Source organism: Gemmobacter lanyuensis (assembly GCF_014652355.1).
GTDB lineage: Bacteria > Pseudomonadota > Alphaproteobacteria > Rhodobacterales > Rhodobacteraceae > Gemmobacter > Gemmobacter lanyuensis.
In genome coordinates, this window is the sequence record NZ_BMYQ01000004.1 from 1 (window position 1) to 111484 (window position 111484).

Below are 111484 nucleotides of genomic sequence, written 5' to 3' on the forward strand. Positions count from 1 at the left end.
CCTGGATGCCATTCTGGCGCATAAGTCGCCCGACACGGCGCTGGCCGACGCGGATGGACCTCGTCAGCCAGCGCGAATGGCAGATGGTCTCGAACACTCTGGGGATCGTCATCCGGGGGGGGTAAATGATGGTTCAACTTCGTTTTGCGCCCCGTTTCAGCGCGGATATCGCGGCAGGCCAAAAGGTGCAATCCTTCCGCCTCGGCGCGACGCGTGGCCAAGCCGGAGATCCGGTGGAGCTTGTGGAAAGTGGCAGCGGAAGGCTTCTGCGGAAAAGCTGGGTGCTGGGAGTGCAGACTGTCAGCATCTTGCGGGCGCGTGATGAGGATGGCCGCCCCCAGATCCGCGCAATCCAGGTGGACGGTGCCGAGCTGTCTGGCCGGGGCTGCTGGGCCTTTGCCTGCCGCGAGGGTTTCCGTGACAATGAACCCGGCTGCCGCAGCGCCGACGAGGCGATGGCCCGCTTCTTTGCAACCATCTATCCTGCGGCCGATCCAGCCGCAGACATCGAGCCCCTGGGCAATCAAGTTCTCGGAGGAATGGTATCGCCTTCAGATGCCTCCTCTGAAGGACGCGTTTGAAGGCGATCTGATCGCCATCATCCGTGATGACGATCACCTGTCCGACCTGCGTGCTGTCAAGCTGCTGCGGGGCATCCCCCGCGTGCCCCCGACCCGCGAGGGAGAAAAGGGCAAGAAGCGCCATGGCGACTATGCCATCGCTTTGGCCCTGGCGCATTTTGCCAGCCGGATGCGGTGGGTGGAATACGGCTATGTGCCGGTGCCCTCGCGACCCGAGCCGTTGGGCCACAATGGCGGTCCAGCCATGTTCGAGGATCAGCATGGCCGCGCTTGGAACGGGCCGCTGGGTGCCCGATTGCGCGGATCCATCTGAAGTGCCTGCTGCTGCCAACCACCACCTGAAGGACGAATGACATGGCCCCGAACCTCATCCTGACCGACCGCTGGGGCAATCCGGTCCAGCGCGATTTCCTGACCGCTGAAGTCGGGGGACCAACCACCACCGGCGTGCGCTCACCGATCTCCGGCTATCCAGGTGATGGCCTGAATCCGCTACGCCTTGCCTCGATCCTGCGCGCGGCCGACCACGGAGATCCGGTCCAGTACATGGAACTGGCCGAGGTGGTCGAAGAGCGCGATCCGCATTTTCTGGGGGTCATTGGCACACGCAAGCGGGCCGTCAGCCAGCTGGACATAACCGTCGACGCCGCGTCGGAGGACGCCCATGATGTCATGCTGGCGGAAATGGTCCGCGAATGGCTGAAGCGCGATGAACTCCAGCAAGAGCTGTTCCACATTCTGGATTGCATCTCGAAGGGCTACTCCGGCACGGAGATCATCTGGGATACCTCAGAACGGCAGTACATGCCGCTCGAACTGAGGATCCGTGATCCGCGGATCTTCCGGTTCAACCGCACGGACCTGGCCACGCCCATGATGGTGGGCGATTCCGGGCGCGAAGTGCCGCTGCCCGCCTTCAAGTTCATTTTCGCGGACATTCCGGCCAAGTCGGGTCTGCCAGCGCGCTCTGGCCTGGCGCGGGTTGCGATGTGGGGATGGATGTTCAAGGCCTTCACAGCGCGGGATTGGGCGATCTTTACCCAAACTTATGGGCAACCGCTCCGCGTCGGAAAGTGGCAGCCGGGTGCCAGCGACAAGGACAAGGATACCCTATTCCGCGCCGTGGCAAATATCGCCGGGGACTGCGCGGCCATCATCCCGGATACGATGTCGATCGACTTCATCGAATCCAAATCGATCGGGGCAAGCGGCGACTTGTTCCAGAAGCGCATCGACCATCTCGATCAGCAGATTTCAAAGGCGGTCCTCGGCCAAACCGCGACGACGGATGCCATCGCCGGTGGCCACGCGATCGGCCGGGAACACCGCCTGGTGCAGGAGGATATCGAAACGGCTGATGCCATGTCCTTGGCGGCCATCCTCAACCGTGATCTGATCCGACCATGGATCCAGCTGGAGCACGGCCCGCAGAAGCGCTACCCGCGCCTCAGGATCGCACGGGCAAAGACCGAAGATCTCGACCGCTTGGCAACGGCCGTGGACAAGATGGTGCGACTGGGCATGGAGATCGAGGAGGCCGAGGTGAGGTCTCGCTTCGGCTTCGCCGAGCCCAAGCCGGGCGCGCGACTTTTGCAGGCCATTTCCACGCCGATCACCGGGCCGGGCGCATTCGCCCCCGCACCCCCGCAAGGCAATAGGCCCATTGAAGGCCGTAGCTCAAAAATTAAAGGGGGTCAGGCTGTTGCAGCACCGCAGACCGCCCTCCAATCTCAAAGCCCCCTGACGGGCGTTTCTGAGGGGGTTTATGAAACCGCCGCTCTGACTGAACGAATGGGGGCCGAAGCCGATCCCGAGATGGCCCTTCTCATCGACCAGATTGAGATAATTGTAGGGTCAGCCCGCGACCTTGGCGAACTGCGCGAATTGCTGGCATCAGCATATCCCGATCTGGCGACCAGCCGTCTGGCTGCGCGAGTGGCAGCCGGGCTGCTCTCGGCGGAGCTGGCCGGGCGTGAAGGGGCCTTGGATGGCTGACCCTCTTCAGCTCTACCTGAGGCGGCCATTCGATGAGCAGGTCGCAGCGTTTCGGCTCAGGTTGCGCGACCTGAAGGCCGAACTGGTCTGGCGCCGCAACTGGCAAACCCGTCGCGAGGTCGAGATCGCCCTCTTCGAATACATCAACGGCTTCTACAATCCGCGCCGGAAACACTCAGCCCTCGGCTGGAAATCACCCGTGGCCTTCGAACAGAGGGCCGCCTAACATGAGCACCTGACCGGAACAGAACCGGTGCAGGTCCAATGGGCTATCTTAGCCCGATGGAGTTCGAAGCCCCCGCTATGCTAGCTTAACCTGCTGTCCACGAAACCGGCAGCCGCTTAGGATCAGGCCCCCAAACAAGCCTGATCAGATTGTTTAGCCTGTACCACTTATCTCATCGTAACTTGGTCTCAGGTGTTTAGGTAGGCTTTGCCGCCCCACTTCGATGCAATTACGTGCGCTATGATTGTAAAGGTTGGCCACAAGAACTTCTCTGATGACTTGTAGAAAGTGGCGTTCCTCTTCTGAGATCAATTTTACCTTTGTCGCGAAGGGCCCAACGATCCCATATGCGAGAAAAACACCTAAAAATGTACCCACCAGCGCACCCCCAATCATTTTTCCCAAAACCTCAGGGGGTTGATCAATCGCACCCATTGTTTTGATAACTCCGAGAACTGCTGCAACAATGCCAAGTGCCGGCAGTGCATCAGCCATTCCCTGTAGGGCATGAGATGTGTGGAGTGAGGAGTGAAACGCGATATCCATTCTTTTATCTAATATTTCTTCGACCTGATGAGGGTCGTCGTAATTCAAATTCGCTGCACGGAGTGTGTCACAGATAAGCGAGACTGCTTCCGGATCCTTCAAGATCTTCGACGTCTTGAGGAAGATTGGCGATTCCTCCGGGTTGTCAATGTGTGCTTCCAGACTAACCGGATTGTCACGTGCTGTGCGGATCAGTTCATGAAGGAGGCCAAGCAAATCTTGGTAATCTTTATGATTCCACTTCGGCCCTTTGAACACGATCTTGATGTCCTTGATGGTATGCTTAACTGTATGGGTATCGTTTGACACCAGAAATGCCCCTAGTGCGGCACCGCCGATCATAATCATTTCGAATGGAAGAGACTTTAAAATTATACCCATACTGCCCCCAGCAAGCAAATAGCCACCAAAGACCATGACAAAAAGAATGGCGAGACCAGCAAAACCAAGCATTTACTTCTTCCTTAAAGTCTATTTTTTTGCCTCTGCGTTTCTGCCGGCTAGTGTAGCACTCAGGGCATAAGCGCGCGTGGGTTCCATAGCCGCCAGGATTGCAGCCGCCTCCGTTGGCCGCATTCGTCCAAGAAATCCTGCGGCAAATTCGGGTTCCATGCTGTCAAATAGCGCAGAGGCGTCTTTGGGCTTCATGGACTGGTAAATGTCCGTCAACTTGGTCAAGTCTTTTTCAGCAGCTTCATCCGCATAGGCAACAATCCTATTGAGACGCTCTTGCTCCGCTTGGAGCTCCTTCATTTTAAGATTGATTGTGATTTCTGTTTGATCCAGCTTCATTTTTTGAGCTTTAAGTGTTGCCTCCTCCGCAGCAATCGCTTGTTCACGAACATCAAGAGACCTAGCGATGTCAGCCGGGGTCGGCGCGCAGACGAGGGCCTCCTCAGCTCTTCCAAGCGCTGGCCGGCTTGCGGCAAATGCAACGCCTGCCTCAAGACCGACCCTGATAACTGCGCTGGACAGGAGAAGGACCGCGAATGGCATCAGCAGCGGCATGCGTAGCGCGTGCAACGCCGCTTTCATTCTGCGGCCTCAACGCTGGATCGTGTCGCACGACGACGTACAAAGCGGATCCGCCGGTCAGGATCTGTGGGCTCTGGCAGGAGCGAATCGTGCTGTGCGCCCAACAATGCCTCCAGGTTTTCGGCAGCCGTCTCTGCTCGATCGGTGAGGGCTACAAGCTTGCTCACTGAATCCTGAGCAGTGCCCCGCGCCTGCTCTAGCGCCTTGGTGAGGTCGTCGACCTGAGCGGAAAGGACTGCAATGGCGCTGCCCATTCCGGATTCCAAAGTCCCAAATCGCTTTAGACGCTTTGCGAGCACATAACAGTATGCCGCGACACAGAGCGCGCCAGCAATCAGGAGCATATCGGCGATAAATGCCATGGTGCGTTCCTCAACTTAGCAGAAATTCGGTGATCAGAAGGTCTGAAACGCGGTCCTCTCCGACGACCACCTGGATGCGGTGCAGCAGCTGCAACCGGATGTGAAGGAGTGCGCCCGGGTCTTCGAGTTCGGCGACAGAGATTGCGCGCAGATAGGTGTTCATTGTGTCCAGTATGCGGGGCATCAATGCAGCAGCTTCCGTCAGTTTTGCGGATTTGACTTCCAGCTGTGTCGTGAGCCGCAGATGCCTATTTTGCGCCGCAGGTCCGAGCGAGATCACAAGGGAATCGATCGGAAGGAAAGCGATGTCGGCCAGTTCTGACGCCGCTGGCCGATGCGCCGTGATCTTTTCCAACAGATCTGTGTAGGTCGCTGCAAAACTTGCCCCTGCCGACGCAACCCCAAGCGCCGCGCCCATAATCCAAGGCTTCCAAGGGGTTGGTCGATTCGGCTGGGCTTGGTTCAACTCTGCCAATTTCGGCCTCCGGTGACATTGCATCGACATCTATAACCTGCAGGTCACTAACCGAATCTTAAGGCGTGGCCTGCAAAGCTCCATTCGAACCGGGCAGAAGCCCGAAAGCGGAGTCGTGTTGTGCAGAACGTCGTTGATCTTTGGTTGGGCCTTGATTTCCGCGGTAAGGCCGCCGTGATTTTCGCAACTTTGGCGGTCTTCGCGGCGATACTTGCAATGTCGGCCATGACAACCCGACCCGACATGGCCTTGCTTTACGCCGGTTTGGAGGGGGCAGAGTCCGGCGAGGTGTTGGCGGCGTTAGAGCAGCGCGGTGCGGCCTATGAGGTGCGGGGCGATTCCATTTTTGTGGAGGCTGCGGTCCGCGACCAGCTTCGCATGGAACTTGCGGCGCAGGGACTGCCTGAAATTGGGGGAGAGGGCTATGAACTTCTCGATGGGCTGACAGGCTTTGGCACCACGAGCCAGATGTTTGATGCCGCCTATTGGCGGGCCAAGGAAGGCGAGCTTGCGCGGACGATCTTGGCGACCCCGGGGGTCAGATCGGTGCGGGTTCATATCGCACATGCGCCCTCGCAGCCCTTTCAGCAAGACCGTCGGGCAAGCGCGGCCGTGACGGTCACGATGGCTTCCGGCAGCTTGTCCGAGCCCCAGGCCCGCGCGCTGAAGCATCTTGTGGCTTCAGCCGTCAATGCAATGCAGCCCGAAGATGTCTCGGTCATTGACAGCGTTCGGGGGTTGATCGGGGAAAACGCTGGGCCTGCTGGGGCAGATGGGTCTGCCGAAAATCAGGCAAAGTTGTTGAAAGACCGTGTTCTGCGGCTTCTGGAAGCGCGTGTCGGCGCTGGACGGGCAGTTGTGGAGGTGACGGTCGAGCTGGCGACGGAACGGGAGACGATCAACGAGAAAACGTTCGATCCACAAGGCCGTGTGGCGATATCGACCGAAACGTCAGAGACTTCGGGCACATCCTCTGCAGGCGAAGAGAGCGTGACCGTGGCCTCGAATCTGCCAGAGGGAGACGCAGGCCCGGGGGCACAGAACCGCAGCCAAAATGCGGAGTCGCGCGAACGCGTGAATTATGAGGTCTCAGAAACCGCGCGCGAATTGATCCGCGAACCTGGCGCCATACGTCGTCTCAGCGTTGCCGTGCTTATCGATGGCGATGTCACGTCGGGCGAGGGTGAGCAAGCCGCGTTGCAACCGCGCTCCGAGGAGGAACTGTCGGCACTGAAAGAGCTTGTCGCATCTGCGGTCGGTTTTGACGCGTCGCGCGGAGATCAACTCACGCTGAAATCCTTGGCATTTGAGCCGGTTGCAGAACAGGGCACCACGGCCGAGGGCGGGTCGGGCTTCTCTGCCTTCGACGTGATGACCCTCGCAAAGATCGGTATTCTGGGCTTGGTCGCAACGTTGCTTGGTGTCTTCGTCGTGCGGCCCGCTTTGCTGTCGCGGCGTGGCCCCGATGGGATACAGGCGAATTCCGTTTTGGCGCTTCCGGCCGCCGGTGAAACTTCCCCTCCGGTCCTTTCTGGCGAAATTCAGGACATCGGCGATCTGCCGGATCTGCCGATTGTTTCCGGCAAAGCCGAGGAGGTTGCAGATGATCCGGTAGCCCGACTCCGTCGATTGATTGACGCACGGCAAGCCGAATCCGTTCAGATCCTCCGCGGCTGGCTGGAGCGGGAGGAGGAGGCGTGATGGCGCTGAAACTCGAAGATTTTGCCGCTCCGGCGCCACCTGTGGTCGAGGTGGAACCCGAAGATGTTCATCTGGCCGTCTATGAGCAGGGCTATAGCGCCGGATGGGAAGATGCGGCGCGGGCACAGTCCCAGGATCAGACGCTGATGCGGGCTGATCTGGCGCGAAGCCTGCAGGCCCTTGGCTTCACCTATCACGAGGCGCGTGCGCATATGCTCGCAGCATTCGGTCCCCTGGTTCAGGGCATCGTCAGCCAGCTGCTGCCGGAACTCGCACGCGAGACGCTGGCCCCGATCATTCTTGAAGCATTGATGCCGCTCGCCGAGGAAAGTGCGGATGCCCCCGTGACCCTGATGGTGAACCCGGCAGATCGGGAAGCGGTTGCCAGTTTGCTTGAGCAAGCGACCGGTTTCCCGACGGTTATTCTGGAAGAACCCGCGTTGGCGCTCGGCCAGGCGATGATCCGCCTCGGTGATCAGGAACTTCGGGTCGATCTGACGGGCGCCGTCACCCAGATTTCCAAAGCTTTGCGTGGATTCTTCGGATTACAGGAACAGGAGTAACAGATGGAACACTTCGCTGATGGCAATCCGTTCAGCCAGGTCCCGATCGAGATCACCATTTCAGTCGGGAAAGCCCGGCCCATGGTGCGGGATCTGATGCGCCTGCAGCGGGACGCGGTGCTGACGCTGGACCGGCGTGTCGATGATCCAGTGGAACTCTATGTCGGGGACAGACTGATCGCGCGGGGCGAATTGCAGGAACTCGATGGCGACCAATCCGGGCAACTGGCGGTTCGCCTGACGGAAGTGGCCAATATGAAAGGCAGTTTGTAATGCGATTTTGGGGATTGATCATCGTGGCCTGTCTGCTGGCGTCACCAGTCGCAGCGCAGACACTGCCCGATGTTCTTCCAGAAGGCTCGGAGCTTTCATCCCGCGCGGTGCAGATGATCGGCCTGATCACGGTGCTCAGTATCGTTCCGGGGCTCGCGGTCACCGTCACCTGTTTCCCTTTTATCGTGACCGTGCTTTCCATCCTGCGTCAGGCCATCGGCCTGCAGCAGGCGCCGCCGAATATGCTGATGGTCAGCCTCGCGCTGTTTTTGAGTTGGTTTGTCATGGATCCGGTGCTGACCGCTGCCTGGAGCCAGGGAATCGGCCCCTTTTCGCGCGGTGAGATGACCCTCGCGGAGGCGGCCCCCCTCGCGATGGAGCCTTTCCGCGGTTTCATGGCGGCACGCACGGATACGGAAACCTTCACGACCCTGCAGGAGCTTCGCCCCGGCGAATCGGGCCCCGCGGCTGGCGCACCGTTGTCGCTGCTGATTCCTGCCTTCCTATTGTCGGAAATCCAGCGCGCCTTTGAAATCGGGTTTCTTGTCTTTCTGCCGTTCCTGATCATTGATCTGGTTGTGGCGGCAGTCCTGATGGCGATGGGGATGATGATGGTTCCACCCGCCGTCGTGGCGTTGCCGTTCAAGCTTGCATTCTTTGTTGTGGCGGATGGTTGGGCGCTGTTGTCGAGCGCGCTGGTACGCAGCTATTTCTGACAGCGAAATGATCTGTCAGAAAACCCAAAGGGCTTGCGCATTTCTGCGCAAGCCCTTGAGTTTACAGTGGTGAGCCGGACAGGATTCGAACCTGTGACCCGCTGATTAAAAGTCAGCTGCTCTACCAACTGAGCTACCGGCCCACTGTCTGTGAGCGGGTAACTACGGTCTTCGGCCGGGGGGGTCAAGAGCGAAAAAACACAAAAATGTGGGACACTGGCAAAATCTCTGAATCTGGGGTAGGAGGCGCGAATGGCTGAGCATTTTTCCCAAGGCCTGCCGTTCATGAAAATGCACGGTGCGGGCAATGACTTCGTAATTCTCGACTCGCGCGGGCGCGGGGCGGTGACCACATCTGCCTTGGCGCGCGCTTTGGGCGACCGGAATCGTGGTGTCGGCTACGATCAGCTTGCTGAAATCCGCGATGCGGAAGATGCTGATTTCGCACTCGATTTCTGGAATAGTGACGGCAGCCGCGCTGGTGCCTGCGGAAACGCAACCCGTTGCGTCAGTCATTACATGATGCAGCAACTGGGTCGCGATCAGGTCACTTTGCTAACCCAGCGTGGCCGATTGTCGGCGCAGCGCCGGGCGGATGGATTGGTCTGTGTGAACATGGGGCATCCGCAGCGCGCGTGGCAGGAGGTGCCTCTTTCCCATGCGGTGGATACCGACCACCTGCCTCTGCCCGGGGACCCGGTTGCTGTGGGCATGGGCAATCCGCATTGCGTGTTTTTCGTCGCAGATGCCGACGCCCTGGATATCACCGCCGAGGGCCGCCGCTACGAGACCGATCCGCTTTTCCCGCAGAAAACCAATGTGGAATTCGCAAGCCTCATCGGCCCTGACCGCTTGCGCATGCGGGTGTGGGAACGTGGCGCCGGCATCACGCTGGCCTGCGGTTCCGGGGCCTGCGCGACGGCGGTTGCGGCGGCGACCCGCGGCCTTACTGGCCGGAACGTGACGCTCGATCTTGATGGCGGTGTGCTGGAGATCGACTGGCGTGATGATGGCGTCTGGATGGCGGGCCCCGTCGCCCATGTTTTCGACGCGGTTCTGTCCCCCGAATTTCTGCGGTCCGTCGCATGAGCGCGCCGGTCTTTTCGACGCTCGGCTGCCGTCTGAACGCCTATGAAACCGAGGCGATGAAGGAGCTGGCTGCCGCTGCGGGTGTGGAAAACGCGGTGGTCGTGAACACCTGTGCGGTAACGGCCGAGGCGGTCCGCAAGGCCAAGCAAGAGATTCGCCGTCTCGCACGCGAAAATCCCGGTGCGCCGGTTATCGTGACCGGCTGCGCCGCCCAGACCGAGCCGGAGACCTTTGCCGCCATGCCCGAGGTGACGCGGGTGGTCGGCAATACCGAAAAGATGCAGGCAGAGACGTGGACGGGTCTGCGCGTTCCCGATCTGATCGGCGCGACTGAAAAGGTCCAGGTCGATGATATCATGTCGGTCAAGGAAACGGCGGGCCATCTGATCGACGGCTTCGGCAGGCATCGCGCCTATGTGCAGGTGCAAAATGGCTGTGACCATCGGTGCACCTTCTGCATCATCCCCTTTGGCCGGGGCAATTCCCGGTCTGTGCCCGCCGGTGTCGTGGTGGAACAGATCCGCCGTCTGGTGGACCGCGGCTTCAACGAAGTGGTGCTGACCGGCGTCGATCTGACCAGCTGGGGGGCGGATCTGCCCGCAACGCCGCGCCTTGGTGATCTGGTCATGCGGATCCTGCGGCTGGTCCCCGATCTGCCGCGGCTGCGCATCAGTTCGATTGACTCGATCGAGGCGGATGAGATGCTGATGCAGGCCATCGCGACCGAGCCGCGCCTTATGCCGCATCTGCACCTCAGCCTGCAGGCCGGGGATGACATGATCCTCAAGCGCATGAAACGTCGCCACCTGCGGGATGATGCGATCCGGTTCTGCGAAGACGCGCGGCGGCTTCGCCCGGAAATCATCTTCGGCGCTGATATCATCGCCGGGTTCCCGACCGAAACCGAAGAGATGTTCACAAACTCGCTGAAGCTGGTGGAAGATTGCGGTCTGACCTTCCTGCACGTCTTCCCTTTCAGCCCGCGCAAGGGGACGCCCGCGGCCCGCATGCCGCAGCTGAAGGGGCCAGTTGTCAAGGACCGCGCGGGGCGTCTGCGCGCGGCGGGCGATCTGGCGCTGGCGCGGCATCTGCAGGCGCAGGTCGGGCGTAGCCATCGTGTTCTGATGGAAGGGCCGCGTCTGGGCCGCACGGAGCAGTTCACCGAAGTGGCCTTCGCGGCCGACCAGCCCGAGGGGCAGATTATCGCAGCCACCATCAATGGGTTTGCCGCCGGTCAGCTCACCGCCTAGGGTCGTCGGGAAGGAGTTCCCTATGGCCCAAGATCACGTCCATACCCCGACCGAATCGCAATTGGAAACGCTGCTGACCGCCGTCACCCTGATTGGGATGGCGGCGGCCCTTTTTGGTGAATTTGTTCTCGACGGCTGGTGGGATCATCTCGGGATCATCGCCGTCTATCTGGCTGCCGGGGTGCCGCTTGTTCTGGGCGCTCTTTCGGTGTTGCTCCGCGAAAGGCGGCTGGACATCGATTTTCTGATGGCCCTCGCGGCCGCGGCGGCGGCCCTTGTGGGGTCGCATCTGGAAGGGGCGGTCCTTCTGACGCTGTTTGCCATTTCTGAAACGCTGGAACACCGGGCGATGGGCCGGGCCCGCCGCGCTGTTGAGGCACTGATGGCATTGCGCCCCGACACAGCCTTCCTGAAAACGGCGGGTGGCCTGCGCGAGGTGCCGTCCGACAGTCTTCAGCCGGGCGATGTGGTCGTCGTGCGGCCTGGCGGGCGCATCCCGGTGGATGGCCGGATCGTTGCGGGCGAAGCTGCGATGGATCTTTCGACCATCACCGGCGAATCAATGCCTGTGCAGCGGCGGGCCGGGGACCCGGTCTTTGAGGCGACGGTGAACCTGAATGGCGTGCTGGATGTAGGCGTTGAACGCGCGGTTGCCGAAAGCACCGTGGCGCGGATGGTTCGCCTTGTGACCGAGGCGCAGGCCGCCAAGGCCCCGTCCGAGCGTTTTTCGGATTGGTTCGGCCAGCGCTATACAGTGCTGGTGCTGGTCGCGGCGGTATTGGCCTATGGCGGCCAGCTTGCCTTCGGTATCGCGCAGCAAGAGGCGCTCTATCGCGCGGCGACGCTGCTGGTTGCGGCAAGCCCCTGTGCGGTGGTGATCTCGGTCCCCGCGGCGATCCTGTCGGCGCTGTCGGCGGCGGCGCGTGGGGGGGTGTTGTTCAAGGGCGGTGCGGCGCTGGAAACCCTCGCCGAGGTGCGCGCCTTCGCCTTCGATAAAACCGGAACCCTGACCACGGGCCAGGCCGAGGTCACAGGCATCTATGCCGAGGATGCCGATCGCTTTCTGTGCAAGATCGCCGGGCTTGAGGCCCATTCCGAACATCCCATCGCTGATGCGATCCGCCGCGCCACGGCGGAACGCGGCCTGCAGCCCGATCCGGTGACCGATGTCATGGCCCATCCGAGCGAAGGGATCACAGGGCGCGATGACCAGGGCCCGATCTGGGCCGGCAATCCGCGCATGGCCGCCCGCATGGGGGCCGACCTGCCGCATCTGGAGGGCGTCAGCAACGGCGCCGAGACGCTGATCTGGCTGGGTCGTGGGGCGGTGCTGATGGGGGCAATCACCGTAGCGGACCGGCCGCGCGACAGTTCGCGCGATGCGCTGGCGGCCTTGAAGGCGCGGGGTGTTACCGTGGCGCTGATGACGGGCGACCGGCGCCCGGTGGCCGAACGGATCGGGGCCGAGCTGGGCCTTGCACCCGACGACATCCACGCCGGGCTGATGCCCGAGGACAAGGTTGATCTGGTCGCGGGGCTGGCCGCCAAGGGCCGCGTGGCCTTTGTCGGCGATGGGGTGAACGATGCCGCCGCCCTGGCCCGCGCCGATGTCGGCATCGCCATGGGGGCGGCCGGCAGCGAGGTTGCACTGCAGGCCGCCGATGTGGCGCTTTTGTCCGAAGAGATGGGGCAGCTGGCTGCCGCTCATCGTCTGGCCGCACGAACGGCGCGGATCATTCGCCAGAACCTGATCTTCGCCATCGGGGCGATGGGGTGTCTGGTGATCGGGGGCCTGTTCTTCAACCTGCCACTGCCGCTGGCTGTTCTCGGCCACGAGGGCGGCACGGTTTTGGTGGTGCTGAACGGGCTGCGGCTGCTGGCCGATCCCATCCGCGCCGACCGCCGCGCCTGAAACGGAAAAGGGCGCCCGCGGGCGCCCTTTTGTTAGTTCTTCATGCCATCCCAGAAGTTCTTGACCTTCGAGAAAAAGGACGAAGCCTCAGGGTTGTTTTCCTCGGAAAGCTTCTCGAACTCACGCAGCAGCTCTTTTTGGCGGGCGGTCAGGTTCACCGGGGTTTCCACGACCAGCTCGATCAGCAGATCGCCGACCCCGCCGCCACGCAGGGCAGGCATCCCCTTGCCGCGCAGGCGCATCTGCTTGCCGGTCTGGCTGCCCGCCGGAACCTTCACCCGTGACCTGCCGCCGTCGATCGTCGGCACCTCGACCTCGCCGCCCATTGCGGCCGTGGTCATCGGCACCGGGACGCGGAAGAACAGATGCACGCCATCGCGCTGGAAGATCGAATGATCCCGCACCTCGATGAAGATATAGAGATCCCCCGAAGGCCCGCCACGCAGACCGGCCTCGCCCTCACCGGCAAGGCGGATGCGCGTGCCGGTTTCAACACCCGCCGGGATATTGACCGAAAGCGCCCGGTCTTTCTCCACCCGGCCCGCGCCTGCACAGACCTTGCAGGGGTTTTTGACCATCTGCCCCATGCCATTACAGGTGGGGCAGGTGCGTTCGACGGTGAAAAAGCCCTGCTGCGCCCGCACCTTGCCCAGACCCGAGCAGGTCGGGCAGGTCACAGGCTCGGCGCCGCCCTCCGCCCCGGTGCCATGGCAGGCCTCACAGGCGGTCGAAGCCGGGACGTTGATGGTTTTCTGGACGCCCTTGAAGGCCTCCTCAAGCGAGACGCGCAGATTGTAGCGCAGGTCAGACCCGCGCTGCGCCCGGCTGCGCGCGCCCGCGCCGCCACGGCCCCCGCCGCCCATGAAATCGCCGAACAGATCCTCGAACACATCCGAGAAGGCGCTGGCGAAATCGGCATTGCCGCCGCCAAAGCCGCCCCGCGCGCCGCCGCCGCCCATGCCCCCTTCGAAGGCCGCATGACCATAGCGGTCATAGGCGGCTTTCCGGTCTGGGTCTTTCAGCACGTCATAAGCCTCGTTCACTTCCTTGAACTGGGCTTCGGCATTGGGGTTGTCGGAATTGCGGTCGGGGTGCAGCTCCTTGGCCTTCTGGCGATAGGCCTTCTTCAACTCTTCGGCGGAAGCGCCGCGAGATGCGCCGAGCACCTCGTAATAATCGCGTTTTGCCATCGCAAACTCCCCTTAGGAACCGGAGAGGGGCGGCCCGTCGCCGGACCGCCCCCTTTCCGTTTCCAGCGGTCTTACTTCCGCTTGTTTTCGCCGAGGTCCTCGAAGTCGGCATCGACGATGTCATCGTCCGAGGCCCGCGGGCCATCGCCGTCCTCTGCCCCGTCCGCGTCGGCCTGCTGGGCCTTGTAGATCGCCTCGCCCAGCTTCATCGCAGCTTCGGTCAGGTTCTGGATGCCGCCGCGGATCTTGCCGGCGTCTTCCGACTTGAGCGTTTCTTCCAGCGCCCCCATGGCAAGCTCGATCGCCTCGACGGTCGAGGGATCAACCTTGTCGCCATGATCGGCCAGCGACTTCTTGGTCGAGTGGAGCAGGCTTTCACCCTGGTTCTTGGCCTCGACCAGCTCCTTGCGCTTCTTGTCGGCCTCGGCATTGGCCTCGGCGTCGCGGACCATCTTGTCGATTTCCTCATCGGACAGACCGCCCGAAGCCTGGATCGTGATGTTCTGCGATTTGCCGGTGCCCTTGTCCTTGGCGCTGACCGACACGATGCCGTTGGCGTCGATGTCGAATGTCACCTCGATCTGCGGCATGCCGCGCGGAGCCGGCGGGATGTCTTCCAGATTGAACTGCCCGAGCATCTTGTTGTCAGCCGCCATCTCGCGCTCGCCCTGGAACACCCGGATCGTCACAGCGTTCTGGTTGTCTTCGGCGGTCGAGAAGACCTGGCTCTTCTTGGTCGGGATGGTGGTATTGCGGTCGATCAGGCGGGTGAACACGCCGCCCAGCGTCTCGATCCCCAGCGACAGCGGGGTCACGTCGAGCAGCACCACATCCTTCACGTCGCCCTGCAGCACGCCCGCCTGGATCGCCGCGCCAAGCGCCACGACCTCATCGGGGTTCACGCCCTTGTGGGGTTCCTTGCCGAAGAATTTGGTCACTTCCTCGATGACGCGCGGCATACGGGTCATACCGCCGACCAGAACCACTTCGTCGATGTCGCTGGTCGACAGGCCCGCATCTTTCAGCGCAGCCTGGCAGGGCTTCATCGACTTCTTGATCAGGTCATCCACCAGGCTTTCCAGCTTGGCGCGGGTCAGTTTCATGACCATGTGCAGCGGGGTGCCCGAGTTGCGGTCCATCGAGATGAACGGCTGGTTGATCTCGGTCTGCTGGCTGGACGACAGCTCGATCTTGGCCTTTTCGGCAGCTTCCTTCAGACGCTGCAGCGCCATCTTGTCTTGAGTCAGATCGACGCCATGCTCTTTCTTGAACTCGTCGGCCAGATAGCTGACGATCCGCATGTCGAAGTCTTCGCCACCGAGGAAGGTGTCGCCGTTGGTCGATTTCACTTCGAACAGGCCATCGTCGATTTCGAGGATGGTGATATCGAAGGTGCCGCCGCCAAGGTCATAGACGGCGATGGTCTTGGTGTCTTTCTTGTCCAGACCATAGGCCAGCGCGGCGGCGGTCGGTTCGTTGATGATGCGCAGCACCTCGAGGCCCGCGATCTTGCCCGCGTCCTTGGTGGCCTGACGCTGGGCGTCGTTGAAATAGGCCGGGACGGTGATGACGGCCTGGGTCACGGTCTCACCCAGATAGGATTCGGCCGTTTCCTTCATCTTCTGCAGAATCATCGCCGAAACCTGGGCGGGCGAGTATTTCTCGCCACGGGTTTCGACCCATGCATCCCCATTGCCGCCGTTGACGACATTGTAGGGCAGGTTCTTCTGATCCTTGAGGATCGCCGGGTCATCATGGCGACGGCCAATCAGACGCTTGACGGCGAAAATGGTATTGGTGGGGTTCGTGACGGCCTGACGCTTGGCAGCCTGCCCGACCAGGCGTTCGGTTTCGGTGAAACCGACGATCGAGGGCGTGGTGCGCGCGCCTTCCGAGTTTTCGATGACGCGGGGTTGCGAACCATCCATGATGGCAACGCAGGAGTTCGTGGTCCCGAGGTCAATCCCGATGACTTTGGCCATGATATACTACCTCTTCCTTCGGCGATGTTGTGGGGCCGGACCCTCATAAGGCTTCCGTCCCCGATCCCAATCCGGCAGGCTAGGGCGGCCCGCCCCAACCGGCTTCTGGGCGTATATAGGCAGGCAAAAACGGGCCTGCAAGCGTGACCGCGCGGGGAATCTCGACAGTCTGGTGAAACTTGTCGCGGATGGGCGATCCGCCGTCTCGTACGGGGCCTTGCGCGCCGCCAAGGTCTCGGCGCCCGGAGGCGGAAGCCGCGGGCGAACCGGCCAAGTTGTGCTGGCGCGTCAGCGCTTGGCGGCCCAGCTGGCCGAGATGTGTTTGCGGGTGAAGAATTCGCCCATCAGCCCGATCACGATACAGGCTGCCGTCACCTTGATTGGATAGTCGATGGAGCTGTAGTGCGGATGGTAGTTCAGGAAGATGAAACCGCGCCCCTGGTCGATCGTGTGGAAAAGGGGATTCCAGTCAAACCAGGCGAGAACATGGCCCGGCATCTTGTTGGCAACAAACATCTTGCCCGAAGCGATCATGTTTGCCCGCATGTAGAGCGAACAGAGGATGCCGAAGAAATCGGGGGCCCAAGGCTTTGCCGCCAGCATGATCATGCCGATGCCCACGCCGCTGGCCCAGGACAGCACGAGCATCCCCAGTGCGCCCACGGGTTCGTAGATCGAAATCGGGGTGAAGATCACATGGTAGAAATACAGCACCACCGAGGCCGACAAGACCTGCAGATACAAAGCGCTGAGCGCAGAAGAGCAGATGGCGACGATCGTGTTCATCGGGCGGTGCAGCATCATGGGCGAGGTCGGACCTTCTGCCCCCATGACCGCGCCCAAGGCCTTGGTATGGGTCATGAACATGAAGATGCCCGACATGATGTAGAGCACGAAGTTCCCGCGGATGGCGTTCGACCGGCCGCCCATGATGTTCATGATGACGTAAAAGACGACGATCAAGATTACCGTCTGCAGGATGTTCATCAGCAGGCCGATAATGGCATTGCCATGATTCTTGCGTACATGGCGCACGCTGGCATGAAAAATGAGCTCGAGCGTCGTGAACGCCGACCCTACCGATGATTTCGGCTGCTCGATCTCAAACATCTGCCAGACCTCTCTGGGCGCGCCCTGCCCGATCCTGAACGGGAAATCTTGCCGTTCCCTTAGCGAGCGATGATAAGGGATCGACCAAATTATTCAACTCTGCGGCCCGACCGGCCGCCTGCCGGAGCCGTACCATGGATTTCAACCGCCTTGTCCCCGTCATTCGCCGTCTCGCGCTCGAGGCTGGTGACCGGATCATGGAGGTCTACAATTCCCCCGATTTCGAGGTGAAGTCCAAGGGTGACGCCAGCCCTGTGACCGAAGCGGACGAGGCGGCCGATGCGCTGATTTCGGCGGGCCTTCAGGCCGAATTCCCCGAAATTCCGCTGATCACCGAAGAACAGGCCGACAGCCACGCGCTTGAGGCCAAGACCTTCCTGATCGTCGATCCGCTGGATGGCACCAAGGAATTCGTCCAGCGTCGGGGCGATTTCACGGTGAACATCGCCTATGTTCAGGACGGCGTGCCGATGCGCGGCGTTGTCTATGCCCCCGCACAGGGGCGGCTGTTCTACACCCAGGCCGACGGCAGCGCGGTCGAAGAAACCGGCACGCTGGACAAGTCGAGCCCCGGCACCCTGCGTCGGATCTCGGTCAGCATGCCCGATAATGACGCGCTGATGGTGGTGGCTTCGAAATCGCACCGCGATGCGGCTACCGATGATTACATCTCGAAATATTCAGTGAAGGACATGCGCTCGGCCGGGTCCTCGCTGAAGTTCTGCCTGGTCGCCACGGGCGAGGCGGATCTGTATCCGCGGTTGGGCCGCACGATGGAATGGGACACCGCCGCCGGTGACGCCGTTCTGCGCGGGGCAGGGGGGCAGGTTGTCCGCTTCGATGATCATAGCGTGCTGGCCTACGGCAAGTCGGGCTGGGACAACCCCTTCTTCATCGCCTATGCGCCCGGCGTGGAGCTGAAAAAGTGAGCGTCCTTCTCGCCATTCCGGCCCGCTATGCCTCAACCCGCTATCCGGGCAAGCCCTTGGTTTCCTTGCGTGGCCCGGACGGGGATAAGACCCTGATCCAGCGCAGCTGGGAGGCCGCCAAGGCGGTGCGCGGGGTGGACCGGGTCGTCGTCGCCACCGATGACGACCGCATCAAGACCCATGCCGAGGCCTTTGGCGCCGAGGTGGTGATGACCTCATCCGCCTGCCAGAACGGGACCGAACGCTGCGCCGAAGTGGCCGCCAAGTTGCCGGGGTTCGAGATCGTGGTGAATCTGCAGGGCGATGCGCCGCTGACCCCGGCCTGGTTCGTCGAGGATCTGATCGCCGGGCTGCGCGCCGATCCGCAGGCCGATATCGCGACGCCGGTGCTGCGCTGCGACGGGCGCGCGGTGAACAGCTTTCTGGCCGATCGCCGCGCGGGCCGCGTGGGGGGGACTACGGCGGTCTTCGGGGCGGGGGGGCGTGCGCTCTATTTCTCGAAAGAGGTGATCCCCTATACCGGCAAGACCTATGGCGACGAAGACCCGACGCCTGTCTTTCACCATGTCGGCGTCTATGCCTACCGCCCCCGCGCGCTGCGGGCCTATCCGTCCTGGCCCATCGGTCCGCTGGAAGTGCTGGAGGGGCTTGAGCAGCTGCGTTTCCTGGAACAGGGGCGCGCCGTGCTCTGCGTCGAGGTGGAGGCCAAGGGCCGCCAGTTCTGGGAGCTGAACAACCCCGAAGACGTGCCCCGGATCGAGGCCATGATGGCCGAGATGGCCGGGCAGGGCTAAGCCCGCGCCATGGCGCTGCCCGCGACCAGCCTGATCATCGTCAGCCGCCACCGCGCGGCGGCCTTGAGGCGGGCGGTCGCGGCGGTCTGCCAACTGGACCATCAGCAGGTCGAACTGATCGTGGTGGCTGATCCAGCCGCTTTTGCGGGGCTGCCTGATCTGCCGATCAAGAAGGTGCCCTTCGATACCCCCAATATCTCGGCGGCGCGGAACGCGGGGCTTGCTGTCGCAGCCGGAGAGGTCATCGCCTTTCTGGATGATGACGCGGTACCGGAACCCCCTTGGCTGTCGCGGCTGACGGCGCCGTTCCAGCAACCAGATATTGTTGCTGCTACAGGATATGTCATTGGTCGAAATGGATTTTCGTATCAATGGCGCGCATCCGAGGTTGACCATCTGGGCGAAGACCACCCGCTGCAGGTCCCCGATACCGGCATGGTTCAGGCGGGCTCGGCCCGCCGCACGATCAAGACCCAGGGCACCAATTGCGCCTTCCGCGCTGGACTCTTGCGGAAGGTGGGGGGATTTGATCCGGCCTATCATTTCTTTCTGGATGAAGCGGATCTGGACCTGCGCCTTGCCCTGTCGGGACGCACGGCGGTGGTGCCGAAGGCACGGGTGCATCACGGCTTTCATGCTTCGGATCGGCGCCGGTCGGACCGGGTTCCCACCACACTGCACGAGATTGGGGCATCCTCCATGGTTTTCCTGCGCCGCCATGCCGATGAGGCCGCGTGGCCTGCCGCTTTGGCCCGGCGTCGCGCGACCGAACGCCTGCGCGCGCTGGGCCATATGGTCGGCGGCGCCCTTCTGCCGGGCGAGGTGGGGCCACTTCTGGCGACGCTGGAGGCGGGCATAGCCGAGGGTGCCAGCCGCCATCTGCAGCCGCTCAGCCCTCTGCCCCTGCCGGATCAGCCTTTCCTGCCCCTGCCTGGCACCGGGCCGCGTCAGCTTCGGCTTTTTGCGGGTCGGGCCTGGCAAGGCCATGCCTTGGCCCGGGCCGCCCGCACAGCTGTGGCCGAGGGGGCAGTGGCTGTGGTGATGCGCCTCAGCCCAACCGCGCGGCGGCATTCGATCCGCTTTCATCCCGACGGCTATTGGGAACAGACAGGCGGTCTTTTCGGCGCAGCTGAGCGACACGAACCTGCTGTTCGCCCCTTCACTTTCAGCCGCCGTGTTCACCAGGAAAGCCTGCGCTGGGCAGAGTTTCGCCCAAGTTTTTTGCGGTTTCAGGATAAGCTTGAGTGATTGCCGCGCCTGAATTAGCAATCCCGATGAAAAATGAGACAGAAGTCGGTATCCTGGCGATGTGATTCGTTAGTTTTGCTGATTTTTGTCGATTTTTAAGCCATCATCAGACCCGGCGCTGCAGTAGCGCAGGGCATTGAAAAGACACCCGAGAGGATCGTCGCTATCATGAAGTCTAGAAAGGTCACCAAGGCGGTATTTCCCGTGGCTGGCATGGGAACGCGGTTCCTGCCGGCCACCAAGTCGATCCCGAAAGAGATCATGACGCTGGTTGACCGCCCGCTGATCCAGTACGCGATTGATGAAGCCCGCGCAGCCGGTATCAAGGAATTCATCTTCGTCACGTCGCGCGGCAAATCCGCGCTTGAGGATTATTTCGACCACGCGCCCGAGCTGGAAAACACCCTCAAGCGCGCGGGCAAGAATGATCTGCTCGAAGTGCTGAAAACCACCAACATGGATTCCGGCGCGATTGCCTATGTGCGTCAGAACCGGGCCATGGGGCTTGGCCATGCCGTGTGGTGCGCCCGCCGTCTGATCGGGAACGAACCCTTTGCCGTGCTGCTGCCCGATGACGTGATCGCGGCAGAGAAGCCCTGCCTTGCCCAGATGGTCGAGGCCTATGAGGAAACCGGCGGCAATATGGTTGCCACCATGGAGGTGCCGCCTTCGAAGGCTTCGGCCTATGGCGTGCTCGACATCGCCGAGGACATGGGCGCCATCGTCAAGGCAAAGGGCATGGTTGAAAAGCCCAAAGCCGAAGAGGCGCCGTCGAACCTTGCCGTGATCGGACGCTATATCCTGTCGCCAAAGGTCATGACCAACCTCAACAAGATGAAGCAGGGCGCCGGCGGTGAAATCCAGCTGACCGACGCCATCGCCGAGGAAGTGGGTGAGGAGGGCACCGGCGTCTACGGTTACCGCTTCAGCGGTCAGCGTTATGACTGCGGCTCGAAGGCCGGCTTCCTTCAGGCCACCGTGGCCTTCGGCCTGTCGCGCCCCGACCTGCAAGACGAGTTCAGCAGCTATCTGCATGACCTCATCGCCCAGCAGAAGGCTGCGCAGTAATCCGTGCCCGCAGCGCGGCTTCTGGATCTGACGCGGATTGTATCGCGTCTGGGTCGGGGGCCGCTGACAGGGGTGGACCGGGTCGAGCTTGCCTGGTTGGATCATCTGATCGAAGGGGAGGCCCATTCGGGCCTTCCCCTTTTTGCTTTGGTGCGGATGGCTGACGGTTTTGCCCTGCTCGATGGGCCTGGGGCACGCGCGGTGGCGGCGCTCGCGCGCGGCGCCGATCTGCCTGCGGCGGATCTGCGCGGACGACTGGGGCGGCGGCGCGATCCCCTGCGCGCCAGGGCAGAAACAGCGGTGCGTCGGCTTGCCCGCGCGCAGACCCCCATGCCCCTGCTGGGCTGGATGCTGGCGCGCCATGTGCCACCGGACACGCCGTATTTTAACGTCGGTCACGCCAATCTGACGCCACAGGTTCTCGGCGCGATGCGGGGGCAGGTTGTCGTGCTGGTGCATGACACGATCCCATTGGATTATCCTCAGTTCACCCGGCCCGATATTCCGATGGTATTCGGGCGCAAGATGGCGGCGGTGTCAGGCCGGGCTGATCTGGTGGTACATTCCACCGCCGCCGCACGTCAGGCAACCGAGCGGCACTTTGCCCGCATGGGGCGCGTCCCTCCCGCGGTGGTCGCGCCGCTTGGGGTGGATGTGCCTGCGCCGGGTCGCTTTCCTGATTTGCCGGGGCTTGACCCCAGGCGGCCCTGGTTCCTTGCCATCGGCACGATCGAGCCGCGCAAGAACCATGCGCTTCTGCTTGATGTCTGGGAACAGCTTGCCACCCGTCTTGCCCCGAACCAGATGCCGCAACTGGTGATCGCGGGCAGCCGCGGCTGGCGGAATGAGGCCGTCTTCCGCCGGCTGGATGCCCGGCCACCCCATGTGATCGAGGTGGCCGACCTGTCGGATCCTGCGCTGGCCGCGCTGTTGTACAGATCCCATGGCCTGTTGTTCCCCAGCCATGCCGAGGGGTTTGGCCTGCCGCCGGTCGAGGCCGCGGCCTTGGGCGTGCCGGCCTATCTGTCAGATTTGCCAGTCTTCCATGAGGTCTTGGGAGACTATCCGGTTTACCTGCCGGTTGACGCGGTTTATTCTTGGGTGGAAACAATTGCCGCTGTTTTGGCGGGGGGGGAACGGGCAAATTCCCCGGACGGGGGCGTCGGTGGCATGAAACCTGCCCTTGCTTTGCCAGGCTGGGACACGCATTTCAATGCGGTGTTAAGAAACGTCAGATAGGCCGGAATTACCTGGTCGGAGCATGTGAAGCGTGGGGATCTGGACCACATACCGCCTGCGTCTTGCACGCAAGCGATGGCGCCTCAGGGCCTTCCGCAAGCGGCGGGAGCTGACTCCCGTTGTCAGCCGCATCAATGCCGTGCGGCCCAATCACCTGCTTTTGTTTTCGACCGTCAGGAACGAAAAGATCCGGCTGCCCTATTTCCTGCGCTATTATCGGGATTTGGGGATCAACCATTTCTTTTTCGTCGACAATGACAGTGATGATGGCACCCGCGAATATCTTGCGGAACAGGCCGATGTTTCCCTTTGGCGGGCAAAGGCCAGTTACAAACGTGCGCGGTTCGGGGTGGATTGGCTGAACTGGCTGCTCATGCGGCATGGCCACGGGCATTGGACCATGGTCGTCGATCCCGATGAATTCTTCGTCTATCCCTTCTGCGATACCCGGCCGCTGCGTGCGCTGACGGATTGGCTGGATGCGAGTTCGATCAAGTCCTTCTCGGCGATGTTGCTGGACATGTATCCCAAAGGGCCAGTCTCGGCGCAGCCCTATCGAGAAGGGCAGGACCCTTTTGAAATTGCCAATTGGTTTGACAGCGGCAATTACACCATGGCCAAGAACCCGTCCTACGGGAATCTCTGGATTCAGGGCGGCGCCCGGTCGCGCGTGTTCTTTGCCGACAATCCCGAACGTGCGCCCGCGCTGAACAAGGTGCCATTGGTGAAATGGCATCGTGATTACGCCTATGTCAGTTCGACCCATATGCTGCTGCCGCGCGGGTTGAACCTTGTTTATGACGAATGGGGGGGGGAAAAGGCCTCGGGCTGCCTTCTGCACGCGAAGTTCATCGATACGCTGGCCACCAAAACCGCCGAAGAGCTGCGCCGGAAGGAACATTTCGCCAATAGCCACGAATACCGCGCCTATCAGGAGGGGCTGCTGGCCAGCCCTGATCTGTGGTGCAAATGGAGCGAGAAATATATCAACTGGCGTCAGCTCGAGATTTTGGGTCTGATGTCCAAGGGCAACTGGGCATGAGGGGGCAGGGGTGAGCGTCGGCTTTGTCATGCTCTGTCATACGGCGCTGGACCGGGCGGCACAGGTTGCCCGCCACTGGGCCGAGCATGGCTGCCCTGTTGTGATCCATGTTGACCGTCGCGTGGGCAAAGGCCCGTTCCGGCGGATGCAGCGCGTTCTGGAAGGTGTGGCTGACATCCGCTTTTCCGAACGGTTTGCCTGTGAATGGGGCACCTGGGGGCTCGTTGCCGCAACGCAGGCGGCCTCGACCCTGATGCTGCGCGATTTTCCGGCGGTGCGGCATGTCTATCTTGCCTCGGGGTCGTGCCTGCCGCTGCGCCCGGTGAAAGAGCTGGTCGCCTATCTGGACAGTCGCCCGCGCACTGATTTCATCGAAAGCGTCACCACCGAGGATGTCGGCTGGACCGTGGGTGGGCTGAATATCGAACGCTTTACCCTGCGTTTCCCGTTTTCCTGGCGCAAGCAACGGCGGCTGTTTGACGGCTATGTCCGCCTGCAACGGCGGCTGGGTTTTCGCCGTCGCATCCCGGCGGGGCTGGTGCCGCATCTGGGCAGCCAATGGTGGTGCCTGACGCGACAAACGCTGAGCGCCATTCTCGAAAGCCCTGACCGCGCGGCGCATGATGCCTATTTCAAGCGAGTCTGGATTCCCGACGAAAGCTATTTCCAGACGCTGGTCCGGCAGGTCTCGGCCAATGTCGAAAGCCGGTCGCTGACGCTGTCGAAGTTCGATTTCCAGGGCAAACCGCATATCTTTTACGACGACCACCTCCAGCTTTTGCGGAAATCCGACTGTTTTGTCGCGCGAAAGATCTGGCCGCATGCCGACAAGCTTTATCGCGTGTTCCTGTCGGATGATGCGGGCAACCAGCCTGCCGCCGAACCAAACCCCGGCAAGATCGACCGGCTGTTTTCCAAGGCGGTGGAGCGGCGGACCAAGGGACGCGCCGGGCTTTACATGCAAAGCCGCTTTCCGCAGTGGAACTGGGAAAACGGCATGACCGCGGCGCCCTATTCAGTTTTTGAAGGGTTCTCGGAACTCTTTGAAAATTTTGATATCTGGCTTGGCAAGGTGACGGGGACGCGGGTGCATGGCCACCTCTTTGCGCCTGATCGCGTGGCCTTTGCCGGGGGCGAGAAGGTCTATAACGGGGCGCTCAGCGACAGTGCCAAGCTGCGTGACTACAACCCCCGCAGCTTCCTTGTCAGCCTGATCTGGAACACCCGCGGCGAACGGCAATGCCTGCAATTCGGGCCTGATGACAATCAGGAAATCGGTGCCTTCTTCGCACGTGATCCGAACGCCCAGATCTCGGTGATTTCGGGGGCATGGGCGGTGCCGCTGTTCCGCGCTAATGTGAATTTCGGGGAAATCCGCAAAGAGGCCGCGCGGTTGCAGAAGATCGAGGCCGCACATCTGGCTGAATTGCGCGACCCCTCGGTCAAGGCCAAGGTCCGGATCTGGACGCTGGCCGAATTCGTGGAAAACCCGATGGAACCGCTCCAGACCATCATCGACGAAATCAGCCCCCGGTCAAACCGCCGCCTGACCGAGGCGCCGCGCATGGCCGACCTCACGGGCTTTGGCCAGTTCCTGCAGAACCTCCGCAATCAGGGGATGCAGCCGGTGCTGATGGGCGATTTCCCGGCAGGCGATGACCCCCGTCCCACAACGACGCGGCGTGGCCGCCCCTATCTGGTGAAGTAAGTGCAGCAGCGGTTCCGTTCCTTCGTGATGTTCGCCGAAATGCGGACCGGGTCGAATTTCCTTGAGGCGAACCTGAACGCGCTGCCCGGCGTCACCTGCCATGGTGAGGTGTTCAACCCGCATTTCATGGGCAAGAAGGATTGCCAAAGCCTCTTTGGCTATGACCTGCCCGCACGCGAGGCGGAGCCGCTGGCGGTGCTGGAGGCGATGCGTGCCCAAACCGCCGGGCTGGCCGGGTTCCGCTGTTTCCATGACCATGACCTGCGGGTCATCGCCCATGTGCTGGCCGATCCGACCTGCGCCAAGATCATCCTGACGCGCAATCCGGTGGAAAGCTATGTCAGCCTCAAGATCGCGCAGGCGACGGATCAATGGCGCCTGACCAATGCCACGCGGCTGAAAACCGCGCGGGTGCCGTTTCAGGCGGCGGAGTTCGAGGCGCATCTGCAGCAGGCCCAGGCCTTTCAGATCGAGCTGATGCACGCTCTGCAGATCAGCGGTCAGACGGCCTTCTATATTGATTACGAAGATCTCAATGATCTTGAGGTGCTGAACGGGCTTGCCGCCTTTTTGGGGGTTGAGGGGCGGCTTGATGCGCTGGACCCCAAGCTGAAAAAGCAGAACCCCGAGGATGTGACGGCCAAGGTGGTTAACGCGACCGAGATGGAGGCTGCGCTGGCGCGGCTCGATCGGTTCAATCTGGCACGCACGCCGAATTTCGAGCCGCGTCGGGCGCCGGGGATTCCGGGCTTTGTGGCGGCGGCGGATGCACCGGTCTTGTTCATGCCGGTGCGCGGCGGGCCGGATCAGGCGGTGCGTGACTGGCTGGGGCGGTTGGGGCGCGGCGGGTTGATCACCGATTTCGTGCAGAAGTCACTGCGGCAGTGGAAACGCCAGCAGGGCGCCCATCGCAGCTTTACCGTGCTGCGCCATCCCGTTGCGCGGGCCTATGAGGCCTATTGCCGGGTCGTGCTGGCGGGTGAGGGCGATTTCTATCGCCTGCTGACCAAGGCCTATGGACTTGATCTGGCACGCGGACCCAAGGTTGACGCAGAGATGCAGCGCGCGGGCTTTGTGGCTTTTCTGCGCTGGCTGAAGATCTATCTGGCGGGCCAGACCGGGCAGAAGATCGACCCGCGCCTCGCCAGCCAGTCGGCGGTTCTGCAGGGCTTTGCCCAGTTCCAGACGCCCGATCTTGTGCTGCGCGAGGAGCGCCTGGCCGAGGGGCTGGCCTTTCTGGCCGCCGATCTGGGCCTGCCCGCACCAGAGTTCCGTCCGTTGGCAAGCGACCTGCCCCTGCCGCTGGCCGATATCTGGACGGCAGAGGTCGAAGAGGCCGCGCGGGACGCCTATCAGCGCGATTATCTGGGCTTCGGCTTTGCGAAATGGGGGCGTTGATCGCCCCCTGATCAGGCCGCGGCAGGCGCCCGGCTTTCGGTGAGGATAGCGTAAAGCTTGGCCGGATCGGTATTGGCGCGCAGCTTGGCGCAAATCCCGGCGTCGCGCATGGTGCGGCTGACCAGCGCCAGCGCCTTGAGGTGTTCCACCCCGGAATCCTTCGGTGCGAACAGCCCGAAGATCAGGTCCACCGGCTGGCGGTCGACGCTGTCATAATCCAGCGGCTTTTCCAGGCGGATGAAGACCCCGACAATGCCCGGCAGGTCTTCCAGCCGCGCGTGGGGCAGGGCGATGCCATGGCCCACACCGGTGGGGCCAAGGCTTTCGCGTTCCTGCAAACCGTCAATCGCCACCGAGGCGTTGAACTTGTAGGCCTGTGCGGCCACCTCTCCCAGTTCCTGGAAGAGGCGCTTCTTGCTTGTCATCTGACTGACGACCCTGACGGCCTGCGGGTGAAGAAGTTTGGAAAGTTCCATCAGGATCGTCGTCCAATCAGCGCCGCGCGGCGCGTCACTTGCTGTTGCGCGGGTCGATCCAGCCGATGTTGCCGTCTTCACGACGATACACGACGTTCACGCCCCCATGGCCCTCATTCCGGAACACGAGCATCTTCTGACCCGCCAGCTCCAATTGCATCACGGCTTCGCCCACGGTGATCGAAGGGATCTTCGTCTCCATTTCGGCAATGACGATCGGCTGAAGCGTCGCGGTGTCCGACTCCTCGTGGTCGTCGGTCGGGGCGAGGATATAGGAGGAACCTCCGTCGAATTCAACAGGTGCCGTGCGGTCACGGTGGTGGTCGCGCAGACGGCGCTTGTAGCGGCGCAGCTGCTTGTCCAGCCGTTCGCGGCAGGCTTCGAAAGCGGCATAGATTTCAGGGGCATGGCCCTTGGCCGCCGCATTCAGGCCGGTCGAGAGATGGATCGTGGCTTCGCAGACATGTTCATGCGCGCTCTTGGAAAACACGACGACGGCATCGGTGGGGCGTTGGGCGTATTTCTCGATCACTTCGCCCAGTTCGGCCTTCACATGGGTTTGAAGCGCCTCACCGATGTCGATCTGTCTCCCGCTGATCTGATAACGCATGGCTCCTCCTTCGCGATGACGGCAAAGCACAACCCGCATCATGCAGGGTGTCCCGCCGATGAATTTTACATGGGGCCGCCCGGTGTTCGACACCAGTGCCACGGGGGCAGAAACCTGCCGCATGGGCCTTGGAGTCGGGGGCGGTTATCACACGCATCTAGGGTATTTGGTGGCATACCCGGCAGGGATGTCAACAGCTTCATCGTCACGGATTGTCACGGTGGCGCGGGTATGGCGTTGCGGGCGCAGGGCGCCGCCGGTCAGACCATGCGGAAGTTCTGGCCCAGATAGACGCGGCGCACGGTTTCGTCGCGCACGATTTCGTCAGTCGTGCCGCTCATCAGGACGTGGCCATCGTGCAGAATATAGGCGCGATCCACGATTTCGAGCGTTTCGCGCACGTTATGGTCGGTAATCAGCACGCCCAACCCGCGGGATTTCAGGTCCTGCACCAGGTGACGAATCTCGCCCACGGCGATGGGGTCCACCCCGGCAAAGGGTTCATCCAGCAGCAGGTATTTCGGATCGGCGGCCAGACAGCGCGCGATTTCCACCCGCCGCCGTTCCCCGCCCGACAGCGCCAGCGCGGGCGCGCGCCGCAGATGGGTGATCGAGAAATCCGACAGCAGTTCTTCCAGACGTTCTCGCCGCTTGTGCGCGTCGGATTCGCGGATCTCCAGCACGGCCAGGATATTGTCCTCGACCGAGAGGCCGCGGAAGATCGACATCTCTTGCGGCAGATAGCCCACGCCCAGCTGCGCGCGGCGATACATCGGCAGGGTCGTCACGTCGCGCCCGTCGATCAGCACCTGCCCGCCTTCGGGCGTCACAAGCCCCGCGATGGAATAGAAGCAGGTGGTCTTGCCCGATCCGTTCGGGCCCAGCAGCGCCACCACCTCACCGCGGTTGAGCGTGAGCGTCACATCCCGGATCACCGGGCGCTTCTTGTAGCTTTTGCGCAAGCCCCGGACCTGCAGGCCAAGCGGCTGGGGGGTGTCGGTCATCAGTTGCCACCCGGCACGAAGATCGTCGAGACGCCGCCTTCCATCTGGCCGCTGCCCGACTTGAGGTCGATCACCAGCTTCTGCCCGGAAATCGCGCTTTTGCCCTGCGTCAGCAGGACATCGCCGGTCATCACTACGCGGCCCTCGTCGATGGTATAGACCGCCTCGCGCGCCTCGGCGGCATCGGTCTTGCTGGCAAGGGTGACGCCACCCGTGGCGTGCAGCTGGCGGATGGCCTTGCCCTCGGGATCGTATTCCACGCGCACCTCGGCCGCCGATAGGCGCATGTCGCCCTGACCCACCACGACATTGCCGGTGAAGGTGGCGCTGCCATCGGCCTGATTGACGGCGAGGCTGTCGGCCTTCACCTCGACCGGCAGGGTGGTGTCCTGTTTCAGCCCGCCGAAAGACACCCCCGCGCCCTGTGCGCTGGCCAAGCCGGGGACCATGGCGCAGATCAGAAGCAGCATGCGAAGGGGGCGGAACATGAAAGGCCTCGGTCAGCGGGTGCGCGGTTGGTATATCAGGCGGACGCCGCCGTTGAAAACCAGAAGATAGGTTTCGGCACCATCCCCCGTCGGGGTGATCTGCATCTGACCGGCGGTTATCCGCCCCAGCGGACCAAAGCCCTCGACCGCGCCGGCGGTCTTTGCCCCGGCGGTATCAAGGGTCAGGGTCATCGCCTCGGTCCGGAATTCGTAGCCCAGCGAATTGGCCAGCAGGACACCGCCCTCCAGCACCGCCGCGCGCGTCTCTTGCAGAAAGCGCACGGCGCCCGCGGTCAGCACCGACCGCGCGCCATCGGCGGTGGAGAGCTCGGCATGCACCGCCGCGGCCGTGGCCCCGTTGCCGGCATCGGGGCGGGCCTCATCGGCGCTGATGGTCAGCGTCGCGCCATCACGGGTGGTGCCGGCATAGGTGGGGGCGGTGATCCGGGGTTCGCGCAGGCGGTCGGCCAGCTCGGCCTCGGAAAAGCCGATCGTCCCCTGCGGGTCGATCTGCCGCGCGACCAAGAAGAGGCTGGAGAGAATCGCCAGCGCCATCAGCGGCAGCGCCACCTTCAGCCATCCCACAAGGCGCGAATGCCGGTCCATCGGTTACACCACGCCCGCCCGCAGGCAATCATGGATATGGATCAGCCCGACGGCCTGACCCGATCCTTCCGGGTCCACCACGAAAAGCGAGGTGATCTTCTTCGACTGCATCACCGCCACGGCCTTTTCGGCCAGCGCATCAGGCCCGATACTGCGCGGGTTGCGGGTCATCACCTGTTCCGCGGTCAGATCCAGCAGGCCCTGCATGTGGCGCCGCAGGTCACCGTCTGTGATCACCCCCACCAGCAGCCCATCGGCATCGGTCACGCCGACTACGCCAAAGCCCTTCTGGCTCATGGTCAGCAGGGTGTCGCCCATGGGCGTGAGCGCAGTCACCAGCGGCAGGTCGGTGTGCATCAGGTTCCGCACGGTGGCCAGCTTCGCCCCCAGCTTGCCGCCGGGGTGGAAGATGCGGAAATGTTCCGGCGTGAACTGACGGTGGTCCATCAGCGCAATCGCCAGCGCATCCCCCAGCGCCAGCGTCATGGTGGTCGAGGTGGTGGGAACGATGCCGGTTTCGCAGGCCTCTTGCGCGGGGGGCAACAGAATCGCTACGTCAGATTGCCGCAGCAGGGTCGAACCCGGCCGCCCTGCCACCCCGATCAGCGGAATCGCAAAGCGGCGGGTATGGGCGATCACATCCGCCAGCTCGGGCGTCTCGCCGGAATTCGACAGTACCAGCGCCACATCCTGTTCCGTCAGCATGCCCAGATCGCCATGGCTCGCCTCGCCCGGATGGACGAATTGCGCCGGTGTCCCGGTCGAGGCGAAGGTCGCCGCCATCTTGCGCGCGATATGCCCCGATTTGCCCATGCCGCAAACGATGACACGGCCCTTGGCGCCCAGGATCAGCTCGACCGCGCGGTCAAAGCTGTCGTCCAGCTGATCGGCCAGCAGGGTCAAGGCCTCGGCCTCGCGGCGGATGACGCGGCGGCCGATGCTGCGGAAATCAGTGGTGGAAGATGTCATTGGGTTCATCCCAGCCCATAAGATCCAGTTCGGCCCGCGTCGGAAGGAAATCGAAACAGCGCTGTGCCAGTTCCATCCGCCCTTCGCGCTGCAACCGCAGTTCCAGCGCCGCCTTCAGCGCATGAAGATAAAGCACATCCGAGGCGGCATAGTCCTTTTGCGCCTCGGTCAGTTCGGCGGCGCCCCAGTCCGAGGTCTGCTGCTGCTTGCTGACATCCACGCCGACCATTTCCTGCAGCAGGTATTTCAGCCCGTGCCGGTCGGTGAAGGTGCGGATCAGCCGCGAGGCGATCTTGGTGCACCAGACGGGGGCAGTGGTCACGCCAAAGGCATTCTTCATCGCCGCAATGTCGAACCGCCCGAAATGGAACAGCTTCAGCACATCGGGATTGGTCAGCAGACGTTCCAGATTCGGCGCCCGGGTCTGTCCACGCGCGATCTGGACCAGATGGGCATGACCGTCGCCCGCCGAAAGCTGCACCACACACAGCCGGTCACGCCGGGGATCAAGGCCCATGGTTTCGGTGTCGATGGCCACGATGGGGCCAAGATCAAGCCCGTCGGGCAGATCGGTCTTGTGCAGGTAGATGGTCAAGGAAGCCTCCGCGGACAGCGCCTGCCGGGGATAGACCCGCCGGGGCAGCGGGTCAACGCCGGGCTTGAATGCCAAAGGCCCGGCACCTTGCGGGCCGGGCCTTTGGAAACTGGTGCCCAGAAGAGGACTCGAACCTCCACGCCTTGCGGCACTGGTACCTGAAACCAGCGCGTCTACCAATTCCGCCATCTGGGCGATGTCGTGAGGTGGTATCTACGGGCTGGCGCGCGGGGTGTCAACGGCACATCTTGCACGAAATGCGATGAATTTCCGGCGCCTCGCGGTCGGGGCTGCATCGGGGCGGAAAACCAAAAGGCCCGGCACCTTGCGGGGCCGGGCCTTTGGAAATTGGTGCCCAGAAGAGGACTCGAACCTCCACGCCTTGCGGCACTGGTACCTGAAACCAGCGCGTCTACCAATTCCGCCATCTGGGCGATGTCGTGGGGCGGTATCTACGGGCAGCCGCAGGGGGTGTCAACAGTCCGCGACAAAAAACTTTGTACCCCTGCCGCGCGGGATTTGCGGCTTGTTTGGAAAGGGCCTTAAAGTTATGGAGACAAGGAATTTTGCACCATTACCTACCGGGAAGGGCTCGCAGATGAGCAAGCTGGTCACGATCTATGGCGGTTCGGGTTTTGTCGGGCGTTACATTGCCCGCCGCATGGCGAAAGAGGGCTGGCGCGTGCGCGTTGCGGTCCGCCGCCCGAACGAAGCGCTTTTCGTGCGCCCGTATGGCGTGGTCGGACAGGTCGAACCGGTGCTGTGCAACATCCGCGATGACGCCAGCGTACGCGCTGCCATGAAGGGCGCCGATGCGGTGGTGAACTGCGTCGGTATTCTGAACGCGGTCGGCAAGAACAAGTTCGACGCCGTGCAGGCCGAAGGGGCCGGGCGCGTGGCACGCCTTGCCGCTGAAGAGGGCGTCGCGAACCTGGTGCATATCTCGGCCATCGGGGCCGATGTGAACAGCGCCAGTAGCTATTCCGCCACCAAGGGCCAAGGCGAAGCCGCGGTTCAGGCCGCTTTCCCCGGTGCGGTGATCCTGCGTCCCTCGATCATCTTCGGGAATGAGGACGGGTTCTTCAACCGCTTTGCCGGCATGGCGCGTCTGTCGCCGATCCTGCCGATCTTCGGCGCCGGGACGAAATTCCAGCCTGTGCATGTGGAGGACGTGGCCGCCGCTGCGGTCAAGGGCGTGCTGGGGCAGGCCCCGGCGGGCATCTATGAACTGGGCGGCCCCGATGTCGCCACTTTTGCCGAGCTGATGCAGGCCATGCTGGGCATTATCCACCGCCGCCGTCTGGTGCTGCCGCTGCCGCGCTTTGCCGGTGCCATCATGGCGGCCGTCTTCGATAGCGTGCAGGCCGTGACGCTGGGTCTGATCGTGAACAAGGTGCTGACCGGCGATCAGCTGAAGAACCTTTATCGCGACAACGTGGTTTCGCCCGGCGCCAAGACCTTTGCCGATCTGGGAATCACCCCCGCGGCCTATGAGGCCGTGCTGCCCGACTATCTCTGGCCCTTCCGGCCGTCGGGCCAATATGACGCCATCAAGGCCTCGGCCAAGAACCTGCGTAAGGCCTGATGCATGGCCGACCAGTCGCTCCTCGCTGCCGCCGTTCTGGGTTTGCTGGAGGGGCTGACCGAGTTCATCCCCGTCTCCTCGACCGGCCATATCCTTCTGGCCGGTCACTTCATGGGCTTCAACAGCGCCGGCAAGACCTTTGAGGTCGTGATCCAGCTGGGCGCCGTGCTGGCGGTGCTGTCGGTCTATGCGGCAAAGCTCTGGCAGGTGTTCTCGACCGCGCATCGCGACCCGGCCGCGCTCCGATTCATCGTGGCGGTGGCCCTGGCCTTTTTCCCCGCGGTGGTGATCGGTGTTCTGGCGCATGATTTCATCAAGACCGTGCTGTTCGAAACCCCGATGCTCATCGCCATCAACCTGATCGTGGGCGGCGTGATCCTGCTGTTTGTCGATCGGCTTGCGCTGAACCCGCGTTACAATGAGGCGACCGAGGTGCCGCTGGGCGTCGCGCTGAAGATCGGGTTCTTCCAATGCCTTGCCATGGTGCCGGGGGTCAGTCGGTCGGGCTCGACCATCGTGGGGGCGCTGCTTCTGGGCGTCAGCAAACGGGGCGCGGCCGAATTTTCCTTCTTCCTGTCGATGCCCACCATGGCCTCGGCCTTCGCCTATGACCTGTGGAAAAACCGCGACGTGCTGGATACCGGCGCCATGACCGAGATTGGCGTGGGCTTTGCCGTGGCCTTTGTCGCGGCGGTCTTCGTGGTGAAGTCGCTGCTCAATTACATCTCGCGCCATGGCTACGGGTTGTTCGGGTGGTGGCGAATCATTGTCGGTTCTATCGCTTTGGTGGCGCTTTCCTTGGGGTTCTGAAGGCATAGGTATCGTTTACTGACCTAATTTTCTGCAAAAAACATCACGAGCAAAGTTCCGCAGGCGAAAAACTGCAAACTAGGTCAGCCTTGCTGACTTTTATTCTGACCCGGCCCAAAGTATCAAGGCGCACCCACCGATTTGCCGCAGGGAGGCGCCGCTATGGCCAAGGAACGGATGCTCCAGTTTGTTACCGTGAATCGGGAGATGCCCGAGAAGCGTCCGGCCAATCTGCGGTCGCAGGATTTCCATGAAATCTATCGGGAATTTGCCGCGAACAAGGCCACGGAACAGGCCAGCCGCTGCAGCCAGTGCGGCGTGCCCTATTGCCAGGCGCATTGCCCGCTGCACAACAATATCCCTGACTGGCTCCGCATGACCGCCGAGGGCCGTCTGGAAGAGGCCTATGCCATCAGCCAGGCCACCAATACCTTCCCGGAAATCTGCGGCCGCATCTGCCCGCAGGACCGTCTCTGCGAAGGCAATTGCGTCATCGAACAATCGGGCCACGGCACCGTCACCATCGGCTCGGTCGAGAAATACATCACGGATACCGCTTGGGAAAATGGCTGGGTGAAGCCCGCCAAGCCCGAGGTCGAGCGCGCCGAAAGCGTGGCGATCATCGGCGCCGGTCCGGGCGGTCTGGCGGCGGCCGACATGCTGCGCCGCAAGGGCTATCAGGTTACGGTCTACGATCGCTATGACCGCGCGGGCGGCCTGCTGACCTATGGCATCCCCGGCTTCAAGCTGGAAAAGCCTGTCGTCATGCAGCGCATCGAGCAGCTGGAAGCCTCGGGCGTGAACTTTGTCATGAACTGCAAGGTGGGCGAGGATCTGAGCTTTGACGCCATCCGCGGCCAACATGATGCCGTGCTGATCGCGACGGGCGTCTACAAGGCGCGCGACGTGGGCGGCCCCGGTGCCGGGGCCTCGGGCATCGTGCAGGCGCTGGACTATCTGACCGCCTCGAACCGCAAGAGCTTTGGCGACGATGTCGAGGCCTATGATAGCGGCGAGCTGAACGCCGAAGGCAAGCGCGTGGTCGTCATCGGTGGCGGCGATACCGCGATGGACTGCGTCCGCACGGCGATCCGTCAGGGCGCGACCTCGGTCAAATGTCTCTATCGTCGTGACAAGGCCAATATGCCCGGCTCGCAGCGCGAAACCCAGAACGCCGAGGAAGAAGGCGTTGAATTCGTGTGGCTTTCGGCGCCCAAGGGCTTTACCGGCGGCACGACGGTGGATGGTGTGATCGTGCAGAAGATGCGTCTGGGCGCCCCCGATGCCACCGGCCGCCAGTCGCCGGAAGTGATCGAAGGCGCCGACTATGTGGAGCCCGCCGATCTGGTGATCACCGCGCTCGGCTTTGAACCCGAAGAGCTGCCGACCCTCTGGGGGGTGCCGGAACTGGCCGTGACCCGCTGGGGCACCATCAAGGCCGATTTCCGCACCCATGCGACCTCGCTGCCCGGCGTCTTTGCCGTGGGCGATATCGTGCGCGGGGCCTCGCTGGTGGTCTGGGCGATCCGCGATGGCCGCGAGGCCGCCGATTCCATCGCCGCCTATCTGACCCAACCGGCCAGCGTCGCGGCGGAATGATCTGAAAGCTGCGCCCTTCGGGGCGCGGCACAGGCAGCAGGCCTGACCCCGGCGGTGGGGCAGGCAGGATCAGGATATGAAGGGGCCGATGGCCATGGGCGAGATGATGCGAGCGGAAGGGCAGGGCGGCGCGGCAGCGCCCGTCGCGGCACACCGTCCGCCGCGCCCCGAGATCCAGATCGAGACGCTGCGCGATGACCGCCGCCTGCGGGTCTGGCGCCATCGGGGGCAGAGCAACCGTCTGGTGGTCTGCTTCTCCGGCGTTGGGCGCGATTGGCGCGTGCCGCCGCGGCTGGAACTGGCCAAGACCGCCTGCGCCGCGGGCCGGGATCATGCGCTCTACTTTGCCGATCCCGCGCGCAGCTGGCTGAATGCCCCGCTGCTGGCTGAGGAAATCGCCGGGCTGATCGAGGCCGAGGTCGCGCGGACGGGCGCCACGCAGGTGGTGGCGCTGGGGCATTCGCTGGGGGGCTTTTCGGCGCTGGTCCTTTCGGGCTTCACGCGGTTTGACGTGGTGCTGGCGCTGTCACCGCAGATGTCGATCGACCCCGCGCTGGTGCCGGATGAACGTCGCTGGTCCACGCTGCGCGCGCGGATTCCCGCCTTCCGCATCCGCGCTGCGTCCGATCATATGGCGCGCGCCACGCAGCATTATGTGCTGTTCGGCACCGCCGCGCGTGAGACGCCGCAGCGCCGCCTGCTGCGCCCGGCGCCGAATGTGCAATGCTTTGATCTGCCGCGCGTCCGCCATGATTCCGTCGTGCGGATTCATCAGGCCGGTGTGCTGGATGAGGTGGTGCAGCTGGCCTTCGCCGGGCGCACGCGCCGTCTGCGTCAGCTGCTGCGCGACCGTATGAAGGCGGTGCAGGCCGCACCCGAACCCGAGGGGGCCGAGGCATGAAGCCGCTGATCCTGACGCTTGGCCTGCTTGCAGCCCTGCCCGCAGAGGCAGGCAGCTTCACCCCGCCCGAGGGCTGCGAAACCTTCCTGACGGTGCAGGCGCGCGGCTGCCGCGTGTCGAACCACTACCGCTGCGAGGCCGACGCCCCCGGTGATCAGTGGCGCGCCGATTTCGATCAGGAAGGTGTCTTCTTCCTCAGCCATGTGAACCGCGAAGCGGAATGGGTGGAAAGCTTCGAATTCAACCCGGATGTGCGCCAGTCGCTGGACGATGGGGCGGCGGACCCGGCCGAGTTTTCGAAGCTGCTGTCCAGCGGGCGCGATGATTTCGCATTTTCGCTCTCGCGCACCGATGGGCAGAACACCGAGGTCACCGGCTTTGACGCCCTGACCGGCCGCAGCATCACCATCGATGGTGTCGCGCTGCAGGAAACCGAATTCGAATATACCGAAACCGATGCCGAGGGCACGATCCTGCGGCAATCGCGCGGGAACGAATATATCAGCGCAGAGTGGCGCCTGTTCTTTGCCGGCCCCTCTGAATACCGCGATGGCGAGGCCTGGCTGCCGATGGATGGCAGCCCGGTCAAGTTCATCCTTCCGGGCGAACCGGGGTTCGCCGCCACACAGCCAATCTATGAATGCGGGGCGCTGATGTCGTCCTATCGCAAATCTTCCGAAGCCAAGGAGGCCCTTAGCCATGACGATCTATGACGAAGCCTGGGTGAAGGCCGAAGAGACCAAGCGCGCATGGATGGCCGAACATGGCCTCTACAAGGAAGATGACGAACATTCTTCCTGCGGCGTGGGTCTGGTCGTGTCGATTTCGGGCAAGCCGAGCCGCAAGGTCGTGGACGCGGGCATTGATGCCCTGCGCGCGATCTGGCACCGTGGCGCCGTTGATGCCGATGGCAAGACGGGCGACGGCGCGGGCATCCACGTGCAGATCCCGGTCAAGTTCTTCTACGATCAGGTCCGCCGCACCGGGCATGAGCCCGACATGAACAAGCTGATCGCGGTCGGCCAGGTCTTCCTGCCGCGCACCGATTTTGGCGCGCAGGAACGCTGCCGGACCATCGTGGAGACCGAAGTTCTGCGCATGGGCCACTATATCTATGGCTGGCGCCATGTGCCGGTGGACACCTCGGTGCTGGGCGAAAAGGCCAATGCGACGCGCCCCGAGATCGAACAGATCCTGATCCGCTGCGAAAAGGACATCGACGACGAACAGTTCGAGCGCGAGCTCTACATCATCCGTCGCCGCATCGAAAAGGCCGTGACCGCCGCCGGGATCGCGGGCTGCTATCTCTGCAGCCTGTCCTGCCGGTCGATCATCTACAAGGGCATGATGCTGGCCGAACAGGTGTCGGTCTTCTATCCCGATCTGGAAGATGAGCGTTTCGAAAGCGCCTTCGCGATCTATCACCAGCGCTATTCGACCAACACCTTCCCGCAGTGGTGGCTGGCCCAGCCCTTCCGCATGCTGGCGCACAACGGCGAAATCAACACGCTGAAGGGCAACGTCAATTGGATGAAGAGCCATGAGATCCGCATGGCCTCGTCCACCTTTGGCGACATGGCCGAAGACATCAAGCCGATCATCCCCGGCGGCACTTCGGATTCGGGCGCGCTGGATGCGGTGTTCGAAGTGCTGGTCCGCTCTGGCCGCTCGGCCCCCATGGCCAAAACCATGCTGGTCCCCGAAGCCTGGTCGAAAACCTCGACCGAGCTGCCCAAGGCCTGGACCGACATGTATGCCTATTGCAATGCCGTGATGGAGCCTTGGGACGGCCCCGCCGCGCTGGCGATGACCGATGGCCGCTGGGTTTGTGGCGGGCTTGACCGCAACGGCCTGCGTCCGATGCGCTATGTCGTCACGGGGGATGGCCTGCTGATTGCCGGGTCCGAAGCGGGCATGGTGCCGGTCGATGAATCGACCATTCGTGAAAAAGGCGCGCTTGGGCCGGGGCAGATGATTGCCGTCGATACCAAAGAGGGCAAGCTTTATCACGATGCCGCCATGAAGGATAAACTGGCCGCAAGCCAGCCTTATGGCGAATGGATCGAAAAGGTCGTGGACCTGAACTCGATGCTGCGCGACGTGCCGGAAGCCGAAACCTTCACCGGGGCCGAGCTGCGCAAGCGCCAGATCGCGGCCGGCTATTCGGTCGAAGAGCTGGAGCAGGTCCTGGCCCCGATGGCCGAGGACGGCAAGGAAATGATCGCCTCGATGGGCGATGACACCCCGGTTGCGGTTCTGTCCAAACAGTATCGCCCGCTGTCGCATTTCTTCCGCCAGAACTTCAGCCAAGTCACCAACCCGCCGATCGACAGCCTGCGCGAAACGCGGGTCATGTCGCTCAAGACGCGGTTCGGCAACCTGAAGAACGTGCTGGATGAAAGCTCGGCCCAGACCGAAATCCTCGTGCTGGAAAGCCCCTTCATCGCCAATGCCGAATATCAGGTGATGCTCAAGCAGTTCGGCACGCAGGTTGCGGTGATCGACTGCACCTTCCCGACCGACTGCGGGCCAGAGGCGCTGCGCCTCGGGCTGGAGCGTATCCGTGCCGAAGCCGAAGATGCCGTCCGTTCGGGCGCGGCCCATCTGGTGCTGACCGACGAATATCAGGGGGCCGAAAAGGTCGCCATGCCGATGATCCTTGCGACCTCGGCCGTGCATAGCTGGCTGACCCGCAAGGGCCTGCGCACCTTCACCTCGCTGAATGTGCGCGCGGCGGAATGCATCGACCCCCACTACTTCGCGGTGCTGATCGGCTGCGGCGCGACGACGGTGAACCCCTATCTGGCGCAGGACAGCATCGCCGACCGCATCAGCCGCGGCCTGCTGGAAGGCAGCCTGACCGATGCGATGCGCCGCTACCGCGATGCCATCGACGCGGGTCTGCTCAAGATCATGGCGAAGATGGGGATTTCGGTCATCTCGTCCTATCGCGGTGGCCTGAACTTCGAAGCCGTCGGCCTGTCGCGCGCCATGGTGGCCGAGTATTTCCCCGGCATGCACAGCCGCATTTCGGGGATCGGTCTGCACGGCATCCAGGGCAAGCTGGTGGAAATCCACGCCAAGGGCTGGAAGGGTGGCACCGACGTGCTGCCGATCGGCGGCTTTTACAAGGCCCGCCGCACCGGCGAAAAGCATGCCTGGGAAGCCCAGACCATGCATATGCTGCAGGCGGCCTGTGATCGTGCGTCCTATGACATCTGGAAGCAGTATTCGGCCGCGATGCGGGCGAACCCGCCGATCCATATCCGCGATCTGCTGGACATCAAGCCGCTGGGCAAGCCCGTGCCGATCGAAGAGGTCGAATCGATCACCTCGATCCGCAAACGCTTTGTGACGCCGGGCATGTCGCTGGGGGCGCTGTCGCCCGAAGCGCATATGACGCTGAACATCGCCATGAACCGTATCGGGGCGAAATCCGACAGCGGTGAAGGTGGTGAAGATCCGGCGCACCAGCACCCCTTCCCGAACGGCGACAACCCCTGCGCCAAGATCAAGCAGGTGGCCTCGGGCCGGTTCGGCGTGACGGCGGAATACCTGAACGCCTGCGAAGAGCTGGAGATCAAGGTCGCCCAAGGCGCCAAGCCCGGTGAGGGTGGCCAGCTGCCCGGCATGAAGGTGACGGAACTGATCGCGCGCCTGCGCCATTCGACCAAGGGCGTGACGCTGATCTCGCCGCCGCCGCACCACGACATCTATTCGATCGAGGATCTGGCGCAGCTGATCTACGACTTGAAGCAGATCAACCCGCGCTGCAAGGTGACGGTCAAGCTGGTTTCGGCCAGCGGCGTCGGCACCATCGCGGCGGGCGTGGCCAAGGCCAAGGCGGATATCATCCTGATTTCCGGCCATAACGGCGGCACGGGCGCTTCGCCCGGCACCTCGATCAAATATGCGGGTCTGCCGTGGGAAATGGGCCTGACCGAGGCGCATCAGGTGCTGACCATGAACAACCTGCGCGAGCGGGTGACGCTGCGCACCGACGGTGGCCTGCGCACCGGGCGTGACGTGGTCATGGCCGCGATGCTGGGCGCCGAGGAATATGGCATCGGCACCGCCGCGCTGATCGCGATGGGCTGCATCATGGTGCGTCAGTGCCAGTCGAACACCTGCCCGGTGGGCGTCTGCACCCAGAACCCCGATCTGCGCGCCAAGTTCAGTGGCTCGGCCGACAAGGTGGTGAACCTGATCACCTTCTACGCCCAGGAAGTGCGCGAGATTCTGGCCAGCATCGGCGCCCGGTCGATGGATGAGGTGATCGGTCGTGCCGACCTGCTGACCCAGGTCAGCCGCGGTTCGGCCAGCCTTGATGACCTTGACCTGAACCCGCTGCTGATCACGGTCGATGGGGCGCAGAAGATCACCTATGATCGTTCGAAGCCGCGCAATGCCGTGCCGGATACGCTGGATGCGGAAATCGTCAAGGACGGCGCCCGCTTCTTCGAGGATGGCGAGAAGATGCAGCTCAGCTATGCGGTGCGCAACACGCTGCGCACCATCGGCACGCGCTCGTCGAGCCATATCGTCAAGAAGTTCGGCATGCGGAACAACCTGCAACCCGACCATCTGACGGTAAAGCTGACCGGCAATGCCGGGCAGTCGCTGGGCGCCTTCGCGGTGAACGGTCTGAAGCTTGAGGTGCAGGGCGACGCCAACGACTATGTCGGCAAGGGCCTGTCGGGCGGGACCATCGTGGTGCGGCCGCAGATGGCCTCGCCGCTGGTGGCCGATCAGAACACCATCATCGGCAATACCGTGCTTTACGGGGCAACTGACGGCTACCTCTTTGCGGCGGGCAAGGCGGGCGAACGCTTTGCCGTCCGCAACTCGGGGGCCAAGGTGGTGATCGAGGGCTGCGGCTCCAACGGCTGTGAATACATGACCGGCGGTGTCGCCGTGATCCTGGGCAAGATCGGCGCGAACTTTGGCGCCGGGATGACCGGGGGCATGGCCTATCTCTATGATCCGGACGGGATGGCCGAGGATTACATGAACCTCGAAAGCCTCGTGACCTGTGCGGTCAGCCACCCGCATTGGGAAGCGCAGCTGAAAGGTCTGGTCGAGCGTCACGCCGCCGAAACCGGCAGCGTCAAGGCGGCGCGCATCCTGGCGAACTGGGAGGCCGAGCGGGCGAACTTCCTGCAGGTCTGCCCGAAAGAGATGCTGATCCATCTGCCCCATCCCCTTTCGGATGAGCGGACCGCCGTTCCGGCCGAATGATCGGCGCAGAGATCGACTGAAGAAAGGCCCCCTCCGGGGGCCTTTCGTCTTTTACCGGGCTTGCCTTGACCCGGCCGCAAACTTCGTGATTTCTGGGACCCATGTCCAAACCCACCCGCAAGAGAAAGCCAAAGGCGGCGCCCGAGCCAGAGATCCTCGCGCCGCCGCCGCCCGAGCCGTGGAAGCCGCGTCTTCTGCGCGCGCTCAAGCGTGGGGCACAGGTGGTGCTGGGGGGCTATGCCGCGCTGATCCTGATCTATGCGGTGCTGCCGGTGCCGACGAATGTCTATCAGCTGCAGGAAAGCTGGCGTCTGGGCGGGATCGAGAAGGACTGGGTCGGCTGGGATGACATCGCCCCCGTCATGGCGCGGTCCGTGGTCGCGGCCGAGGATGCGAATTTCTGCCTGCACTGGGGCTTTGACATGGCGGCGATCCGCGCCGCGCTGGAAGAGGGGCGGGGGCGCGGGGCCTCGACCCTCAGCCAGCAGGTGGTGAAGAACGTGTTCCTCTGGCATGGGCGGAACTGGGCGCGCAAGGCGGCCGAGGGGCTTTTGACCCCGGTGGTCGAATTGGTCTGGACCAAGCGGCGCATCCTGCATGTCTATCTGAACGTGGCGGAATTCGGCGAAGGCATCTTCGGGGTCGAAGCTGCGGCCCAGCATTACTTTGGCGTATCGGCGGCCGAACTGACGCCCACGCAGGCCGCCCGTCTGGCTGCCGTGCTGCCCGACCCCAAGGGCCGCAACCCCGCGAAACCCGGCCCGCTGGTGCGCCGCCGCACCGGGCAGATCATATCGGGGGCAGAAACCATACGGGCAGATGGCCGTGCGACTTGCTTTGAGGATGTGGCGGACTAAAGCCGGTTCGCGCCATACGGCATTGATCCCCCCGCGTGGCGGGGGTATCACCGTTAGACTTTCCCCCAGGAATGACCCTGCCCATGAACCGTCTCTATCATGTTCCCCTCTCGCCGTTCTGCCGGAAGGTCCGCCTGACGCTGGCCGAAAAGCGCATCGAGGTGGAGCTGGTCGAGGAGCGCTACTGGGAGCAGACGCCCGATTTCCTGCGCCGCAACCCGGCGGGCAAGGTGCCGGTCCTGCGCGTCGAAGGCCGCTTGATGAGCGAGAGCCAGGCCATCTGCGAATGGCTGGAAGAGGCCTATCCCGCCCCCGCGCTGATGCCGCGCGATGTGGATGCGCGCTATGAGGTGCGGCGCCTGTGCAACTGGTTCGACGACAAGTTTCACAACGAGGTCACGTCAAAGCTGCTGTATGAGCGGGTCAACCGCAAGGTGCAGGGCACCGGCTATCCTGACAGCAAAAACGTGAAATCGGGCGCCACGCGGATCAAGTATCATCTGGATTACATGGCCTGGCTGCTGGATCAGCGCCGCTGGCTTGCGGGCGACAGCATGACGCTGGCCGATTTCGCGGCGGCGGCGCATCTGTCCTGCCTCGACTATATCTCGGACGTGGATTGGGATCGGCATGCCGTGGTCAAGGACTGGTATGTCAAGCTGAAGTCGCGGCCCTGCTTCCGCAGCCTTCTGGCCGATCATGTGCCGGGGCTGCCGCCGCCGCGGCATTACATCGATCTCGACTTCTGACGGGGTCCGGGGGCGGCTTGCCGCGCATGGATATTTAGAGACAGAAAATGGCAGAGGTGCTGAAAGACCGGCTGGCCGCGCGCGCCTTGGAGGAAGGGTTCTCCAAGATGGGCATCTGCGCGCCCGATGCCGTGCCCGAGGCGGCGGGCCGTCTGCGTGCTTTTCTGGAGGCGGGCCATCATGGCCAGATGGGCTGGATGGCCGAGCGCGAGGCATGGCGCGGATCGGCGGCGGCGCTTTGGCCCGAGGCGCGGTCGGTCATCATGTTGGCCGAGGTCTATACGCCCGAGGCCGACCCGCGTGCGGTGCTGGCGCAGCCGGATCGGGCGGCTGTCAGCGTTTATGCGCAGGGCAAGGATTACCACGATCTGGTGAAGCGGCGGTTGAAGCGGCTGGGGCGCTGGTTGCTGGATCAGGCGCCTGCGGGAACCGAGATCAAGGTCTTTGTCGATACCGCGCCGGTGATGGAAAAGCCCTTGGCCCAAGCGGCGGGGCTGGGTTGGCAGGGCAAGCACACCAATCTTCTGGCGCGCGATATGGGCAACTGGTTCTTTCTGGGCGCGATCTTCACCACGCTCGATCTGCCCAAGGACGCCGCCGAAATCAGCCATTGCGGCAGTTGCCGCGCCTGTCTGGATGCCTGCCCCACGGCGGCCTTTCCCGCGCCTTATCAGCTGGATGCGCGGCGCTGCATTTCCTATCTGACGATCGAACACAAAGGGCTGGTGGATCTGGATCTGCGGGCGGCGCTGGGGAACCGGATCTACGGCTGTGACGATTGTCTGGCTGCCTGTCCGTGGAACAAATTCGCCCAGGCCGCGCGCGATATCGGCTATCAGCCAAAGGTGGGGGCGCCCGAACTGGCCGAGCTGGCGGTGCTGGATGATGCCGCGTTCCGCGCGCGTTTCGCGGGCAGTCCGATCAAGCGCATCGGGCGTGACCGCTTTGTGCGGAATGTGCTTTATGCCATCGGGAATTCGGGGATTCCGGCGCTTGCCGGCGTTGTGGTCCCGCTGCAGGCGGACCCGGACCCGGCGGTGGCCGATGCCGCGCATTGGGCTGTGGCGCGGCTGGCAAAAGGCTGATCCCGGCAGGCTTTCGCCGGTAAGGTGGTGGCCAATCGGCGGAAGCCGGCACGGCTACGGGCAATTCGCTTGGGAGAACGGCGATTCCCGGCTAGGCTTTGCCCCGCAATGCTCTGGAGGAGAAGCGCATGAGCCGACATCTGGCAGACAAGCGGACGCCCTCGAACGGGGGGCGGGTGAAGCAATTCCTGCGGATTGCCCATGACGGCGGCAGTTCGATCTGGATGAAGCTGCTGCGGCAGCCGGTCCGGGTTCCTGCAAGCAACCGCCGCGCGGTGGAGTTCCTGCGGATCGAGCGCGGGCGTCAGGTCTGACACCAAAGGGAGATGACCCTGCCCCGTTCGCGGGGCAGGGCCGGAATCATCAGGCGCGCACAAGCGCCTCGTATTCATTGGCGATGTCGCGGGTCAGGGCGCCCACCTCGAAGGTGTAATCGCCGATCTGGCCCACGGGGGTGACTTCGGCCGCAGTGCCGGTCAGCCAGCATTGCTGGAAGGTTTCCAGCTCGGCCGGCATGATGTGGCGTTCATGCACGGTGATGCCCTTGGCGCGCAGCATGCCGATCACGGTCTGGCGGGTGATGCCGTTCAGGATCGCATCCGGCAGCGGCGTATGCACTTCGCCATCCTTGACGAAGAAGATATTGGCGCCGGTCGCCTCGGCCACATAACCGCGATAGTCGAAGAACAGCGCGTCCGAGCAGCCCTTGGCCTGCGCGGCGTGTTTCGACATGGTGCAGATCATGTAAAGACCCGCCGCCTTGGCCGCCGTCGGAATGGTTTCCGGCGAGGGGCGCTTCCATTTCGCGATGTCAAGCTTGGCGCCCTTCATCTTGGCGTCGCCGTAGTAGGCGCCCCAGGTCCAGGCAGCCACCGCCAGACGGACGGGGTTGCCGAGGCTGGCCACGCCCATTTCCTCCCCCGCGCCGCGGAAGGCCACGGCACGCACATAGGCATCAGTCAGGCCATTGGCCTTCAGGACCTCTTCCTTGGCGGTATTGATCTCTTCGACGGTATAGGGGATCGGCATGTCGAGCAGTTCGCCCGATTTCAGCAGACGCTGCGAATGTTCGGTCGATTTGAAGATCTTGCCATTGTAGCAGCGTTCGCCCTCGAACACCGACGAGGCATAGTGCAGCGCATGGGTCAGGATATGGACATTGGCATCGCGCCATTCCACCAGTTTGCCATCCATCCAGATCTTGCCGTCACGATCGTCATAACCAGCCATCGGGCTCTCCTGATTTTTCGAAAGTTGCGCCGATCTTTTTGCCAAGGGCCGAAAGTTGCGCAAAAACTGCATTTCGCTAACAGTCGTATCTTGGAAAGTCAACAAGGCTGACGTAACTTCGCCGGGAACCAAGGAGGCGGGAATGACGGAGCCGGGACCGGGCGGCGAGAGCCTGCTGTTTCTGACAGACGAACAGCTGCGAAAGGGGATCGAGGCGATGTTCTTCGCCTATCGCGGCTTCACGGCCGATCCTGACCGCATTCTGGACGGCATGGATTACGGGCGGGCGCATCACCGGGCGATTCACTTCATCCACCGATCGCCCGGGACGACGGTGAACAATCTGCTGAACATTCTGGGCGTCACCAAGCAAAGCCTGAACCGGGTGCTGCGGACGTTGATCGATGATGGCCTGGTGGAAAGCCGGGTGGGCAAGCAGGACAAGCGCGAACGCCACCTGCATCTGACGTCCAAGGGGCTGGAGCTGGAGCGTCAGCTGTCAGACGCGCAGCGCGCGCGCATGCGGGCGGCCTATCGCGCAGCGGGGCCGCAGGCCGTGCAGGGCTTTCGCACCGTGCTGGAAGCGATGATGGACCCCGAGATGAAGCGGCAATATCAGACCCTGAAGGAGGGCGGGGCATGACCGATCCGCAGGCGCATCTTCTGGTCGTCGATGACGATGAACGCATCCGGGGGCTTTTGCAGAAGTTCCTGATCCGAAACGGGTTTTTGGTGACGGTCGCGCGCGATGCCGCGCAGGCGCGTCGGTTGCTCTCCGGGTTGGAGTTCGACCTGATCGTTCTGGATGTGATGATGCCGGGGGAAGACGGCATTGCCCTGACCCGCGATCTGCGATCACGCGATGCCGTGCCGATCCTGCTGCTGACGGCCAAGGGCGAAGCTGCGAACCGCATCGAAGGGTTCGAGGCCGGGGCTGACGATTATCTGGTCAAGCCGTTCGAGCCGAAAGAGCTTTTGCTGCGGATCAACGCCATCCTGCGCCGCGTGCCCACGGCCAAGCCGCAGGCGACCGGGCCGAAGGTGCTGCATCTGGGCGAGGTGCGGTATGATCTGGAGCGGGGCGAGCTGTGGCGGGGCAATGAACCCGTCCGCCTGACCGCGACCGAGGCGCAGCTTATGCGGATTTTCGCCGCCCAGCCGGGGGAAGCCGTAAGTCGCGAGCGACTGGTCGGCGATCTGGGCCCCGCCGAGGTTGACAGTGCCGAAAAAGCGCAAGAACGTGCTGTCGACGTTCAGATTACACGCCTGAGAAGAAAGATAGAGGCCGACCCGAAACAGCCGCGCTATCTTCAGACCGTCCGGGGTGCAGGATATATGCTGCAACCGGATTGACGTATCTTTTTGTCCGTTTAAGTCTGCCTTTGCCGTCGTTTGGATGGCCGAGGGAGAGTTTGGAATGATGATGAATCGTAAAGTTTTGATCGGCATGGCGGCCCTGCTGCTGTCCACGGCTTCGGCGCAGGCCCAGGATCTGGCAACCTTCGACAGCGTCGAAGGTTGGGACATCCTGATCGACCCGACCATCGGCAATGGCTGCCTGATCAACGCACAATTCGAAGACGGCTCGGATGTCCGCATCGGTTTCGACATGGCGGCGAACACCGGTTATGTCTGGGCGTCGAATGCGGCCTGGGGCGATATCGAAGAGGGCAAGAGCTATCCGCTGTCGTTCAGCCTCGATGGCGAGGTCTATGAAGGCGAAGGCAAGGGTCTTTACATTGATGATGCCCCCGGCGTGGACATCGAATTCGACAGCGTCGATTTCCTGATGGCCCTGGCCCAGAAGCAGACGATGGAACTGTCGAATTCCAGCGGTCCGGTCATGACCATCGACCTGAGCGGCAGCGCCGCCGCCCTGTCGCGCGCGGTGGAATGCCAGGATCAGCAAGGCTGATCTCGCATGCGGACGGGGGGCTTTCCCCCCGTTCTTTCCTTTAGCGCCCCGATGTCGTGGCGCGCCCTTCAATGATCGGCCTCAGCGTGGCAACCCTTCTTTTTACGCACACCGATTTTCTGGACCATGTTGAACCGCCGGGTCATCCCGAACAGGTCGCCCGCATCGCCGCCGTCACTCAGGCGCTCTCGGGGTTTGACCTGATCCGCCGTGATGCCCCCTTGGCGGAGGAATCCGAGGTCCTGCGCTGTCATCCGCCAGAATATCTGGCGCGGATCAAGGCGGCGTTGCCGACGCGCGGCTGGTCGCAGGTGGATGGCGATACCTATCTGTCGCCGGGATCATTGAAGGCGGCGCTCCGGGCCGTGGGTGGGGCCGGGGCGGCGGTGGATGCCGTGCTGGCAGGCGCGGCACGCAACGCCTTTGTCGCCGCGCGTCCGCCCGGCCACCATGCCGAAACCGCGCGGGCGATGGGCTTTTGTCTCTTCGGCGCCGTGGCGATTGCCGCGCGCCGGGCGCTGGATCATCATGGGCTGTCGCGCGTGGCGGTGCTGGATTTCGACGTGCACCACGGCAATGGCACGCAGGATCTGCTCTGGGATGAGGGGCGGGTGATCTTTGTCTCCAGCCATCAGATGCCGCTTTACCCCGGCACCGGGTTGGCCTCGGAAACCGGGGCGCAGGGGCAGATCGTCAACCTGCCGCTGCGGCCCGGATCGGGCGGCGGGGCGATGCGTGCGGCCTGGACGCCCGCGCTGGCACAGGTGCGGGCCTTTGCGCCCGAGCTGATCCTGATCAGCGCCGGGTTTGATGCCCATGCCGATGACCCGCTGGCCCAGCTGGAATGGGAGGTCGAGGATTTCGTCTGGCTGACCGAGGCCATCTGCGATCTGGCCGATCACAGCTGCGGGGGGCGGGTGGTATCGGTCCTCGAGGGCGGCTATGATCTGCCCGCGCTGGCGGCCTCGGCCGCTGCCCATGTCGATGTGCTGCTGCGGAGAGGCGAATGACCGAAAAACCGATTGCCGAGTTGAGCTTTGAAGAAGCGATGAGCGCGCTGGAAGGCGTGGTCACCCAGCTGGAACGCGGCGATGTGGCGTTGGAGCAGTCGATTGCGCTTTACGAACGCGGCGCCGCGCTCAAGGCCCATTGCGCGGCCAAGCTGAAGGATGCCGAAGAAAAGGTCGAGCTGATCCGCGCCCAGGAGGGCCGCGCCGTCGCCGCCACCCCGGTGGAGGGGCTGTGACCTTTCCCGAGCTTTTGAAGGCTGATGCCGCGCAGGTGCAGGCGCGGCTGGATGCGGCACTGGCTGGGCATGATGACCTGCCGGTGGTCCAGGCCATGCGCTATGCCCTGCAAGGCGGCAAACGTTTGCGCGCCTTTTTGGTGCTGGAATCGGCACGGCTTCACGGCATTGCACCGGATCAGGCGATTTCCGCCGCGGCCGCGGTCGAGGCGCTGCATGCCTATTCGCTGGTCCATGACGATCTGCCCTGCATGGATGATGACGACCTGCGCCGCGGCCTGCCCACCGTCCATGTGAAATGGGATGAGGCGACGGCCGTTCTGGCGGGCGATGCGCTGCAGACCCTTGCGTTTGAACTGCTGTGCGACCCCGCGCTGGGGCCCGCAGACCGGCGGCTTGCACTGGTCGCGGGTTTGGCCCGTGCTAGCGGGGCGCAGGGCATGGTGCTGGGGCAGGCGCTGGATATCGCCGCAGAAACCGCGCCAGCGCCACTGACCCTAGCGGAAATCACCCGCCTGCAGGCCGGCAAGACCGGCGCGTTGATCTGCTGGTCGGCCGAGGCCGGGGCGCTGCTGGCGGGGGCTGATCCCGCCCCCCTGCGCGCCTATGCCAGGGCCCTGGGCCTGGCCTTCCAGATCGCCGATGACATTCTGGATGTCGAAGGGGATGAGGCCGCGACCGGCAAGCGCGTGGGCAAGGATGCCGAGGCCGGAAAGGCGACATTCGTCTCGCTTCTGGGGCTGGATCAGGCGAAAGCCCGCGCAGAGGCCCTGATCGCCGAGGCAGAGGCCGCACTTCTTCCCTATGGCGACCGGGCGCAAGCCTTGATCGCGGCAGCGCGCTTCGTTATCTCGCGGCAAAGCTGAAACCCCCAAGGAGGGGCGCCATGACCGATCTGCCCAAGACCCCGATGCTCGACCGCGTGCGCCTTCCCGCCGATATGAAGGGGATGAGCGACCGTGACCTGCGCCAGCTGGCCGATGAGCTGCGCGCCGAAACGATCAGCGCCGTCTCGGTCACGGGGGGGCATCTGGGCGCGGGGCTGGGCGTGGTCGAACTGACCGTGGCCATCCATGCGGTCTTTGACACCCCGCGCGACAAACTGATCTGGGACGTGGGCCACCAGTGCTATCCCCACAAAATCCTGACCGGGCGGCGCGATCGCATCCGCACCCTGCGCACCGAAGGCGGCCTTTCGGGCTTCACCAAGCGCAGCGAAAGCCCGTTTGACCCGTTCGGGGCGGCACATAGCTCGACCTCGATTTCCGCCGCGCTGGGGTTCAAGGTGGCGGCCGATCTGGGTGGCGATCCGGGCGATGCCATCGCGGTGATCGGCGACGGGTCCATGTCTGCGGGCATGGCGTTCGAGGCGATGAACAATGCGGGCCATCTGGGCAAGCGGCTGTTCGTGGTGCTGAACGACAATGAGATGTCCATCGCCCCGCCGGTGGGGGCGCTGTCGGCCTATCTGTCGCGCCTCTATGCAGGCGCCCCGTTTCAAGAGCTGAAGGCCGCCGCCAAGGGCGCGGTCAGCCTGCTGCCCGAACCCTTCCAGGAAGGCGCGCGACGGGCGAAGGAAATGCTCAAGGGCATGACCGTGGGCGGCACGCTGTTCGAGGAGCTGGGCTTTTCCTATGTCGGCCCGGTGGATGGGCATGATCTGGACCAGCTCTTGCCGCTGTTGCGGACGCTGAAGGCGCGGGCGACCGGGCCGATGCTGATCCATGTGCTGACCAAGAAGGGCAAGGGCTATGCCCCTGCCGAGGCGGCGGCGGACAAGGGTCATGCCACGGCCAAGTTCGACGTGCTGACCGGCGTGCAGCAAAAGGCGAAATCCAATGCGCCCAGCTATACCAAGGTCTTCGCGCAAAGCCTGATCGATCAGGCCAGCCGCGATGACAAGATCGTTGCCGTGACCGCCGCCATGCCGGATGGCACGGGGCTGAACCTGTTTGCCGAACGATTCCCCAAGCGGTGTTTCGATGTGGGCATCGCGGAACAGCATGCCGTCACCTTCAGCGCGGGTCTGGCGGCGGGGGGCCTCAAACCCTTCTGCGCGATCTATTCGACCTTCCTGCAGCGCGGCTATGATCAGGTCGTGCATGATGTGGCGATCCAGCGCCTGCCGGTGCGCTTTGCGATTGACCGGGCCGGGCTGGTGGGGGCCGATGGCGCGACCCATGCGGGGTCTTTCGATGTGGCCTTCATGGCGAACCTGCCGGGCATGGTGGTGATGGCCGCGGCTGATGAGGCCGAGCTGGTCCATATGGTCGCCACCGCCGCCGCCTATGACGAAGGCCCCAGCGCCTTCCGCTATCCGCGCGGCGAAGGCCTGGGCGTCGATATGCCCGAACGTGGCCGCGTGCTGGAAATCGGCAAGGGCCGCGTGATGCAGGAAGGCAGCCGCGTGGCGATCCTGTCCTTCGGCACCCGAATGGGCGAGGTTCTGAAGGCGGCCGAAGCGCTGTCGGCGCGCGGCATCACCGCGACCATTGCCGATGCGCGTTTTGCCAAGCCGCTGGACCGCGACCTGATCCTGCAACTCGCCCGCCACCACGAGGCGCTGATCTGCGTCGAGGAAGGCGCTGTCGGCGGCTTTGGCAGCCATGTGGCGCAGCTTCTGTCGGATGAGGGCGTGTTCGACCGCGGGCTGCGGTTCCGCTCGATGGTGCTGCCCGATACCTTCATCGATCAGGCCAGCCCCGAAGCCATGTATGCCGTTGCCGGCATGAACGCACCGCAGATCGAGGCGAAGGTGCTGGAGGCTTTGGGCGTGTCGGTCGTGGGTCTGCGCGCCTGATCGGCGCGCGGCCCCCCGTCAGAAGGCGTTCATCACCACGAAGACCGCCGATTTGATCAGGCCATAGGCGATGCTGCCCACCCAGCCGAAGGCGGCGACGGTGGCCAGCAGCCCGATCACGATCCACAGACCGTCCCGCTCCAAGAGCGCCAGCGCGATGACGCAGATCGCCGTTGCGGGCAGCAGGTTGCCCAGCGGGATCGGCATCGACAACAGTACCGCCAGCATCAGGCAGACAAACCCCATCACCCGTTCCATGCCCGGGCTGACGAGCGGCCACCACCTTTGCCGCAGCATCTTTTCCGCCCGGTTCAGGATCGGCGTGGCCTTGGAGATGATGTTGCGAAAGGCATCGCGCGTCATCGACCGGTCGGCTATGAAGCGGGGCAACCACGGCTGCCGCGCCAGCATCAGCTGGAACGACAGATAGATCAGCGGCAGCCCGAGGATCGCGGCTACGCCCGGCGGCGTGGGCAGGATGTTCGGAAAGGCGAACAGGAACAGCAGCGCCGCAATGGCCCGCCCCTCCATCGCCTGCAAAAGATCCGAGATGGTGATCCGCTCTGCCAGATGGTCATCGGCCACTTGCTGTAGAAGCTGCGAAAATCTCTGCCGTCCGGGCGGCGGGGCATCGGGCAGGGCAGAAGGGTCGGGGCTCATCATGGCGCCTGTCTTGGTGCGGTCCTTCTCAGGTAAGAGGCGCGGGTCCCGGCCGCAAGGGGCCGGGCGCCAATCCGTCTGCGGCAGGTTGCCCGCCCTCGGCCGCCAGCAGCGCCAGAAGGCCCTGTTTGTAGGTCGGATACAGGAGATCCACGCCCAGATCGGCCTTCAGCCGGTCGTTCCGCACCCGTTTGCTTTCGGCATAGAAGCTGCGTGCCATGGGGGTCATGTCTGCCTTGTCGATATCGACCTCGGGCGGGATGGGCAGGCCCAGCAGATGGGCCGCATGGGCCAGCACGTCCTGCGGCGGCGAGGGGTCGTCATCGCAGACATTGTAGATGGCGCCGGGGTCGGGGCGGAGGATCGAGGCCTCAAGCACCTGCCCGATGTCATCGACATGGATGCGCGAAAAGAACTGCCCTTCCTTGACGATGCGCTGCGCCGTGCCATCCTTGACCTTGCGGAAGGGGCCGCGGCCCGGCCCGTAGATCCCGGCCAGACGGAAGATATGCAGCGGCCAGCCCGCCTCGGCCGCCAGCGTCCGCCATTGCGTTTCGGCCAGCACGCGCTGGTGCCCCCGGGTCGTGCCGGGGGTCAGGGGCGTGGATTCATCGACCCAGCCGCCCTGATGATCGCCATACACCCCGGTGGTGGAGAGGTAGCCCACCCATTCCGGCCGCGCGGCGCGGAACAGATCGGCATGGGCGTTCAGCACCGGGTCGCCCTTGGCATCCGGCGCGATGGAGGCGAGGATATGCGTGGCCTCGGCCAATGCGCGCGCCAGCCCCGTGGGGTCGCCGGGCCAGATTAGGGGTTCGACCCCCATGGCCTGCAGCCGCGCCGCCTTTTCGGCCGACCGGGTGGTGCCGATGATGCGCCACCCCTGCGGAAGCAGACGCCGCGCCAGCGCCTGAGCCGAATATCCGTGACCGAGCGAGAGAAGAACCTGTTTCATCCGCGCATATTTGGCCTTCAGGCGGGCAACTGCAAGCCTTGCTGCTGCAAAGGGCTGCGTCATGGCGTCGTCACGTCCTGCCGTTAGCGCCCAACAGAATGCTTGCTTTACGCGCCCCTCAGGATGCACAAAGATTGATCAAAACGGAAAAACACACGTGAATCAGATTTCTCAGACCTATCTCGCGCCACCCGATGTGGCCCATGAAAGCTTTACCGATGCCGTCGCGGCCGTGGCCCGGCTTGAAGCGCTTTATGCCGAGGCCATCGGCTTTCTGCTGGACCAGTTCAATGCGGTGATTTCGGGCGCGCAGCCCAAAACGCGGGTCCGCGCCTGGTATCCGGAGCTGCGCTTTACCACCACGAGCTTTGCCAAGACCGACCAGCGCCTCTCTTTTGGTCATGTCGCCATGCCGGGGACCTATGTCACCACGGTGACGCGCCCTGATCTGTTCCGCAATTACCTGACCCAGCAGATCGGCCTGCTGATCCAGAACCACGGCGTCCCGATCGAGGTGGGGCTGTCGCAAACCCCGATCCCGGTGCATTTCGCGCTGGCAGGCCGCCCCGGCGTGACCGTGCCGCAGGAAGGTGTGCTGGATTTCCCGCTGCGCGACGTGTTCGACGTGCCGGATCTGTCAACGACCAACGATGATATCGTGAACGGCGTGTTGACCGAATATGCCGATGGGTCACGCCCGCTTGCGCCCTTCACCGCGCAGCGCGTGGATTATTCGCTGGCGCGGCTGGCGCATTACACCGCCACCGATCCGGCGCATTTCCAGAACCATGTGCTGTTCACCAACTACCAGTTCTATGTCGATGAATTCGAGGCCTATGCCCGCAAGGTACTGGGCGATCCGAATTCCGGCTACACCGCCTTCGTCGCCCCCGGCAATGTCGAGATCACGGCCCCCGACGCGCCGCTGAACCAAGCCTCGAAGATGCCGCAGATGCCGACCTATCACCTCAAGCGGGCCGACGGGCAGGGCATCACGCTGGTCAACATCGGGGTGGGGCCGTCCAACGCCAAGACGGCGACCGACCATATCGCCGTGCTGCGGCCCCATGCTTGGCTGATGGTCGGCCATTGCGCGGGTCTTCGCAACAGCCAAAGCCTGGGGGACTTTGTCCTTGCCCATGCCTATCTGCGCGAGGATCACGTCCTGGACGCTGACCTGCCGGTCTGGGTGCCCATCCCGGCGCTGGCCGAGATCCAGATCGCGCTGGAAGACGCGGTCGAGGCTGTCACCCAGCTGGAAGGCTATGAGCTGAAGCGCATCATGCGGACCGGCACCGTCGCCACCATCGACAACCGCAACTGGGAATTGCGCGACCAGTCGGGGCCGGTGCAGCGGCTCAGCCAATCCCGCGCCGTGGCGCTGGATATGGAAAGCGCCACCATTGCTGCGAACGGGTTCCGGTTCCGGGTGCCCTATGGCACGCTACTTTGCGTTTCGGACAAGCCGCTGCATGGCGAATTGAAGCTGCCGGGCATGGCCTCTGATTTTTACCGAACGCAGGTGGCGCGGCATCTTCTCATCGGGGTTCATGCGATGGAGCTCATCCGGGAGATGCCTGTGGAGCGCATCCACAGCCGTAAATTGCGGAGCTTCGAAGAGACCGCTTTCCTGTGAAAATCCGCGCAAATCCGCGCGTGCGCCCCCGGTTCGCCCAATCGGGGCTTGCACTTTGCCGCGAAAACCTGTGTAGCGGGGCCACATGCCCGACCTTGGTCGGGCCGCCATTCTTCCGCCCGACGGGCGGCAAAACGACAAGGGTGACATGATGTCCAAACCGATGACCAAGACGCAGCTGGTGGCCGCTCTGGCCGAAGCCATGGGCGCTGACAAGAAAGTTGCGGGTTCCGCGCTCGATGCCATCGCCGCACTGGTTGCGCGTGAGGTTGCCGCTGGTGGTGCCGTGACCCTGCCGGGCCTTGGCAAGGTTGTCTGCCGTGCCCGTCCCGAGCGTCAGGTCCGCAACCCGGCGACCGGCGAAACCGTGACCAAGCCCGCCGACAAGCAGGTGAAATTCACCATCGCCAAGGCGCTGAAAGACAGCGTCAACGCCTGATCCGCAGGCCGGAATTGAAAAAGGGCCGTCCCGATGGGGCGGCCCTTTTTGCATGGCGTGAAGGGGGTGGGTCAGCCGATCTGACCGCGCACCCCGCCGGTCTGGCCGCGGTCCATCAGCAAATGGTCCAGCAGGACGCAGGCCATCATCGCCTCGCCCACCGGCACGGCACGGATGCCTACGCAGGGGTCATGGCGGCCCTTGGTGATCAGGTCGATTTCATCGCCTGCCGTGGTGATGGTGCGGCGTGGCGTCAGGATCGAAGAGGTCGGCTTGACGGCAAAGCGCACCACCACATCCTGCCCGGTCGAGATGCCGCCCAGTATGCCGCCCGCGTGGTTTGTCAGATATTCCGGGCCATTGGGGCCAAAGCGGATTTCATCGGCATTCTCGACCCCGGTCAACGCGGCGGCGGCCATGCCTTCGCCGATCTCGACCGCCTTCACCGCGTTGATCGACATCATCGCGCTGGCCAGATCGCTGTCGAGCTTGCCATAGATCGGCGCGCCCAAGCCCGCCGGCACGCCCGAGGCGACAACCTCGATCACCGCGCCGACCGAATTGTGCGACAGGCGCAGGTCATCCAGATAGCCCGACCAGAAGGCTGCCATTTCGGCATCGGGGCACCAGAAGGGGTTACGCTCGATCTCGGCCGCGTCGAAACGCGCGCGGTCGATCGCATGGGGCCCGACCTGCACCATATAGCCGCTGATGCGAAGGTCGGGCGCAAGCTGCGCCAAGGCCGCGCGGGCCAGCCCGCCCGCCGCCACCCGTGCCGCGGTTTCCCGCGCGCTGGACCGCCCGCCGCCGCGATAATCGCGCAGGCCGTATTTCTGGTAATAGGTGATGTCGGCATGACCGGGGCGGAAGGATTTGGCGATATCGCCGTAATCCTTGGACCGCTGGTCGGTATTCTCGATCATCAGCTGGATCGGGGTGCCGGTGGACAGCCCTTCAAAGGTGCCCGAAAGGATGCGGACCTGATCGGGTTCCTGCCGCTGGGTCGTGAACTTGTTCTGGCCCGGCTTGCGGCGATCCAGCCAGTGCTGGATCTGGGCCGCATCCACCGGAACCCCCGGCGGCACGCCATCGACAGTGGCCCCCAGCGCGGGGCCGTGGCTTTCGCCCCAGGTGGTGACGCGGAACAGGTGACCGAAGGTATTGAAGCTCATGGCGGCGTCTCCCTATGCGGGGCTGTGAATATGCGAAAAGCCCGCGGGGGAAAACCCCTGCATCCATGCCCGCACGGGCCGTTGGTGCAGCTTTCCCTTGCGCCTGACGGGCTTTGCCCTATTTTCCGTCGCACCTCGGGGTGCCCATTGGGCTGAGACGCATCTTGCGGACCCGTTGAACCTGAACCGGTTAGGACCGGCGGAGGGAAGGTGTCCGGGCTGTCGCCCTGCTCCGTCTCCGCCCGTCGCAGATGGAGAGAGAGATGAAATCGCTCAAATTTGCCGCGGGTTTCCTGTGCATCGCCGCCCCGGCGCTGGCAGAAACCCCTGTGCTTGACGTGCTGACCTATGACAGCTTCGTGTCGGAATGGGGCCCCGGTCCCGCCATCGAAAAGGCGTTTGAGGCCGAATGCGGCTGCGATCTGCGCTTCACGCCTGCGGGCGATGGCGCGGCGCTGCTGGCGCGGCTGCAGCTGGAAGGCGCCAAGACCACGGCCGATGTGGTGCTGGGCCTTGATACCAACCTGACCGCCGCGGCGCGGGCCACGGGTCTTTTTGCGCCGCACGGCCAGACCCCGGCGCTGACCCTGCCGGTCGCCTTCGACGATGCCGAATTCCTGCCCTATGATTGGGGCTGGTTCGCCTTCGTCCATAACAAATCGCTAACCGCGCCGACCGATTTCAAGGCGCTGGCCGCCTCCGATCTCAAGATCGTCATTCAGGACCCGCGGTCCTCCACCCCTGGTCTGGGCCTGCTGATGTGGGTGAAGGCCGCCTATGGCGATGATGCCGCGCAGATCTGGACCGATCTGGCGGATAATATCGTCACCGTTACCCCCGGCTGGTCCGAAGCCTATGGCATGTTCCTGGAAGGCGAGGCCGATCTGGTGCTGAGCTACACGACATCGCCGGCCTATCACCTGATCGCCGAAGAAGATGACAGCAAGACCGCCGCCGTCTTCACCGAAGGCAACTATATGCAGGTCGAGGTCATGGGCAAACTGAAGTCCACCGACCAGAACGATCTGGCCGACAAGTTCCTGGCCTTCATGCTGTCGGATGCAGCGCAATCGGTGCTGCCGACGACGAATTGGATGTACCCGGCCAAAACCCCGGCCGAGGGCCTGCCCAAGGGGTTCGAGACGCTGGTGCAGCCGTCGAAATCGCTGCTCCTGTCGGCGGATGAGGCCGAGGCCGCCCGTCCCGCGGCGCTGGACGAATGGCGCGCCGCGCTGGCGCGCTGATCGCGGCGGGCTTGGCGTTTCTGACGCTGGGCCCGGTCGGGATCGTGATGATGCAGGCGGGGGAGGGGGCGCTCTCCTCTGCCGATTACGCGGCGCTGCGGTTTACGGTGCTGCAGGCGGCGCTGTCGGCGCTGCTGTCAGTCGCCTGTGCGGCGCCCCTCGCGCGCGCCTTGGCGCGGCGCCGGTTCCCCGGGCGCGGGGTGCTGATCGCGGCACTGGGGGCGCCGTTTCTGCTGCCCGTGCTGGTGGCGGTTCTGGGCCTTCTGGCCATCTTTGGCCGCGCGGGTGTTGTGAATGGCGCGCTGCGCGGGCTGGCCCTGCCCGAGGTTTCGATCTTCGGTCTGGGGGGCGTGCTGCTCGCCCATGTGTTTCTGAACATGCCGCTGGCCACGCGGATGATCCTGCAAGGCTGGCAAGCCATCCCGGCTGAACGTCTGCGGCTGGCGCAAAGCCTTGGCTTCCGGCCCGCCGATCACTGGCGGCATATCGAACGGCCGATGCTGCGCGATGTGGTGCCGGGCGCGCTGCTCGCGGTCTTTGCCATTTGTCTGTCGAGCTTTGCGGTGGTGCTGGTTCTTGGAGGCGGGCCTTCGGCCACGACCATCGAACTTGCAATCTATCAGGCGGTGCGCTTTGAATTCGATTTGCCGCGGGCGGCGATGCTGGCGCTGTTGCAGGTGACGGTCTGCGGGGGCGCGGTGGCGGTGGCTGCCTGGATGACCGCGCCGGGTGGCTTTGGTGCGGGGCTGGACCGGGCGTTGGAGCTGCACCCGCCGCGCGGTTGGCGGCGGCTGGCCGATGCGGGCGTGATCCTGCTGGCGGCGGCCTTTCTGGCGGGGCCGCTGGTGGCGGTGCTGCTGCGTGGCCTGCCGGGGCTGATGGCGCTGCCCCATGCGGTTTGGCCCGCGCTGATGACCTCGCTTCTGGTTGCGGTGCTGGCGGCGCCGCTGGCAGTGGGGTCGGCGCTGGCGCTCGCGCTCGGGCGGGCGCAGGGGACGCGCTGGCTTGAACCCGCGGCGATGCTGCCGATGGCAGGGTCGCAGCTGGTGCTGGGGACGGGGCTCTTTCTGATGATCTTTCCCTTCGCTTCACCCGCTGCGGTGGCGGTGCCGGTGACGGTGCTGGTGACGGCGATCATGGCGCTCCCCTTTGCCTATCGCATGCTTGCGCCAGAGGCGCGGGCCTTGGTTGCCGATTATGGGCGGCTTGCCGGGTCGCTGAACCTGCGGGGTATGGCGGCGCTGCGCTTGCTGGTGATCCCGCGCCTGCGCCGCCCGCTGGGCTTTTCCCTGGGCCTGACGGCGGCGCTGGCGGTGGGGGACCTGGGGGTGATCGCGCTTTTTGCGACCGAGGATGGAGCCACCCTGCCGCTGGTCATTTCGCGGCTGATGGGCTCCTATCGCATGACGCAGGCCGCGGGGGCGGCGCTGCTTCTGGTCATCTGTGCCTTCGGGCTTTTCTGGATCTGTGACAGGTGGGGCCGTGGCGGAACTGAGGATTGAGCAGCTGGTGCTGCAACAGGACGATTTCCGCCTGACCGCCGACTGGTCGGCGCCTGCAGGCCGGCGTATTGCGGTGATCGGGCCTTCGGGTGCGGGGAAATCCACGCTGCTGAACGCGCTGGCGGGGTTCTTTCCCGCCGCCTCGGGGCGTGTGCTGTGGGACGGGCAGGACATCAGCCGCCTTGCCCCCGGCGACCGGCCGCTGTCGATGCTGTTTCAGGACCAAAACCTGTTTCCGCATCTGACGGTGGCGCAGAATATCGGGCTGGGGCTTGATCCTTCGCTCCGCCGGGTCGATGCCGCGCGGGTTGAGGCGGTCATGGCGCGCGTGGGGCTGTCGGGCCTTGGTGGGCGCAAACCGGCGCAGTTGTCGGGGGGGCAGCAAAGCCGCGTCGCGCTGGCGCGGGCCTTGCTGCGGTCGCGGCCGATCCTGCTGCTGGATGAACCCTTTGCCGCGCTTGGCCCCGCGCTCAAGGCCGAGATGCTGGCGCTGGTGGCCGAAACCACCGCCGATGCGCTGGTTCTGATGGTGACGCATGACCCCGGCGATGCCCGGCAGTTCGCCGATGAAACGGTGTTGGTGGCCGAGGGGCTGGTCCATCCGCCGCGCGATACCGCGGCCCTTTTTGCCGATCCGCCGCCCGCGCTGGCGGCCTATCTGGGGCGGGCCTGAAGGCAAGACATGAAAAAAACCCCGCGGTCGCCCGCGGGGTTTTTTCTTTTCTGCAAAGACCGGATCAGGCGGTCTTTTTGCCTTTCACACCGGCCCAGAGCTTCTTGTTCGTCAGATACAGCAGCGTCGAGAGTGCGACGAGGAACAGCACCGCGACAAAGCCCATGTGCTTGCGCGCCATCAGCTTGGGTTCAGCGGTCCACATCAGGAAGGCCGAGACGTCCTGCGACATCTGGTCGACGGTGGCCTTGGTGCCATCGGCATAGGTCACCAGATCGTCCGACAGCGGCGCAGGCATCTTGATCCAGCCGGTCGAGAAGGCGTGGTTCTCATAGAACTCCGAACCGGCCTCGGTCTTGGTCTCGCCGGTGTAGCCGGTGAGAATGGCGTGGATGTATTCCGGGCCACCCATACCGTTGACCAGCTGGCTGATCCCGGTGCCATAGGGGCCGTGGAAGCCCGCACGGGCCTTGGCCATCAGCGACAGGTCGGGCGCACCGGCGCCGGTATTGGCGGGGAACTTGTCCGCCGGAACGGCCGCACGCTCTTCGCCGGTTTCCTTGTCGATGACGGTCAGGGTCGCGGCATAGGCGCGAACCTGATCTTCCGGCAGCTCGGGGCCACCTTCATCGGCCAGGGTGCGGATCGGCACGAACTTCAGCCCGTGGCAGGCCGAGCAGACTTCGGTGAAGACCTGAAGGCCGCGCTGCAGCTGGTGCTTGTCGAACTTGCCGAACGGCCCTTCGAACGAGAAATCAACGTCCTCGATATGCGCGGTGCCGCCGGCAGCCATGGCCGAACCCGAACCCAGAACCAGAGCAGAGAGCGCGGTGATTGCGATTTTGCGAAGCATCTCAGTCACTTCCTTCTCTTACTCGGCCGCGTGGGGGTAGTGGGCCTTGAAGTCTTCCTCGATCGTTGCCGGGATCGGCAGCGGCTTTTCGATCACGCCAAGCAGCGGCAGGATCACGAGGAAATAGGCGAACCAGTAGGTGGCGGCGATGAGCGAGATCCAGTCATAGGGGAACTCGGTCGATTGGGCGCCAACCCACATCAGGACGATGAAGTCCACGACCAGCAGGGCGAACCACCATTTGAACATGGGGCGGTATTTGCCCGAACGCACCGACGAGGTGTCCAGCCAGGGGGCCAGAGCCATCACGGCGATGGCGCCGAACATGGCCAGCACGCCGAAGAATTTCGCGTCCACGATGCCGAAGGTGATGAACTGCACGAATTGAACGGCCCAGACGTCGGCGGTGAAGGCGCGCAGGATCGCGTAGAACGGCAGGAAGTACCATTCCGGCACGATATGGGCCGGGGTCGCGAGCGGGTTCGCCTCGATGTAGTTGTCGGGGTGGCCCAGGTAGTTCGGCATGAAGCCCACGATGGCGAAGAACACCACCATGATCACGGCCAGCGCGAACAGGTCCTTGATCACGAAGTAGGGGAAGAAGGGAACGGTGTCCTTCTTGGCCTCTTCCTTCGAGGTACGACGGACTTCGACGCCGGTCGGGTTGTTGTTGCCGGTGGTGTGGAAGGCCCAGATATGGACGGCGACCAGCGCGGCAATGATGAAGGGCAGCAGGTAGTGCAGCGAGAAGAAGCGGTTCAGCGTGGCATTGTCCACGGCCGGTCCGCCCAGCAGCCAGGCCTGGATGTCCGGGCCGATGCCCGGGATCGCGCCGAAGAGGCCGGTGATCACGGTTGCACCCCAGAACGACATCTGGCCCCAGGGCAGCACATAGCCCATGAAGGCGGTACCCATCATGACGAGGTAGATCAGCATGCCGATGATCCAGGTCACTTCACGCGGGGCCTTGTACGACCCGTAGTAGAGACCGCGGAAGATGTGCAGGTAGACGGCCACGAAGAACAGCGAAGCGCCGTTCGCATGCAGGTAACGGATGGCAAAGCCGCCGTTCACGTCGCGCATGATGTGTTCGACCGACGAGAAGGCCAGATCGACATGGGGCGTGTAGTGCATGACCAGCACGATGCCGGTGATGATCTGCAGAGCGAGGCAGAAGGTCAGGATGATGCCCCAGATCCACATCCAGTTCAGGTTCTTGGGCGTGGGGATCATCAGCGTGTCATAGGCCAGCCCGACAATGGGAAGGCGCTTGTGCAGCCACTGTTCGAAGCCCGTCTTGGGCTCGTAATGGTCGTGCGGAATTCCGGCCATCGGTCTCTCCCTCAGCCCAGCTTGATGGTGTTAGGATCGGTGAACTGCGCCACCGGCACAGGCAGGTTGCGCGGCGCGGGCCCTTTGCGGATGCGCCCGGCGGTATCGTAGTGCGACCCGTGGCAGGGGCAGAACCAGCCACCGAAATCACCGGCACCATCGCCCAGCGGCACGCAGCCGAGATGGGTGCAGACGCCCATCATCACCAGCCATTCGCCCGCTTCGTCCAGCGTGCGGTTCGCATCCGATGCGTCGGCGCCCGGATCGGCGAGGTTGGCGTTCTCGGCGGCGGTATCCACCAGCTCGGACAGCTGCACCTTGCGCGCGGCTTCGATCTCTTCCGGGGTGCGGCGACGGATGAAGACCGGCTTGCCCAGCCATTTCACGGTCAGCTGCGAACCCACGGCCACGCCCGACACATCGACATAGATCGAGGCAAGGGCGCGCACGTCGGCGGAGGCGTTCATCTGATTGACCAGCGGCCAGACGGCCGCCCCGGTCGCCACTGCGCCGGCACCGGCCGTGGCGTAGTACAGGAAATCCCTGCGGGTGCCTGCGTGATCTTCTGCGTGGGACACGAGATCTTCTCCCTCTCAAGGGCCGCCTCATGCGACCCATGCAAAATCAGTGGCCGCGGTTGCCCGCAGCCTTGATGGGCGGGTTTTAGCCAAGCGACCCTGCCACGTCCAGCGGTCAAAGGCGCGCAGGCAGGTGGATTGCGCGCTTTTGTCATTGTGTGGCCTTGAAGGCGCGCATGCGCTTCCTATGGGGGCGCTAACGGACGGGGCAGGGGGATGGGCCGGGCCGGGCGGCGTACCGGCCGCCGGGGCCGCCGCGAAGGTGCCTGACGATTCGGGATCAGGCCTGCGGCGGGCGGCTGATCTGCATCGAGGGGCGGGCCGAAAACTCTGCCTCCCATGCCGCCAGATGCGGATGCGCGGCGCGCCAGCCACGGTCGGCATGACGAAAATCGAGGTATCCCAGCGCGCAGCCCACCGCGATCTGCCCCATGTCGAGCGGACCGTTCAGATGGGCCATCCAGCGCTCTTCGATCGCCCCCAGTGCGCGGGCGATCTTGCCCCATTGCCCTTCGACCCACGGGGAATGGCGCCGCTCCTCGGGGCGGACACGGCCTTCGTAGACCATCAGCAGCGCGGCATCCAGAACGCCGTCCGCTGTCGCCTCAAGCGTCAGCGTTTCCCACAGTTTCGGCGCGGCGGGGTAAAGGCCCGTTCCTGCACGGTCATCCAGATAGCGGCAGATCACACGGCTGTCATAGATCGCGGGGCCGTCCTCGCGCTCCAGCGCGGGGATCTTGCCCAGCGGGTTCTGATCCAGCGGCATATTGCCCGGATCGACCGGGGTGCCGGACACCGGCACCAGATCGACCTGATCGGCCAACCCCATTTCATGAAGCGCGACCATGACCTTCCGCACATAGGGCGAGGTGGGTGAATGATAGAGCCGCATATTGCCCCCCGAGGTGATCGATTCGGGTTCAGCATAAGACGGCCCATTCCGGCAGGGAACCTATGTGCGCAATCCGTGGGCAGAAAAGAAAAAGACCGCCGGGTTTCCCGCGGCGGTCTTTTTTGCATTTCTGCGGCTGAAGCCTCAGCCCTGACGGGCTTTGTAGCGCTTCTGCGTCTTGTTGATCACATAGACGCGGCCCTTGCGGCGCACGACCTGGCAGTCGCGGTGACGCAACTTCAGCGAGCGGAGCGAGTTCTTGACCTTCATGGCCGTCTCCTTTTCGCGGCGCGCGTGCGCCTTGAATTCAAAATGCCTTCTTGCGAAAGCGGTGAAATGGTGGGCGGTACTGGGATCGAACCAGTGGCCACTACGATGTCAACGTAGTGCTCTACCGCTGAGCTAACCGCCCACACGCCGTCCGGTTCTGCCACTGCAACCTTCGTCAAAGTCGAAAGCTGCGGGCCGTTCCGCCTCGGTGAAGGGGTCTATAAATAGAGTCGCCGAGGTGTTCAAGAGGGTTTCGGCAGACAAAATTTCCGCGCTATAGCTTTTCTTATGAGTTTCAGGACCGCAACAGCAGCCTTTGAACTGATCCGCCCGCTGCGGCAGGAAACCCCCTTGGTGTTTTCCTCGCCGCACAGCGGCCGGGCCTATGCGCCCGAATTCCTGCAGCGCGCGCAGCTGGATGCCTTGGAAATAAGGTCTTCGGAAGATGCATTCGTGGATGATCTTTTCGCCTCGGTGCCGGGGCGGGGGGCGCCCTTCCTCAAGGCCAATGCCCCGCGCGCCTATCTGGACCTGAACCGCGCCGCGGATGAACTGGACCCCGCATTGATCGAAGGTCTGGTCCGCGCGCCGCATAATCCGCGAATCTCTTCGGGTCTGGGGGTGATTCCCCGCGTCGTGGCGCAGGGCCGCCCGATCTATCATGGCAAGATCACCCGTGCCGAGGCCGATGACCGCATTGCCCGCGTCTGGCGGCCCTATCACGCGGCGCTTCAGGGGTTGATGGAAGAAACGCTGCAAACCTTTGGCGAGGCGGTGTTGATCGACTGCCATTCCATGCCGCATGAGGCGATCGAGACGCAGGGCCGCCCCGGCGCCCTTCCGCCCGAGGTGGTGCTGGGCGACCGGTTTGGTGCCGCAGCCAGCCGCGATGTGACCGACCGGCTGGAAATGGCCTTCCGGCGCGCCGGGCTGCGGGTGGCGCGCAATGCGCCCTTTGCGGGCGCCTATATCGCGCAGGCCTATGGCCGACCCTCGCGCCGGCAGCATGTGGTGCAGGTGGAAATCGACCGCGCGCTTTACCTTGATGAGGCACGGGTGGCCAAACGTCCCGATTTTGCGGCCTTCCAGCAGCTGATCGAGGGTGTCCTTTCCGAAGTCATCGCGGCGTTCCGCCCCGGGCGGACAGCCCTGGCGGCCGAATAGGCTTAGCGCAGGGCGCGGCCCTTGATGATGGCATCCCGCCCGAATCGCGCGCGGATGGCATCGGTCGCCTGTTCGGCGCGGGCGCGGGTCACCGCCTGCGGGTCGAGCAGATCGCCCCCCGCATCCGCCGCACTGCCCGGCGCAAGATCCGACAGCCCCACCCCGATCAGCCGATAGGCCGCCCCCCCCGGCACCTGATCGAACAGCGCGCGCGCCTCGCGATACAGACGGTCGGCCATTTGGGTGGGGCTGGTCAGGCCGTGGCGGCGGGTGATCTGGGTGAAATCCGCGCGCTTGAGCTTGAGCGTCACGGTCCGCCCCGACAGATCCTTGGCCTTGGCGCGGTCGGCCACCTGCACCGAGAGGCGCCACAAATGACCATCCAGCAGATCGCCATCCTGCGTGTCTTCGTTGAAGGTGGTTTCCTTGGAAATCGACTTGAGCTTTTCATCGCGGCTCACGCGGCGGCGGTCCTGCCCGCGCGCCAGATGCCAGAGCCGGTCGCCCATCTGGCCGAACCGCGCGACCAGATCGGCCTGATCCCAGCGCAAGAGATCGGCGATAGTGCGGATGCCCGCGCGTTCCAGCGCGGCCTGCGTGGCGGTGCCCACGCCCCAGATGATGCGAACCGGGCGGGGTGTCAGGAAATCGGCCGTCTCGGCCCGGCCGATGATCGAAAACCCGCGCGGCTTTTCCAGATCCGAGGCGATTTTGGCCAGAAACTTGTTGTGCGACAGCCCGACCGAGCCGGAAATCCCCAGCTCCGTCTCCATCCGCCGGATCAGCCGCGCCAGCATCACCGCCGGGGGCGCCCCGTGCAGGCGCGCGGTGCCTGTCAGATCAAGGAAGGCCTCATCGAGGCTGAGCGGTTCGATGGCGGGGGTCAGATCCTCCATCATCTGGCGGATCTGGCGTGACACCTCGGCATAGACCTGCATCCGCGGGCGTACCACCACCGCCTCGGGGCAGAGCTTCAGCGCCTGAAACATCGGCATGGCCGACCGCACCCCGGAAATCCGCGCAATATAGCAACAGGTCGAAACCACCCCGCGCGTGCCGCCCCCCACGATCACGGGCTTGTCGCGCAGCCCCGGATTGTCGCGCTTTTCGACCGAGGCATAAAAGGCGTCGCAATCCATATGCGCGATGGACAGATCGAACAGTTCGGGATGCGACAGAATACGCGGCGACCGGCACTGCGGGCAGCGCGGGCCGGTGTCAAAGCAGGTCAGGCAGGAACGGCACAGGGCGGGCATGGTGCAATCTACCACGCCCGCCCGTGAAGGTGAGGGGCAAAAAACGGGGGCCGGGCGAACCCGGCCCCCCCGATGCCTCACTCGGCCGGGACGGGGCGCAGCACCGGGGAAGTGGCGCGTTTGCCCTCATACCGTGCATAGCCGAGGTCGGCATGTTCGATCTCTGGCACGCGACCCGAAATCAGATCCGCCAGCAGACGGCCCGAGCCGCAGGACATCGTCCAGCCCAAGGTGCCGTGGCCGGTGTTGAGGAACAGGTTCGGAATGGGCGAACGGCCCACGATCGGCGTGCCGTCGGGCGTCATCGGGCGCAGGCCGGTCCAGAATTCGGCCTTGGACTGGTCGCCCGCGCCCCCGAACAGGTCTTCCACCGAATGGGTCAGCGTGGCCTGCCGCTTGGGGTTCAGCGACAGGTCAAAGCCCGCGATTTCGGCCATGCCGCCCACGCGGATACGGTCGCCCAGACGGGTGATGGCAATCTTGTAGGTTTCGTCCATCACGGTGGACACCGGCGCGCGGTCGGCATCGACGATCGGCACGGTGATCGAATAGCCCTTGAGCGGATAGACCGGCAGCTTGATACCCAGCGGGGCCGCAAGGAAGGGCGAATAAGACCCCATCGCCAGCACGAAGCTGTCGGCATGGACACGGCCTTCCGAGGTCTCGACCGAGGACACGCGCCCCATTTCCACATTCAGCCGCTGGATCGACACGCCCCAGCGGAACTTGACGCCCGCGGCGGCGGCCATATCGGCCAGACGGTTGGTGAACTTGAAGCAATCGCCGGTTTCATCGCCCGGCAGACGCAGCCCGCCCATGATCTTGTCGGCCGAAGCGGCAAGCCCCGGTTCGGCGGCCACGCAGCCCGCGCGGTCCAGCACCTCGAAGGCCACGCCGTCTTCGCGCAGCACCTCGATGTCCTTCGCGGCGCCTTCCACCTGCTTTTGCGTCCGGAACAGCTGCAGCGTGCCCTGGGTGCGTTCGTCATAGGTGATGCCGGTTTCAGCGCGCAGCTCGCCCAGACAATCGCGCGAATATTCCGCCAGCCGCACCATGCGCGATTTGTTCACGTGATAGGCCTCGGCGGTGCAGTTCATCAGCATCTTCGCCATCCACGACAGTTTGGCGAAGTCCGGGCGCGGCTGGATGACCAGCGGTGCATGCTTCTGGAACATCCACTTGACCGCCTTGAGCGGGATGCCCGGCGCAGCCCAAGGGGCGGAATAGCCGGGGCTGACCTCACCGGCATTGGCAAAGCTCGTTTCCAGCGCCGGGGCGGCCTGACGGTCGATCACCGTCACCTCATGCCCCTGACGCGCCAGATACCAGGCCGAGGTGACACCGATGACGCCCGCACCGAGGATGACGATTTTCATGGCCCGCTCCGCCGTTAAACTGTTGTGAGAGAATGATACCTTTCCGCCATGGGATTTCTTGGCGTTCTCTGTCGCGGCGCGAGCCTTCTTTCGAAGAAATCTGCGGCAAGTGGCGTCATGATGGTGGAAATTTCTGCACCTGTCCAATCAGGCGCAAGATTGCAGCGCCATATCGTCCAATCGCGGCGGAATCATCTGCCTCTTGCTTGTGCGGTTTGTGAAGTCCATCCTGACCACATCATTTCAGTGCGGAGTTTCAGGGACCATGAACAACCAAGCCCTTCTGGGCGGCAATGCGATTTTCCTCGCCCTTGCGGCCTTCATCATCCTCTGCATCTTCCTTGGGGTCCGCATCGTGCCCCAAAGCCAGAAACATGTGGTCGAACGCTTTGGCAAACTGCGCGCGGTGCTGGGGCCGGGGATCAACTTTGTCGTGCCCTTCCTCGACCGGATCGCGCACAAGGTTTCGATCCTGGAACGTCAGCTGCCCAATGCGATGCAGGATGCCATCACCGCCGACAACGTGCTGGTGAAGGTCGAAACCTCGGTCTTCTACCGCATCATCGAACCGGAAAAGACCGTCTACCGGATCCGCGATGTGGATGCCGCCATTGCCACCACCGTCGCCGGGATCGTCCGCAGCGAGATCGGCAAGATGGAGTTGGATCAGGTGCAATCGAACCGCGCCGATCTGATTTTCAAGGTGCGCGAGCAGGTCGCCGCCATGGTCGATGACTGGGGGATCGAGGTCACGCGCGCCGAGGTTCTGGACGTGAACCTCGACGAGGCCACGCGCGCCGCCATGCTGCAGCAGCTGAACGCCGAACGCGCCCGCCGCGCCCAGGTGACCGAGGCCGAGGGCAAGAAGCGCGCGGTCGAGCTGAATGCCGAGGCCGAGCTTTACGCCGCCGAACAGCAGGCCAAGGCCCGCCGCGTGCTGGCCGATGCCGAAGCCTATGCCACCGGCGTCATCGCCGAGGCGATCAAGCAGAGCGGGCTTGAGGCGGCGCAATATCAGGTCGCGCTGAAACAGGTCGAGGCGCTGGCCGAGGTCGCCAAGGGCGACGGAAAGCAGACGATCCTGCTGCCCGCCCATGCGCTGGATGCCTTTGCCAATGCCTTCGGGATGCTGAAGGGGCGCGGCTGATGGTCTGGTGGCTCTGGGTCGTGGCGGGCTTTGCCCTGGGCATCGTCGAGGTGATCCTGCCCGGCTATGTCTTTCTGGGCTTTGCCTGCGGCGCCGTGCTGGTGGGGCTGGTGCTGTGGACGGGCTGGATTGCGCTGTCGCTGGCCGCGCAGATCGCGGTGTTCGCCGTTGTGTCGCTGGGGGCCTGGCTGGGATTGCGGGCGCTGTTCCCGTTCCAGCGCGGGTCGGTCAAACACTGGACGCGGGACATCAACGACTGAGCGGGAACCTTTGCGGCGCCCGGCGGGTTGGTCAATCGGATACCCTGAACCTGGGAGAACGAGATGGCTGATATCCGCAGAACCGACGTGCCCCCGTCGTCGACAAACATCCAGGCCGAGTCGCGCAGCTCGGGCGGGATGGGGGTGATCCTGTTCATTCTGGGCGGGGTGATCGCGCTTCTGGCCGTGCTGTGGTTCGCACAGACCCCGGATCGCGATGCGACCCCTGCGCCGATCGTGCAGGAAGAGGGCGATGTGAACACCACGATCGAGGCGCCTGATCCCACCGCCCCGAACACCGAGCCTGAACCCCCGGTCCCCGCGGACCCGGTGCCTGACAGCCCGTCGCCCGCCGATCCGGTGACACCACAGCCTGAGGCGACGACGCCCCCGGCCACCAACAACTGAACCTAGGCAAAAGGGCGGCCCGATGGACCGCCCTTTTTCATTTCGCCAAGCTTCATAGGCTTGGTCGGGCAGCGACCCTTGGCTCAGCCGCGCGGCGGCAGCTCGGCCACGACGGCGGCGGCGGCGGCGCGCGGGTCGTCGGCCTTCCAGATCGGGCGCCCCACGACGATGTGGTTGGCGCCATCGCCAATCGCCTGTGCCGGCGTGGCCACGCGTTTCTGATCGCCAAGCGCGGCCCCTGCCGGGCGCACCCCCGGCGTCACGATCAGCTTGCCCTTGGCTTGCGGCAGGGCGCGGATCATTGCGGCCTCTTGCGGGCTGGCGATCACGCCATCGGCCCCGGCCTCCAGCGCGCGGGCGGCGCGCTCCAGCGTGATCTCGTGGATATCGCCGGGGATGATCAGGTTTGCATCTAGATCCGCCCGGTCGAGCGAGGTCAGGACCGTCACCGCAAGGATCTTGAGGTCAGTCCCGCCCTTGCCCTCGGCCGCGGCGCGCACGACCTGCGGGTCGCCATGCACGGTCAGGAAATCCAGCCCGTGCTGGGCAATGCCGCGCACCGCCGCCTCGATCGTGGCGCCGATGTCGAACAGCTTCATGTCCAGAAAGACGCGCTTGCCCTGTTCATGCTTCAGCTCATTGGCCAGCGCGAAGCCGCCGCCCGTCAGCATCCCCAGCCCAATCTTGTAAAAGCTGGCCGCATCCCCGATGCGATTGGCAAGGTCGAGCCCCTGCACCACGTTCGGCACGTCGAGTGCCACGATCAGACGGTCGTCGCTCATGCGGGGCTCCTTATGAAAGATGGCGGGGGTTTGCGGCGGGCTTGGGCGCATGTCAAGCACCGCCAGCCCCTTCAGGCGCGATTGACAGGGGCCGGGGCCGCGTGGTCGAGTCTTGGAAAACATTTTGAGGCCTTTCATGCAGATCAACCTCAGTTTCGACCGCCCGGAAGAGGGGCCTGACTCTGGCCCGGTGACGGTCGGCTGGTTCCTGACCAGCGACAAGGGCGCGATCCTTTATGATGCGCCCGAACGCGTCAGCTATCGCCAGACGAACCGCAGCCACTCGAAATCGGCCAGCCGCTGCCCCGCGGTGATCCAACTGGAAAGTCGCTATTTCATGGTGAAATGCCCGTTTGACATCCACATCGGCTTTGGCCGCGATGACAAGGGCAAACCGCATCTGATCAACCGGGCGGGAACGGCCTCCAGCATCCGCGGCAACAAGCTGGGCGAGGTGCTGACCCTGGTCAACGAAGCCGAATGGCGCTATCCCGACCGGCCCACCATCCAGCTGTCGCTTCCTTACTGCTTCATTGCGGATGAGACGGTCTATGTGACGCAGCTGTCGGCTTTCATGCATTACCGCCCCGATCCGCTGCCCGGCACCATCTTTGGCGGGCGCTTCCCGCTGAACATCTGGCCGCGGCCGCTGATGTGGGCCTTTGAATGGCATGACCCGACCAAGGACATCATCCTGCGCCGGGGCGAGCCGCTGTTCTATGTCCAGTTTGAGGCCAATGGCCCGGACCGACCGGTGCAGCTGGTGCAGGCCGAGCGCACGCCGGAACTGCAAACCTATATGGAACAGATCGGTGGCGTGGTGAATTACGTCAACCAGACCTTCGGCCTGTTCAAGGCGGCCGAGGCGATGCGCCCCGCCAAGCTGCTGAAACGCAAGGAGGACTGAGGTGGCCACCAGCTGGCGGTCGTCGCTTGAGGTCTATGATCTGGCGCGCGGCACGGTGCGGGTGGTCTTTCGCACCCCCCGCCTGATCGAGGCGCCGAACTGGCACCCGTCCGGCGGATTTCTGGTGAATGGCGAGGGGCGGCTCTGGCACTTGCCGGAAGGCGCCGGGGCGTTGCAGCCCATCGACACCGGGCCGCTGACCCGCTGCAACAATGACCACGGGTTTCTGCCCGATGGGCGCATCATCTTTTCCTGCCACGCGGCCGATCAGGGATCGGGCATCTATGTGCTGGAGCGTGACGGCCCCCGCCTGATCCTGTCAGACCGGCCTAGCTGGTGGCATGCGGCGCGGGGCGATTGCATCGCCTATGCCTGCGCGCGCGGGGGGGACCGGGTGGTGCGGATCGCCGAGATAGACCTGAGGACCGGGCAGGAACGGGTGCTGACACCAGGCCGCGCGCATCATGACGGGCCGGATTATTCAGCCTGCGGCGATTTCCTCTGGTTCAACAGCGATGCGACGGGTCATGCCCAGATCTGGCGGATGCGGCGCGACGGGTCAGAGGCTGTGCAGGTCTTTGCCGATGACCGGGTGAACTGGTTCCCGCATCCGTCGCCCTGCGGCGCGCATGTGCTGTATCTGTCCTATCCACCGGGGACCGAAGGCCACCCGCGCGACCTGCCCGTGACGCTGTGCCTGATGACACCCGAAGGGAAAAACCGCCGCCAGATCCTTGACCTGTTCGGCGGGCAGGGCAGCATCAACGTCCCTTGCTGGGCGCCGGACGGATCGGCCTTTGCCTTTATGCGCTACGCCCGGACCTAGTGCTGGCTCGGCAGCGGGTTCACATGGATCAGCCGCCGCAACAGGCCGCTGATCAGCGTGCGGCGCGCGGGCTTGGTGACGGCGTATTTTTCGGCGATGGCACGGGCGCGGGCCTCTTCCCGCAGCCGAAGTTCATGCCAGATGCCGGTCTGGCAGCCCTGAATGTCCGGCAGGCCCGTGGCCGATTTGCGTCCGGCGGTCTTGGGGCGGGCGGAGGCAGTCATCGGCGCGAACTCCTGACAAACGGTGGTATGAATTCGGATCTTGCAGTCCAAAAAACGTAGCACGCGGTTCAAACGGGTTCGTGATGTCAGGAGTCGGGGTTTGAATATCCGAAGGGATGGAGGCGCCTATCCCGGCGCAATCAGGCGGGCATGCCGGGCCGTGGAATACGCTGCGGTAGCGGCTCGCCCCAGACCGAAACGTGAACCTCGGGCGGTCCGTCACCGGCCAGATGTTCGGGCGTCAGGCTGACGATTCGCAGCCGCAGCGGGCTGGGCGTCGCAAGCCAAGGCTGCAAAAGCCGTTCTGCATGGGGGCCAAGATGGCCAAGCGCCAGGTGCCGCTGCCGGGGCAGCAGGCCCAGAAACATCTTCTCCACCACAGCAAAGAGCGCGAGCCGCCCGTCTTCTTGCGGATGGATCAACACCGGATCGTTGAGGCACAGACCACTGCGCCGCACATCCAGCCGCAATCCGTGGACGCGTGTCTTGTGCAGAATGGGGCGAAAGCTGTGGGTCATGCGTGCCTTTCCAGATGAAGGGAAAAGCCCGGATCGGGCTGCGCGCGAGGATCGGCCCCCCGGGCGACGGTGACAAGCGTCAGGGGCGCACCGCCGCATCGGGCCGCGGCTTTCTGCTGGAATGAACCTCCGCCATCGGCAAGGAAAGGACCGTCCGGCCCCGCGGGCGGAAACCCGCGCGAAAATCTTTGCGCCGGATCAAGGAAGGGTTCTTGCGGCCGCTTCAGACTGCCCCCATGTCATGCCCAAGGCCGACAGCGCCGTGCCTTTCGGGGGCGGCGCGCAGCGGTGCTTTGATAAGGAGAGATGCCGATGAATTTGGAGAAATTCACGGAACGGTCGCGCGGTTTCCTTCAGGCCGCCCAGACGATCGCCATGCGGGAAAGCCACCAGCGTGTGCTGCCCGACCACCTTCTGAAGGCCCTCATGGATGATGATCAGGGGCTGGCCTCGAACCTGATCCGCCGCGCGGGCGGGTCGCCCGAACGGGTGATGGAGGCCGCGAACGCGTTGATCGCCAAGCAGCCCAAGGTTTCGGGCGGCGAAGGGCAGACCTATATCGACCCCAGCCTCGTGCGCGTGCTGGATGAGGCTGAAACCGTCGCCAAGAAGGCGGGGGACAGCTTTGTTCCGGTGGAACGCCTGCTGACGGCGCTGGCGCTGGTCAATACCCGGGCGCGCGATGCGCTGACGGCGGGCGCGGTCACGGCGCAATCGCTCAACGCTGCGATCAACGATATCCGCAAGGGCCGCACGGCAGATAGCGCCTCGGCCGAAGATACGATGGAGGCGTTGAAGAAATACGCCCGCGACCTGACCGAGGCCGCAGCCGAGGGCAAGATCGACCCGATCATCGGCCGGGATGAGGAAATCCGCCGCGCCATGCAGGTGCTGTCGCGCCGCACCAAGAACAACCCGGTGCTGATCGGCGAACCCGGCGTCGGGAAAACCGCGATTGCTGAAGGCCTTGCGCTGCGCATCGTCAATGGTGATGTGCCCGAAAGCCTGCGCAACAAGAAGCTGATGGCGCTGGATATGGGCGCGCTGATCGCCGGGGCGAAATACCGCGGCGAATTCGAGGAACGTCTGAAGGCCATTCTCAAAGAGATCGAGAATGCCGCGGGCGAGATCATCCTGTTCATCGATGAAATGCACACGCTGGTCGGCGCGGGCAAATCTGATGGTGCGATGGATGCCGCGAACCTGATCAAACCGGCGCTGGCGCGCGGTGAACTGCATTGCGTCGGGGCAACCACGCTGGATGAATACCGCAAATATGTGGAAAAGGACGCGGCCTTGGCCCGTCGTTTCCAGCCGGTGATGGTGTCCGAGCCGACGGTGGAAGACACGATCAGCATCCTGCGCGGGATTAAGGAAAAGTATGAACTGCACCACGGCGTGCGGATCAGCGACTCGGCCCTTGTTGCGGCGGCAACGCTGTCGCACCGCTACATCACCGACCGTTTCCTGCCCGACAAGGCCATCGACCTCGTGGATGAAGCGGCAAGCCGCCTGCGCATGGAAGTTGACAGCAAGCCAGAAGAGCTTGACGCGCTGGATCGTCAGATCCTGCAGCTGCAGATCGAGGCCGAGGCCCTGAAGAAAGAGGATGATGCCGCCAGCAAAGACCGGCTGGAGAAGCTGGAAAAGGAACTGGCCGACCTGCAACAGAACTCGGCCGAGCTGACCGCGAAATGGCAGGCCGAACGTGACAAGCTGGAGGCCAGCCGCGACCTGAAGGAACAGCTCGACCGCGCCCGCGCCGAACTGGAACAGGCCAAGCGCGAAGGCGACTTCGCCAAGGCCGGTGAGCTGCAATATGGCCGCATCCCGGGGTTGGAAAAGCAGCTGGCCGAGGCCGAGGCCCGTGAGGGCGAGGCGCTGGTCGCCGAAGCCGTGCGTCCCGAACAGATCGCCGAGGTGGTGGAACGCTGGACCGGCATCCCCACCACGAAGATGCTGGAGGGCGAGCGCGAGAAACTGCTGCGGATGGAGGAAGAGCTGGGCCAGCGCGTCATCGGCCAGCGGCAAGCGCTGCAGGCTGTGGCCAATGCCGTTCGCCGGGCCCGCGCAGGGCTGAATGATGAAAACCGCCCGCTCGGGTCGTTCCTGTTCCTCGGGCCGACCGGGGTCGGCAAGACCGAACTGACCAAGGCCGTCGCCGAATATCTCTTCGACGATGAAACCGCCATGGTCCGCATCGACATGAGCGAATTCATGGAGAAGCATTCGGTCGCGCGGCTGATCGGCGCCCCTCCGGGTTATGTCGGCTATGATGAGGGCGGTGTGCTGACCGAAGCGGTCCGCCGGCGTCCCTATCAGGTTGTCCTCTTCGACGAGGTGGAGAAAGCCCATCCCGACGTTTTCAACGTGCTGTTGCAGGTGCTGGATGACGGCATCCTCACCGATGGTCAGGGCCGGACGGTCGACTTCAAGCAGACGCTGATCGTGCTGACCTCGAACCTTGGGGCGCGGGCGTTGAGCGAGCTGCCCGAAGGCGCCGACAGCAGCGCTGCGCGTCGCGAAGTGGAAGAGGCCGTGCGGGCGCACTTCCGCCCCGAATTCCTCAACCGTCTGGATGAGCAGATCATCTTTGACCGCCTTAACCGCGCCGATATGGGCGGGATCGTCGAAATCCAGCTGAAACGGCTGGAGAAACGCCTGGCCGCGCGCAAGATCACGCTGGCGCTGGATGAAGGCGCCAAGGCTTGGCTTGCGGATGAAGGCTATGATCCGGTGTTCGGCGCACGTCCGCTGAAACGCGTGATCCAGCGCCACCTGCAGGACCCGCTGGCCGAGATGATCCTGGGCGGCGATGTGCTGGACGGCACGACCGTCGCCATCACGGCGGGCCCCGAGGGGCTGATCCTTGGCGACCGGGTCATCGCCTCGCACCGCGGCAAACCTGCCGAGGCGCGCGTTCACTGAGACGGAAAAGGGGGCCGGAAGCGGCCCCCTTTTTTCAAGGCGCGACCCGGTCAGCGCATGCACAGACCCGGCCGGTCAAGGTCGCGCCCGCCCCTATGATCAGCGTGCGCGCGAGGGCTCAGCCAAGCGGGGCGAGCAAGGCCTGCAGGCCCGCCGCAGCGTCCTCGGTCTTCCAGATCTCCTCCCCCACACCAAAGAAATCGGTATAGGGGCCGAGCTTTTCGACCAGCGCAGTGGTCAGGGCGCCTTCGGCCACGATCGGGATCTCGATCATCTCGGACCACCACTGGAACAGGTCCAGTTCGGCCCGCGACCCGTCACCAAGCGGGGTTTCGCCCACCGGGCCGAACGCGGCGTAATCGGCCCCGGCTTCGGCGGCAGCCATGCCCTCATGTCGCGTCGTCCCGCAGAAGGCGCCGATAATGGCATCCTCACCCAGATCCTTGCGGAGCTTGCGGATATTGCGGGCGCCATCGGTCAGGTGGACGCCGTCCAGCCCGAGACGCTCGACCAGTAGGGCGTGCTGCTCAATCACCAGCGCCACATCCCGGGCATGGGCCACCTCGCGCAGCGCATCGGCCGCGCGGGCAACGTTGTCCTCGTCTCGGCTGGCAAGGGCAAGACGCACACAGGCAACCTCGACCGCGTCCAGGACACCTGCCAGACGTGCCGGGAAGACCTCAAGGTCAAATGCCGGAGGGGTGACAAGGTAGATCTGAGGGCGTTCTGCTTCGGACATGGTTGAAATCCAGCTGAGGTTTGGGGCGCTTTAGCGGTTTTCCTCGGCCTTGGCTACCACGCAGACAAGAAACAGAAAGGGGCTATCCGCCCCCTCTGGACCTGCGGCCCATTCACCCCCGAGGATATTTGGACAACGGGAAGGACATAAGTGCGAGGTCAGCCCCTGCCGGGAGATCAGATCAAGCCGACAGGGGCCTTCCCGTTGACGGTCATCGGCGTCCCCGCCTGTACCGTCTCATCAGACTGACTGAAATGGGTTAAGCAAGTATGAACACTCCTCCAGTTCCCGTTGTCCAAATATCCTCGGGGGTGCGGGGGCAGACAGCCCCCGCTGCTTCTCTGCCATCCCGCGCCTGCCCTTGTTTCCTTGTGGTGTCCGGCGTATCAGGCCCGGCGTGCTGAAAGGGACAAAGCCCATGATCGACCCTGCCATCATCCTTGTCCGCCCCCAGATGGGCGAAAACATCGGCGCGGCGGCGCGGGCGATGCTGAACTTCGGTCTGACGCGGATGCGGGTTGTGGGGCCGCGCGATGGTTGGCCCAACCCCAAGGCGGTGGCCATGGCCAGCGGTGCCGGGCGGGTCCTCGATCAGGCGGGGCTTTTTGCCGATGTGCCCGCCGCGATTGCGGATTGTGATTTCGTCTTTGCCACCACCGCGCGGGGGCGTGAGCTGACCAAACCCGTGATGACTCCGGAACGGGCGATGGAATATGCCCGCGCGCTCTCGGCCGAGGGCAAGCGGGTCGGCATTCTCTTTGGTCCGGAACGCGCGGGGTTGGAAAATGAGGATGTCGTTCTGGCCAATGCCATCATCACTGTTCCGGTGAACCCGGAGTTTCCCTCGCTCAACCTCGGGCAATGCGTGCTGCTGATGGGCTATGAATGGGGCCGTAAGAAGCAGGAGGTCGCGCCCGAGGTGATGAACTTCGCGCGCACCGAATACGCGCAGGCGCATGAGATCGAGGCGCTGGCCCGGCATTTCGAAGAGCGGCTGGAGCTTGCGGGTTTTTTCTTCCCGCCGGCCAAAGCCCCGGGGATGAAGGTCTCGCTTCGCAACATGTGGTCGCGTTTGCCGCTGACCACGGCTGAGGTGCGGACTTTCCACGGCATGCTGCGCCAGATCGCCTTCAAGCTGGGCGAGGGCGGGCAGAAGAAACCCTGAGCGCGCAACTTCCCGCGCGCCCTTGAACCCCGGCAGGGTGAGGCCTAGTCTCCGCCGCAAGGAATGGAGACGCCGATGGCACAGAAACGCAGCATCTTTGAAGAAGTCGGGGCCGATACCCGGCCTGTCCCCCCCGCGACGCCGGGGCTGATCGACCGTGGCCAAGGTGGCGCGCGCGGCGCGATCCGGATGTGGCTTGTGCTGATCTTCGTTCTGGTGGCGAGCATGATTGTCGTCGGCGGGCTGACCCGACTGACCGACAGTGGCCTGTCGATCACTGAATGGAAGCCGGTCACGGGTGCGCTGCCGCCGATGACCGATGCCGCCTGGTCCGAGGAATTCGCCAAATATCAGGCCAGCCCCGAATATCAGCTGCAGAACAAGGGGATGGAGCTTGCGGCCTTCAAATCCATCTTCTGGTGGGAATGGGGGCATCGTCAGCTGGGCCGGGTGATCGGTCTGGTCTGGGCGCTGGGCTTTGTGGGCTTTCTGGCCGCGCGCAAGATCCCGGCCGGGTGGACGGGGCGTCTTTTGGGCCTTGGGGCGCTGGGCGGGCTTCAGGGCGCCATCGGCTGGTGGATGGTGTCTTCGGGTTTGAAGGGCGAGATGGTCGATGTGGCCTCGTATCGGCTTGCCACGCATCTGGGGATCGCCTTTGTCATTCTGGGATTGACGGCCTGGTATGTCCTTCTTCTGGGGCGTTCCGAGGCCGAGCTGTTGCAGGCCCGCCGCGCGCGGGAGGGCAAGCTTTTCAGCCTCTCGACCGGTCTCATGCATTTTGCCTTCCTGCAGATCCTGCTGGGGGCGCTGGTGGCGGGGATTGACGCGGGCCGCGCCTTCCCGACCTGGCCCGACATGAACGGCCAGTTCTTCCCGGCGGATGCCTTCTATGTGCCGGGGCGTCCGCTTTGGGCGGCCTTCTTCGAAAATCCGGGCCTGGTGCAGTTCATGCACCGCATGGCGGGCTACCTGCTGGTGGCCTTTGGCGTCGTGGTCTATCTGCGCGGCCGCAAATCCGCCCATGGCGCCACGCGCACGGCCTTTCTGGCGATCCTCTGCATGCTGATCCTGCAGATGGTGCTGGGCATCGTCACCGCGCTGACCGCCGCACATTTGCATGTGGCGATCACCCATCAGCTGGGCGCCATCCTTCTGTGGGTGCTGATCCTGCGGGCCCGCTATCTGTCGCAATACCCGGTTGCCGGGTCGATCCGTGAAGGGACGCAGTAACATGACCGCATTCGATGAGCTGATGGCCTTCCAGCGCGAAACCGAGGCGCTGGCGCAGATCGCGGGCCGGTTGGGCTGGGATCAGGAAACCATGATGCCCCGCGGCGCCGCCGATCAGCGTGGCGAGGAAATGTCAGCCATCGAGGGCGTCCTGCACGCCCGCCGCACTGATCCGCGCGTGGCCGAATGGTTGGCCACCGCCGAGCCGCAGGATGACGAAGACCGCGCGCAACTGCGCCAGATCCGCCGCGCGCATCAGCGGGCGACGAAGATCCCGGCCGAGCTGGCGCAAAAGCTGGCCCGCGTCACCTCGACCGCGCAGGGCATCTGGGCCGAGGCCCGGGCCGCCGACCGGGTTGAGGATTTCCTGCCCACCTTGGCCGAGGTCATCGCCCTGAAGCGCGAAGAGGCAGCGGCCCTTGCGGCGGGCGGCAATCTTTATGATGCGCTCATGGATGATTACGAACCGGGCGCCACGGCAGAGACGATCGGCGCCATGTTCGACCGCATGCGCCCGCGTCTGGTGCGTCTGCGCGCCGCCGTGCTGGAGGCCGCGCCGCCCCCGAAGCTGGACCACCATTTCGGTGAAAACGCCCAGCTGCGCTTTGCGCGCGATCTGGCGGCGACCTTCGGCTATGATTTCACCCGCGGGCGGCTGGATCTGGCGGTGCATCCCTTCAGCTCGGGGTCGGGGAATGATGTCCGCATCACCACCCGCGTGGTCGAGAAAGACCCCTTCAACTGCTTCTATTCAACCATCCACGAAGTCGGCCATGCCTGCTATGAACTGGGGATTGATCAGGATTACCTGCTGACGCCCTTGGGCAACGGCGTGTCTATGGGTGTCCATGAAAGCCAGAGCCGGATCTATGAAAACCAGCTGGGTCGCAGCCCCGCCTTCACCGGCTGGATGTTCCGCCAGATGCTGGATCGCTTCGGCGATTTCGGCGTCGCCGGCCCCGAGGATTTCGCCCGCATCGTCAACCGAGTGCAGCCCGGTTTCATCCGGACCGAGGCCGATGAGGTGCATTACAACCTCCATGTGATGATGCGCTTCGATCTGGAACGCGCGTTGATCCGCGGGGATCTGCAGGTGCGTGATCTTGAGGCCGCTTGGAACGACCGCTTCCTTGCCGATTTCGGCGTGGCGGTGGACCGTCCTTCCAACGGCATGCTGCAGGATGTGCATTGGTCCTGCGGGCTGTTCGGCTATTTCCCCACTTACACGTTGGGGAATGTCTATGCGGGCTGCCTGCATCATACCCTGCGCGAGGCGATCACCGATCTGGATGATCATCTGTCGCGCGGCGATCTGGCCCCGGCGACGGGTTGGCTGCGCGAACATGTGCAGCGCCATGGCGGGCTTTACCTGCCGCGCGACACGATCACCCGCGCCTGTGGCTTCACGCCCAGCGAGGGGCCGCTGCTTGACTATCTCGACGCCAAATTCGGCGCGCTTTACGGGCTGTAAGTGCGGATGCAGGGCAGGGCGGTCTGGGCGCTGGCGCTTGGCCAGACCCTGACCTATGCGACGCTCTACTACGGCTTCGCCGCCCTGCTGCCGCATCTGGAGGCGGCGACCGGCTGGACCAAGGCGCAGCTGGCCGCTGGCCCGACGCTGGCCTTTCTGGTGACGGCGGTGCTGACCCCGCTGACCGGCCGTCTGGTGGACCGCGGTCTGGGCGGAGAGATGCTGGTGATCCTGCCCGCCGTGGGCGCAGGGGGCCTTGCCCTTCTGACGCTGGCGCCGACGCCGCTGGTCTGGGTGTTGCTTTGGGCCGTGATCGGGCTGGCGCAATCAGGCAGCCTATACGAAACCTGTTTCGCCTTCCTGACGCGTAGACTGGGTGATGGCGCGCGTGCGGCCATCACGCGGATCACGCTGGTCGCGGGACTGGCCTCAACCCTTGCCTTCCCCTTGGGCAGCCTTCTGGGCAGTGCCCTTGGCGGGCGCGGGGCGCTGCTGGCCTTTGCGGTGCTGGGCGTGGTGACGGTGGTCCCACTGAACCTTTGGGCGGTGCGGGTGCTGCGCCGGTCAGACCGTGCAGGCGGGGGCCGTGCCGTGCCGCAGCCGGGCCTGCTGGCCCGCGCCATGCGCCAGCCAGCCTTCTGGCTGATCGCGGCCATCTTCGGGGCGATCTGGCTGAACCACGCGATTCTGATCACCTATGCGCTGACGCTGTTTGAAAGTCAGGGCGCCACCCCGGCCACGGCGGTTCTGGCGGCAAGCTGCATCGGGCCGTCGCAGGTGATCGGGCGGCTGGCGCTGATGCTGAACGAAGCGCGGGTTGATAACCGCATGGCCACACGGCTAGCGTTGGGGTCGATCCTGCTGGCGGCGGCGCTGCTGCATCTGGCCGGGGCAGCGCCGCTGCTGATTTTCGGCTTTGCCATGGCGCAGGGGGCAGGGGCGGGGCTTTTGTCGATCCTCCGCCCTGTGCTTCAGGCCGAAAAGCTGGGGCGTGAGGGCTTTGGCGTTGTCTCTGGCGCGATTGCGGTGGCGCCCATCCTTGCCACCGCCGCCGGGCCTTCGGTCGGCGCGGCGCTGCTGGATTGGGGGGGCGCGGACGGGGTTATTGCCGCCTGTGCCGCCCTTGGCGGGGGCGGCCTGCTGCTGGGCATATGGTTGACCCGCCGCCTGCAGGCCTAAAGGCTGTCTTCGACGCGGAAGCCGGGCGGGATGGCATCTTCGCCGGTCAGGATCAGCCGGGCCATGACCTCGGCCACCTTGGGCGCCATGCCAAAGCCGATCTTGAAGCCGCCATTGGCGATGAAATGGCCGGGGCGGTCGGGCCAGGCCCCCAGCATTGGCGCCCGCGACCGCGCGCGGGGCCGCAGACCGGCCCAGCGATCCACCACCGGCGCCCCGGCAAGACAGGGCAGCGCCGCCACGGCGCGAGCATGCAGGTCATCCAGCTGTGCGTCGGTCGCGGTCGGATCGTCATAGTCCCGCTCGGAGGTCGAGCCGATAGCCACGGTCCCATTCGCATGGGGCACGATATGCAGCCCGTCAACATAAAGCTGCGCCTTGTCAGCGGCCTCGAACCGCAGGCTCAGCGCCTGACCTTTCACGCCGTTGCCCACAGGCCGCCCCAGCGCGGCCGACAGATCCTGCAACCCCGCAGCGCCCGTGGCATGTAGGACAATCCCCTCATCCTCGGCCGCGCCCAGCACGATCTCGGCCCCTTTCGCGCGCAGCGCCGCCACGAGGGCCGCCGCCGCCATGCGCGGATGCAGCCGCGCCGACAGCGTGTCATGGATCAGATGGCCGCTGGGGCTGACAGGTTCCCAGGTGGCGCCCGTGGCGGGCACCACCTGCCACAGCGCCTTCCCGGCCCAGAGTGTTGCCGCCGATTGCGCCCGCTCTGCCGCCTTGGCCATGGCCCCGGCATCGGTCAGCGGCTGCAGCCGCCCCGACCGGGCATAGCCACTGGGCTGTCCACCCGCCACCTCGACCCCCGCCCAGAAATCGGCAGCCATCAACAGGCTTTCCAACTGAAACTGTTTCTTGGGGTTCCAGTTTTCCGGCATATGCGGCGACAGGGCGCCCACCAGCCCGCCCGAGGCCCCCGCCCCGATGCGCGCGGTTTCCACCAGCCGCACCCGCGCGCCGCCCTGCACCAGCGCCCAGGCACAGGCCAACCCGAAGATTCCGCCGCCCCGCACCGTCACATCGCAGCTTGCCATTCCCCGTTCCTTTCCGCAGTTTCACCCCCGAATGCGCCATCCGGGCGCGCAGGACGAAAGCACCATGCCGACCGAAAAGGCCAGCCTTGATTGGCGCGACGGGGTGATTCCCGTCTCAACCCGCTTCGATGACCCCTATTTCAGCCTCAATGACGGCCTGAGCGAAACGCGACATGTTTTCCTGCGCGGCAACCGTCTGGCGGAACGGCTCCGCGACGGGTTCCATGTGGCGGAACTGGGCTTCGGCACGGGGCTGAACCTGCTGGCGCTGCAGATCCTCTGGGCGCAGATGGGCGCGCAGGGGATGATCCGCTTCACAAGTTTTGAGGGGTTTCCGATGCAGGCCGGTGACATGGCCCGCGCGCTCGACCACTTCCCCGAGGCCCGCGCCGTGGCCGGCCCGCTGCTGGATCAATGGGCCTCCGGCAGCACCACCCTGCATCTGCCGGGGATCGAGGCCGAGGTGATCCTGGGCGATGTGCGTGACACCCTTCCCGCCTGGGCTGGGCAGGCCGATGCCTGGTTCCTCGACGGCTTTTCGCCTGCCAAGAACCCCGAAATGTGGCAGCCTGAAATCCTGGCCGAGGTTGCAGCCCATACCGCAGCGCATGGCAGCTTTGCGACATATACTGCCGCTGGTGCGGTGCGGCGGGCTTTAAGTGACGCGGGCTTTGCGGTAGAGCGCGAAGCTGGCCATGGCCGCAAACGCCATATGACCGTCGGGCGCCTGCCCTGAACCCGCGCCGCCGACCGCGACGCCCCTTGCCGATCTAAGGAACCCCGATGGTCCCGCGCGCCCAACAGAACACCTCGCTCGGCATCCTGCTGATGGCGATCACCTCGCTGGTTTTCTCGCTGCAGGATGGCATTTCGCGCCACCTGGCCGAGAATTACAATGTGTGGATGGTGGTGATGATCCGCTTCTGGTTCTTCGCCCTGTTCGCCCTGACGCTCTCCGCGCGGCGGCCCGGCGGCATCGCGACCGTGATCCGCTCGCGCCATCCCCTGATGCAATTTGCCCGCAGCGCGATCCTGATCATCGAGGTCTGCGTGATGATCCTCGGTTTCGTGAAACTGGGCCTGATCGCAAGCCACGCGGTTTTCGTCAGCTACCCGCTGATCATCGCCGCCCTCTCCGGCCCGATCCTTGGCGAACATGTCGGTTGGCGGCGCTGGTGCGCCATCGGCGTGGGCTTTGTCGGCGTGCTGATCATCCTGCAGCCGGGGGTGGCCGTCTTTTCCCCTTGGGCGCTCGTCCCGCTCGCCGCCGCGCTGCTTTTTGCGCTCTACGGCCTGCTCACCCGCTATGTGGCCGGGGGCGATGCGGCCATGACGAGCTTTCTCTGGACGGGCGTTGTCGCCGCGATTCTCATTACGCCGGTCGGCCTCTTTTTCTGGGAACCGATGACCCAGGGCGACTGGATCTGGATGGGCATCCTTTGCCTGTCGGGTGCCGGCGCACATTACATGATGATCAAGGCCTATGAAGTCGCAGAAGCCAGCGACATTCAGCCCTTCGCGCTGCTGCAACTCGTCTTCATCTCCATCCTCGGTATCACGGTCTTTGATGAAGAGGTGAAGATGAACATGGTCATCGGCGCAGCCCTCGTCATGGGCGCGGCCCTCTTCACCCTCTACCGCGCCCGTGTGGTCGCGCGACAGGCCCGATTGGCGCGCGGGGCCTGAGACCAAGCCGGGGGCTGTCTGCCCCCGGACCCCCGAGGATATTTGAACAACGGGAAGAACAGGGCGATCTCTGGGCACCCCTGACATGACCACGTTTTGCGGCTTCCCGTTGTTCAAATATCCTCAGGGGGTGAATGGCCGCAGGCCAGAGGGGGCGCGAGCGCCCCCTTCTGTCAGCCCTTGTCGTGAAAGAAGTCGTGGATTTGCTGGGCAAGGGCAGCGGAGATGCCGGAGACGGCCATCAGGTCTTCGACCGCCGCGCGGGAGACGGCTTTGGCGCTGCCAAAATGGGCGAGGAGGGCGCGTTTGCGGGTCGCTCCGACGCCGGGGACTTCATCAAGCGGGGTGGCGGTTGTGGTTTTGGCGCGTTTGGCGCGGTGGGCGCCGATGGCCCAGCGGTGCGCCTCATCTCGCAGGCGCTGGACGAAGTAGAGCACCGGGTCATTCATGCGGAGGGCGAAGGGAGGTTCGCCGGGGCGGTGGAATTCTTCCTTGCCGTGGTCGCGGTCCACGCCTTTGGCTACGCCGATGAAGGGGATGTCATCGACGCCCAGTTCGGCCATGATCTCGGCCACGGCCGAAATCTGCCCGGCGCCGCCGTCGATCAGCAGGAGATCGGGCCAGAGGTCGGTCTTGCGGTCCGGGTCCTCCTTCAGCAGGCGTTCGAAACGGCGGGTCAGCACCTCTTTCATCATGCCGAAGTCATCGCCCTGGGCGCCCGCTTCGCCCTTGATGTTGAACTTGCGATACTGGCTTTTCAGGAAACCCTCGGCCCCGGCGACGATCATGCCGCCCACGGCATGGGCGCCCTGGATATGGCTGTTGTCATAGACTTCGATCCGGCGGGGCGGGGCTTCGAGGTCGAAGGCCTCGGCCAGGCCCGCGAGCAGTTTGTTCTGCGTGCTGCTTTCCGCCATTTTCCGGGCGAGGCTTTCGCGCGCATTCCGGGCGGCGTTTTCCACAAGCTCGGCCTTTTCGCCGCGCAGGGGCACCGCCAGTTCCACCTTGCGTCCGGCGCGGTCTGACAGAAGCTGGGTCACCAGATCCTCATTTTCAACCGGGTGCGAGAGCAGGATCAGGCGCGGCGGTTCCTTTTCATCGTAGAACTGGCTGAGGAAGGCCTCGAGGATCTCGGCCTCATCGGCGCCGGCGCCGGTTTTCGGGTAGAAATCCCGGTTGCCCCAGCTTTGATGGCCGCGGATGAAGAAAACCTGGACGCAGGCCTGCCCGCTTTCCAGGTGCAGCGCCACGACATCGGCCTCGGCCACGCCGCGGGGGTTGATGCCCTGGGCCGATTGCACCGCCGTCAGCGCCTTGATCCGGTCGCGCAGGGCGGCGGCGCGTTCATATTCCATCGCCTCGGCGGCAGCCGACATGGCGCTGGCCAGATCGGCCTGTACGGTGGTGGATTTGCCTTCCAGAAACCGCGTCGCATCGTCAATCAGCGCCCGGTAATCCTGTTCCGAGATGCGCCCCACGCAGGGCGCGGCGCAGCGTTTGATCTGGAACAGCAAGCACGGCCGGGTGCGGCTTTGGAACACCGCATCGGTGCAGGTTCGCAGCAGGAACACACGCTGCAACTGGTTCAGCGTCCGGTTCACGGCGCCCGCGCTGGCGAAGGGGCCGAAGTATTTGCCGCGATCGGACCGCTTGCCGCGATGTTTGCGGATCATCGGGAAGGGGTGGTCCGTCGGGATCAGGATATTCGGGAACGACTTGTCATCGCGCAGCAGCACGTTGTAGCGCGGCTTCAGCTGCTTGATGAGGTTCTGTTCCAGCAGCAGGGCCTCGGTCTCGGTCCGCGTCGTCAGGAACATCATCGAGGCCGTTTCATGGATCATCCGGGCGATCCGCCCGGAATGGCCCGAGGGGCGCGCATAGTTCGACACGCGCGCCTTCAGGTTGCGCGCCTTGCCGACGTAAAGCACCTCGTTCTGGGCGTTCAACATCCGGTAGACGCCGGGCGAGCCATCCAGCGTCTTGAGGTAGTCCTGAATGAGGTCATGCCCGGTTTTTGCGGGGGGCGGCGGTGCGTCATCCTGCATGGAAAGGGCTCCTTCCGGATGTATCGATTCTCCCCTTCTCGCTGCAATGATCGGGGGCTGAGGGCAAGAGCAAACCTATCCACCGTTTCTGTGGATAACTGCGGGGAGAAAATCCGGAAGACTGCATTTTTCCCTTGTTTTCGGCCCATTTCACAGCAACGCCTAAAAATTAGGCAATTTTGCAACCGACTGAAAAGTAAGGAGAAAAATTTATACGTTTGGCAAACGCCTGAAAGGGCAGGATTTTCTTAACGTTTCCGTGACGGCAACGCGGAAAGTGGACAACTTGCCGCGCCGCCGCTGGGGTCGTGTCATTCAACGCCCAGAACGTCCGGCGTTTTCCAGCCGAGATGCTGCCCGCCATCAACGCAGAGGATCTGCCCCGTCACCGCGGGCGAATCGAGGAAATACCCCAGCGCTGCCGTGATGTCGGACGGGTTGGCGCCACGTCCCAGCACGGTGTTGGTGCGCTGGTTGGCAAAGTGCTGGGCGCTTTGGCGGGCGCCCTGCAGGGTGGGGCCGGGGCCGATGGCATTGACGCGGATACGCGGGGCCAGCGCCTGGGCCGAAGTCTGGGTCAGTGCCCAAAGGCCCATCTTCGCCAGCGTGTAGGACATGAATTCCGGTGTCAGCTTGCGGATGCGCTGGTCGATCATATTGATGATCAGGCCGGTGGCGATGGGTTCACCTGCGGCATCGGTGCCGACCTCGGGCGCCTGTGCGGCGAAGGCCTGCGTCAGCACGAAGGGCGCGCGCAGGTTGCTTTCCATGTGCCGGTCCCAGCTGCGGCGGGTGGCCGTGCCGATATTGTCATATTCAAAGACCGAGGCGTTGTTGATCAGCACCGTCAGCGGGCCGCCAAGCGCGGCGGTGGCGCGGGGCAGCAGGGCCTGCATCTCGTCCTCGGCCAGCAGGTCGGCCTGCAAGGCCACGGCCTTGCGGCCCAGTGCCGTGATCTGCGCTACGGTTTCGGCGGCACCCTCGGCGCTTCCTGCGTAATGCACCGCAACATCATGGCCGCGCTGCGCCAGATAGACCGCCATTGCCTGCCCAAGCCGTTTGCCTGCGCCGGTCACCAATGCCCGAGGTGCTGTCATGCCTTGTCCTTTCGCCCGGTGCCGCCGCAGGGGCAGGGCGCCTTGCCAATCCTGTGTCGCCCGCATTTAGGGCAGCGCCCCGGCCCGACAAGCCGATCGGTGACGCGATGGCGGAAGAAGATGGCCATGACGACCATGACGATCAGAAAGAGGGTGACGCCCTTGATCATGGGTTACAACCCGAACCGGGCAAAGGCGGCGCGGTCTTCGATCTCGGCCCAGGCACCCGAAAGGGCGCGGCCGGTCAGGCGCGCGATCAGGCCGCGTTTCTGCCCCATCGGCACCAGCCGGACCTTGTCCCCGAAGAGCGCTTTCATCTTGGGCACCAGATGCGCCACGCCATCCGCCAGACCCAGTTCGACGGCCTGCTGGCCGACCCAGACATCGGCGTTGAACAGATCTGCGGTGCTGTCGAGCCGCGTTCCGCGCCGGGCTTGCACATGGGCAATGAAGGCGCGGTGGATCGGGTCTTGCAGCGCCTGAAGGCGGGCGATGTCTTCCGGCTTGGCGGGCTGGAACGGATCGGCCAGCGATTTCGACCGCCCCGAGGTGACGACCCGCCGTTCGATCCCGTGGCGCTGCATCAGGTCGGGAAAGCCGAAGCCCGCGAAGATCACGCCGATCGAGCCGAGGATCGAGCTTTCATCCACCCAGATCTCGTCCCCTGCACTGGCAAGCCAGTAGCCGCCCGAGGCTGCGATATCCTCGACAAAGACATGGACCTTCACGCCCTTTTCCGTGGCCAGCCTGCGGATGCGTGCCGCGATCAGGCTGGATTGCACGGGCGATCCGCCGGGCGAATTGATGACCAGCGCCACGGCGGCGGGCTTCATGCGGAAGGCGCGTTCGATGATCGGGGCCAGCCCGGCATCGTTCAGCGCAGCGCCAAAGCGGCCACCCGTGCCGATCGTGCCCTGCAGGCGGATCACCGGAACCACCGGCGGCTTCTTCACAAAGGGGATGCGGAATTTCATACCAAGGATGTAGAGGTCGCCGCGCCACGGAACAAGGGCTTTGGGCCGTGGCCCATTGTCTCTTGCCCGGATGGGGCGGGATGGGCGACAAAGCCCCATGATCGACAAGCTGGAAATGTTCATTGCCCTTGCGAATGAGGGCCACTTCGGGCGCGCGGCCGAGGCCTGCGGCGTGACCCAGCCGTCGCTGTCTTCGGCGATCAAGCAGCTGGAGGGCGAGCTGGGGGTGCAGCTGGTCTGGCGGGGGTCGCGCTTTCAGGGGCTGACCCCCGAAGGTCAGCGCGTGCTGGACCGCGCCCGCCGGATCGTGGGCGATGCCCGCGCGCTGCGCGATGAGATGCGCGCCTCGCGGCAGGGTCTTGCGGGGAACCTGCGGATCGGGGTGATCCCGACCGCGCTGCCCATGGTCGCCGATCTGACGACACCGTTCACGCGCCGCCACCCCAATGTGCGGGTGACGATCCTGTCGCGCACCTCGGCCGAGATCCTGACCGGGATCGAGCGGCTCGATCTGGATGCGGGCATCACCTATCTGGACAATGAACCGCTGGGGCGGGTGACGCAGGTGCCGCTCTATTCCGAATTCTACCGCCTGATCTGCGTGCCAGGCGCGCCACTGGCCGACCGTGACCGCGTGACCTGGGGTGAGCTGTCGGGCCTGCCGCTTTGCCTGCTGACCAGCGACATGCAGAACCGCCGCATCGTGAACCTGCATCTGGCCGAGGCGGGGGTGACAGCGGCGCCCATGGTCGAATCGAATTCGACCATCACGCTGCTGACCCATGTGATGACGGGGGAATGGGCCTCGATCCTGCCGAAAAAGCTGGCCGATCTCTTCGCGCGGTCCGGCGGATTGCGCGCCATTCCCATCGTCGCGCCCGAGGCCGAGCATCTGGTTGGTCTGATTGCGGCACATCGTGAACCACATACGCCGTTGATTGCCGCGCTGCTGGATGCCGGGCGGCGGGTTGCCACGCTTTGATAGATTTTGTCTATCGATTGACGATTTAACGATATTGAATTGTCTATTGAACGGCGTAGAACGCCTGCAAAGCCAACCGCCCATTCAGAGGTGAGCCATGCAGGACGATGCCGCCATCATCGCGCGGGTGAATGAAATTCTCGCCGCGCATCAAGGGATGGAGGGATCGCTGCTGCCGATCCTGCACGCCATTCAGGAAGCCTTCGGATATGTGCCGCAAGCGGCGCTGCCGATCATCGCGCAGGACCTTTCGCTGACCAAGGCCGAGGTCCATGGCGTGATGTCCTTCTACCACGACTTCCGCGAAAACCCCGCGGGGCGCCATGTGCTCAAGCTCTGCCGGGCCGAGGCCTGTCAGTCGATGGGGGCCGATGATCTGGCCGCCCATGCGCAGAACAAGCTTGGCATCGAATGGCACGAAACCACGAAGGACGGTGCCGTCACGCTGGAGCCGGTGTTCTGCCTTGGCCTTTGCGCCTGTGCGCCGGCGGCGATGGTCGATGGCCGTCTGGTGGGCCGGGTCGATGCCGCGCGGTTTGACGCCCTGCTGGAAGAGGTGCGCTGATGAAGATTTACGTTCCCCGCGACGCCGCCGCCAAGGCGCTTGGCGCCGATGAGGTGGCCAAGGCCGTCGAAGCCGAAGCCATGAAGCGTGGCCTGACCGTGACCGTTGTTCGCAACGGATCGCGCGGGATGGTCTGGCTGGAGCCGCTGGTCGAGATTGAAACCCCGGAAGGCCGCATGGCCTATGGCCCGATGACGGTGGCCGATGTGGCGGGTCTGTTTGATGGTGACAGCCCCAAGGCGCTCGGCCTGACAGACGACCTTCCCTGGCTCAAGGCGCAGACGCGCCTGACCTTTGCGCGCTGCGGCATCATCGATCCGCTGTCGCTGCAGGATTACCGCGCGCATGGCGGCCTCAAGGGGCTGGAGCGCGCGCTGACGCTGACCGGCGCGGCCATTGTGGATGAGGTGAAAACCTCGGGTCTGCGCGGACGCGGCGGCGCCGGTTTCCCGACCGGCATCAAGTGGGATACCGTGCGGATGGCCAAGGCCGACCGCAAATACATCGTCTGCAACGCCGACGAAGGCGACAGCGGCACCTTTGCCGATCGCATGATCATGGAAGGCGACCCCTTCACCCTGATCGAGGGCATGACCATAGCGGGCATCGCCACCGGCGCGACCAAGGGCTTTGTCTATATCCGTTCGGAATACCCCGACGCGATCGAGGTGATGACCCGTGCGGTCGAAATCGCCCGTGCGGCGGGCGTGCTGGGCGTGTCGGTCCTGGGCAGCGCCCATGCCTTCGATATGGAAATCCGCACTGGCGCAGGCGCCTATGTCTGCGGCGAGGAAACCAGCCTGCTGAACAGCCTGGAAGGCAAGCGCGGCACCGTGCGCGCCAAGCCGCCGCTGCCGGCGCTGGAAGGCTTCATGGGCAAGCCCACCGTCGTGAACAACGTCATTTCGCTGGCCACCGTTCCGGTGATCTTTGAAAAGGGCGCGCAGTTCTATGCGGACTTCGGCCTTGGCCGGTCGCGCGGGACCATCCCGCTGCAGATCGCGGGCAATGTGAAATTCGGCGGCCTTTACGAAATCGCCTTCGGCCTGTCGCTGGGCCAGATCGTGAATGACATCGCTGGCGGCACCGCCTCGGGCCGTCCGGTCAAGGCCGTGCAGGTGGGTGGCCCGCTGGGCGCCTATTTCCCGGTCGACCTGTTCGATACGCCTTTCGGTTACGAAGAATATGCGGGCAAGGGCGGCCTGATCGGCCATGCCGGGATCGTGGTTTTTGACGACCGCGCCGACATGCTGAAACAGGCCCGTTTCGCGATGGAATTCTGCGCCATCGAATCCTGCGGCAAATGCACCCCCTGCCGTATCGGCGCGGTGCGCGGTGTGGAAACGCTTGACCGGATCGGGCGCGGCGATACCGCCGCCATCCCGCTGCTGACCGACCTGTGCGAGACGATGAAATCCGGCTCGCTCTGCGCGCTGGGTGGCTTCACCCCCTATCCGGTGATGTCCGCTCTCACCCATTTCCCCGACGACTTCTCCGCCAGTGCCAAGGAGGCCGCCGAATGAAAGACTTCATCATCCCCGACCGCGATTTCGGCACCCCGGCCGCGAAATCGAAAACCATGGTGACGCTGAGCATTGACGGCTTTGACGTGACCGTGCCGGAAGGCACCAGCATCATGCGCGCTGCGGCGGAAATCGGCATCACCGTGCCGAAGCTCTGCGCGACCGACAGCCTCGATGCTTTCGGGTCGTGCCGCCTGTGTCTGGTCGAGATCGAGGGCCGCAATGGCACCCCGGCCTCCTGCACCACGCCGGTTGCGCCCGGCATCAAGGTCACCACGCAGAACGCCAAGCTCAAGCAGCTGCGCCGCGGCGTGATGGAGCTTTACATCTCGGACCACCCGCTGGACTGCCTGACCTGCGCCGCCAATGGCGATTGCGAACTGCAGGACATGGCCGGTGCCGTGGGTCTGCGCGATGTGCGCTATGAGGCGGTGGAGACCCATTTCCGCGCCAAGGACACCTCGGGCGAGGCCAACCCCCAGTGGCTGCCGAAAGACGACAGCAACCCCTATTTCAGCTACGATCCGTCGAAATGCATCGTCTGCAACCGCTGCGTCCGCGCCTGCGAAGAAGTGCAGGGGACGTTTGCGCTGACGATCGAAGGCCGTGGCTTTGACAGCCGCGTCAAGGCGGGCATGAAGGACGACACCTTCCTGTCGTCGGATTGCGTGTCCTGCGGCGCCTGCGTGCAGGCCTGCCCGACCGCCACGCTGACCGAAAAGTCGGTGATCGACATTGGCACCCCCGACCGTGGTGTCGTGACCACCTGCGCCTATTGCGGCGTGGGCTGCCAGTTCAAGGCCGAAATGCGCGGCGATGAGCTGGTCCGCATGGTTCCCTACAAGCACGGCAAGGCCAACCGCGGCCACAGCTGCGTCAAGGGCCGCTTCGCCTATGGCTATGCGACGCACAAGGATCGCATCCTCAACCCGATGATCCGCGACAGCATCAACGATCCGTGGAAAGAGGTCAGCTGGGCCGAGGCGATGGAGTTCGCCGCGACCCGCATGAAGGGCATTCAGGAGAAATACGGCCGTCAGTCGGTGGGCGTGATCACCTCGAGCCGCTGCACCAATGAAGAAGCCTATCTGGTGCAGAAGCTGACCCGCGCGGTGTTCATGAACAACAACACCGATACCTGCGCCCGTGTCTGCCATTCGCCCACCGGCTATGGTCTGGGCCAGACCTTCGGCACTTCGGCTGGCACGCAGGACTTCGATTCGGTCGAACATTGCGACGTGGCGCTGGTGATCGGAGCGAACCCGACCTCGGGTCACCCGGTCTTCGCCAGCCGCCTGAAAAAGCGTCTGCGTCAGGGCGCCAAGCTGATCGTCGTCGACCCGCGCCGGACCGAGATGGTGGAAGGCGCGCATTACAAGGCGGCGCATCACCTTGCGCTGAAGCCCGGCACCAACGTGGCCATTGTCACCGCGCTGGCCCATGTGATCGTGACAGAGAAGCTCTACAACGAAGAGTTCATCCGCACCCGCTGCGACTGGGATGAATTCCAGGACTACATGGAATTCGTCGCCGATCCGCGCCACAGCCCGGAAGCGATCGAGCTGCTGACCGGCGTTCCCGCGGCCGAGGTGCGCGGTGCCGCGCGTCTCTACGCCACCGGCGGCAATGCGGCCATCTACTACGGTCTGGGTGTGACGGAACACAGCCAGGGTTCGACCACTGTCATCGGCATTGCGAACCTCGCCATGCTGACCGGCAACATCGGTCGTCCCGGCGTGGGCGTGAACCCGCTGCGCGGTCAGAACAACGTGCAGGGCTCGTGCGACATGGGGTCCTTCCCGCACGAACTGCCGGGCTATCGCCACGTCAAGAACGACGACGTGCGCGCGATCTATGAACAGGCCTGGGGCGTCAAGATCGACAACGAACCCGGTCTGCGTATCCCCAACATGCTGGATGCCGCGGTCGAGGGCACGTTCAAGGGCCTCTACTGCCAGGGCGAGGACATCCTGCAATCGGACCCGGACACCAAGCATGTGGCCGCCGGTCTGGCTGCGATGGAATGTGTGATCGTCCATGACCTGTTCCTGAACGAAACCGCGAATTACGCGCATGTGTTCTTCCCCGGTTCGACCTTCCTGGAAAAGGACGGGACTTTCACCAACGCCGAACGCCGCATCAACCGCGTCCGCAAGGTGATGGCGCCGAAACAGGGCTATGCCGACTGGGAAGTCACCCAGATGTTCGCCAATGCCATGGGCGCCGACTGGACTTATACCCACCCCAGCCAGATCATGGATGAAATCGCCATGACCACGCCGAGCTTTGCCGGTGTGACCTATGAAAAGCTGGAAACCATGGGTTCGGTGCAGTGGCCCTGCAACGAAAAGGCGCCGGAAGGCACGCCGATGATGCACATCGACGGCTTCGTGCGCGGCAAGGGCAAGTTCATCCGCACCGAATATGTGGCGACGGATGAAAAGACCGGCCCGCGCTTCCCGCTGCTGCTGACGACTGGGCGCATCCTGTCGCAGTACAACGTGGGCGCGCAGACCCGCCGCACCGAAAACGTGGTCTGGCATGCCGAAGACGTGCTGGAAATCCATCCGCATGACGCCGAAGTACGTGGCATCCGCGAGGGCGATTTCGTCCGTCTGGCCAGCCGGTCGGGGGAAACCACGCTGCGGGCCACCATCACCGACAAGGTCTCGCCCGGGGTGGTCTACACGACCTTCCACCACCCCGCGACGCAGGCCAACGTCGTCACCACCGATTTCTCGGACTGGGCAACCAACTGCCCGGAATACAAGGTGACGGCGGTGCAGGTGATGCCCTCGAACGGGCCGTCGGAGTGGCAGGAAACCTACGACGCCCAGGCCAGCCTGTCGCGCCGGATCGCTGCGGCCGAGTGATGGAGACGCACCGCCCCCTCGCGCGGCTGGCCTATCGGGCAGGCGCGTTCCGCGACGGCAGCCGTGAGTTGCCGTCCGAGGTGGCGGTTGCGCTGTCCTACAATGGGTCCACCCATGCCGTGATGATGGCGACGCCGGCCGATCTGGCCGATTTCGCCCGTGGGTTCACCCAGACCGAAGGCATCGCCACGCTTTCGGAAATTGACAGCATCGAGGCCGTGCAAACTCCCCGCGGCATCGATCTGCAGATCTGGCTTCATGCCGATGCTGCCGACCGACAGGCCAAGCGCCGCCGGTCGATGGCGGGGCCGGTGGGCTGCGGTCTGTGCGGCATCGACAGTCTGGAAGAGGCGATGCGCGTGGCCCGTCCCGTGCCGCCCTCGGATCTGCGGCTGACGCCCGCGCAGGTGATGCAGGCGGTGGCGGCGCTGGAAGCGCACCAGCCTCTGCATGATCTCACGCGCGCCGCCCATTGCGCCGCCTTCTGGACCGCTGCCGACGGCATCCATACCGCGCGCGAGGATGTGGGGCGGCACAATGCGCTGGACAAGCTTATTGGTGCGCTGCCCGCCGATCTGCGCGGCCAAGGGGCGCTGGTCCTGACCTGCCGCACCTCGATCGACATGGTGCAGAAGGCCTGTGCCGGGGGCTTCCCCGTGCTGATCGCCGTCTCTGCCCCCACTGCTGCCGCCGTCCAGATGGCCGATGCGGCAGGCCTGACCCTTATCGCCCTGGCCCGTCCCGACGGGTTCGAGGTTTTCACCCATCCCGACCGCATCATGCCGGAGGACGCCGCCGATGTCGCCTGATCACCGCCCGCACGACAAGATCATCACCATGGCCAACCAGATTGCGCGCTTCATGGAATCCAAGCCCCATGCCGAAGGCGTGGCCGGTCTGGCGGCCCATATCAACGATTTCTGGGAACCCCGGATGCGCCGCCACCTGTTCGAACTGCTCGACAAGGGCGGCGAGGGCCTGCGTCCGCTGGTAATGGATGCCGCCGCCAGCATCCGCCGCCCGGCGGCTGCGTAACCCTTCGCGGGGCCGCAGGGCCCCGCAGGCCTAGCCGAAGCGTCGCGCGGCCTCAATCGCAAGGCCGGTGCCAACGCTGCCCAGATCATCGCCGCTGGCCAGCGCCGCTTCGGGCAGGCGCTGCGCCACCAGATCGCGCAGGGCGGGCAGACGGCTTGACCCGCCGGTCAGAAACACCGTCGCCACTTGATCCCGCGCGACACCGCCCTGTGCCAGAACCCGCTCGATCAGATCCCCGATCCGCGCCAAGGGCGCCGCCAGCGCCGCATTCAGCCGCGCGCGCTGCGCCATCGGGTTCGGCGCCCCGCACAGCGCGGACAGCATCAGCCGCTCCACCTCGGCGCCGGTGAGGGCGATCTTCGCGCGCTCCACCTCCATCGCGATGGCATGGCCCTGACGTTCCGCAATCACGCGCTGCAGGCGGGCGATCAGGTCGGGGTTGTCAGCCTCATGCCTTAGCGCCTTGAGATCGGCCTCGGTCTGGCGGGAATAAAGGAAATTGATCCGGTGCCAGGTCGCCAGATCGAGGTAATAGTGGCGGGGCATCAGACCCGCGCCGCCCTTGGTGCTGGCGCCAAAGCCCAGATGCGGCATCACCTCGGACAAGCTGAACAGACGGTCGAAATCAGTGCCACCGACGCGGATGCCGTCATTGCCCAGAATGTCGCCTGCGCGGTCGGCCTTTTTCGCGGCTTCCGGCCCCACTCGCACCAGTGACACGTCTGACGTGCCGCCGCCGATATCGACGATCAGCACCAACTCTTCCCGCGTGCAGGTGCTTTCATAATCTAGCGCGGCGGCGATGGGTTCGAACTGGAACCCCACTTCGGAAAAGCCGATCTCGCGCGCGATTTCGGCCAGCACGGTTTCGGCCTGGGCATCAGCCTGTGGGTCATCATCGACGAAATGGACAGGACGGCCCAGCACCACGGCGGGGCAGGGCGCGGGCAGCTGACGGCGCAGATGGGCCAGAAAGCGGGTCAGCACCTCGCGGAAAGAAACCGTCTTGCCGCCCACGCGCGTGCGTTCGGTGATCAGGGGCGTGCCCAGCGTGCTTTTCAAAGCCCGCATCAGGCGCCCGTCATCGCCTTCCAGATAGGCCTCTATGCCTGCGCGGCCAAAAAGCGGCGGGCCATCCTCGGCCCAGAACACGGCCGAGGGCAGGGTTGCCGCGCCCCCCTCCAGCGGCAAGAGCCGGGGTTGCCCCCCCTCGACCACCCCAAGGGTGGAATTCGAGGTTCCAAAGTCGATTCCGCAGCTCTGCATGGGCGCCCCCTTTGACCGAAGGCGGCGGCCTAGCGCGCAGGCGGCGCGGTGTAAAGCCCGCACCCCCTTCCCCCCGCGCGGGCCTTGGGCTACGACTGTCGCATGACATGGAACATCCCCAATATCCTGACTGTTCTGCGCCTTCTCGCCGCGCCCGGTGTCGCGGTGATGTTCCTGTATTTCCAGCGTCCCTGGGCCGATTGGTTCGCGCTGTCGTTGTTCGTGGGCGCCGCCATCACCGATTGGTTCGACGGCTATCTGGCCCGCCTGTGGAAGCAGGAATCGAAGTTCGGCGCCATGTTGGACCCGATTGCCGACAAGGCCATGGTGGTGATCGCCATCATGGTGATCACCGGCTATTCGGGCATGAATCCCTGGCTGATCCTGCCCGCCACCGCGATCCTGTTCCGTGAGGTCTTTGTTTCGGGCCTGCGCGAATATCTGGGCAGCACGGCGGGCCTTTTGAAGGTCACCAAACTGGCGAAGTGGAAGACCACGGCGCAGATGGTGGCGATTGCAGTGCTCTTTCTGGGCACGGGCCTCGAATACCTTGAAGGCATCCACATGCGCGGCATGACGCCCGAGCAATATGCCGAGGCGGTGACCGCAGGTCTGGCCGATCCGATCCGCACCTGCGGCGCACGGGATTGTGCAGCCTTTGCCACCAATATCGGACTGGTGCTGATCTGGATTGCCGCGATGCTGACGCTGCTGACCGGATGGGAATATTTCCGCAAGGCGCTGCCCTATCTGAGGGACAAGTGATGCAGATCGACATTCTCTATTTTGCCTGGGTGCGCGAACGCATTGGCCTCCCGCGCGAGCGGGTCGAGACCGAGGCCGCTACGGTTGCCGACCTTGTGGCCGAGCTTGCATCCCGGGAAGAGCGCTATGCCCTGGCCTTTGCCGATCTCGCGGCGCTGCGTGTGGCCTTGGATCAGGAACTGTCGGATTTCGCCGCCCCTCTTGCCGGGGTGCGCGAGATTGCCTTCTTCCCACCGATGACAGGGGGCTGAGATGCATCTTCTGGTGCAGGAAGACCGGTTCGACATTGGCCGCGAAACCGAAGCCTTCATTGCCGGGCTGCGCCATGCCGGGGCAGTCGTCACCTTCACCGGGCTGGTGCGCGACAATGGCGGTCAGCTTGCCGCGATGGAGATCGAACACTACCCCGGCATGACGGAACGGGCCATCGGCGCGATCATGGATGAGGCCAAGGCCCGTTGGGCGCTGGAAGATGCGCTGGTGATCCATCGCTACGGGCGCCTTGGTCCGCAAGAGCAGATCATGATGGTCGCCACCGCCGCGCCGCACCGGGCCGATGCCTTTGCGGCGGCGGAATTCCTGATGGATTACCTGAAATCCCGTGCGCCCTTCTGGAAGAAGGAAATCGGCGCTGATGGGGCCGAATGGGTGGCTGCCAAGGCCAGCGACGAAAACGCGCTGACCCGTTGGTGACCGCTTAGCGCGGCAGCAGCAGGTAATCGCCCGTTTCCCGGTCGAGCCCGACAATCGCAAGACCCTGATCGAAGGCCGTGGTCAGCGCCTGACGCATCTCTGCGCGGGCAGCGCCAGCGGCGGTGGGGTCTTCCTCCAACATCCGCTCAAACCCTGCCGGAATGGCGATGCGACGGGCCTGTGCAAGCTCTGTCGGTGACAGCACCGGCTGGCCCATGCGCGCAGCCTGCACGCGGGGGCTGCCGATCACCCATTCCGCCATCAGCCGGTCCGAGGCGGTGCCGGCGTTGATCCCCGCCATTTCCCCATAGTAATCGGGCAGATAGACATGCGCCCCGGCGCCAAGGGCTGCGATGTTCAGCGTCGCATTGGTGCGGCGCAGCGGATCATAGGTCCAGCGCACCAGCGCCACCCCGTTCCGGGCGCACCAATCGTGCTGATACCACTTCAGCCGCGCGCCCAGCTTCAGTCCCCGCGCCTCGGCCCGCACCGCAAGCCGGTGCGAATGCTGCACCTGCGGGTCACGGGTGGGGAAGGCAAAGACATAGCCCAGCAGCCGGTCGCCTTGAAATGCGCCCGCGAGCAGGCCGCCTTCATGCTGAATCACCATCATCAGATCGGCGGGATCGGGGACATCCCCTTCCCCCCAGACATCGCGCTGAAGGTCTTCGGCGGCGCGGCATTCGGCCATGCCGCGCAGGTCGCGGATTTCGATGCTCATGCGGGGATCTCATGCTTTTGCAGGGTGACATGCGACAGGAAATCCCGATCCAGCGTGACGCCGATCCCGGCGCCGGTTTCGGGCAGCGGCATCCAGCCGCCTTCGGTTTCCAGCTTCTGTTCGATGATGTCGCGGTGGAAATAGCGGCTGGCCGAAGAGACATCCCCCGGCTTGCGGAAATTCGGCAGGGTGGAGAGGTGGATGTTATGCGCCCGCCCGATCCCGCTTTCCAGCATGCCGCCGCACCAGACCGGCACGTCGAACGCATCGCAAAGATCATGGATTCGCAGGCTGTCGGTATAGCCGCCTGACCGGCCGACCTTGATGTTCATCACCCGGCAAGCGCCTGATTGCAGCGCCTTGCGCGCATGGGCGGGGGTCTGGATGCTTTCATCCAGGCACAGCGGCGTGCGGATGCGCCCCTGCAGCGTGGCGTGATCATGGATGTCATTCCAGGCCAGCGGCTGTTCGATGTAGTCCAGATCGAAATCATCCATCCGCTGCAACAGCGCCGTATCGGCCAGCGTGTAGCAGCAATTGGCATCCACCGTCAGATGCGCCGTGGGGAAGGCCGCGCGTACGGCGCGCAGCAGGTCCAGATCATGCCCCGGCTTCACCTTCAGCTTGATCCGGCGATAGCCCTGCGCCAGATGGCTTTCGACCCGCGCCAGCGTGTCGTCAACGGGCGTGATCCCCAGTGAAACGCCCACTTCGACCGCCTGGCCCTGACCGCCCAGCACGGTCGAAAGCGGCACGTTCAGCGACTTGGCCCACAAATCCCAGAACGCCATTTCCAGCGTGGCCAGCGCCATGCGGTTGCCGCGCCAGCCCCGCAGCGTCGCATGCAGGGCCTGCGGGTTGGCAAAGGCCTTGCCCACCACGCCGGGCAGCAGCACCTCGGTCAGGAAAGACATGGCTCCGGCGGTGGTTTCATCCAGATAGTCGGGCAGCGGGTCCATCACCCCTTCGGCATAACCCTCCAGGTCGCCCGACCGCAGGGTCAGCAAGGGAAAGACCTTGTCGTGCATCGTGCCGGTCGAAATGGTGAAGGGCGTGACCAGCGGCAGGCGGACAAGACGCAGCTCGGCGCTGTCGATGTGCAGGGGCGAACGTAGGGGCATGGCCTCTCCTGAATCTCGGTCTGGGGGCAATGTCGGAAAAACTTGCATGTAAGTCAACAATGATAGAAAACTATCAAAAATGAAACTGCCGAGGGCCGCATGGAACAGGATCTGCGCAACCGCCTGCAACACAGCCTGCAAGGCGCCACCCGGGCCGAGGCCGCGCTGGCGGGCTGGTTGCTGAACAATCTGGATCAGCTGCCCTTTGAAACGGCGGCCTCGGTGGCGGGCCATGCGGGCGTGTCCGAGGCGACGGTGGGCCGCTATTGCCGGTCGTTGGGATATGCGCATTTCAAGGCGCTGAAGACGGCCTTGCAGGATCAGCGCCGCGATGGCGCCTGGCGCGGGGGAGATTGGCTGCGCGACTTTGCCGCCCGCGGCGCCGAGGCCGACGATATCGGCCTGCAGCGAGAGGTGCTGGCGATCCTGCGCAACCATGAAACCGCCCGCAGCCCCGAATTCCACCGTGTCGCCCACCGTCTGGCAACGGTGCCGCAGGTCTTTGTCGCGGGCTTTCAGACCGAGCGCGGCCATGCAAGCTGTCTGGCCCATATGCTGCAATACCTGCGCCCCGGGGTGCAGTTGGCCGATGTCGAGGGGGGGCATTTTTCGGAAATTCTGCTGGCACCGCCGGGGCAGGTGGCGCTGGTGCTGTTTGACGCCCGCCGCTATTCCCGTCTGACCGAGGCGCTGGCGCGGCAGGCGCGTGCTGCCGGGGTGCCGGTCACACTGATCACCGATCCGCATTGCGGATGGGCGCATGGCGTGGTGGATGAGCTTTTCACCGTGCCCACCGATTTCAACCTGTTCTGGGATGCGACCTCGGCCTTTGCCAGCCTGTCGGGGCTGTTGGTCAATGCCGTATTCCGCGAACTTGGCCCCGAGGTGGAAGCGCGGATGAGCCGGGTTTCCGCGCTTCACGGGGCTTTCATCGGCCACACGACGGCCGGGCAGGGGCGTTAGGCGTCGTTTTCGCAGACCTGGCGCTGGCTGCCCAGGCCGTCGATCCCCAGCTCGACCACATCGCCCGCCTTCAGATAACGCGGCGGCTTCATCCCCATGCCCACGCCGGGCGGCGTCCCGGTCGAGATGATGTCGCCCGGATGCAGCGTGAAGAACTGCGAGAGGTAGGAGACAAGGAAGGGCACCTGATAGACCATCGTCGCGGTCGAGCCCGATTGCATCGTCTCGCCGTTGACCTTCAGCCACATGTTCAGGTTGTTCGGCTCTGGCACCTCATCGGCGGTGACAAGCCAAGGGCCGGTGGGCCCGAAATTGTCCGAGGATTTGCCCTTGGACCACTGCCCCGACCTCTCGGTCTGATAGGCGCGTTCCGAAACGTCGTTCACCACGAAATAGCCCGCGACATGGGCCATCGCCTCGGCCTCGGTCACATATTTGGCGGTCTTGCCGATGACAAAGCCCAGCTCGACTTCCCAATCCGTCTTTTCCGATCCGCGGGGAATCAGGATCGGGTCGTTCGGCCCGCAGATGGCGCTGGTATATTTCGCAAAGATCACCGGTTCGGGCGGCACGGCCATGCCACTTTCGGCGGCGTGGTCGGAATAGTTCAGGCCGATGCAGATGAACTTGCCCACATTGCCGACGCAGGCGCCAAGGCGGGGGTTCCCCTCGACCAGCGGCAGAGTGGCCGGGTCCAGGGCCGCCAGCGGTGAAAGATCGGCCAGCACCGGCCCCGCAATGTCCCTGACATGGGCCGAAAGATCGCGCAGGCGGCCTTGGGCATCAATCAGACCGGGTTTTTCGGCACCGCGGGCGCCGTAGCGGACAAGTTTCATTTCAGATCCTGTGGTTGGTCAGCAGGGAGGGGCGGCTCAGGTCGTCCAGCCGCCATCGATGACATGTTCGGTGCCGGTGGTGAAGGCCGCCTCGTCCGAGGCGAGATAGCAGACAAGCGCCGCGATTTCTTCGACCCGGCCCAGCCGGCCCATGGCCTGCCGCGCGACAAAGGCCTTCAGAGCGGCGTCATAATCGCCGGTGGCGCGCAGCCGGTCTTGCAGGCTGGGGCTGTCCACCGTGCCGGGGCAGATTGCATTGCAGCGGATGCCCTGCGTCACATGGTCGGCGGCCACGGCGCGGGTCAGGCCCACCACCGCCGCCTTCGAGGCGGAATAGACCGCGCGGTTCACCGGCCCCTTCTTCGGCCCTGCGACAGAGGACATGTTGATGATCGACCCGGCACCCTGTGCCAACATCCCCGGCAGCACGGCGCGGATCATGCGGAACTGCGCCTTCACGTTCAGATCGAAGGCCAGATCCCACTCCGCCTCGGTTGCCTCAAGGACGGTGCCGGCATGCACGATGCCCGCGCAGTTGAAGAGAATGTCGAAAGGCCCGGTTTCCGCCACCAGCGCGGTGATCGCGGCCGGGTCCAGCACATCCAGCACCCGTGCGGTCATGCCGGGCTGCTGGGCCAGATCGGCCAGCAAGGCGGGGTTGATATCGGTGGCCACCACCCGCGCCCCTTCGCGCGCCATACGTTCGGCCGAGGCACGGCCAATGCCTTGCCCGGCGGCGGTGACAAGGGCGGTCTTGCCTTCCAGTCGTTTCATTCCGGCTCCCCCCGGGCGCGGGCGGCGCCCGACCTCGCGTGGTCAGGCGCAGGCCCGCAGCGCTGCCCCCGCAGAATGCAAGAGCCCCGGCGAAAGGCAACCGTCTTTTCAGGCCTCGATCGTGACAGCGCCGATCGGGTGGGAACAACAGGCGAGGATATAGCCCTCGGCGATGTCGCTGTCGCTGATGCCGCCGTTATGCACCATATGCACCTCGCCCGAGACTTTCTTGACCTTGCAGGTCCCGCAAAGCCCGAAGTTGCAGCCCGAAGGCATGCGGATCGCGGCGGTCTTGGCGACCTGCAGGATGGTGTCGGTTTCTGCGCAGCTGCGGGTGATGCCGCTTTGTGTGAAGATGACCTGCGCCTGCACCGCCTCGTCGGGGACACGGTCGTCAAAGACGGCGGGTTGCGGTGCCGGGGCTGCGCCAAAGCTTTCCTGATGGTAGCGCGACATGTCGAAATGCAGCGAATTCAGGATCTCGCGCACATTGGCCATGAAGCCTTCGGGGCCGCAGCAATAGACCTCGCGCTCCAGATAATCGCCGCAGATCAGACCCAGCATCAGCTGGTTCAGCGTGCCGCGATAGCCGGTCCAAACCTCATAGGGATCCGCCCCCATGACGACGAAATGCAGCTTCAGCCCCGCAATGCGGCTGGCCATGTATTCCAGCCGCTTGCGGAAGATCAGATCGACCGGGCGGTTGGCGCATTGCACGAAACAGATGTCGGGTTCATCGCCGCGTTCAAACAGCGTGGTGGTCATCGACATCATCGGCGTGACGCCCGACCCGGCCGAGATGAACAGGTATTTGCCATCAGGCTGCGTCGGCAGGTGGAATTCACCCGCCGGGCCGCGCGCATTCAACACCATGCCGGGACGAAGATGATCCAGCATCCAGCGCGTGCCAAGCGACCCGGGCTGCGCCTTCACTGTCACCGTGAGATAAGAGTTGGTTATAGGTGAGGACGAGATCGTATAGGTCCGCCAGACCGGCCCCTCGGGCAGGGGCAGTTCCAGCGTGATGAATTGCCCCGCCATGAAGCGGAAAGTCGCGCCCGAGGCGGGGCGGAAGGAAAAGGTCATCACTTCCGGCGCTTCGGGAATGACCATCACACAGGTCAGCGGTTCGTCGTCCGTCCAGACCGGGCTGTCGCGGTGGGGCATCGGGATCATGGGATCACTCCGCCGCCAGACGGGCCGCAGGGGCATCCATGCCGTCGCGCAGGGCCTGGCAATACCAGTCCACGAACTGGTTCACGCCGCCTTCCTGCACGGGGCTGTAGGGGCCGGGGACATAGCCGGGGCTGTTGATGCCCTGCTGGTTTTCCTCGACGATGCGGCGGTCTTCGTCATTGGTGTCGATCCAGACCTCGGTCAGGCGCTTGAGGTCGTAATCCACCCCTTCGACCGCATCCTTGTGGACAAGCCAGGTGGTGGTGACCTCGGTTTCCTCGGGGCCAAGGGGCAGCACGCGGAAGTTCAGCACCTGATCCGACAGGAAGTGGTTCCAGGTGTTGGGATAGTGGTAATAGAGGCAAGACCCCGCATCATCGAAGGGCACGGTGCCCAGACGGCGGCGCGACGCGGCCTTGCCATCCAGCGTATAGCTGACGGCCGAACCGACAAACGGGATGCGGACAAAGCGCCAGCGCTCATCCTCGGCGCATTTGTATTTCGACGGCAGACCCGCGGCCTCGCAGCGGTTCACATGGGCCAGACCCATGTTCGAGGTGGTGCTGTCATCCGCCCCCACCAGATTCGGATCATCCGGGAAGGTCACGCAAAGCGCGGGGTGGTTGCCCGAGCAGTGATAGCACTCGCGGTTGTTTTCCAGCACCAGCTTCCAGTTGGCCTTTTCCACGATGCGCGACTGATAGGCGACCTTCAGGTTCGCCGGATCATGCGGGCCGATGTAGCGGGCGGCCTGAGCCTCAAGCTCGGCCGTATCGGCGGGCTGATCGGCGAGGCAGACATAGATCATGCCCTGAATCTCGCGGCAGTGGACGGGGCGCAGGCCGTGGTCTTGCGGCTTGAAATCAGGGCCCATTTCCCGCGCCCAAAGCAGTTTCCCGTCCAGATCATAGGTCCACTGGTGGTAGGGGCACACGATGCGCGGAGAGTTCGCCTTGTGGCTGGCGCAAAGACGGCTGCCACGGTGGCGGCAGGAATTGTGGAAGGCCCGCACGACGCCATCCTTGGCGCGCGCCAGCAGCACCGAGGCCGCGCCGATCTGCACGGTCTGCAGCGTCTCGCCCTTGGGCAGTTCTGCCGAGGCGGCCACGAAGATCCAGCTCTTCGACCAGATCAGGTCCAGATCGGCCTGATGCATCTTGGGGTCATTGTAAAAGGGCTGGGGCAGCGAATGCCACGGGCGGCGGCTATCCAAAAGGGCGCGGAGTTCGGTGTACTGGGTCATGGGCGTTTCCTTGGCGCGGGGCCGGGGACGGGCGGTCTGCGCGGCCCCGGACAGCAATCTGGCTGCGCTGAAGGAACACCCAACGCCATTGCGCCGCAACGCCACAAAGATTAACCCTAGAGTTAGAAATACTAAGCCAATCGGGGGCGGAATGGCACAGGATCCCGGCACCCGCCGGTCAGAGCGCGCGATGGGTCTGCCCTCGGTCACGGCGCTTGTGGCCTTTGAGGCGGCGGCGCGGCACGAGGGCTTCAAGATGGCTGCGGCCGATCTGAACGTGACCCCCGCCGCTGTCAGCCAGCAGATCAAGGCGCTGGAGCAGGATCTGGGCTTTGCGCTGTTTCACCGCAATGCACGCGGCGTCACGCTGACCGATGCGGGGGCGCAGCTTTTTCGGGCGGTGCGCCGGGGCTTTGATGGCATTGCCCGCACCATCGATCAGCTGCGCGAAACTTCGTTGAACGAGGATGTGAGCCTGCAGGCCACCACGGCGGTCTCCGCCTTCTGGCTGACGCCGCAGCTGACCCGCTTCTGGCGGGAGCATGGTGATATTGCCGTTTCGCAAACCGTGACCGACAGCGCCCATGTCGCCCGGCCCTGCGATCTGAAGATCTTTTACGGTAGCCCCACGGATGAGGTGGGCGATGTGCAGCTGCTGTTCCGGGACTGGATTTCCGTCCTCGGCAGCCCCCATTTCCTGCGCCGCCATGCGCCGATCCTGCCGGAAATGCTGGCAACCCTGCCCGTGATTCGCATGCATGCCGAGGATCGCCGCTGGATCGACTGGCGCGAATGGGCGCAGCTGACGGGCTATGACGGGGGCTTCGGGCCAGGGTTGCGCGTGAACAATTATGCCATCGCCGCCCAGGCCGCCGAAGACGGTCTTGGCCTGATTCTGGGATGGGAGGCGCTGCTGCGCCGGGTGATCGACAGCGGGCGACTGGTCCGTGTCCTTGGCCCCCGGATCGAGGCGCCCCATGCGTTCTACATCGTTGCGCGGTCGGGGGCGCCGGCCAAGGCGCTGCTGCTGCGCGACTGGCTGGTCGCCTCGGCCCGCGCGGCCTGACCGCACTTGGCCGAATTCGACATTATGTCGAATTTTGGTCGGATTCCTTCGCTCGCGCTACTGAGGAAAGGGGGTCTTCTGACGCTGATGGGGGAAACTCTAGCGGGGACCTGAACCATGACCGAACTTCAGACCAAACAGGGCCGCGCCGGTGGCCGTGGGGCCCGCCGGGCCATGCGCGCCGCACCGGATTTCGACATGCTGCCCGCGCTGAAGCGCAACCTGCCGCTCTGCGAACCCATGAGCCCCGAGCAGGTCGAGCGTATCGACGAAGCCTCGATGGCGATCCTTGAGGATGTCGGCGTCGTTTTCCGCGATGATATCGCGTTGGAGGACTGGCGCCGCGTCGGGGCCGATGTACGGGGGGAACGGGTGCATCTGGACCGGGGTCTGGTGCGGGAACTGATCTCGACCATCCCCTCGGGCTGGACCTACCGCGCCCGCAATGCGGACCGCAGCCTGCCCTTCGGTGGCAACCATTCGATCTTCGTGCCGATGACGGGCGCGCCCTTCCTGCGCGATCTGGAAGATGTGCGCCGTTGGCCGACGATGGCAGACCTCAACATGTTCCACAAACTGTCGCACATGTCGCCCGCGCTGCATTCGACGGCGCATCACATCGTGGAACCGATGGACATGAAGGTCAGCCACCGGCACCTGCACATCACCTATTCCTCGATGAAACATTCGGACAAGACCTTCATGGGCATGACGACCAGCGGCAAGAATGCCGAGGACGTGATGGACATGTGCGAGATCCTGTTCGGCCGCGACGTGATGGAGGAAACCCCCGTCGTCACCGGCAACTGCAACGGCAATTCGCCGCTGGTCTGGGATGAAACCATGCTGTCGGCCATGCGCGCCTTCGTCAAGCGCAAGCAGCCGGTGCTGTGTTCACCCTTCGTGCTGGGCGGGGCCAATACGCCTGCTTCGGTCGCGCCTGCCGTGGCACAGCTGAACGCCGAGGCCCTGTCGGCGCTGGCCTATACCCAGGTCATCCGCAAGGGCGCCCCGGCGATCTATGGCCATTACCTTTCGACCGTCAGCATGAAATCCGGCGCCCCCATGGCGGGCACCCCGGAAATCAGCCTGATGAACTTCATGATCGGGCAGATGGCGCGGTTCTACGGCGTGCCGTGGCGCACCTCGAACAACCTGGGCGGGGCCAAGACCTTTGACGCGCAGGCGGGCTACGAATCGGCCATGACGATGAACGCCGTGCTTCATGCGGGTGCCAATTACATCTGGCACTCGGCCGGTTGGAACGAAGCCGGGATGCATTGCTCGGTCGCGAAATTCGTCGTCGATGCCGAGATGTGCGCCATGGGCTATCGCATGGCCGAAGGTCCGCGCTGGGATGACTTTGATGTTGCCATGCAGGCCGTGCGCGACGTGGGGCCAGGTGGCCACTATCTTGGCCATCCCCATACGCTGGAAAACTTTGAACGCGCCTTCTTCATGCCCAAGCTTTTCGACAACAACTCGATCGAGCAGTGGCAGGCCGAAGGCTCGGTCGAAATCACCCAGCGCGCGCTGGACTATGCCAAAAAGCTGCTGCGCGAATATGAGGAACCGAAGCTGGATGAGGGCATCGACGAAGCCCTGCGCGCCTATATCGCCAAGCGCGAGCGCGAGATCCCGGCCGAGGATGCGCTGAACACCGAATACTGACGAATACTCCCACTGGCCGCCCCTTCGGGCGGCCTTTTTCACTGCGGTTTCAAGGTGCTCGCCAGATCATGGCGGGTAATTTGCCATGCGCCGGTCATGCGTCTTGAGGTGGCGAAGGAAAGTAGAGTGATCGCTCTACTTTCTGCTTTGAAAGGTAGAGTGATCACTCTACCATGTGCGCCATGACCAGCACAAAATCCCGAATCGCCACCGAACTGGAACGCAGCTTTGCCCGTCAGGGCTTTGCCGAGCAGGGGGTCGAGGCGCTCCGCGCCGAGGCCGATGTTTCACTTCGCACGCTCTACAAACACTTCCCCTCGCGGGAGGCGATGATCATCGGCGCGCTGGAACACCGCGACCGCACCTATTTCGACTGGCTGGCCGGGGGGGCTGCGGAGGGGGTGGACCATGTCCTGCATCCGCTGGTGCGGCTGGGCGATTGGCTGGGCGAGGTGGCCAATACCGGCTGCCTCTTCCTCAATGCGCTGGCCGAATACCCTGACAGCGCGGCGATTGCCGCGGTGGTGAAAGATCACAAGGCCCGTCTGGCGGACGAATTCCGCCTGCGGTTGGAACGCGTGGCGCCGGGGCAGGATACCCGGGACCTGGCCGCGACGCTGTTCCTTTTGCACGAAGGCATGACCCAGGCCGCCCGCCTGCAAGGGCGCGAACGCGCGACCGAGGCCGCAATGCGCGCGGCCCGTGCGGCGTTGGCGGCAGAAGACATCCGATAACACCCCAACAGGTCGAGACTATGAAAATCACGGAAATCCAAATCTACCGGCATGATCTGCCGGTAAAGAATGGCCCATATCGCATGGCCAATGCGTTGGTCTGGTCGCTGGATACGACGATCGTGAAGATCGTCACCGACAGCGGCCTTGTGGGCTGGGGCGAAACCTGCCCTGTTGGCCCCACCTATCAGCCCCATCACGCGGCAGGCGCCCGTGCTGCGCTGATGGAAATGGCGCAGGGGTTGATCGGGGTGGACCCCACCCAGATCGGCCTGCTGCACCGCAAGATGGACAGCCTGCTGAATGGCCATGGCTATGCCAAGGCGGCCATCGACATTGCCGCCCATGACCTGACCGGCAAAGCCTATGGCGTGCGCGTGGCCGATCTGCTGGGCGGTGCTGTCACGGACCGGGTGCCGTCCTACTATGCCTCGGGCGTGGGCGAACCTGATGAAATCGCGCGCATCGCGGCCGAAAAGCTCGCCGAGGGCTATCCCCGGATGCAGGTCAAGGTCGGCGGCCGCCCGGTCGAGGTGGATATCGCCGTGGTCCGCAAGGTGTGGGAGGTGCTGCGCGGCACCGGCATGCGCCTTGCGGTCGACGCGAACCGCGGCCTGCCCACGCGCGACGCCCTGCGCCTGTCGCGGGAATGCCCCGAGATTCCCTTCATCATGGAGCAACCCTGCAACACGATGGAAGAGATCGCGGCCATTCGCGGCCAGCTGCATCATGCGGTTTATGTCGATGAAAACGGCACTGATCTGAATGCCGTGCTGCGCGCGGTGGGGGCGGGGCTCTGTGATGGGTTCGGGATGAAGGTCACGCGCATCGGGGGGCTGCGCCCGATGGCCACCTTCCGCGACATCTGCGAAGTGCGCGCCATGCCGCATACCTGCGACGATGCCTGGGGCGGGGATATCATTGCCGCCGCCTGCACCCATATCGGCGCCACCGTGCAGCCGCGCCTGAACGAAGGCGTCTGGCTGGCCGCCCCCTATATCGCAGGCAATTTCGACGTGGAAAACGGCGTCAATATCGTGGGTGGCCACATCGCCCTGCCCAAGGGGCCGGGTCTGGGCATTACCCCTGATGAAACCCTCTTTGGCGCGCCTGTCGCCTCATTCGACTGAAGGATTTGTGACATGATGGACCTGACTGGAAAATGCGCGCTTGTGACCGGGGCGGCCGGTGGCATCGGTGCGGCGGTGGTGGCGGCGCTGCGTGCCCGTGGTGCCCGCGTGGCGGTGGCCGACCGTGACCCCTTGGCCGTTGAGGCCGAGGCGCATCTGCCGGGCGACCTGCTGGACCCGGCCTATGCCGATGCTCTGCCGGGCGCGGCGCGGGCGGCACTTGGCGGCCTTGATATCGTCATCAACAATGCGGGCGTGATCACCCGTGGAAAAGTGACCGAAAGCAGCGATGCCGATTGGGACCTATCGCTGGGCGTGAATGTCGAAGCCCCCTTCCGCATCTGCCGCGCGGCAATTCCGCTGATGGCGGAAGCGGGCGGCGGCGCCATTGTCAACGTGGCCTCCTGCTGGGGTCTGCGGCCCGGCCCGAATCACGCGGTCTATTGCATGACCAAGGCGGCCATTGCCTCGCTCACGCAGTGCATGGGCATGGATCACGCCCATCAGGGCATCCGCATCAATGCCGTCGCCCCGAATGAGGTGAATACGCCCATGCTTCGCACCGGTTTTGTCCGTCGCGGCTTTGACCCCGACAGCGCGGTGGCCGAGCTTGGCAAGACCGTGCCGCTGGGCCGCATCGCCGAACCCCAGGATATTGCGGATGTGATCCTCTTCCTCGCCTCGGACGCCAGCCGCTACATGTGCGGTGCGGTGGTCGAGGTGAATGGCGGAAAGGCGGTGGGCTGATGCGCTATCAGGGCAAGGTTGCGCTAGTTTCGGGCGGCCGCAGCGGCATCGGGCAGGCCATCGCCCGGCGCCTTGCGGCCGAGGGCGCGCGCGTCTTCACCGCACAGCGCGGGGCGGATGCCGAACATGAAGGGATCGAGGCCGATTTTACCGATCCCGCCAGCCCCGCGCAGGTGGTGGCGCGGGTGATCGACCGGGCCGGGCGGCTGGATCTGCTGGTGAACAATGCCGGCATGATGCAGGAAGCCGCGGTTGAAGCCATGAGCCTTGGCGACTGGCAGCGCAATGTCATGGTGAACCTGACGGCCCCCTTCCTGCTGATCCAGGCCGCGCTGCCGCATCTGCGGGCGGTGCAGGGGGCCATCGTCAACATCGGCTCGATCGAGGGGCTGGGGTCGAACCCGCGTCACGCCGCCTATTGCGCGACCAAAGCGGGCCTGCACGGCTTGACGCGCGCGGTGGCGGTTGATCACGGGGCCGAGGGCATCCGCTGCAATGCCGTGGCGCCCGGCTGGATCGACACCGACCTGAACGTCGATTTCATCGAGTCGATGCCCGATCCCGCTGCCTTCCGGCGCGAGATCGGCCGCATTCACCCCGTTGGCCGCACGGGAAAACCCGAAGAAGTCGCCGCGCTTGTGGCCTGGCTTGGGTCCGCTGAGGCGGGGTTTGTCACCGGGCAGGTCTGGACGGTCGACGGGGGCCGCATGGCGAAACTAAGCTTGCCGTAACACCCCAACCACCCCCTTTTTCGGGGGTGGTTCCGCAAGGAAGTAGTGGTGAGATTTCAGGTTTGTCCCGAGGCGACTTCGGTGGCGGCGATGCCGGCGGCGCTGCTTCGGGCCGGGCTGCGGCCCGAAGCAGCGGTTGCAGCACAGAGACGCTAACTCGCGACAGATACGCGGCCGAGCGGCAATTGCATGCTTTCCGGCGAGATAAAGTTCTCGATCTGCGCCCGTGCCAGCTCCCAATGGGCTACCGCAAGATCCCCCGCGCCATCGGCATCGCCCGCCTCGATCAGGGCGATGAAGGCGTCGTGCTGGTCGGCCGCAATCACCTGCTGGGCCGAAACCTCGCGCCGCGGGCTGTAGAAGGTCATCCCGATGCGCGCGTGGTCGATCAGAAGCCGCCGAAGGCTCGGCAGCAGGTATTCATTGTCGGCCATCTCGCCGATCTGCGAATGAAACTGTTCGTTCAGCAGCGCACGCTCTGCCGCATCCCCGCCGGAAATCGCCCGTCGAAACCCAAGTTGGATCTCTTTCAGCTGCGCGATCTGTGCAGGACGCGCATGTTCCGCTGCAAGACGCGACACCGCCGCGTAAATCATCGGCGCCGCGACAAAGAAATTCCGCAGCGTCTTGTGTGTCATCGGCGCAACCTGCGCGCCCCGGTTCTCATGCAGAAGAAGATACCCCTCCCCCACAAGCTGGCGCAAAACCTCGCGAAGCGGCGGACGCGATATCCCGTACCGCTCCGACAGCTCGACCTCGTCAAGATAGGCGCCGGGTTCCAACTCCTGCGTCAGAACACGACGACGCAAGTCAACAACACACTCCGCCTTCCGACTCCGCGAATCCCCGTCCACCTTCGTCTCCTGCATCGTGCAGCACCGCGCTGCCCATTGGCGTCCGCTTGTTGCAGGTTCTGAGTGTAAGCGGTGATAATACATATTGTCTATTACTAAAAATTATGATTGTAGTATGGAAACAGGGGGAATCTGCATGACAAAATCCGCAAGAGAGGACGTCATCCGCTGCGAGGGTATCTGGAAGATCTTTGG

At 64.2% G+C, this 111484-nt stretch carries 111 protein-coding genes, 4 tRNA genes, 1 pseudogene and 1 riboswitch (1 of these 117 cut by a window edge); of the genes and pseudogenes, 71 read left to right on the top strand and 45 right to left on the bottom strand.

From position 1 onward, the window contains the following. Window positions 1–233 precede the first annotated feature (233 nt). The 4 genes and pseudogenes from IE101_RS08370 to IE101_RS08385 all read left to right on the top strand — a co-directional run. A complete protein-coding gene (locus IE101_RS08370) occupies window positions 234–581 on the top strand; it encodes a hypothetical protein (RefSeq protein WP_189633627.1) in 348 nt (115 codons plus the stop codon). Next, on the top strand, window positions 556–894 hold the full coding sequence (locus IE101_RS08375; protein ID WP_229804063.1) for a hypothetical protein: 339 nt from the start codon (window positions 556–558) through the stop codon (window positions 892–894). The genes IE101_RS08370 and IE101_RS08375 overlap by 26 nt, the downstream gene beginning before the upstream one ends. Window positions 895–935: 41 nt before the next feature. Continuing rightward, a complete protein-coding gene (locus IE101_RS08380; RefSeq protein WP_189633386.1) occupies window positions 936–2576 on the top strand; it encodes a DUF935 domain-containing protein in 1641 nt (546 codons plus the stop codon). Window positions 2577–2646: 70 nt separating this feature from the next. Next, a pseudogene (locus tag IE101_RS08385) lies at window positions 2647–2802 on the top strand (IS3 family transposase); the annotation flags it as partial. A gap of 153 nt (window positions 2803–2955) precedes the next feature. Here the strand turns inward: IE101_RS08385 and motA are convergent. Genes motA through IE101_RS08405 form a run of 4 tightly spaced genes read right to left on the bottom strand, consistent with a single transcriptional unit; the run spans window position 2956 to window position 5220 of the window. Then, window positions 2956–3801 (bottom strand): flagellar motor stator protein MotA, encoded by an 846-nt coding sequence (gene motA, locus IE101_RS08390; protein ID WP_189633387.1) that lies wholly within the window; start codon window positions 3799–3801, stop codon window positions 2956–2958. A gap of 18 nt (window positions 3802–3819) precedes the next feature. Continuing rightward, the gene (locus IE101_RS08395; RefSeq protein ID WP_189633388.1) at window positions 3820–4383 is read right to left on the bottom strand and encodes a MotE family protein; all 564 of its coding nucleotides are present in this window, start codon (window positions 4381–4383) and stop codon (window positions 3820–3822) included. Then, window positions 4380–4745, bottom strand: coding sequence for a hypothetical protein (locus tag IE101_RS08400; protein WP_189633389.1), 366 nt, complete (start codon window positions 4743–4745; stop codon window positions 4380–4382). The genes IE101_RS08395 and IE101_RS08400 overlap by 4 nt, the downstream gene beginning before the upstream one ends. Before the next feature lie 10 nt (window positions 4746–4755). After that, a complete protein-coding gene (locus IE101_RS08405) occupies window positions 4756–5220 on the bottom strand; it encodes a flagellar basal body-associated FliL family protein (protein ID WP_229804064.1) in 465 nt (154 codons plus the stop codon). 120 nt (window positions 5221–5340) lie between these two features. Between IE101_RS08405 and fliF the strand changes: the two genes are divergently transcribed. Genes fliF through fliP form a run of 4 tightly spaced genes read left to right on the top strand, consistent with a single transcriptional unit; the run spans window position 5341 to window position 8473 of the window. Continuing rightward, on the top strand, window positions 5341–6921 hold the full coding sequence (fliF, locus tag IE101_RS08410; protein ID WP_189633390.1) for a flagellar basal-body MS-ring/collar protein FliF: 1581 nt from the start codon (window positions 5341–5343) through the stop codon (window positions 6919–6921). Continuing rightward, window positions 6921–7484, top strand: a complete 564-nt coding sequence (locus IE101_RS08415; RefSeq protein ID WP_189633391.1) for a FliH/SctL family protein — start codon at window positions 6921–6923, stop codon at window positions 7482–7484. Before fliF ends, IE101_RS08415 begins: the two co-directional genes overlap by 1 nt. Window positions 7485–7487: 3 nt before the next feature. Further along, on the top strand, window positions 7488–7757 hold the full coding sequence (locus tag IE101_RS08420) for a FliM/FliN family flagellar motor switch protein (RefSeq protein ID WP_189633392.1): 270 nt from the start codon (window positions 7488–7490) through the stop codon (window positions 7755–7757). After that, window positions 7757–8473, top strand: coding sequence for a flagellar type III secretion system pore protein FliP (fliP, locus tag IE101_RS08425; protein ID WP_189633393.1), 717 nt, complete (start codon window positions 7757–7759; stop codon window positions 8471–8473). Before IE101_RS08420 ends, fliP begins: the two co-directional genes overlap by 1 nt. A gap of 67 nt (window positions 8474–8540) precedes the next feature. On the opposite strand, the gene IE101_RS08430 is transcribed toward fliP, so the two are convergent. Then, a tRNA-Lys gene (locus tag IE101_RS08430) sits at window positions 8541–8616 on the bottom strand. 109 nt (window positions 8617–8725) lie between these two features. On the opposite strand from IE101_RS08430, the gene dapF reads away from it, so the two are divergent. Genes dapF through IE101_RS08445 form a run of 3 tightly spaced genes read left to right on the top strand, consistent with a single transcriptional unit; the run spans window position 8726 to window position 12724 of the window. Then, window positions 8726–9562, top strand: a complete 837-nt coding sequence (dapF, locus tag IE101_RS08435; RefSeq protein ID WP_189633394.1) for a diaminopimelate epimerase — start codon at window positions 8726–8728, stop codon at window positions 9560–9562. Beyond that, on the top strand, window positions 9559–10812 hold the full coding sequence (mtaB, locus tag IE101_RS08440; RefSeq protein WP_189633395.1) for a tRNA (N(6)-L-threonylcarbamoyladenosine(37)-C(2))-methylthiotransferase MtaB: 1254 nt from the start codon (window positions 9559–9561) through the stop codon (window positions 10810–10812). The genes dapF and mtaB overlap by 4 nt, the downstream gene beginning before the upstream one ends. Before the next feature lie 22 nt (window positions 10813–10834). Continuing rightward, window positions 10835–12724, top strand: coding sequence for a heavy metal translocating P-type ATPase (locus tag IE101_RS08445; RefSeq protein ID WP_189633396.1), 1890 nt, complete (start codon window positions 10835–10837; stop codon window positions 12722–12724). 32 nt (window positions 12725–12756) lie between these two features. Here IE101_RS08445 and dnaJ read toward each other — a convergent pair whose 3' ends face one another. The 3 genes from dnaJ to IE101_RS08460 all read right to left on the bottom strand — a co-directional run bounded on the left by dnaJ (window position 12757) and on the right by IE101_RS08460 (window position 17006). Further along, window positions 12757–13914, bottom strand: coding sequence for a molecular chaperone DnaJ (gene dnaJ / locus IE101_RS08450; protein ID WP_189633397.1), 1158 nt, complete (start codon window positions 13912–13914; stop codon window positions 12757–12759). Window positions 13915–13985: 71 nt separating this feature from the next. After that, window positions 13986–15896 (bottom strand): molecular chaperone DnaK, encoded by a 1911-nt coding sequence (dnaK, locus tag IE101_RS08455; RefSeq protein WP_189633398.1) that lies wholly within the window; start codon window positions 15894–15896, stop codon window positions 13986–13988. Window positions 15897–16184: 288 nt separating this feature from the next. After that, window positions 16185–17006 carry an ABC transporter permease gene (locus IE101_RS08460; protein WP_189633399.1) on the bottom strand — a complete coding sequence of 274 codons (822 nt, stop codon included), beginning with the start codon at window positions 17004–17006 and terminating at the stop codon, window positions 16185–16187. A 134-nt stretch (window positions 17007–17140) separates the two neighbouring features. On the opposite strand from IE101_RS08460, the gene cysQ reads away from it, so the two are divergent. The 8 genes from cysQ to IE101_RS08500 all read left to right on the top strand — a co-directional run bounded on the left by cysQ (window position 17141) and on the right by IE101_RS08500 (window position 26432). Then, the gene (cysQ, locus tag IE101_RS08465; RefSeq protein WP_189633400.1) at window positions 17141–17935 is read left to right on the top strand and encodes a 3'(2'),5'-bisphosphate nucleotidase CysQ; all 795 of its coding nucleotides are present in this window, start codon (window positions 17141–17143) and stop codon (window positions 17933–17935) included. Beyond that, window positions 17932–18729, top strand: a complete 798-nt coding sequence (locus IE101_RS08470; protein WP_189633401.1) for a 3-deoxy-manno-octulosonate cytidylyltransferase — start codon at window positions 17932–17934, stop codon at window positions 18727–18729. The genes cysQ and IE101_RS08470 overlap by 4 nt, the downstream gene beginning before the upstream one ends. A 9-nt stretch (window positions 18730–18738) precedes the next feature. Then, a complete protein-coding gene (locus IE101_RS08475; protein WP_189633402.1) occupies window positions 18739–19977 on the top strand; it encodes a glycosyltransferase family 2 protein in 1239 nt (412 codons plus the stop codon). A 168-nt stretch (window positions 19978–20145) separates the two neighbouring features. Next, window positions 20146–21045, top strand: coding sequence for a UTP--glucose-1-phosphate uridylyltransferase GalU (gene galU, locus IE101_RS08480; protein ID WP_189633403.1), 900 nt, complete (start codon window positions 20146–20148; stop codon window positions 21043–21045). Between the two features lie 3 nt (window positions 21046–21048). Continuing rightward, on the top strand, window positions 21049–22284 hold the full coding sequence (locus IE101_RS08485; RefSeq protein WP_189633404.1) for a glycosyltransferase family 4 protein: 1236 nt from the start codon (window positions 21049–21051) through the stop codon (window positions 22282–22284). Between the two features lie 31 nt (window positions 22285–22315). Continuing rightward, window positions 22316–23326, top strand: coding sequence for a glycosyltransferase family 2 protein (locus IE101_RS08490; protein WP_189633405.1), 1011 nt, complete (start codon window positions 22316–22318; stop codon window positions 23324–23326). A 10-nt stretch (window positions 23327–23336) separates the two neighbouring features. Then, window positions 23337–25034 (top strand): DUF5927 domain-containing protein, encoded by a 1698-nt coding sequence (locus IE101_RS08495; RefSeq protein WP_229804065.1) that lies wholly within the window; start codon window positions 23337–23339, stop codon window positions 25032–25034. After that, on the top strand, window positions 25035–26432 hold the full coding sequence (locus tag IE101_RS08500) for a nodulation protein NodH (RefSeq protein ID WP_189633406.1): 1398 nt from the start codon (window positions 25035–25037) through the stop codon (window positions 26430–26432). A gap of 11 nt (window positions 26433–26443) precedes the next feature. Here IE101_RS08500 and IE101_RS08505 read toward each other — a convergent pair whose 3' ends face one another. The 9 genes from IE101_RS08505 to IE101_RS08545 all read right to left on the bottom strand — a co-directional run bounded on the left by IE101_RS08505 (window position 26444) and on the right by IE101_RS08545 (window position 31614). Then, on the bottom strand, window positions 26444–26908 hold the full coding sequence (locus tag IE101_RS08505; RefSeq protein WP_189633407.1) for a PTS sugar transporter subunit IIA: 465 nt from the start codon (window positions 26906–26908) through the stop codon (window positions 26444–26446). 34 nt (window positions 26909–26942) lie between these two features. Continuing rightward, window positions 26943–27518, bottom strand: coding sequence for a ribosome hibernation-promoting factor, HPF/YfiA family (gene hpf / locus IE101_RS08510; protein ID WP_189633408.1), 576 nt, complete (start codon window positions 27516–27518; stop codon window positions 26943–26945). A gap of 260 nt (window positions 27519–27778) precedes the next feature. Further along, a complete protein-coding gene (gene lptB, locus IE101_RS08515) occupies window positions 27779–28522 on the bottom strand; it encodes an LPS export ABC transporter ATP-binding protein (protein WP_189633409.1) in 744 nt (247 codons plus the stop codon). Beyond that, on the bottom strand, window positions 28522–29010 hold the full coding sequence (gene lptA / locus IE101_RS08520; protein ID WP_189633410.1) for a lipopolysaccharide transport periplasmic protein LptA: 489 nt from the start codon (window positions 29008–29010) through the stop codon (window positions 28522–28524). Before lptA ends, lptB begins: the two co-directional genes overlap by 1 nt. A 12-nt stretch (window positions 29011–29022) precedes the next feature. Then, a complete protein-coding gene (locus IE101_RS08525; protein WP_189633411.1) occupies window positions 29023–29616 on the bottom strand; it encodes a hypothetical protein in 594 nt (197 codons plus the stop codon). Window positions 29617–29619: 3 nt separating this feature from the next. After that, window positions 29620–30585: a KpsF/GutQ family sugar-phosphate isomerase gene (locus IE101_RS08530; RefSeq protein WP_189633412.1), complete on the bottom strand. Its 966-nt coding sequence runs from the start codon at window positions 30583–30585 to the stop codon at window positions 29620–29622. Further along, window positions 30566–31180 carry a ribonuclease D gene (locus tag IE101_RS08535; protein ID WP_189633413.1) on the bottom strand — a complete coding sequence of 205 codons (615 nt, stop codon included), beginning with the start codon at window positions 31178–31180 and terminating at the stop codon, window positions 30566–30568. The genes IE101_RS08530 and IE101_RS08535 overlap by 20 nt, the downstream gene beginning before the upstream one ends. A gap of 110 nt (window positions 31181–31290) precedes the next feature. Next, window positions 31291–31375: transfer RNA gene (locus tag IE101_RS08540), tRNA-Leu, on the bottom strand. 154 nt (window positions 31376–31529) lie between these two features. After that, window positions 31530–31614: transfer RNA gene (locus IE101_RS08545), tRNA-Leu, on the bottom strand. Window positions 31615–31778: 164 nt separating this feature from the next. Here IE101_RS08545 and IE101_RS08550 point away from each other — a divergent pair. The 10 genes from IE101_RS08550 (at window position 31779) to IE101_RS08595 (ending at window position 44318) form a co-directional block, all read left to right on the top strand. Next, window positions 31779–32765, top strand: coding sequence for a complex I NDUFA9 subunit family protein (locus tag IE101_RS08550; RefSeq protein WP_189633414.1), 987 nt, complete (start codon window positions 31779–31781; stop codon window positions 32763–32765). Window positions 32766–32768: 3 nt separating this feature from the next. Continuing rightward, window positions 32769–33575, top strand: coding sequence for an undecaprenyl-diphosphate phosphatase (locus tag IE101_RS08555; protein ID WP_189633415.1), 807 nt, complete (start codon window positions 32769–32771; stop codon window positions 33573–33575). 162 nt (window positions 33576–33737) lie between these two features. Beyond that, on the top strand, window positions 33738–35174 hold the full coding sequence (locus IE101_RS08560) for an NAD(P)-dependent oxidoreductase (protein ID WP_189633416.1): 1437 nt from the start codon (window positions 33738–33740) through the stop codon (window positions 35172–35174). A gap of 76 nt (window positions 35175–35250) precedes the next feature. Next, window positions 35251–36075, top strand: a complete 825-nt coding sequence (locus IE101_RS08565) for an alpha/beta hydrolase-fold protein (protein WP_189633417.1) — start codon at window positions 35251–35253, stop codon at window positions 36073–36075. Then, the gene (locus IE101_RS08570) at window positions 36072–36788 is read left to right on the top strand and encodes a hypothetical protein (protein ID WP_189633418.1); all 717 of its coding nucleotides are present in this window, start codon (window positions 36072–36074) and stop codon (window positions 36786–36788) included. The genes IE101_RS08565 and IE101_RS08570 overlap by 4 nt, the downstream gene beginning before the upstream one ends. Continuing rightward, the gene (gene gltB / locus IE101_RS08575; protein WP_189633419.1) at window positions 36775–41313 is read left to right on the top strand and encodes a glutamate synthase large subunit; all 4539 of its coding nucleotides are present in this window, start codon (window positions 36775–36777) and stop codon (window positions 41311–41313) included. Before IE101_RS08570 ends, gltB begins: the two co-directional genes overlap by 14 nt. Before the next feature lie 101 nt (window positions 41314–41414). After that, a complete protein-coding gene (mtgA, locus tag IE101_RS08580) occupies window positions 41415–42170 on the top strand; it encodes a monofunctional biosynthetic peptidoglycan transglycosylase (protein ID WP_189633420.1) in 756 nt (251 codons plus the stop codon). Between the two features lie 83 nt (window positions 42171–42253). After that, window positions 42254–42919 (top strand): FtsZ-binding protein FzlA, encoded by a 666-nt coding sequence (fzlA, locus tag IE101_RS08585; protein ID WP_189633421.1) that lies wholly within the window; start codon window positions 42254–42256, stop codon window positions 42917–42919. 47 nt (window positions 42920–42966) lie between these two features. After that, window positions 42967–44004 carry a tRNA epoxyqueuosine(34) reductase QueG gene (gene queG / locus IE101_RS08590; protein WP_189633422.1) on the top strand — a complete coding sequence of 346 codons (1038 nt, stop codon included), beginning with the start codon at window positions 42967–42969 and terminating at the stop codon, window positions 44002–44004. A 128-nt stretch (window positions 44005–44132) separates the two neighbouring features. Continuing rightward, the gene (locus IE101_RS08595) at window positions 44133–44318 is read left to right on the top strand and encodes a hypothetical protein (protein ID WP_189633423.1); all 186 of its coding nucleotides are present in this window, start codon (window positions 44133–44135) and stop codon (window positions 44316–44318) included. 49 nt (window positions 44319–44367) lie between these two features. Here the strand turns inward: IE101_RS08595 and IE101_RS08600 are convergent, their stop codons facing one another. After that, entirely contained in the window at window positions 44368–45234 is an 867-nt protein-coding gene (locus IE101_RS08600) for a branched-chain amino acid aminotransferase (protein WP_189633424.1), read from the bottom strand. Between the two features lie 142 nt (window positions 45235–45376). Between IE101_RS08600 and IE101_RS08605 the strand changes: the two genes are divergently transcribed. From IE101_RS08605 to dxs, 7 genes are all read left to right on the top strand, one after another. After that, on the top strand, window positions 45377–45877 hold the full coding sequence (locus tag IE101_RS08605; RefSeq protein ID WP_189633425.1) for a MarR family winged helix-turn-helix transcriptional regulator: 501 nt from the start codon (window positions 45377–45379) through the stop codon (window positions 45875–45877). Next, on the top strand, window positions 45874–46587 hold the full coding sequence (locus tag IE101_RS08610; protein WP_189633426.1) for a response regulator: 714 nt from the start codon (window positions 45874–45876) through the stop codon (window positions 46585–46587). The genes IE101_RS08605 and IE101_RS08610 overlap by 4 nt, the downstream gene beginning before the upstream one ends. Window positions 46588–46651: 64 nt before the next feature. After that, window positions 46652–47149, top strand: a complete 498-nt coding sequence (locus tag IE101_RS08615; RefSeq protein ID WP_229804066.1) for a DUF1176 domain-containing protein — start codon at window positions 46652–46654, stop codon at window positions 47147–47149. Between the two features lie 71 nt (window positions 47150–47220). Beyond that, on the top strand, window positions 47221–48159 hold the full coding sequence (locus IE101_RS08620) for a histone deacetylase family protein (protein WP_189633427.1): 939 nt from the start codon (window positions 47221–47223) through the stop codon (window positions 48157–48159). Continuing rightward, complete coding sequence (locus tag IE101_RS08625) at window positions 48156–48395, top strand: exodeoxyribonuclease VII small subunit (RefSeq protein WP_189633428.1); 240 nt, start codon at window positions 48156–48158, stop codon at window positions 48393–48395. Before IE101_RS08620 ends, IE101_RS08625 begins: the two co-directional genes overlap by 4 nt. Further along, window positions 48392–49261, top strand: coding sequence for a polyprenyl synthetase family protein (locus IE101_RS08630; RefSeq protein ID WP_189633429.1), 870 nt, complete (start codon window positions 48392–48394; stop codon window positions 49259–49261). The genes IE101_RS08625 and IE101_RS08630 overlap by 4 nt, the downstream gene beginning before the upstream one ends. Before the next feature lie 20 nt (window positions 49262–49281). Continuing rightward, window positions 49282–51195, top strand: a complete 1914-nt coding sequence (dxs, locus tag IE101_RS08635; protein WP_189633430.1) for a 1-deoxy-D-xylulose-5-phosphate synthase — start codon at window positions 49282–49284, stop codon at window positions 51193–51195. A gap of 18 nt (window positions 51196–51213) precedes the next feature. On the opposite strand, the gene IE101_RS08640 is transcribed toward dxs, so the two are convergent. Then, the gene (locus tag IE101_RS08640; protein ID WP_189633431.1) at window positions 51214–51858 is read right to left on the bottom strand and encodes an exopolysaccharide biosynthesis protein; all 645 of its coding nucleotides are present in this window, start codon (window positions 51856–51858) and stop codon (window positions 51214–51216) included. A gap of 25 nt (window positions 51859–51883) precedes the next feature. Beyond that, entirely contained in the window at window positions 51884–52810 is a 927-nt protein-coding gene (locus tag IE101_RS08645) for an SDR family oxidoreductase (protein WP_189633615.1), read from the bottom strand. Between the two features lie 157 nt (window positions 52811–52967). Here IE101_RS08645 and IE101_RS08650 point away from each other — a divergent pair, with 157 nt between their 5' ends. After that, complete coding sequence (locus tag IE101_RS08650; RefSeq protein WP_229804068.1) at window positions 52968–54446, top strand: AMP nucleosidase; 1479 nt, start codon at window positions 52968–52970, stop codon at window positions 54444–54446. A 151-nt stretch (window positions 54447–54597) separates the two neighbouring features. Then, window positions 54598–54885 carry an HU family DNA-binding protein gene (locus IE101_RS08655; RefSeq protein WP_189633616.1) on the top strand — a complete coding sequence of 96 codons (288 nt, stop codon included), beginning with the start codon at window positions 54598–54600 and terminating at the stop codon, window positions 54883–54885. Window positions 54886–54956: 71 nt separating this feature from the next. On the opposite strand, the gene aroC is transcribed toward IE101_RS08655, so the two are convergent. Beyond that, window positions 54957–56057 (bottom strand): chorismate synthase, encoded by a 1101-nt coding sequence (gene aroC, locus IE101_RS08660; RefSeq protein WP_189633433.1) that lies wholly within the window; start codon window positions 56055–56057, stop codon window positions 54957–54959. 126 nt (window positions 56058–56183) lie between these two features. After that, a riboswitch (TPP riboswitch) is annotated at window positions 56184–56282 on the top strand. 38 nt (window positions 56283–56320) lie between these two features. On the opposite strand from aroC, the gene thiB reads away from it, so the two are divergent. Genes thiB through IE101_RS08675 form a run of 3 tightly spaced genes read left to right on the top strand, consistent with a single transcriptional unit; the run spans window position 56321 to window position 59476 of the window. After that, on the top strand, window positions 56321–57301 hold the full coding sequence (thiB, locus tag IE101_RS08665) for a thiamine ABC transporter substrate binding subunit (protein WP_189633434.1): 981 nt from the start codon (window positions 56321–56323) through the stop codon (window positions 57299–57301). Next, window positions 57277–58803 carry a thiamine/thiamine pyrophosphate ABC transporter permease ThiP gene (locus tag IE101_RS08670; protein WP_189633435.1) on the top strand — a complete coding sequence of 509 codons (1527 nt, stop codon included), beginning with the start codon at window positions 57277–57279 and terminating at the stop codon, window positions 58801–58803. Before thiB ends, IE101_RS08670 begins: the two co-directional genes overlap by 25 nt. Next, on the top strand, window positions 58793–59476 hold the full coding sequence (locus IE101_RS08675) for a thiamine ABC transporter ATP-binding protein (RefSeq protein WP_189633617.1): 684 nt from the start codon (window positions 58793–58795) through the stop codon (window positions 59474–59476). The genes IE101_RS08670 and IE101_RS08675 overlap by 11 nt, the downstream gene beginning before the upstream one ends. A 64-nt stretch (window positions 59477–59540) precedes the next feature. Here IE101_RS08675 and IE101_RS08680 read toward each other — a convergent pair whose 3' ends face one another. The 6 genes from IE101_RS08680 to IE101_RS08705 all read right to left on the bottom strand — a co-directional run bounded on the left by IE101_RS08680 (window position 59541) and on the right by IE101_RS08705 (window position 63543). Next, window positions 59541–60329 (bottom strand): cytochrome c1, encoded by a 789-nt coding sequence (locus tag IE101_RS08680; RefSeq protein ID WP_189633436.1) that lies wholly within the window; start codon window positions 60327–60329, stop codon window positions 59541–59543. Window positions 60330–60347: 18 nt separating this feature from the next. Continuing rightward, entirely contained in the window at window positions 60348–61661 is a 1314-nt protein-coding gene (gene petB, locus IE101_RS08685) for a cytochrome b (RefSeq protein ID WP_189633437.1), read from the bottom strand. An 11-nt stretch (window positions 61662–61672) separates the two neighbouring features. Beyond that, complete coding sequence (gene petA / locus IE101_RS08690) at window positions 61673–62239, bottom strand: ubiquinol-cytochrome c reductase iron-sulfur subunit (RefSeq protein ID WP_189633438.1); 567 nt, start codon at window positions 62237–62239, stop codon at window positions 61673–61675. A 280-nt stretch (window positions 62240–62519) separates the two neighbouring features. Continuing rightward, a complete protein-coding gene (locus IE101_RS08695; RefSeq protein ID WP_189633439.1) occupies window positions 62520–63131 on the bottom strand; it encodes a glutathione S-transferase in 612 nt (203 codons plus the stop codon). A gap of 144 nt (window positions 63132–63275) precedes the next feature. Next, entirely contained in the window at window positions 63276–63401 is a 126-nt protein-coding gene (ykgO, locus tag IE101_RS08700; RefSeq protein ID WP_050521456.1) for a type B 50S ribosomal protein L36, read from the bottom strand. A 67-nt stretch (window positions 63402–63468) separates the two neighbouring features. Continuing rightward, window positions 63469–63543 (bottom strand) — tRNA-Val (locus IE101_RS08705). 146 nt (window positions 63544–63689) lie between these two features. Here IE101_RS08705 and IE101_RS08710 point away from each other — a divergent pair. Next, a complete protein-coding gene (locus IE101_RS08710; protein ID WP_189633440.1) occupies window positions 63690–64565 on the top strand; it encodes an N-formylglutamate amidohydrolase in 876 nt (291 codons plus the stop codon). Between the two features lie 2 nt (window positions 64566–64567). On the opposite strand, the gene IE101_RS08715 is transcribed toward IE101_RS08710, so the two are convergent. Both IE101_RS08715 and IE101_RS08720 read right to left on the bottom strand, forming a co-directional pair. Further along, window positions 64568–65821: a DNA polymerase IV gene (locus IE101_RS08715; protein WP_189633441.1), complete on the bottom strand. Its 1254-nt coding sequence runs from the start codon at window positions 65819–65821 to the stop codon at window positions 64568–64570. Window positions 65822–65898: 77 nt separating this feature from the next. Further along, entirely contained in the window at window positions 65899–67197 is a 1299-nt protein-coding gene (locus IE101_RS08720) for a D-amino acid dehydrogenase (RefSeq protein ID WP_189633442.1), read from the bottom strand. A gap of 265 nt (window positions 67198–67462) precedes the next feature. Between IE101_RS08720 and IE101_RS08725 the strand changes: the two genes are divergently transcribed. The 3 genes from IE101_RS08725 (at window position 67463) to IE101_RS08735 (ending at window position 69012) form a co-directional block, all read left to right on the top strand. Then, window positions 67463–68344, top strand: a complete 882-nt coding sequence (locus IE101_RS08725) for an SPFH domain-containing protein (protein WP_189633443.1) — start codon at window positions 67463–67465, stop codon at window positions 68342–68344. Further along, window positions 68344–68604 carry an NfeD family protein gene (locus IE101_RS08730; RefSeq protein WP_189633444.1) on the top strand — a complete coding sequence of 87 codons (261 nt, stop codon included), beginning with the start codon at window positions 68344–68346 and terminating at the stop codon, window positions 68602–68604. Before IE101_RS08725 ends, IE101_RS08730 begins: the two co-directional genes overlap by 1 nt. 63 nt (window positions 68605–68667) lie before the next feature. Further along, window positions 68668–69012, top strand: coding sequence for a hypothetical protein (locus tag IE101_RS08735; protein ID WP_189633445.1), 345 nt, complete (start codon window positions 68668–68670; stop codon window positions 69010–69012). An 83-nt stretch (window positions 69013–69095) separates the two neighbouring features. Here IE101_RS08735 and pyrF read toward each other — a convergent pair whose 3' ends face one another. Next, window positions 69096–69794 (bottom strand): orotidine-5'-phosphate decarboxylase, encoded by a 699-nt coding sequence (gene pyrF, locus IE101_RS08740; protein WP_189633446.1) that lies wholly within the window; start codon window positions 69792–69794, stop codon window positions 69096–69098. 136 nt (window positions 69795–69930) lie between these two features. On the opposite strand from pyrF, the gene IE101_RS08745 reads away from it, so the two are divergent. Together IE101_RS08745 and IE101_RS08750 are read left to right on the top strand one after the other, a co-directional pair. Continuing rightward, complete coding sequence (locus IE101_RS08745) at window positions 69931–70701, top strand: hypothetical protein (RefSeq protein WP_189633447.1); 771 nt, start codon at window positions 69931–69933, stop codon at window positions 70699–70701. Window position 70702: 1 nt separating this feature from the next. Further along, complete coding sequence (locus tag IE101_RS08750; RefSeq protein WP_189633448.1) at window positions 70703–71527, top strand: TolB family protein; 825 nt, start codon at window positions 70703–70705, stop codon at window positions 71525–71527. On the opposite strand, the gene IE101_RS08755 is transcribed toward IE101_RS08750, so the two are convergent. Together IE101_RS08755 and IE101_RS08760 are read right to left on the bottom strand one after the other, a co-directional pair. Further along, entirely contained in the window at window positions 71524–71751 is a 228-nt protein-coding gene (locus tag IE101_RS08755) for a hypothetical protein (protein WP_189633449.1), read from the bottom strand. The two genes, IE101_RS08750 and IE101_RS08755, sit on opposite strands and share 4 nt — an antisense overlap. A 140-nt stretch (window positions 71752–71891) precedes the next feature. After that, on the bottom strand, window positions 71892–72269 hold the full coding sequence (locus tag IE101_RS08760) for a hypothetical protein (RefSeq protein WP_189633450.1): 378 nt from the start codon (window positions 72267–72269) through the stop codon (window positions 71892–71894). Window positions 72270–72581: 312 nt separating this feature from the next. Here IE101_RS08760 and clpB point away from each other — a divergent pair, with 312 nt between their 5' ends. Next, window positions 72582–75197, top strand: coding sequence for an ATP-dependent chaperone ClpB (gene clpB / locus IE101_RS08765; protein WP_189633451.1), 2616 nt, complete (start codon window positions 72582–72584; stop codon window positions 75195–75197). Window positions 75198–75315: 118 nt separating this feature from the next. Here clpB and IE101_RS08770 read toward each other — a convergent pair whose 3' ends face one another. Next, window positions 75316–75936: a thiamine phosphate synthase gene (locus IE101_RS08770; protein ID WP_189633452.1), complete on the bottom strand. Its 621-nt coding sequence runs from the start codon at window positions 75934–75936 to the stop codon at window positions 75316–75318. A gap of 418 nt (window positions 75937–76354) precedes the next feature. On the opposite strand from IE101_RS08770, the gene IE101_RS08775 reads away from it, so the two are divergent. From IE101_RS08775 to IE101_RS08790, 4 genes are all read left to right on the top strand, one after another. Next, complete coding sequence (locus IE101_RS08775; RefSeq protein ID WP_189633453.1) at window positions 76355–77101, top strand: RNA methyltransferase; 747 nt, start codon at window positions 76355–76357, stop codon at window positions 77099–77101. 75 nt (window positions 77102–77176) lie between these two features. Next, complete coding sequence (ctaA, locus tag IE101_RS08780) at window positions 77177–78331, top strand: heme A synthase (RefSeq protein WP_189633454.1); 1155 nt, start codon at window positions 77177–77179, stop codon at window positions 78329–78331. Between the two features lies 1 nt (window position 78332). Beyond that, entirely contained in the window at window positions 78333–79802 is a 1470-nt protein-coding gene (locus IE101_RS08785) for a carboxypeptidase M32 (RefSeq protein WP_189633455.1), read from the top strand. Between the two features lie 6 nt (window positions 79803–79808). Further along, complete coding sequence (locus IE101_RS08790; RefSeq protein ID WP_189633456.1) at window positions 79809–80981, top strand: MFS transporter; 1173 nt, start codon at window positions 79809–79811, stop codon at window positions 80979–80981. On the opposite strand, the gene IE101_RS08795 is transcribed toward IE101_RS08790, so the two are convergent. Continuing rightward, window positions 80978–82018, bottom strand: coding sequence for an NAD(P)/FAD-dependent oxidoreductase (locus tag IE101_RS08795; RefSeq protein WP_189633457.1), 1041 nt, complete (start codon window positions 82016–82018; stop codon window positions 80978–80980). The two genes, IE101_RS08790 and IE101_RS08795, sit on opposite strands and share 4 nt — an antisense overlap. Before the next feature lie 64 nt (window positions 82019–82082). On the opposite strand from IE101_RS08795, the gene mnmC2 reads away from it, so the two are divergent. Then, window positions 82083–82754 carry a tRNA (5-methylaminomethyl-2-thiouridine)(34)-methyltransferase MnmC2 gene (mnmC2, locus tag IE101_RS08800; RefSeq protein WP_189633458.1) on the top strand — a complete coding sequence of 224 codons (672 nt, stop codon included), beginning with the start codon at window positions 82083–82085 and terminating at the stop codon, window positions 82752–82754. 47 nt (window positions 82755–82801) lie between these two features. After that, window positions 82802–83704 (top strand): DMT family transporter, encoded by a 903-nt coding sequence (locus tag IE101_RS08805; protein WP_189633459.1) that lies wholly within the window; start codon window positions 82802–82804, stop codon window positions 83702–83704. A 173-nt stretch (window positions 83705–83877) separates the two neighbouring features. On the opposite strand, the gene uvrC is transcribed toward IE101_RS08805, so the two are convergent. From uvrC to IE101_RS08820, 3 genes are all read right to left on the bottom strand, one after another. Beyond that, on the bottom strand, window positions 83878–85749 hold the full coding sequence (uvrC, locus tag IE101_RS08810; RefSeq protein ID WP_189633460.1) for an excinuclease ABC subunit UvrC: 1872 nt from the start codon (window positions 85747–85749) through the stop codon (window positions 83878–83880). A gap of 311 nt (window positions 85750–86060) precedes the next feature. After that, window positions 86061–86846, bottom strand: coding sequence for an SDR family oxidoreductase (locus IE101_RS08815; protein WP_189633461.1), 786 nt, complete (start codon window positions 86844–86846; stop codon window positions 86061–86063). 173 nt (window positions 86847–87019) lie between these two features. Then, window positions 87020–87820 (bottom strand): S49 family peptidase, encoded by an 801-nt coding sequence (locus IE101_RS08820; RefSeq protein ID WP_189633462.1) that lies wholly within the window; start codon window positions 87818–87820, stop codon window positions 87020–87022. A 97-nt stretch (window positions 87821–87917) separates the two neighbouring features. On the opposite strand from IE101_RS08820, the gene IE101_RS08825 reads away from it, so the two are divergent. The 6 genes from IE101_RS08825 to IE101_RS08850 all read left to right on the top strand — a co-directional run bounded on the left by IE101_RS08825 (window position 87918) and on the right by IE101_RS08850 (window position 94798). Beyond that, a complete protein-coding gene (locus tag IE101_RS08825; RefSeq protein WP_189633463.1) occupies window positions 87918–88802 on the top strand; it encodes a LysR family transcriptional regulator in 885 nt (294 codons plus the stop codon). A gap of 97 nt (window positions 88803–88899) precedes the next feature. Then, window positions 88900–89367: a formate dehydrogenase subunit gamma gene (locus IE101_RS08830; protein WP_189633464.1), complete on the top strand. Its 468-nt coding sequence runs from the start codon at window positions 88900–88902 to the stop codon at window positions 89365–89367. Further along, window positions 89367–90890: a formate dehydrogenase beta subunit gene (locus IE101_RS08835; RefSeq protein ID WP_189633465.1), complete on the top strand. Its 1524-nt coding sequence runs from the start codon at window positions 89367–89369 to the stop codon at window positions 90888–90890. Before IE101_RS08830 ends, IE101_RS08835 begins: the two co-directional genes overlap by 1 nt. Beyond that, window positions 90887–93763, top strand: a complete 2877-nt coding sequence (gene fdhF, locus IE101_RS08840; protein WP_189633466.1) for a formate dehydrogenase subunit alpha — start codon at window positions 90887–90889, stop codon at window positions 93761–93763. Before IE101_RS08835 ends, fdhF begins: the two co-directional genes overlap by 4 nt. After that, entirely contained in the window at window positions 93760–94572 is an 813-nt protein-coding gene (gene fdhD / locus IE101_RS08845; protein WP_373296096.1) for a formate dehydrogenase accessory sulfurtransferase FdhD, read from the top strand. The genes fdhF and fdhD overlap by 4 nt, the downstream gene beginning before the upstream one ends. Next, window positions 94562–94798 (top strand): formate dehydrogenase subunit delta, encoded by a 237-nt coding sequence (locus IE101_RS08850; protein ID WP_189633468.1) that lies wholly within the window; start codon window positions 94562–94564, stop codon window positions 94796–94798. Before fdhD ends, IE101_RS08850 begins: the two co-directional genes overlap by 11 nt. A 30-nt stretch (window positions 94799–94828) precedes the next feature. Here the strand turns inward: IE101_RS08850 and IE101_RS08855 are convergent, their stop codons facing one another. Beyond that, on the bottom strand, window positions 94829–96064 hold the full coding sequence (locus tag IE101_RS08855; RefSeq protein WP_189633469.1) for an Hsp70 family protein: 1236 nt from the start codon (window positions 96062–96064) through the stop codon (window positions 94829–94831). A 102-nt stretch (window positions 96065–96166) separates the two neighbouring features. Here IE101_RS08855 and pgsA point away from each other — a divergent pair, with 102 nt between their 5' ends. The 3 genes from pgsA to IE101_RS08870 are packed head-to-tail and all read left to right on the top strand — an operon-like array spanning window position 96167 to window position 97522. Next, window positions 96167–96829, top strand: a complete 663-nt coding sequence (gene pgsA / locus IE101_RS08860; RefSeq protein WP_189633470.1) for a CDP-diacylglycerol--glycerol-3-phosphate 3-phosphatidyltransferase — start codon at window positions 96167–96169, stop codon at window positions 96827–96829. A 5-nt stretch (window positions 96830–96834) separates the two neighbouring features. Further along, a complete protein-coding gene (gene moaD, locus IE101_RS08865; RefSeq protein WP_189633618.1) occupies window positions 96835–97080 on the top strand; it encodes a molybdopterin converting factor subunit 1 in 246 nt (81 codons plus the stop codon). 1 nt (window position 97081) lies between these two features. Next, window positions 97082–97522, top strand: coding sequence for a molybdenum cofactor biosynthesis protein MoaE (locus IE101_RS08870; RefSeq protein WP_189633471.1), 441 nt, complete (start codon window positions 97082–97084; stop codon window positions 97520–97522). A 4-nt stretch (window positions 97523–97526) separates the two neighbouring features. Here IE101_RS08870 and IE101_RS08875 read toward each other — a convergent pair whose 3' ends face one another. Further along, complete coding sequence (locus IE101_RS08875; protein WP_189633472.1) at window positions 97527–98243, bottom strand: GNAT family N-acetyltransferase; 717 nt, start codon at window positions 98241–98243, stop codon at window positions 97527–97529. Beyond that, entirely contained in the window at window positions 98240–99364 is a 1125-nt protein-coding gene (menC, locus tag IE101_RS08880) for an o-succinylbenzoate synthase (RefSeq protein WP_229804069.1), read from the bottom strand. Before menC ends, IE101_RS08875 begins: the two co-directional genes overlap by 4 nt. A 99-nt stretch (window positions 99365–99463) precedes the next feature. Here menC and IE101_RS08885 point away from each other — a divergent pair, with 99 nt between their 5' ends. Then, window positions 99464–100327: a MurR/RpiR family transcriptional regulator gene (locus tag IE101_RS08885; protein ID WP_189633474.1), complete on the top strand. Its 864-nt coding sequence runs from the start codon at window positions 99464–99466 to the stop codon at window positions 100325–100327. Here IE101_RS08885 and IE101_RS08890 read toward each other — a convergent pair. The 4 genes from IE101_RS08890 to IE101_RS08905 form a co-directional block, all read right to left on the bottom strand. Then, window positions 100324–101163, bottom strand: coding sequence for a fumarylacetoacetate hydrolase family protein (locus IE101_RS08890; protein WP_189633475.1), 840 nt, complete (start codon window positions 101161–101163; stop codon window positions 100324–100326). The genes IE101_RS08885 and IE101_RS08890 overlap by 4 nt on opposite strands. 36 nt (window positions 101164–101199) lie before the next feature. Continuing rightward, complete coding sequence (locus IE101_RS08895) at window positions 101200–101937, bottom strand: SDR family oxidoreductase (RefSeq protein WP_189633476.1); 738 nt, start codon at window positions 101935–101937, stop codon at window positions 101200–101202. A 108-nt stretch (window positions 101938–102045) separates the two neighbouring features. Then, window positions 102046–103113, bottom strand: a complete 1068-nt coding sequence (locus tag IE101_RS08900; protein WP_189633477.1) for an FAD-binding oxidoreductase — start codon at window positions 103111–103113, stop codon at window positions 102046–102048. Window positions 103114–103117: 4 nt separating this feature from the next. Continuing rightward, window positions 103118–104356 (bottom strand): aromatic ring-hydroxylating oxygenase subunit alpha, encoded by a 1239-nt coding sequence (locus IE101_RS08905; protein ID WP_189633478.1) that lies wholly within the window; start codon window positions 104354–104356, stop codon window positions 103118–103120. Between the two features lie 151 nt (window positions 104357–104507). On the opposite strand from IE101_RS08905, the gene IE101_RS08910 reads away from it, so the two are divergent. The 6 genes from IE101_RS08910 (at window position 104508) to IE101_RS08935 (ending at window position 110435) form a co-directional block, all read left to right on the top strand. Beyond that, window positions 104508–105422, top strand: a complete 915-nt coding sequence (locus IE101_RS08910; protein ID WP_229804070.1) for a LysR substrate-binding domain-containing protein — start codon at window positions 104508–104510, stop codon at window positions 105420–105422. A gap of 117 nt (window positions 105423–105539) precedes the next feature. Beyond that, a complete protein-coding gene (locus IE101_RS08915) occupies window positions 105540–107093 on the top strand; it encodes a trimethylamine methyltransferase family protein (protein WP_189633479.1) in 1554 nt (517 codons plus the stop codon). 182 nt (window positions 107094–107275) lie between these two features. Further along, a complete protein-coding gene (locus tag IE101_RS08920; RefSeq protein ID WP_189633480.1) occupies window positions 107276–107827 on the top strand; it encodes a TetR/AcrR family transcriptional regulator in 552 nt (183 codons plus the stop codon). Window positions 107828–107847: 20 nt separating this feature from the next. After that, entirely contained in the window at window positions 107848–108957 is a 1110-nt protein-coding gene (locus tag IE101_RS08925; protein WP_189633481.1) for a mandelate racemase/muconate lactonizing enzyme family protein, read from the top strand. A gap of 15 nt (window positions 108958–108972) precedes the next feature. Continuing rightward, complete coding sequence (locus IE101_RS08930) at window positions 108973–109704, top strand: SDR family NAD(P)-dependent oxidoreductase (protein ID WP_189633620.1); 732 nt, start codon at window positions 108973–108975, stop codon at window positions 109702–109704. Then, entirely contained in the window at window positions 109704–110435 is a 732-nt protein-coding gene (locus IE101_RS08935; protein WP_229804071.1) for an SDR family NAD(P)-dependent oxidoreductase, read from the top strand. The genes IE101_RS08930 and IE101_RS08935 overlap by 1 nt, the downstream gene beginning before the upstream one ends. Window positions 110436–110587: 152 nt before the next feature. On the opposite strand, the gene IE101_RS08940 is transcribed toward IE101_RS08935, so the two are convergent. Further along, the gene (locus IE101_RS08940) at window positions 110588–111244 is read right to left on the bottom strand and encodes a GntR family transcriptional regulator (RefSeq protein WP_373296098.1); all 657 of its coding nucleotides are present in this window, start codon (window positions 111242–111244) and stop codon (window positions 110588–110590) included. A 181-nt stretch (window positions 111245–111425) separates the two neighbouring features. Here IE101_RS08940 and IE101_RS08945 point away from each other — a divergent pair, with 181 nt between their 5' ends. After that, window positions 111426–111484 carry the start of a quaternary amine ABC transporter ATP-binding protein gene (locus tag IE101_RS08945; protein WP_189633483.1) on the top strand. 1027 nt of this gene lie beyond the right edge of the window, so 59 of the gene's 1086 nt are visible here — the first part of the coding sequence; the start codon lies at window positions 111426–111428; its stop codon lies off the right edge, out of view.

What these genes read in the sequence shown, in the direction of transcription:
- IE101_RS08725 (WP_189633443.1), top strand. Translation starts at nt 67,463, where the DNA reads ATGAACAACCAAGCCCTTCTGGGCGGCAATGCGATTTTCCTCGCCCTT.
- clpB (WP_189633451.1), top strand. Translation starts at nt 72,582, where the DNA reads ATGAATTTGGAGAAATTCACGGAACGGTCGCGCGGTTTCCTTCAGGCC.
- IE101_RS08855 (WP_189633469.1), bottom strand. Translation starts at nt 96,064, where the DNA reads ATGCAGAGCTGCGGAATCGACTTTGGAACCTCGAATTCCACCCTTGGG.
- IE101_RS08930 (WP_189633620.1), top strand. Translation starts at nt 108,973, where the DNA reads ATGGACCTGACTGGAAAATGCGCGCTTGTGACCGGGGCGGCCGGTGGC.
- IE101_RS08830 (WP_189633464.1), top strand. Translation starts at nt 88,900, where the DNA reads ATGCAGGACGATGCCGCCATCATCGCGCGGGTGAATGAAATTCTCGCC.
- motA (WP_189633387.1), bottom strand. Translation starts at nt 3,801, where the DNA reads ATGCTTGGTTTTGCTGGTCTCGCCATTCTTTTTGTCATGGTCTTTGGT.
- cysQ (WP_189633400.1), top strand. Translation starts at nt 17,141, where the DNA reads ATGGATTTCAACCGCCTTGTCCCCGTCATTCGCCGTCTCGCGCTCGAG.
- thiB (WP_189633434.1), top strand. Translation starts at nt 56,321, where the DNA reads ATGAAATCGCTCAAATTTGCCGCGGGTTTCCTGTGCATCGCCGCCCCG.
- IE101_RS08695 (WP_189633439.1), bottom strand. Translation starts at nt 63,131, where the DNA reads ATGCGGCTCTATCATTCACCCACCTCGCCCTATGTGCGGAAGGTCATG.
- IE101_RS08395 (WP_189633388.1), bottom strand. Translation starts at nt 4,383, where the DNA reads ATGAAAGCGGCGTTGCACGCGCTACGCATGCCGCTGCTGATGCCATTC.
- IE101_RS08775 (WP_189633453.1), top strand. Translation starts at nt 76,355, where the DNA reads ATGATCGACCCTGCCATCATCCTTGTCCGCCCCCAGATGGGCGAAAAC.
- queG (WP_189633422.1), top strand. Translation starts at nt 42,967, where the DNA reads ATGGCAGAGGTGCTGAAAGACCGGCTGGCCGCGCGCGCCTTGGAGGAA.
- IE101_RS08900 (WP_189633477.1), bottom strand. Translation starts at nt 103,113, where the DNA reads ATGATCCCGATGCCCCACCGCGACAGCCCGGTCTGGACGGACGACGAA.
- IE101_RS08850 (WP_189633468.1), top strand. Translation starts at nt 94,562, where the DNA reads ATGTCGCCTGATCACCGCCCGCACGACAAGATCATCACCATGGCCAAC.
- IE101_RS08730 (WP_189633444.1), top strand. Translation starts at nt 68,344, where the DNA reads ATGGTCTGGTGGCTCTGGGTCGTGGCGGGCTTTGCCCTGGGCATCGTC.
- aroC (WP_189633433.1), bottom strand. Translation starts at nt 56,057, where the DNA reads ATGAGCTTCAATACCTTCGGTCACCTGTTCCGCGTCACCACCTGGGGC.
- IE101_RS08530 (WP_189633412.1), bottom strand. Translation starts at nt 30,585, where the DNA reads ATGACATCTTCCACCACTGATTTCCGCAGCATCGGCCGCCGCGTCATC.
- IE101_RS08565 (WP_189633417.1), top strand. Translation starts at nt 35,251, where the DNA reads ATGAAGGGGCCGATGGCCATGGGCGAGATGATGCGAGCGGAAGGGCAG.
- galU (WP_189633403.1), top strand. Translation starts at nt 20,146, where the DNA reads ATGAAGTCTAGAAAGGTCACCAAGGCGGTATTTCCCGTGGCTGGCATG.
- IE101_RS08400 (WP_189633389.1), bottom strand. Translation starts at nt 4,745, where the DNA reads ATGGCATTTATCGCCGATATGCTCCTGATTGCTGGCGCGCTCTGTGTC.
- IE101_RS08670 (WP_189633435.1), top strand. Translation starts at nt 57,277, where the DNA reads ATGGCGCGCCGCGCTGGCGCGCTGATCGCGGCGGGCTTGGCGTTTCTG.
- fliP (WP_189633393.1), top strand. Translation starts at nt 7,757, where the DNA reads ATGCGATTTTGGGGATTGATCATCGTGGCCTGTCTGCTGGCGTCACCA.
- IE101_RS08915 (WP_189633479.1), top strand. Translation starts at nt 105,540, where the DNA reads ATGACCGAACTTCAGACCAAACAGGGCCGCGCCGGTGGCCGTGGGGCC.
- dapF (WP_189633394.1), top strand. Translation starts at nt 8,726, where the DNA reads ATGGCTGAGCATTTTTCCCAAGGCCTGCCGTTCATGAAAATGCACGGT.
- IE101_RS08790 (WP_189633456.1), top strand. Translation starts at nt 79,809, where the DNA reads ATGCAGGGCAGGGCGGTCTGGGCGCTGGCGCTTGGCCAGACCCTGACC.
- mtaB (WP_189633395.1), top strand. Translation starts at nt 9,559, where the DNA reads ATGAGCGCGCCGGTCTTTTCGACGCTCGGCTGCCGTCTGAACGCCTAT.
- pyrF (WP_189633446.1), bottom strand. Translation starts at nt 69,794, where the DNA reads ATGAGCGACGACCGTCTGATCGTGGCACTCGACGTGCCGAACGTGGTG.
- IE101_RS08605 (WP_189633425.1), top strand. Translation starts at nt 45,377, where the DNA reads ATGACGGAGCCGGGACCGGGCGGCGAGAGCCTGCTGTTTCTGACAGAC.
- mnmC2 (WP_189633458.1), top strand. Translation starts at nt 82,083, where the DNA reads ATGCCGACCGAAAAGGCCAGCCTTGATTGGCGCGACGGGGTGATTCCC.
- IE101_RS08825 (WP_189633463.1), top strand. Translation starts at nt 87,918, where the DNA reads ATGATCGACAAGCTGGAAATGTTCATTGCCCTTGCGAATGAGGGCCAC.
- IE101_RS08935 (WP_229804071.1), top strand. Translation starts at nt 109,704, where the DNA reads ATGCGCTATCAGGGCAAGGTTGCGCTAGTTTCGGGCGGCCGCAGCGGC.
- IE101_RS08460 (WP_189633399.1), bottom strand. Translation starts at nt 17,006, where the DNA reads ATGTTTGAGATCGAGCAGCCGAAATCATCGGTAGGGTCGGCGTTCACG.
- IE101_RS08715 (WP_189633441.1), bottom strand. Translation starts at nt 65,821, where the DNA reads ATGCCCGCCCTGTGCCGTTCCTGCCTGACCTGCTTTGACACCGGCCCG.
- IE101_RS08770 (WP_189633452.1), bottom strand. Translation starts at nt 75,936, where the DNA reads ATGTCCGAAGCAGAACGCCCTCAGATCTACCTTGTCACCCCTCCGGCA.
- IE101_RS08925 (WP_189633481.1), top strand. Translation starts at nt 107,848, where the DNA reads ATGAAAATCACGGAAATCCAAATCTACCGGCATGATCTGCCGGTAAAG.
- dnaJ (WP_189633397.1), bottom strand. Translation starts at nt 13,914, where the DNA reads ATGGCAAAACGCGATTATTACGAGGTGCTCGGCGCATCTCGCGGCGCT.
- IE101_RS08820 (WP_189633462.1), bottom strand. Translation starts at nt 87,820, where the DNA reads ATGAAATTCCGCATCCCCTTTGTGAAGAAGCCGCCGGTGGTTCCGGTG.
- IE101_RS08710 (WP_189633440.1), top strand. Translation starts at nt 63,690, where the DNA reads ATGAGTTTCAGGACCGCAACAGCAGCCTTTGAACTGATCCGCCCGCTG.
- IE101_RS08890 (WP_189633475.1), bottom strand. Translation starts at nt 101,163, where the DNA reads ATGAAACTTGTCCGCTACGGCGCCCGCGGTGCCGAAAAACCCGGTCTG.
- IE101_RS08550 (WP_189633414.1), top strand. Translation starts at nt 31,779, where the DNA reads ATGAGCAAGCTGGTCACGATCTATGGCGGTTCGGGTTTTGTCGGGCGT.
- IE101_RS08760 (WP_189633450.1), bottom strand. Translation starts at nt 72,269, where the DNA reads ATGACCCACAGCTTTCGCCCCATTCTGCACAAGACACGCGTCCACGGA.
- IE101_RS08795 (WP_189633457.1), bottom strand. Translation starts at nt 82,018, where the DNA reads ATGGCAAGCTGCGATGTGACGGTGCGGGGCGGCGGAATCTTCGGGTTG.
- IE101_RS08570 (WP_189633418.1), top strand. Translation starts at nt 36,072, where the DNA reads ATGAAGCCGCTGATCCTGACGCTTGGCCTGCTTGCAGCCCTGCCCGCA.
- IE101_RS08625 (WP_189633428.1), top strand. Translation starts at nt 48,156, where the DNA reads ATGACCGAAAAACCGATTGCCGAGTTGAGCTTTGAAGAAGCGATGAGC.
- IE101_RS08875 (WP_189633472.1), bottom strand. Translation starts at nt 98,243, where the DNA reads ATGAGCATCGAAATCCGCGACCTGCGCGGCATGGCCGAATGCCGCGCC.
- ykgO (WP_050521456.1), bottom strand. Translation starts at nt 63,401, where the DNA reads ATGAAGGTCAAGAACTCGCTCCGCTCGCTGAAGTTGCGTCACCGCGAC.
- IE101_RS08475 (WP_189633402.1), top strand. Translation starts at nt 18,739, where the DNA reads ATGGCGCTGCCCGCGACCAGCCTGATCATCGTCAGCCGCCACCGCGCG.
- IE101_RS08870 (WP_189633471.1), top strand. Translation starts at nt 97,082, where the DNA reads ATGCATCTTCTGGTGCAGGAAGACCGGTTCGACATTGGCCGCGAAACC.
- hpf (WP_189633408.1), bottom strand. Translation starts at nt 27,518, where the DNA reads ATGCGTTATCAGATCAGCGGGAGACAGATCGACATCGGTGAGGCGCTT.
- IE101_RS08735 (WP_189633445.1), top strand. Translation starts at nt 68,668, where the DNA reads ATGGCTGATATCCGCAGAACCGACGTGCCCCCGTCGTCGACAAACATC.
- IE101_RS08505 (WP_189633407.1), bottom strand. Translation starts at nt 26,908, where the DNA reads ATGGAACTTTCCAAACTTCTTCACCCGCAGGCCGTCAGGGTCGTCAGT.
- fdhF (WP_189633466.1), top strand. Translation starts at nt 90,887, where the DNA reads ATGAAAGACTTCATCATCCCCGACCGCGATTTCGGCACCCCGGCCGCG.
- mtgA (WP_189633420.1), top strand. Translation starts at nt 41,415, where the DNA reads ATGTCCAAACCCACCCGCAAGAGAAAGCCAAAGGCGGCGCCCGAGCCA.
- dxs (WP_189633430.1), top strand. Translation starts at nt 49,282, where the DNA reads ATGACCGATCTGCCCAAGACCCCGATGCTCGACCGCGTGCGCCTTCCC.
- dnaK (WP_189633398.1), bottom strand. Translation starts at nt 15,896, where the DNA reads ATGGCCAAAGTCATCGGGATTGACCTCGGGACCACGAACTCCTGCGTT.
- uvrC (WP_189633460.1), bottom strand. Translation starts at nt 85,749, where the DNA reads ATGCAGGATGACGCACCGCCGCCCCCCGCAAAAACCGGGCATGACCTC.
- IE101_RS08835 (WP_189633465.1), top strand. Translation starts at nt 89,367, where the DNA reads ATGAAGATTTACGTTCCCCGCGACGCCGCCGCCAAGGCGCTTGGCGCC.
- IE101_RS08655 (WP_189633616.1), top strand. Translation starts at nt 54,598, where the DNA reads ATGTCCAAACCGATGACCAAGACGCAGCTGGTGGCCGCTCTGGCCGAA.
- pgsA (WP_189633470.1), top strand. Translation starts at nt 96,167, where the DNA reads ATGACATGGAACATCCCCAATATCCTGACTGTTCTGCGCCTTCTCGCC.
- IE101_RS08525 (WP_189633411.1), bottom strand. Translation starts at nt 29,616, where the DNA reads ATGGACCGGCATTCGCGCCTTGTGGGATGGCTGAAGGTGGCGCTGCCG.
- IE101_RS08560 (WP_189633416.1), top strand. Translation starts at nt 33,738, where the DNA reads ATGGCCAAGGAACGGATGCTCCAGTTTGTTACCGTGAATCGGGAGATG.
- IE101_RS08615 (WP_229804066.1), top strand. Translation starts at nt 46,652, where the DNA reads ATGATGATGAATCGTAAAGTTTTGATCGGCATGGCGGCCCTGCTGCTG.
- menC (WP_229804069.1), bottom strand. Translation starts at nt 99,364, where the DNA reads ATGCCCCTACGTTCGCCCCTGCACATCGACAGCGCCGAGCTGCGTCTT.
- IE101_RS08785 (WP_189633455.1), top strand. Translation starts at nt 78,333, where the DNA reads ATGACCGCATTCGATGAGCTGATGGCCTTCCAGCGCGAAACCGAGGCG.
- fzlA (WP_189633421.1), top strand. Translation starts at nt 42,254, where the DNA reads ATGAACCGTCTCTATCATGTTCCCCTCTCGCCGTTCTGCCGGAAGGTC.
- IE101_RS08755 (WP_189633449.1), bottom strand. Translation starts at nt 71,751, where the DNA reads ATGACTGCCTCCGCCCGCCCCAAGACCGCCGGACGCAAATCGGCCACG.
- IE101_RS08920 (WP_189633480.1), top strand. Translation starts at nt 107,276, where the DNA reads ATGACCAGCACAAAATCCCGAATCGCCACCGAACTGGAACGCAGCTTT.
- IE101_RS08885 (WP_189633474.1), top strand. Translation starts at nt 99,464, where the DNA reads ATGGAACAGGATCTGCGCAACCGCCTGCAACACAGCCTGCAAGGCGCC.
- IE101_RS08600 (WP_189633424.1), bottom strand. Translation starts at nt 45,234, where the DNA reads ATGGCTGGTTATGACGATCGTGACGGCAAGATCTGGATGGATGGCAAA.
- IE101_RS08640 (WP_189633431.1), bottom strand. Translation starts at nt 51,858, where the DNA reads ATGATGAGCCCCGACCCTTCTGCCCTGCCCGATGCCCCGCCGCCCGGA.
- IE101_RS08645 (WP_189633615.1), bottom strand. Translation starts at nt 52,810, where the DNA reads ATGAAACAGGTTCTTCTCTCGCTCGGTCACGGATATTCGGCTCAGGCG.
- IE101_RS08905 (WP_189633478.1), bottom strand. Translation starts at nt 104,356, where the DNA reads ATGACCCAGTACACCGAACTCCGCGCCCTTTTGGATAGCCGCCGCCCG.
- IE101_RS08375 (WP_229804063.1), top strand. Translation starts at nt 556, where the DNA reads ATGCCTCCTCTGAAGGACGCGTTTGAAGGCGATCTGATCGCCATCATC.
- IE101_RS08445 (WP_189633396.1), top strand. Translation starts at nt 10,835, where the DNA reads ATGGCCCAAGATCACGTCCATACCCCGACCGAATCGCAATTGGAAACG.
- IE101_RS08555 (WP_189633415.1), top strand. Translation starts at nt 32,769, where the DNA reads ATGGCCGACCAGTCGCTCCTCGCTGCCGCCGTTCTGGGTTTGCTGGAG.
- IE101_RS08620 (WP_189633427.1), top strand. Translation starts at nt 47,221, where the DNA reads ATGATCGGCCTCAGCGTGGCAACCCTTCTTTTTACGCACACCGATTTT.
- IE101_RS08420 (WP_189633392.1), top strand. Translation starts at nt 7,488, where the DNA reads ATGGAACACTTCGCTGATGGCAATCCGTTCAGCCAGGTCCCGATCGAG.
- IE101_RS08910 (WP_229804070.1), top strand. Translation starts at nt 104,508, where the DNA reads ATGGCACAGGATCCCGGCACCCGCCGGTCAGAGCGCGCGATGGGTCTG.
- lptA (WP_189633410.1), bottom strand. Translation starts at nt 29,010, where the DNA reads ATGTTCCGCCCCCTTCGCATGCTGCTTCTGATCTGCGCCATGGTCCCC.
- IE101_RS08680 (WP_189633436.1), bottom strand. Translation starts at nt 60,329, where the DNA reads ATGCTTCGCAAAATCGCAATCACCGCGCTCTCTGCTCTGGTTCTGGGT.
- IE101_RS08815 (WP_189633461.1), bottom strand. Translation starts at nt 86,846, where the DNA reads ATGACAGCACCTCGGGCATTGGTGACCGGCGCAGGCAAACGGCTTGGG.
- ctaA (WP_189633454.1), top strand. Translation starts at nt 77,177, where the DNA reads ATGGCACAGAAACGCAGCATCTTTGAAGAAGTCGGGGCCGATACCCGG.
- petB (WP_189633437.1), bottom strand. Translation starts at nt 61,661, where the DNA reads ATGGCCGGAATTCCGCACGACCATTACGAGCCCAAGACGGGCTTCGAA.
- IE101_RS08380 (WP_189633386.1), top strand. Translation starts at nt 936, where the DNA reads ATGGCCCCGAACCTCATCCTGACCGACCGCTGGGGCAATCCGGTCCAG.
- IE101_RS08610 (WP_189633426.1), top strand. Translation starts at nt 45,874, where the DNA reads ATGACCGATCCGCAGGCGCATCTTCTGGTCGTCGATGACGATGAACGC.
- gltB (WP_189633419.1), top strand. Translation starts at nt 36,775, where the DNA reads ATGACGATCTATGACGAAGCCTGGGTGAAGGCCGAAGAGACCAAGCGC.
- IE101_RS08595 (WP_189633423.1), top strand. Translation starts at nt 44,133, where the DNA reads ATGAGCCGACATCTGGCAGACAAGCGGACGCCCTCGAACGGGGGGCGG.
- lptB (WP_189633409.1), bottom strand. Translation starts at nt 28,522, where the DNA reads ATGACCGACACCCCCCAGCCGCTTGGCCTGCAGGTCCGGGGCTTGCGC.
- IE101_RS08895 (WP_189633476.1), bottom strand. Translation starts at nt 101,937, where the DNA reads ATGAAACGACTGGAAGGCAAGACCGCCCTTGTCACCGCCGCCGGGCAA.
- IE101_RS08805 (WP_189633459.1), top strand. Translation starts at nt 82,802, where the DNA reads ATGGTCCCGCGCGCCCAACAGAACACCTCGCTCGGCATCCTGCTGATG.
- IE101_RS08720 (WP_189633442.1), bottom strand. Translation starts at nt 67,197, where the DNA reads ATGAAAATCGTCATCCTCGGTGCGGGCGTCATCGGTGTCACCTCGGCC.
- IE101_RS08415 (WP_189633391.1), top strand. Translation starts at nt 6,921, where the DNA reads ATGGCGCTGAAACTCGAAGATTTTGCCGCTCCGGCGCCACCTGTGGTC.
- IE101_RS08745 (WP_189633447.1), top strand. Translation starts at nt 69,931, where the DNA reads ATGCAGATCAACCTCAGTTTCGACCGCCCGGAAGAGGGGCCTGACTCT.